Raw genomic sequence first — 113,179 nt, forward strand, 5'->3', positions numbered from 1 at the left:
TCGGCGAGCGCTCCGTCGTAGTCGAGCCCGCCGAAGAGGATCTCGAAGGTCCGGCCCCGTCCGACCAGACCGGGCAGACGCGTGGCGGGTCCGCCACCCGGGATGGCGGCCATGCCGATCTCGAACTGACCGACGATGGCCTTCTCGCGGCTGGCGAAGCGGATGTCGGTGGCGAGGAGGAATTCGCTCCCCGCACCGCGTGCCCTGCCCCTGATGGAGGAGATGGTCGCCACGGGGAGGGAGCTGAGACGGGTCAGCAGCGCCGTCCACGGGTGGACCTCCTCCGGACGGGCCAGGACGCGCTTCACCTCGTCACTGTCGGACAGGTCGTAGTGGGCCAGGTAGAAGTCGGGGTCGGCGCTGTCGAAGATGATGACCGCGAGACTGTCGCTCGCCTCGGCGCGCGCGAACAGGGCATTCAACTCGCTTGTCATCGTCGCGTCGACGAGATTGACGGGAGGATTGTCGAACGTCACTCGCCACAATGCGGCTGAGTGCTCGGTCAGGGCGAACCGGGTCGGTGAGGTCATGGATCTGACGCTAGGCTCTGACGGCCAAATGGCGGCTCAGCCTCGCTGCCTTTTCATTCTCAAAGGTCTACAGGTCGGCAAGGCTTTCAGGCGCGACGGGAAACGCCGTGTGAGCGATCGGCCTCGTTTTCGTAACCCCTTCATCATTCGCCGGTGAATATCCGGTCCCGGCTACCGTCGGAAACTCGGCGCCTGGCAAAAAGAGAACAATATCGGCATGGGAGGCTTTCATCCGGCACATCACGCCGGACATAAAATGCTGTAGACGCAGGACGGGGAGGCGGTTGTCCGATGGCGAAGCTACTTTTCGTGATGACCGGGACGGCATACTGGACGCTCAAGGACGGCACCAGGCATGCGACGGGTTACTGGGCCGAGGAGTTCGCGGCCCCGTACAAGGCGCTCACCGACGCCGGCCACGAGATCGTCGTCGCCACGCCCGGCGGAGTGGTCCCGACCGTCGACATGATGAGCCTGCGCCCCGAAATGGCCGGTAGCGCTCAGATCGCTCTCGACCTGGAGGCGATCATCCGCTCCGCGGAGGAGATGCGGCGGCCGATCCGACTGGCGAACGCCCGGCTGGAGGACTACGACGCGGTCTACTTCCCCGGTGGCCACGGCCCCATGGAAGACCTGTGCGTCGACGCGGACGCCGGCCGGCTGCTGACCGAGGCGCTGGCCTCCGGCAAGCCCCTGGCCGTCGTCTGCCACGCCCCGGCGGCGATGCTGGCGACCAGGATCCGCGGCGTGTCGCCCTTCGCCGGCTACCGGGTCACCGCGTTCACCAACGAGGAGGAGAACGCGGTCGGTCTCGGCCCCAAGGCCCGCTGGCTGCTGGAGGACGAGCTCATCGACCTGGGCGTGGACTTCTCCAAGGGCGAGGTGTGGAAGCCCTACACGGTGGTCGACCGCAACCTGTTCACCGGCCAGAACCCGGCCTCGGCAGCCGTCCTGGCCGACCGGCTGCTCAAGGTCCTCTCGTAGGCTTAGATGGGCAGCATCCGCATCAGAGTGTTGCGCGGCCCTGCCAGGCGACCGGCTCCGGCCACGCGGGTCATCCAGCTGGAGGCGGTGACCATCCGCTGGGCGGCCGGGCGCCGCCGTGCGTCATAGGAGAGCAGCGCCTTCGCCACGTCACCGGGGTGCGTACGCAGGCAGCCGGCGAGCTCGACCGCGTCGAGCAGGGCCTGGCAGGCGCCCTGCCCCAGCGCCGGGGTCATCGCGTGGGCCGCGTCTCCTATCAGCGCCACGTTCCCCGTGACGTAGGACCCCAGGGGTGGCGCCAGGTCGTAGACCTCGTGCCGCAGCACGGCGTCCGCCTCGGCGGCCGCGAGCACGCGGGGGATGGGGTCGTGCCAGCCGGCGAAGCGTGCGCGCAGGTCGTCGAGGCTCTCGCGAACCCCTTCCGGGGTGCGTACGGGCGCGTACCAGTTGGTCACCCCCGGAGCCTGCGGCGTCATCCCGAACATCTGCCCGCACCCCCAGGTCTCGCCGTAGTCCTGCGGCTCGAAGCCCTTGATCACGCCGCGCCAGGCGACGATGCCCGCGTAGCGGGGACGGGTCGCGGTGCCGAAGAACGCCTGGCGCACCGCGCTGCGCACCCCGTCGGCGCCCACGACCAGGTCGTAGCCGGCGCGTAGCGCGGCGGGATCGGTGATCTCCACGCCCGTGCTGATCGTCGCCGGGTCCACCTGCTGCACCAGCATCTCGATCAGCGAGACCCGCGACAGCATGCGGACCGGCGCCCCTCCGCGCCGTTCGATGCGCTCCAGCGGCAGGTCGGCCAGGCGCCTGCCATCGGGGGTGCGGATCTGCGCGCGCCGGTAGGGGACGGTGCGTTCGCGCAGTTGCTCGCCCAGTCCCAGCCGGCCCAGGCCGGCCTGGGCGTCCGGGCGGAGGCCCAGCGCCGTGCCTTCGGCGACGACCCGAGGCCATCGCTCGAAGATCGAAACATCCCAGCCGATCGCGCGCAGTGCGATCGCGGTCGTCAGCCCGCCGACTCCGGCGCCGACGACGAGAGCTCTTTTCATCTCAATCACCACACATGTGGTACCACAGCTATGGTGATTGCACAAAGGCGGGAGGATGGGGGCCATGGTGGAGAACAGGGACCGCCGCGACCGGTTGCGCGACGCGGCTATCGAGGTGCTGGCGGGGGAGGGTGGCAGAGGGCTGACCCACCGTGCGGTGGACCGTGCTGCCGAGCTGCCGGAAGGCACGGCCAAGAACTACTTCCCGACCCGCGACAGCCTGCTCCAGGCCGCCGCCGAGCGGTGCGTCGAGCGCTACTGGAGCGAGCTGCAGCAGGCCGAGATCGACACCGTCGACCAGTTGCTCGCGTTGCTGCGCCTGATGATCGAGAGGGCGATGACAGTGAACCGGTCCCGGGTTTTGGCCTACATCGAGCTGCACGCCGAGGCCGCCAGGAATCCCCAGGTGCAGGAGACCCTGGCCCGGCTCTCCCGCGCCGACCTCGACCTCCACCTGGCCGCCCAGCAGGCCGCCGGCCTCCCGGTCACCCGTGAGAGCGCCGCCATGGTGACCCTGGCCGTCAACAGCGCCTTGACCTACCTGCTCACCCAGCCGCCCGACGTGCTCGCCTCCTACGGACTCGACGACCTCGACCGATTCCTGAGCCGCCTCATCGCCTCCGCCTATCCCCGCCACCGAGGCTGACCGGCGACCTGGGCTGGGCCGGCCGCGCCCGTGTCATCCGTTGACCGGCTGCAGGGCGCCGGCGTGCGCGGCGGCGAGCGTGACGCGCACCGCCCGGTCGGCGGTCGTCTCGTCGACCGGTTCGGCGGTGATGAGCAGACGCAGGTAGATCGGTGCGGCCAAGGTCTTCAACAGCTCGGCGGGGTCGGTGCCGCCGGGAAGTTCGCCGCGCTCGATGGCGCGCGTGACCACCGGTTCGGCTCTGGCGAGCCGGTCCTCGAACACGTGACGCCGGGCTGCGGCGATTTCCGGAAGGTGGGCGGCCCCGGTGAACATGGCGGCGAGGATGGCCTGCCCGGTCGGGCTGGTGAACGCCTGGGCGAGCGAGCGTGCCAGCGCCCGCAGGTCGGTCTCGATCGCTCCGCTGTCAGGGACGGGGATGTCCAGCGCCATGTGCTCGGACAGGGCGTCGGTGAGCAGGCTCTCTCGATCTTTCCACCGCCGGTACACCGTCGTCTTGTGGACTCCGGCGCGCTGGGCGATGTTCTCGATGGTCAATGCGGCGTAGCCCTTGTCCACGAGCTCGGCGAGCGTGGCGGCGTGGACGGCGGCGCGTACTTTGGCGCCGCGGCCGACCGGCCTGGCGGTGGAAGGATCGGACTGCATTGCAACTCCAAGTTGCGATATTCGGAGGGTGCTGACAGGATGAATGTATCGCAACTCGAAGTTGCGATACCTGTGGACGCATCCCCTTGAGGTGGTACATCATGCGCAACTCTCCCTCCGGGACTCTCCGTGCCATCCCCGACCAGACCGGGCGCGTCGCTGTGGTGACCGGAGCCAACAGCGGCATCGGCTACGTAACCGCCCGGGAGCTGGCCCGTCGTGGCGCGCACGTCGTGCTGGCCTGCCGCGATCCCGAACGCGGCCAGGCCGCCCTCACTCGCATGCGGGATGAGGTGCCCGGCGCTCGCGTGGATCTGCGCCGGGTGGACCTGGGCAGCCTGGCCTCCATCCGGGAGTTCGCCGCCGGTTGGGACCGCGGCCGGATCGATCTGCTGGTCAACAACGCCGGGGTGGCGATGGTGCCGTACGCACTGACCGTCGACGGGTTCGAGTCGCAGTTCGGCGTCAACCACCTGGGCACCTTCGCCCTGACCGGTCTGCTCCTGCCGCATCTGCTCGCCGCGCCCGATCCGCGGGTGGTCACCGTCAGCAGCGAGGGCCAGCGATTCGCCCGCTTCGACCTGGCCAACCTCAACGCCGAACGCGGCTACCGGACGGCGTTCGCCTACGTGCAGTCCAAGCGGGCCAACCTCTACTTCGCGATGGAACTGCAGCGCCGGGCCGACGCCGCCGGACAGCGGCTGCGCAGCATGGCAGTCGCCCCCGGTCTGACCCGCACCAACGTGCTCACCGGCGGCGCCAACAGCGGCAGGGGACGGCTGTATGCGGCCCTTGCCCGCCTGCTGGTGCGCGTGGCCTTCCGGCCCACTCCGGAAGGGGCGAAGACCTCTCTGTACGCGGCGACCGCGCCGGATTTGCCCGGCGGCAGCTACATCGTTCCCGACGGGCCGCTGCAACTGCGCGGAGAGCCCACCGGTCGTACTCGTGAGCGCGCCATCCGCGACATGGCCACAGCCGCACGCCTCTGGCAGTTGTCCGAACGCCTGACCGGCGTCACCTACGCTCTGTCCGCAGCCGCCGTGGATAGGGTGCGGGGGTGAGCGCACCCCGAGCCTCCTGGCGTAACACCACCCACGACTGGGCGGCCGACGTCGACCTCGGCCACCTCGCCCGCATCCGGGAGAACCCGGACGAGTTCGCCCCCGGCGGCGTCCGGCACCTGATCCTCGAAGTCCTCGCCTACCCGGCCGACGAGGCGGCGAGCACGGGCGCCGGACGCTGCACCGTCATCCTCCACGCCGACGGCTCGGTGTCCGTGGCCGACGAGGGGCGAGGCACCGACACCCGCTTCGACGAGCAGGGGCGGCCGGTGAAGAAGCCCGTCATGGCGTCCAAGGACCTGCGCTTCTTCGACGACCCGGGCGCGGAGGTGCTTGCCGACGGGCATCCGCGCCGCGGCATGTCCGTCGTCGCCGCGCTCAGCGAGTGGCTTGTCCACACCAACCGCCGCCTGAACGGGTCCTGGACCCAGCGGTACGAGCACGGCGTCCCCGTCACCGGCCTGGAGCCCCTCGCCGGCGACGGCACCACGGGGACGACCGTGCACTTTCTTCCCGGCGCGCACCTTCCCCTGCTCGCCGACGACCTGCGCCGCTTTGCGGGCGTATGGCCTGGCCTGGCCGTGATCGTCGACGACCGCCGTGGTGGCTGACTCTGTGCCGTTTTCCGGGTCAAGACCAACCCGTGCCCGGTCGAGCTGGGCGAAGGCCCTTTACGGGCTCGTCGTCAGCGCCGGGTTCGTTTCGACAACGCCGTCCAGCACCTGATCGATGCGCTCCATGAGGTCGGCGTCGAGCCGGACCTCGGCCGCTTCGACGTTCTCCCGCACCTGCTCGGGCCGCGATGCCCCGATGATCGCCGAAGCCACGTTGGGGCGCCGCAACACCCAGGCCAGCGCGAGCTGTCCCAGCGACAGCCCGGCCTCATCGGCCAGAGGACGCAGCCGCTGCACCCGTACCAGTACGTCCTCGCGCAGGAAGGGCTGGATGAAACTGCCCGCACCGTTCAGGTCGGCGCCGCGCGACCCGGCGGGCGCCGGCTGCCCCGGCCGATACTTGCCCGTCAGTACGCCCTGCGCGACAGGGGACCAGGCGAGCTGACTGAGCCCTTCCCGCTCGCACGCCGGCACGACCTCGGCCTCGATCACCCGCCACAACGCGCTGTACTGCGCCTCGTTGGAGACCAACGGCACGTGCAGCTCCCGGGCGAGCGCGGCGCTCCTCGTGATCTGCTCGGCCGTCCATTCGGAGACGCCGACGTAGAGCACATGGCCCTGCCTGACCAGATCGGCGAACGCCACCATGGTCTCCTCCAGCGGCACCGTCCGGTCGAATCGATGCGCCTGGTACACATCGAGATAGTCGGTGCCCAGCCGCCGCAGCGACGCGCGTGCCGACTCCATGACGTGCTTGCGGCCCAGGCCTTTGTCATTGGGCCCGCCCGGCCCGGTGGGCCAGAACACCTTCGTGGATATCTCCAGACTTTCCCGCCGCTGTCCTTTCAGCGCGCGGCCGAGCACCGACTCGGCTGCGGTGTTCGCGTACGCGTCCGCGGTGATGAATGTGGTGATGCCCGCGTCCAGCGCCGCCGTGACGCACGCTCGCGCACGTTCTTCCTGGTCGGGGGCGTCGTATGCGAGCCAGTGGCCGTAGGAGATCGCGCTGACGGACAGGCCGCTACGGCCGAGACGACGAAATTCCATGCATTTACGGTAGCGCTTCATTTTGACCACTCGAGACTTTATCGAGGCGATTTGACAAATCAATTAAAGGCGCTCTCCAGGTAAATTGAGAGAGCAGGTGAAGGTGAATTTGTCAAATGTCGCTCGCCGGGCGCTCACGTGCGGGTTCGGGGATCATGAGAAGGGTGTCCGGCCGGGGGACGGCGCTGGGGACGGCGGTTACCGTGTGGCCGGTACGATGACCGGCTCGGCCCAGGGCTGGGCGCCGCCGATGCGCTTGTGCGGGCCCGCGCCGAACGGCAGCTACGCCTTGCGCGGGATGTGGTGGGCACGGCCGGGGTCGAAGCGGTCGTCGAAGAAGCGCCGGATCACATAAGGCCTGAGCAGGATGTCCGTGCCGGGCGCGAGGCGTTCGCCCGGCGAGCTTCGTCGAGGTCGATGGGCGGCGGTGGCCCGCATGAGAGCAGAGCCGAGTACAGGCGGTTGGCCTCGGTCAAGACCAGGCCGGTGTGCGGGAGGCGGGCCACGCCGGACGGGAGCCGCTCGAACGCGCGTGGCAGGAAGGCGCGTAGTGCCACGCCGCTGGTGACGACCGGCAACGACCGATCGACCTCCGCCACGACCGGACCCGCCAGGTCCACCGAGAACAGGGTCTCGGCCGTGGCGGTGAGAGTCAGCCGCTAGAGCGCGCGGTCGACGCGTACGGGTTCGCGCGGTTTGAACGAGCCGCTCAGATCCCGGGCGAGCCGGGTGATGACGCCGGCGTACCCGGGGATCTCGCGGGCGCGGAACGGCGGGTGGATCAGGCGGCGGCGCCGCAGGTGGGCGGGGCCCTCCAAAGTGGCCAGGCTGTCATCGATGACGGGGCCGAGCTGTCTGAACATGCGTCCCACGCCGAGCGCGTGCGTTCGGGCCGCCAGAGCCCTCGTCCGGTACGCCATCGATGGCGGGCGCGGTCATGCGGCACGGCCTGGGACGGAGCCTCCACCCGTGTAGCGGGTGCTATTTCCCGTGTGGCGCCTGCCTGTCGAGACGTTCGAGGCCTTCGGATGAGAGGAAAGAATGACGATTCTCGTGACCGGCGCCACCGGCACGGTCGGCCGCCAGATCGTGGCGCAGCTCGTCGCGCGTGGCGAGCGGGTCCGGGCCCTGACCAGGAACCCGGCGGCGGCGCGGCTGCCCGGGTCCGTGGAGGTGGCCTACGGCGACCTGACCGCGCCGCAGTCCCTGGGCCCCGCGCTGGAAGGCGTGACCGGGTTGCACCTGATCACCGTCGCCGGTGATGACCAGGCGGCGCTCCAGACCGGGCCCGAGCTCGTCGAGCTGGCCGCGAAGGCGGGCGTGACCCGCGTCAGCGTGCTGAGCAGCTGGGACGAGTGCTCGGTCGAGGAGGCGCTGCGGGCCGGGGACCTCGGCTGGACGCAGTTGCGTTGCGTGGAGTTCATGACCAACGCGCTCGAATGGGCCGAATCGATCCGCGAGGAGGGTGTGGTTCGGGCCTTCGGCAACCATCCGGGGGCCGTGGTGCACGAGGCCGACATCGCCGCCGTCGCGGTGGCGGCGCTGGTCGAGGAGGGGCACGCCGGGCAGGCGTACCTGGTCACCGGGCCGGAGGCGCTGACCCCGGAGCGGCGGGTCCGCGTGATCGGCGAGGCCGTCGGGCGGGAGATCCGGTTCGAGGAGCTGAGCGAGGCGCAGTACCGGGCGTCGATGGAGGCATGGGGGGCGGGGGAGGAGCTGATCGAGTTCGCGGTCCGGCTCGGGGCCAAGCCGCCGGACGCCGCCTCGGTCGTGCTGCCCACCGTCGAGCAGGTGACCGGCCGTCCCGGGCGCACGTTCGCCCAGTGGGCCACGGAGCACGCCGCCGCCTTCCGCCCTTAGCCCATTAACAGGAGAAATATCATGACAATTAGCCCTTTTCGTATTGAAGTTCCCCAGCAGGACCTGGAGGATCTCCGTACCCGCCTGGCCATGACCCGCTGGCAGGGCCAGCTCCCCGGCACCGGATGGGAGCGCGGCGTCCCCCTCGACTACCTCAAGAACCTGGCCGAATACTGGCGCACCGGCTACGACTGGCGCGCCCACGAGGCCAGGCTCAACGAGATCCCCCAGTTCACCGCCACGATCGATGGGCAGAACATCCACTTCGCCCACATCCGCTCCGAAAACCCGTCCGCCCTGCCGCTCATGCTCCTGCACGGCTGGCCGGGCACGTTCGTGATGTTCCTGGACGTCATCGAGCCCCTCTCGCGAGCCTTCCACCTGGTCATCCCCTCCTTGCCGGGCTTCGGCTTCTCCGCCCCGCTGTCCGGCCCCGGCTGGGATCCCGCCCGCACCGCCAGAGCCTTCACGCAGCTGATGGCGCTGCTCGGCTACGACAGGTACGGGGTGCAGGGCGGGGACAGCGGCTCCTTCATCGCGCCGGAGATGGGCAAACACGCCCCCGACCACGTCGTCGGCGTCCACCTCAACGCCGCCATCACCTTTCCCGTCGGCCAGGAGGGGGAGATGGACGGGCTGACGGAGGAGGAGCGGCGGCGCTGGGACACGATGCAGAACTTCAATGACGGCTACCTCCAGACCCAGTCGAAGCGGCCGCAGACGGTCTCGTACGGGCTGCATGATTCGCCGGTGGGGCAGTTGGCGTGGATCATGGAGAAGTTCAAGGAGCTGACGGACCCGGTGGAGGGGTTGCCTGAGGACTCGCTCGACCGCGACCTCATGCTGACCAACGTCACCATCTACTGGCTGACCGGCACTGCGGGGTCGTCGGCGCAGTTCTACTACGAGAGCATGGGCGCGGCCGACTGGAGCGAAGCCGGCGCAGACGACTGGGCCACCACCTCAAACGGCGAGTCCGTCTCGAGCGGCACTTCCGAAGACTGGGCCGGCACGCCCGATGCGAATGCTCCCGACTCGGGTGGTGCCTCCGATTTGGGTGGTGCCGGTGATTGGAGTGGCGCGTCCGGTTCGGGTGTGTCGGGCTTGGGGGTGGCTGGTTCGGGTGGTGGCGCGTCCGGCTCGGGTATGTCGGGCTCGGGTGCGTCCGGTTTGGGTGGTGGCGGTACGGCCGCTTCGGGGGCTTCCGACTCGGGTGGTGTGGGCGACTGGGGTGGTGCGGGGGATTGGGCTGCGGCGGCGCGGGGCACTGTGCCGACGGGCGTGCTCGTGTCGAAGCCCTGCGACGTCACCATCCGCCCCTGGGCTGAGCGCGACCACAACATCGTGCACTGGGCCGAATACGACAAGGGCGGCCATTTCTTCGCCACCGAGCAGCCGGGCCTCTTCGCCGAGGATGTCACCGCGTTCTTCGCGAAGCTCCGCTGACTCCGCCCGGTGACGGCGGCGGGTGCCCGGTAACGGCAACTCGGTGACATGGGTGACGCTGCCCAGGCGGCGACCGGTATCCAAACGGCCGGTCGTTGCGGTGGCCGGCGCCTTCAAGGGCCGGTTGTCACGGTGGCCAGCGCACCTCGGGGCTGGGGTGATAGCGGCATGTGGCGCCGGTGGAGAGCGAGGATCTCAGGTGGGCGGCCAGTTCCGGGTGGCGCTGGTCGAGCTGGCGCAGTGTGTTGCGGATCCGGTTGGTGACCGCCTTGCGGGCGCGTTCGGCCTCGTCGCCGAGCCGGCGCGGGCGGCCGCCCAGCCCCGCGGCCGTGCGTAGTTCGTTCAGCAGCGCCGTGCGCTCGGCGTCGAGCTCGGCCGCCCGGCGGTCGTCGCCCAGCCCGGCCGCCCGGTCGATCTCGTCGTCGAGCAGCTCCAGCCGCCTCCGGTAGCGGGTCCTGGCCTCATCGTCCAGTACGTCGTCACCGCCCATGCTCCGGGTGGCGAGCACGACCTCGCCGCCGGCCGGGTTCAGCAGCTCGACCGCCGAGACGTCGCTTCCAGGGCGGCCGAGCAGGACGCGCAGGTCGGCCAGGCCCTTGGAGTCGGGCAGGTGCACGGTGCGGTCGGCGAAGGTCAGGGTCCAGACCCCGCCGTCGAGGCGGAAGGCGTTGGCTGCGGGACGCGGCAGGCGTACCAGCATGCCGAGGGCGGCGGCGTCTCGCTCGACCTGCGCGATCAGCGTGGAGGGGTCGTCGCCGCGCGCCTGCAGCGCCTCGGCCAGGCGGGCGCAGGACTCGATCGACCAGGGTCGGGCACCCAGCAGGTCGGCCGCGCGACAGGCGGCGGTGAACCCGTCGACGGCCTCGTCCCAGCGTTCCTGGGCGGCGTCGAGCACCGCCGCCCAGTGCGCGAACGGCCCCTCGACGGCGACCGTGGCCGTCACACCCCATTGGCCGACGTACGGGGTGATCGCGGCCCGCGCGAGCTCGCAGAGCACTGGATCCTTGGACAGGGCGGCCGCCTGCGCCTGGAGCCTCAGCCACAGCGGCGCCATCCACCGTAGGTACTGCTCGCCCGGCGTCACGACCTCCGCCAGGTGGCGCGCCGCACCCTCGTCGCCGCGCTGCACCGCCGTCGCGGCGCGGTAGAGCAGGAAGTGATGGCTGCCCGCGAGCTCCATCTCCGCCAGTACGCTGTCGGCAACGTCGAAGCGGCCCCTGAGCGTCGCAGCCGACCACCGCTGCATCCAGCGCAGGTCACGTCGGCCGATGCCTGGTTGCTCGCCCAGCTCGTAGGCGGCGTCGATGTGCGTCGCCGCCTCGTCGAAGCGTCCGGTGAGCGTGGCGAACATGGCTCTGAGGACCGTGGCCTCGTGCTGGAACAGCGCCAGCTCGGCACCTTCGGCGCGCGTGGCGAATGCCTGCAGCTCGGGCAGGCACTGTGGATCACCCATCTCCAGCAGCGCCCCGACGCGCCAGGAGCGCGCGGTCAACTCCAGCCGTGGATCCCGGCTTCGCCGCGCCACGGTCGACAGCTCCTCGGTGACGGCCAGTCGTTCGGCCGCGCTGCCCGGCCCCCAAATGGCCCCCAGTCTGGTCAGCAGGCTGAAGCCGAGTGTTTCGTCATCCTCCCCCTGTCTGGCCAGCTCCGCCGCGACCTCGCTCAACTCCCGGGCGGCAACATCCAACCGCCCTCGGCCGTAGCCAGCGGTGTCGGGTGTGGTGTCATCCCTGAAAAGGGCGTCGCCTCCGGGCTGGGCGTCGCCTCCGGGCTGGGCGTCGCCTCCGGGCTGGGCGTCGCCTCCGGGCTGGGCGTCGCCTCCGGGCAGGTGGTCGATCTCGCGCGGGGCGTTGCGTTCGTGGAGGGCATTGCGGTCCCGTGCGGTGTCGTGCTGACTTGCGGTGTCGGCCGTCTCGTGGGACGGGTCAGTGGTCGTGTGCGCGATGCCGCCGCACCGGTTGCCCGTGATATCGCGCGAGCTTGTGGTGTTGCGCTCACCCGTGGTGTCGCCGTGCGGGCGTCTCTTGGTGTTGCCTTCGTGCGTGGTGTGGCCCTGGTGGGGGATTCCGCTTTCACGCGTGGTGTCGCTCGTCCCATGGGAGACGTGGGTGGACGTCTGCGCGATGTCGTTGCGTCGGTGTGTCGTAGGGGTGTGGTTGCGTGCTGGGCCCACTGCGCTCGCTGGGCTGGGCCTGTCCTGATCCGGCGCGCTCTGAGCCCCGGGTTGCCCGTATGCGGGTTCGCCCCGTACGGGGACGGTGATCTTGTGGGCGGGCGTGTTGGCAGTGGGGGTGGGTGGGAGGACCAGGCGGTGGTGGGTCTCGTGGACGAAGTCGGTCCAGCGGCCGTGGTCGGTGTGGCCGAGGTCGTGCAGCTTCAGGGCGGTCAGGGCCAGCAGGTCGGGGTCGTCGAGGCGACGGGCGATGGCGACGGCGGCCTCCAGTGTGCGGGTGCCGGTGGCGGTGTCGCCCACGCGGTGCTGCGCCACGCCGAGGTCCAGGCCGATCGTGGCCCGTCTGCGAGTCTCCCCCGCGGGGGTCAGCTCCAGGGCGCGCCGGTAGTGGCCGACTGCTTCCTCGTTCGCCATCCGTGCCTCGGCGTCCCTGGCCGCCGTGAGGAGGAGGGCGGGGGCGTCGGGTGTAGCGGCGAGGTACGCGTGGTGGGCGCGGATCGCGGGTGCTGCCGGGTCGAGGGCGCGGAGGGCGGCCGCGTGCCGGGCACGGACTTCGTGCTCGTTCAGCTCGGCGTAGAGGGTCTCGCGTACGAGGTCGTGGATGAAGGCATGGTGGCCGGAGCCCAGAGAGGTGATGAGCTTGGCCGACACGGCCTGGTCGAGGGCCCGCCGCACCGAGAGCTCGGTCGCCACGAGCTCCTGCCGGGCCGGAGAGGCGCCGCGAGCGGGGGAGGAACCGGATCCTCGGCAGGGCAGGGGTCCGTCAGGTGGAGAGTCGTCGGGTGAGGGGCTGTGGGGTGAGGAGGGGGTGAGTGGGGGGTCGGTGGGTGGGGGAGTGAGGGCGGTGTGGAGGGTGGGTTCGGTGAAGTCGCGGCCCAGGACCGCCGCCATGCGCAGCACCTCGAGCACCCCCTCCGGCAGCCGCGACAACCGCCGGCGCACGGCCGCCCCCACCCCCGGCGGGATCGTCGCGAGAGGGGTCCCGCCCTGCCACAGGCGGGCGGTCTGCTCCACGAAGAACGGGTTGCCGCCCGTGCGCCGGTGGATCTCCGTCACCAGCTCCTCGCCGGGGTCCACGCCCGTGGTGTGGGACACCAGCCGGCCCACCTCCTCCTGGTCCAGCCCCGTCAGCGTTAGGACGGTGGCCTTGGCCTCCAGGGGCAGGCTCAGCGGCCCGTCGACCTCGGCGTCACGATAGGTGCCGATCACCAGCAGGCGCTCGAACCAGGCATGACGCACCACGAACTCCAGCAGCCGCAGCGAGGCCGCGTCCGCCCAATGGAGGTCTTCGAGCACGACCACCACCGGCCGCTCGCGGGAGGCGTCCACCAGCAGGCCGGTCACCGCGTCGTACAGCTCGAACCCGTCCGATCCGGCCAGGCCCAGAAAAGGGCTCTGCAGCGTCGCCCCGGGCATGAGACGGCGGACCACCTGGACCCACGGCCAGTAGCCCGGCGCGCCCTCGCCCTCCCAGCAGGCGCCGCCGAGCAGCCGGGCGCCCCCGCGCACGGCCTCCGCCGCCGCGCCCGCCACCAGGGCGCTCTTGCCGATGCCCGCCTCGCCGGTGACGAGCACCAGCGCGCCATGGCTGACGAGCGTGCGCTCGACCTCGCCGCGGAGCACGGCCGCGGGTCGTTCCCTCCCGATGAGCATCGCCATGCGGGCACCCTACGCGGCCGGGCCGACAATTCAGGGGGCCCGGGAAGATGAAACTTTCAGCCCGAACCCGCAGGTCGGCGGCGACAACCCCGTTCGCGGTTTGACGTGGACCCGTGCCCGTGCGATCAAAGCAGGCGCGGTTCAGTCCCGCTGGGAAAGCGCTTACCGAAAAGGGAGGGCGACCTTGACGTTCCGATCCCGTTCCACCGTGGTGGCCACAGCGATGGCCGCCGGACTGCTGGCCGCCGTCACCTCGGCGCCGCCCGCGCAGGCAGCCCCGACCGACGGCAGCGGCCCCTGGCCCTCGGACACCGGCAGCGTGCACCTCACCTCGACCCGCAACGCCGGCACGTTCTTCGATGGCGGCATGAAGCGCTACTACGGCATCGGCGACGGCGGCCAGGGCGAGAGCCAGGACCCGATGTTCGTCGTGGCCAACGGCGGCACCATCCAGAACGTCATCATCGACGCCCCGGCCGGCGACGGCATCCATTGCGAGGGCTCGTGCACCATCCGCAACGTGTGGTGGAACGACGTGGGCGAGGACGCCGCGACGTTCAAGTCGTCCAGCTCGTCGGCGACCTACCTGGTGGACGGCGGCGGCGCCAAGTCCGCCTCCGACAAGGTGTTCCAGCACAACGGCGCCGGCACGCTGACCATCAGGAACTTCCAGGTGCACGGCTCGGGCAAGCTCTACCGCGCCTGCGGAAACTGCTCCACCTCCTACCGGCGGAACGTGGTCATGGACGGCGTCACCGTCCGCACCACCAAGGTTCTGGCCGGGATCAACACGAACTGGGGCGACACGGCCAGGTTCAGCCGGATCACCGTGTACGGCAGCGCCACCATCTGCGAGAAGTACCGGGGCGTCCCCAAGGGCCAGGAGCCGGTGAAGATCGGATCCGGGGCCGACGGCGTGAACTGCATCTACTCCTCATCCGACATCACCTACCGGTGAACCCTCGAATGTTAGCGCTACCACAACCAGAGAGGCCCGAATGAAACGACTGGCCGTCCTGCCCCTCCTCCTGATCATCACGTTCTTCTTACCCATCCAGAACGCCCTGGCCGACACGAACGTGGCCGGCACCGCGACCCCGTCCGCCTCCTACACCTCCTCGTGGGAGAGCGTGGCGGCCATCAACGACGGCATCGACCCGCCCAGCTCGAACGACACCGTCAACCGCCGCTGGGGCACCTGGCCCAACACCGGCACCCAGTGGGCCGAGCTCACCTGGAGCTCGACCCAGAATCTCAAGGGCGCCGACGTGTATTTCTTCGACGACGGCGGCGGCGTCCGCGTCCCCGCCTCCTGGAAGCTCCAGTACTGGAACGGCAGCGCCTACGTCGACATCTCCGCCTCGTACCCGATCGCCGTCAACGCCTACAACAAGGTGACCTTCACGCAGGTCAGCACCACGCGCCTGCGCGTCCAGCTGCAGAGCGGCGCGGGCTCGGTCGGCCTGCTGGAGGTCAAGGCGTGGGCCCCCGACTCAGGCGGCGGCACCTCGAACTGGAACCCGCCCGCCAACCTGGTCACCCCGCTCAACGAGGTCTGGCAGCACGTCGAGAGCACGTACCCCAACCTGTACGGGTTCCGCAACTACGGCTGGGACCAGATCATGGCCAACGGCGGCTCGATCAACTACTGCGTACGCTGGGACACCACCGCCACCGTGACCGCGGCGCAGCGTGACCAGATCCACGCGGCGCTGGCCCGCCAGTTCAAGAAGTGGATGGACGTCATGGCCGGCCACAACGGCTGGCCCTACGCGAACGTGCCGGTCAAGGTCGTGGGCTGGGCCGTACGGGACCGGGCGCAGCTGCAGTGGAGCGACAACTCCGTGGACATCTACGTCAACAACATCCGCGAGAACGCGCCCCAGTGCTCCGAGCCCTGCGGCCGGTTCTTCAACCAGAGCGGTCAGTACCCCAACTGCCCGGGCGGCGCCTCGCACCACTACGACATGTCGCTCTGGCTGACCGCCGGGTTCGGCGGGGGAGCAGGGGGCGACTGGGGGCAGCGGATCGGCAGCGAGTACTACATGTCGAACCTCAACGCCGACAACATCCACATCCTGCTGCATGAGATGGGCCACTCGTTCGGCCTGGACGACTTCTACGACTGGACTCCGACGGGCCAGTGCTGCTTCCTGATGAAGGCGGGCAGCGCGGCGCAGATCACGGAGTTCGACAAGTGGATGTTCCGGGACTGGTGGCGGCACCTGAAGAGCCGCTACGGCCTCTGACGAAAGACGAAAGACGCAAAGGGGGAGGGCGGCGGGGTCTCCGCCGCCCTCCTTCGTGCTATCCGACGGTGAGCTTGTAGTCACGCGTGACGGGGGTGCTCAGCTTGTCGTAGTCCCTGAGCTGGACGGTGAACTCGTACGACCCGGCCTTGGCGGGCTTGCCGGTGACGGCTCCGGTGAACCTGTCGAGGGTGAGCCCTTCCGGCAGCGAGCCGCCGGTGATCTGCCAGTCGTAGAACGGGACGCCGCCCTTGGCGGCGAGCTTGTGCTGGTAGGCGGCGCCGACCGTGGCGGCGGGCACGGTGGCGGTCTCGATCGAGGGCTTGAGGAACGGGGTCAGCTTCCTGTTCAGCTTCCACCCGGCGTTCTCCGCGATCAGCAGCGACAGCTTGGTCAGCTCCCACCTGCGGGTCGGGAAGACGTGCCGCCAGCCGCCGCTCTGCCCGCTGATCCGGTCCCAGTACGGGTCGTCGCCGGGCACGTGGTAGCTGGTGTCGAGCGGTACGGGGTAGCCCTGGTAGTCGATGACCTCCTGGTCGTCCTTGCCCTTGGAGGCCACGTAGTCGGCCATGCCCTGCCAGTCACTGTGGAAGGCGACCGCGTGACCGTACTCGTGCATGACCAGGCCCTCGATGTCGATCACCTGGCCGAGGTCGGTCTTCCACCAGTCCTCGTCCTTGAGCGAGGTGAACAGCTTCATCAGCTGCTCGTCGTACTCGAGGATCATGCTGGTCGAGCGGTGGTAGGGGGTGGGCTTGCCGTTCTGGGTGTGGAACTTGCCGTTGATGGTGGGGTAGCCGGTCGAGTACGGGGTCTGGATGCCGCGGAAGAAGACGTACATGCCGTTGTACGGCTTGGCGTTGGAGACCTCGACCTCGTTCTGCCAGTCATCGCCCGGCAGCCGGTTGACCTCGTCGCCCGCCGGGACCGTGTCGAACGGCTGCAGGTCGAAGAACGCGAACCAGTTGCGCACCGCGGCCTCGGCGGCCTTGCGGACGCCGGGGTCCTTGAAGTAGCCGGTGATGTCGTCGTAGCGGTAGTCGAAGTCGATGGGGATCGTCGGCTTGAGCGGGATCTTCTCGTCCTGCTGCACCCGGATCGGCATGGTCTGGGTGCCGGTGGCGCCGCTCGCGTCCGTGGTCTTCATGATCCACTGGTGCTGCTCGTCCTGGCCGCCGCTCTGCTTGGAGTGGATGGCCAGCCGTACGACCTCGCGGTCGGCGGGGCCGGTGAGCGTGAAGGACTTGGTCGCCCCGGCGGCCGTCAGCTCGCTCGGCATGTTGAACATCAGCCGGGACGTGCCCTTGGCCTGCAGATCCACCTTCAGCGGATACTGGATGCCGGGGACCTTCGGCGCGCGTACGGTCAGCTCGATGTAGGGGTTGGCGAGGTAGCCCTGCCAGTCCACGAGCTGGACGCCGTAGTCGTTGACCTTGCGGTAGAAGATGTCGAACACGTCCAGCGCGGGAGCGGGCTGGCGTGCGGCGAGGCTGGGAGAGGGGACCGACAGCGCGCCGGCCAGGGCAGCCAGCGCGCTGAAGATGGCGATCTTCCGCATTGAACCCTTCTAGGTGTAGGCCTTCACTTCGAGCAGTCCCACCGAGGCTTGGCCGCTCTGCAGGACCACGCGTAGTCGTGTGGTGCTGATCGGGTTGAACGTGACCTTGTTGTAGGCGTTGATGGCGATCGGGTACGTGCCGGGGACGTCGACGTAGGCGCTGCCGTTCCAGTACTGGAGCTTCCAGGAGGCGGGCAGGCGCACGCCGTCGGCGTCGTCGAAGAAGTAGACGTCGGCGGATTTGAGGGTCTGGGCGGACGGCCAGGTGAGCTCGGCCCACTGGCTGCCGGTGTTGGGCCAGGTGCCCCAGCGGCGGTTGACGGTGTCGTTCGAGCTGGGCGGGTCGATGCCGTCGTTGATGGCCGCCACGCTCTCCCACGGGGAGGTGTACGACGCCGTCGGGGTCGCGCTGCCGGCCACGTTGGTGGAGGTGCCGCCGCCGGTGCCGACCGTCAGCTGGAAGGTCCTGGTCTGCGGCGTGCTGAGCTTGTCGTAGTCACGCAGCTGGACGGTGAAGCCGGACGTCCCGGCCGTGGTGGGGGTGCCGCTGATCGCTCCGGTGAACCGGTCGAGCGTGAGCCCCGCGGGCAGGGAACCGCCGGTGACCTGCCAGTCGTAGAACGGCACGCCGCCCTTGGCCTGAAGGGTCTGGTTGTAGGCGGTGCCCGGCGTGGCCGACGGGAGGGAGGTGGTGACGATGGACGGCGGCAGGAACGGGGTGAGGTTGCGGTTGAGCTTCCACCCGGCGTTCTCCGCGACCAGCAGCGCCAGCTTGGTCAGCATCCACCGGCGGGTGGGGAACATGTGGGTCCAGCCGCCGTTCTGGCCGCTGAGCCGGTCCCAGTACTTCTGGTCGCCGGGGATGTGGTAGCTGCTGTCCAGGGGGACGGGGTAGCCCTCGTAGGCGACGACATCGGGGTCATTGCCCCCTGAGGCCACGTAGGAGCGCATCCCGGCCCAGTCGCTGTGGTAGGCGACGGCGTGGCCGTACTCGTGCATGACCAGGCCGTGCACGTCGAGCACCGAGCCGGCGATCTCCGTCTTGTACCAGTCCTCGTCGGCGAGGGAGGTGAACAGCTGCTTGCCGGCCTCGTCGTACTCGAAGATCATCGCGGTCGAGCGGTGCAGCGGGCCCGCGAGCTGCTGGCCGTTCCGGGTGCTGTACTTGCCGTTGGCGGCGGGGTAGCCGGTCGAGTACGGGGTCTGGATGCCGCGGAAGAACACGTACATGCCGTTGTAGGCGGCGTTGTTGGTGACGTTGATGGTGTTCTGCCAGTCGTTGCCCGGCAGGTGGTTGTTCTCCGCCCCGGCCGCGACGGTGTCGAACGGCTGCATGTCGAAGAACCTGAACCAGTCCTTCACCGCCTCCTCGGCGGCGTTCCTGAAGTTCGGCTCGTTGAAGTAGCCGGTGATGTTGTCGTAGCGGTAGTCGAAGTTGATGGGCAGGCTGGGCTGCAGCGCGGTCTTCTCGTCCTGCTGCACCCGGATCGGCAGCTGCTGCAGGGTCGTCGTGCCGGACCCGTCCCGGATGTTCAGCTTGAGCGTGTAACTTTCATCCTGGCCGGGGCCCCGCTTGGAGTGGATCGCGAGGCGGAACACCTTCTGGTCACTCGCGCTCGCGAACGTCAGCGTCTTGGTGGCGCCGGTGGCGGTGAGCTGGCTGGGCAGGTCCATCATGAGCCTGGAGGTGCCCTCGGCCTTGAGGTCGATCGTGACGGGGTACTGGACGCCGGTCGGGGGTTTGACGGTGAGCTCGACGTACGGGTTGGCCAGGTAGCCCTGCCAGTCGACGAGCTTGACGCCGTAGTCGTTGACGGTCCTGCCGAACATGTCGACGACCGTCGCGGTCGGCGCGGCGGCGTGCGCGGGCTGCGACACGCCGGTGAGTAAGGAGGCGAGTACGACTGCCGCCACGGTGATTCGCCTGGCGCCCCTGGCGGCTTTCGGGGCGCTGCGGCATCCTCGGTCCATTCGGACTCCTTTAAGGATGGGAATAGGTTTTCCCTGGCGCACAGTAAGGTGTTACACAGCACCGGTCAACCCCATCCGCCGCCCTTGCAGCGCCTTGCAGCGCCCCCCGCTACGGGGCGGCGCGACGGGTGGACTCGCGCAGGACCAGGCTGGCCGGGACGATCGTGACGCCGCCGGTGGCGGGCTTGCCCGCGATGACGTCCAGCAGGTGCCGGGCCGCCATCCGGCCGATCTCCCCCAGGTTCATGTCCACGGTCGTCAGCGGTGGCCGGCACCCCAGCGCCATCGGCTCCCAGTTGTCGAACCCGACCAGCGCCACGTCCTCGGGAACCCGCCGCCCCCGCTCGCGCAGCGTCTCGGCGACCCCGCGGGCGATCTGGTCGCTCCCGCAGAAGATGGCGTCCACGTCGGGCGCGGCGTGCAGCAGCACGTCGGCCCCCTGCCGCCCCCATTCCTCGCTCCACTGCCCGTACAGGATCTCGCTCGCCGGTGACAGCCCGGCCGAGGCGAGGGCGGTGGTCAGGCCCTGGGCGCGCCGCCGCGCGGCCTGGAAGCGCTGCGGCCCGGTGACGTGGCCGATGCGGGTGCGGCCCGTCGCCATGAGGTGGCGGGCGGCCAGCGCCCCGCCGCCCTCGTCGTCCGGGATGATCGACACGTCCGAGTCGTCGGTCGACTGCGTCATGGCGTACACGACGGGGACGGGCAGGTCATGGCCGATGCCGGCGCGCGGCTCGGTGCGCCGCCCCGTGACGATGATGCCCTCGACGCGCCTGGCCAGCAGGCGCTCGACGTAGTGCCGCTCCCTGATCGGGTCGTCGCGTGTGTCGCACATGAACACCGAGATCTGCCCCGCGCCGAGCGCGTCCTCGGCGCCCAGCATCACCGGGATGCTGAAGCGGCCGAAGCTGTCGCCCGTGACCAGGCCCACCGTGTACGTGCGGCCCGCCAGCAGCCCCTGGGCCAGCGGATTGGGCCGGAAGCCGAGCCGCTCGGCGGCGGCGAGCACCCGGTCGCGGGTCTCGTCGCGCATCCGGCCGCGGCCGTTGAGCGCCTTGGACGCGGTGCCGATCGACACGTCGGCGGCGGCCGCGACGTCCCTGATCGTGATGGTCTTCGCCGTCCCATCCGAAGGACTGATCAACCGAGTCCCCTTTCGCGCACAAGCATCCGCTCTTGACCTGTGATGTATCACACCTTACCCTCCGTTTGAGAAAACCTATTCCCAAGGTTTTCTCAGCGAGGCCCCGAGTTGAGGTTGAGGAGCTTGATGCACCAGAGTCCTGTCGTTCCGTCCAGTCGGGCACTGTGGCGGCCGATCGGCATCGATGACGTCGTCATCACCGGCGGCCCGTTCGCGCGATGGCAGCGGATCAATCATGAGGACAGCATCCCGCTGGGCCTGGAGCAGATGGAGCGTTCGGGCGTGCTGCCCAACCTCCGCCGCGCCGGAGGTGAGGGCGAAGGGCCTTTCCAGGGCTACCGCTTCCAGGACTCCGACCTCTACAAGCAGTTGGAGGCGATCGCGTGGGAGTACGTCCGCGCCCCTGAGCCAGGGTACGCCGAGTTCGCCGACCAGGCCGCGGCAGTGCTGAAGAAGGCCCAGCGTGACAACGGCTACCTCAACTCGCACTACCAGGTCGTCAAGCCGGACAAGATCTACGCCGAGCTCGAGTACAGCCACGAGATGTACTGTGCCGGCCACCTGTTCCAGGCGGCGGTGGCCGCCGCCCGCGCCGGGATCGGCGACGGGGTGGTCGAGGTCGCCAGGCGCTTCGCCGACCATCTGGTGGAGGAGTTCCTGACCGGCGGGAACGACGGCATCGACGGCCACGCCGAGGTCGAGACCGCGCTGGTCGAGCTGTACCGGCTGACCGGCGAGCGCACGTACCTGGAGCTGGCGTCCAAGCTGATCGACAACCGCGGCAAGGGCCTCATCAAGGACAGCGGCATGGGCATGCTGTACGCCCAGGACCACCTGCCGGTCCGCGAGGCCGACACCGCGGTCGGGCACGCCGTGCGCCAGCTCTACCTGGAGGCCGGCATCGTCGACGTCTACCTGGAGACCGGCGACGAGTCCCTGCTGGAGTGCTCGCTGCGCCGCTGGGAGGACATGGTCGCCACCAAGACGTACATCACGGGCGGCCACGGCTCGCGCCACGACGGCGAGGCGTTCGGCGAGCGGTACGAGCTGCCGTCCGACCGCTCCTACAGCGAGAGCTGCGCCGCCATCGCGAGCATCCACTGGAACTGGCGGCTGCTCCTGGCCACCGGCCAAGGGCGCCACGCCGACCTGATCGAGCGCACGCTCTACAACGCCTTCGCCGCCTCCACGTCGGCCGACGGCGTGCGCTTCTTCTACGTCAACCCGCTGCAGCGCCGCTCCGACCTCGTCGAGGACGCCTATCTCGGCCGGCGCAGGGAGTGGTTCGCGTGCGCCTGCTGCCCGCCGAACATCATGCGCCTGGTGGCCTCGCTCGGCTCCTACCTGGCCACGACCACCGATGCCGGCCTCCAGCTGCACCAGTACGTCCCCGGCACCGTGAACGGCCGGGTCCGGATCGAGACCGACTACCCGTGGGACGGGCTCGTCCGCATCACGATCGAGGACGAGGGCGAATGGGAGCTCGCGCTGCGCATCCCCGCCTGGAGCGAGAACACCACCATCGATGACAGTCCCGCCCAAGCCGCCGAAGACGGATATTTCCGTATCCGTCGTCAGTGGCGCCGGGGCGACACGGTCGAGCTCCGGCTCGACATGACGCCCAGGATCGTCCAGCCCCACCGCAGGATCGACGCGTTGCGGGGCAGCGTGGCCCTGGAGCGCGGACCGCTCGTCTACTGCTTCGAGCAGACCGACCAGCCCGAGGGCGTCGAGGTGGACGACCTCGCCCTGAGCCCGCAGGCACCCCTGCGTCTGAAGCCCGTGGACGACCTCCCGGGCGTCGGTCGCACCGTACTGATCGAAACCGACGCCGCCGCCGTGGACCAGCCGCGCGGCGGATTGCCGTACACCACGAAAACCCTGGCGACCAGCACCAGCGTGACCGCGACCGCTGTCCCCTACTTCCAGTGGGACAACCGGGACGGCGGCCCGATGCGGGTCTGGATCCCCCTCGCGTAAGGAAAGACGCGGATGAGAAGACGCGACCTGTTGAAGCTGGGCGGGCTCGCCGCCCTCGGCACCGCGGCCGCGGCCTGCGGCGGCTCGGGCTCCGGCTCGGGCGGCAAGAACGTGCAGCTCCAGTTCATGTACTGGGGTTCGACGTTCGAGAAGGCGGCTGTCGAGCGGATGCTCAAGCAGTACGAGCAGAAGCACGCGGGGGTGGCGGTCAAGCCGCTCTACACGCCCGACGAGTACGACGTGAAGCTCAACACGCTCGTGGCCAGCAACCGGCTCCCGGACGCCGGGTACGTGCCGCTGGCGATGTCGTACCGGCTGGGCCAGCAGGGCAAGCTGGTCAACCTGTTCCCCTATTTGAAGAAATATCCGCAGCTGGCCGGATACCTGCCGGACGCGTACCTGTGGAGCGGCCAGGACAACCTGCACGGTGTCGCGACCGCGAACGAGATCGAGCTGCTGTGGTACAGCAAGTCCGCCGTCGCCGCCGCCGGGGTGACGCCGCCCGCCGACGCCGCCTCCGCGTGGACGTGGGACCAGCTCGTCGAGAACGCCTACAAGCTGACGATCGACCAGAACGGCAAGCACCCGGACGAGTCGGGCTTCGACCCCAAGCAGATCAAGCAGTTCGGCATCTCCAGCAGCATCACCTACGGCGCCGCCTGGTACGGGTTCCTGCGCAGCAACGGCGTCGACTTCGCCGACGAGGCCGGCAAGAAGTGCCTGCTCGACACCCCTGAGGCGATCCAGGTGTTCCAGAACCTGCAGGACCTCATCTACAAGCACCGCGTCGCCCCCGGCCCGGGCCAGCTGGCCGCGACCGGCGACGACGTGCCCGGCACCAACATCCTGCTCAAGACCAAGCGGGTGGCGATGGTGGTGGACGGTCACTGGAGCCTGCTCGACATGAACGAGAGCAAGGTCGACTACGGCATCGGCGTGCTGCCCAAGTACAAGGAGCCGTTCACCTCCTCCCAGGTGGCGGGCGCCTCGGCGGTGTTCGCGGGGTCCAAGCACGAGCAGGAGGCGGTCGAGCTGTTCGCCTTCCACAACGACCCCCGCTACGTCGACCTGTTCGCCAAGGGCCTGTGGATGCCCCAGGAGAAGAAGTACTACGAGGACCAGGCCTCCATCGACTACTGGACCAAGAACGAGCTCCACCCGCCGGAGTTCCGCACGGCCGTGGTGGACTACGCGCGCGACCACGGCGTGCCCACGTTCGGCAACCGCGTCAAGAACATGTCCACCATCTCCAGCGACGTCCTCACCCCCGCCCTCCAGGAGCTCGAGACCGGCAAGCGACCGGCCGCCGAGATCCTCAAGGCCGTCGCGCCGAAGATCTCCAGCATGCTCCAGGGCTGGCAGCACTCCCAGGAGCTGTGATGCGCCGCCTCGAAACACGATGGGGCATCCTGATGGCGCTGCCCGCCATCCTCGGGTTCGTCATCTTCACGATCGGGCCCATGGTGGCGTCGGCGTACTTCAGCCTGACCGACTGGACGATCGGCGCCAGCCCGAACTTCGTCGGCCTGGACAACTACGCCACCATGGTCCAGGACGAGCTGTTCTGGAAGTCGCTGTCCACCACCACGTACTACACGCTCGGCGCGGTGCCGCTGGTGCTGATCGTCAGCTTCGCCGTGGCCATGCTGCTCAACCAGAAGGTGCGCGGCCTGGCCGTCTGGCGGACGATCTTCTACCTGCCGACGCTGGTCCCCGCCATCGCCAACGTCGTCCTGTGGATCTGGATCTTCAACCCGGACTTCGGCCTGCTGAACTCCCTGCTCCGGCAGGGAGGCCTGCCGGGCTCCCAGTGGATCTACGCCGAGTCGACCGCGGTGCCCTCGATGATCATCATGAGCACGTGGGGCTTCGGCAACACCATGGTGATCTTCCTGGCGGGGCTGCAGGGCGTGCCGAGGCACCTGTACGAGGCCGTCTCGATCGACGGCGGCGGCGCGTGGCGGCGCTTCTGGCACGTGACGCTGCCGATGATGACGCCGACCATCTTCTACAACCTGGTGGTCGGCGTGGTCGGCACTTTCCAGGTGTTCAACCAGGCGTACGTGATGACCGAGGGCGGCCCCAACCACGCCACGCTCTTCTACGTCTACTACCTGTTCCGCAAGGCGTTCACCGAGAGCGAGATGGGCTACGCCAGCGCCCTCGCCTGGACCCTGTTCATGATCATTATGGTGGTCACGTTCCTCATGTTCAGAAACGCCCGCCGCTGGGTCTACTACGAGATGGCAGGCGCGCGATGACCGCCCTGGCGACGCCGGACAAGACCACCGCGCGCGGCGTGGCCCCGACCCAGGGGCTGCGCAAACCGCGCAGGTACGGCCGGATCCTGCTCTACGTGGCGCTGGTGGCGGGGTCGATCCCGACCCTGCTGCCGTTCGTCTGGCTGGTGCGCAGCGCGCTGATGCAGGACGCGCAGATGTTCGTCTCGCCGCCCCAGTGGATCCCCTCGCCGTTCCAGTGGTCGAACTTCAGCGAGTCCCTCACCACCCAGCCGTTCGCCCGCTACTTCCTCAACACGGTGGTCATCGCCGTCATCAGCGTCCTGGGCACCGTGCTTACCTGCGCGGTGGCGGCCTTCAGCTTCTCCCGGCTGCGCTGGCGCGGGCGCAACGTGGTGTTCGCGCTGCTGCTGAGCGGCGTGATGCTGCCGTACGCGGTGACGCTCATCCCGACGTTCGTCATGTGGCAGCAGCTGGACGCGATCGACACCATCGCGCCGCTCACGGTCCCGAGCTGGTTCGCCGGGGCGGGCGGGGGAGTGTTCAACATCTTCCTGCTGCGGCAGTTCTTCCTGACGATCCCGTTCGAGCTGGACGAGGCCGCCTACATCGACGGGGCCTCGCCGTGGCGGGTGTTCTGGACGATCATCATGCCGCTGTCCAAACCCGCGATCATCGTGGTGACCATCTTCACGTTCATCGGCACCTGGAACGACTTCCTCGGGCCGCTGCTGTACCTGCAGAACGAGGAGAACTACACGCTGTCGCTGGGGCTGGCGTCGTTCCAGAGCATGTACATCACCCAGTGGGGCTACCTCATGGCGGCCTCGGCGGCCATCATCGCGCCGATCATCGCGCTGTTCTTCTTCATGCAGCGCTACTTCATCGAGGGGGTCACCCTGACGGGCATCAAGAACTAGGACGAAGCCCCGTCATTCCTCCCAGACGGCGCTACCGACGCGCCACGTCGCGCGCCTCCTCCAGCATGACGAGAGCGCGGGGGGAGCCGGGAAGGCGCTCGGCCAGCGCCTCCAGGACGGGGAGCAGCACCCGCGCCGGGATGCCGCGCGCCGTGAGGACGTCCGCGATCCAGCCCGCGAAGGAGGAGAACAGCTCGGGGTCGTCGACGTACAGGGCGGCCCGCAGGTGGTCGATGATGGACGCGACGTCCTCGGCGGGATGTCCGAGCCTGCGCTCCGCGTAGGCCGGCGCCAGCTCGGGGACGCGCCGGGTCAGCTCTTCCGCGACACCTCTCACCAGGTCCACGGCGGACCCGGTGAGGTCGGCGTACTCGTGGCCGGCCAGGTGCGGCCGCTCCTCGGCGCTCCGGCCGACCGCCGGGCGGCACAGCGGGCGGCACGGCGGCGGCCCGCCGGCCAGGAGGTCGGCGGCGGCACACGCGTCGGGGGCCCAGGCGTCGGCTCCGAGCAGCCGGGCATAGCGGCCGTCCGGGCCGAAGGCGGCGCCGCCGGCCAGCACCGGCGTGCCCACCGACTGGCACGACGTGATGGCCGCGTGCGCGGCGGGCAGCCGGGGCGCGAGCGAGCCCGACAGCGCCACCGCGTCCGGATCCGTCCGGTGCAGGTGGGCGACCAGGTGCGGCGTGGGCACCTGCGCGCCCAGGTAGTCGACGTGCCAGCCGCGCAGGCGCAGCACCTCGGCCAGCAGCCGCGCCGGGAACGCGTGCCACTCGCCGTGGACGCAGGCCACCGTGATGCGGCCCCTGCCCGGCTCCGGACTCCGCCGTGCGGTGGGCAGATGGGCCAGCGTCGCGAGCACGCGCTCGTTGACGGCCGTGACGGTGTGCTCCTGGGCGACCGTGATGCGGTCGGCCATCCATTCCAGGCCGACGCGCGACTGCACCGCGGCGACGACGTCCAGCAGCAGGGTCTCCATGGGCATCCCGGCGTCGAGCGCGGCCAGCACCGCGTCGGCGGCGGCGTACTCGTCACCGGCCGTCGCCGCCGCCCACAACGTCTCGACCCGTTCCTCGGCGTCGTGTGTCATGGCGGCGCGCCGTGAGAGGGCTCGCGGGGCGCGGTGATGGCGACGACCGCCATGTCGTCGTGCTCGCCGGCGCCGACCCACTGGCAGGCCAGCATCTGGACGCGGTCGGCCAGGGCTTCGGGGGGCATGCCGGCGCACTGCCGGAGCTGCTCGCACAGCCGCTCCTCGCCGAAGAACTCGTCGCCGAGCGGTCCGCCCCTGGCCTCGACGATGCCGTCGCTGTAGAGCAGGCACGTCTCGCCGGGCTCCAGCAGCACCGGTTCGGTGACGCTGGTGATGTGCTCCACCAGGCCGATCAGCGTGCCGGCGGCGTGCACCGGCTCCACGCGGCCGTCGTTGCGCAGGATCAGCGGCGGCGGATGCCCGGCGCTGGTCAGCCGCACCACGACCTGGTTCGCGCGGCGCGAGATCGAGGCCAGGACGAGCGTGACGAAGCTCGTCGGATCCCCGTGGGTGAGCAGCGCGCCGTTCAGCAGTTCGAGCACCCGATGGTGGTCGTCGGCCAGCGGCACCAGGGCGCGCAGGATGTTGCGGATCCTGCCGGTGAGCACGGCGGCCTCCAGGCCCTTGCCGGACACGTCGCCGAGCACCACCAGCGACTCCCGGCCGGAGCCGCCCACGGGATGCACGTCGTAGAAGTCGCCGCCGACGCGTTCGCTGTCGCCCGCGGGCCGGTAGCGGGCCGCCAGCTCCACGCCCTCGAGCGGCGGCGCCGTGGGCGGCAGCAGCTCGGCCATCAGGGTCTCGGCGATGGCCGCCTGCTCGGCGTACAGCCGCGCGACCGAGATCGCCGCGCCGGCCCACGCGGTGAACAGCGGCGCGAACACCGTCTCGGCGTCCGAGAAACCGGCCTGAGGGGTACGGCGCAGCAGCACCAGCGCGCCCGCGGCCAGGCCATGGCCCGGCAGCGCGGTCACCGCCACAGAGCCCACCTCGACGCCCACCTCGCCGCCCCGGTCGCGAAGCACCCAGCGGGGCGCCTCGGCCGGCTCGACCCACCGGATGGGCGCCGGAGGAAAGCCCTGCAGCGCCTCCGCGAGCCCCGGGAGCGTACGGGGATCGACGGACGCGCGCTCGCGGGACACCTCGCCCCGCGGATCGCAGTAGACGATCATGTACTGGCGCGGGGCCAGCGGCATGACGACCAGCGCGGCGTCGGCGAGCCGCCGGGCGGCCAGGCGCGCGGTCGCCTCCAGACAACGCTCCATGTTCAGCGACGACAGCAGCTCGACGGACGCCTCCACCATGAACGCGGTCCACTCCCGCTCGGCGCGCAGCTCCTCGACGGCCCGCTGGTGATCGTCGACGTCGACCAGCCACCACGTGACCCGATCGCGTCCGGCGTGCACCGGATGCGCCTCGAACACCGGCCCGCCGACCGGCCCGCGGGCGCGCTGACCCACCCGCTGATCGGCCCGCTGATCGGCCCACTGATCGACACGGCGCCCGGCGCAGACCTCACGATGGGCCTGCGACAGCCAGGCCGGGGCCACCCGCGCCAGCGGCACGCCGACGGCCGCGCCGGCGAGAAGCAGCCGGGCCGCCTCGTTCGCCTGCTCGATGATGCCGGCGCTATCGACCGTCAGCATCGGGTACGGCGCGTCTTCCCACACCATCCCGATCGTGCCTCGCCCCAGACCCCTCTCCAGAACCGTCACTCTACGTGCTGGGGGCCGTGGCCTTCGTCACGTCATACTGGTTCTTTGCAGTATCTTTCACCCCTCGCGCGGCGTGCGGATCTTGAGGGAAATCGATTGCTCGCCCTCGTGGGCCGTTGTGGCGGTGGCCGAGGCGAGAAGGGCGAGTTTGTCGGCGTTGTCAGTGCCGGGGTCCGGGTGGTAGACGACGAGCGTCTGGCCCGGAGCGCCGCTGACGCCCAGCCGCTCCCGGTTCAGCCGCAGGCCACCGACCTGCGGGTGATCGATGTGCTTGGGCGCGCCTTCGCACGCCTCCACGTCGTGCCGGGCCCAGAGCCGGCTGAAACGGGGGCTGGCGAGGGAGAGCTCGCCGACGAGCTCGATGCATCGGGGATCGTCCGTGTCGGTGCCGACGGACTCACGGAAGCCGGCGACCATGCCGGCTGCGGCGTTCTCCCAGTCCGGGTAGAGCGCCTGCTCGGCGGGGTCGAGGAACAAGTCCCGCAGGCGGTTGGCTCCCGCCACGAGGCGCGGCGACAGAGCGGTGGCCAGCGCGTTGGCGGCGAGGACGTCGAAGTAGCGGCCCTCGACGTACGCGGGCAGCGGCAGCATGGCGACAAGCTGGGCGACGCCCGGAGGGACGGTCTCCTTCCTGGCCCGGCGCCGGCGCCGCCGGGGGTTGCCGGCGCCGAGGCGCAGCAGGTACGCCGTCGCGTCGTCGTCGAGCCGCAGTACGCGGGCGAGGGCCTCGAGGACCTGCGCGGAGGGGTTGCGGTCGCGGCCCTGCTCCAGGCGCAGGTAGTAGTCGGCGCTGATGCCGGCGAGCATCGCGACCTCTTCCCGGCGCAGGCCCGGCACGCGCCGCACCCCCGAAACGGGGATACCGACCTGTTCGGGAGTGATGAGCTCGCGGCGCGCGCGCACGTAATCACCCAGCAGGTTCGATTCGCTCATCTCCGCACTGTAATCCGCGCGACCGCCTGCCTGCCTGGTCCTGTCACCCCCAGGATCGCGGGGGCTCTGGCTCCGTCCGGGCCTGGTCGGCAGCCTGGCGGACCATGACAACATATTTGCTGGTACACGGCGCCTGGCACAGCGGACAGTGCTGGGAGCGGGTCGTCCCGTTGCTGGAGTCGGCCGGACACCGGGTGATCGCGCCGTCGCTGACCGGTCTCGGCGACAAGGCGCATCTGCTCAGCCCCGAGGTAGGGCTGGACACGCACGTCGGCGACATCGTCGGGCTGATCCTCGAGGAGGATCTCACCGAGGTGATACTCGTGGGACACAGCTACGCGGGGCTGGTCATCTCGTCCGCCGCCAACCAGGTCCCGGATCGGATCGCACACCTGGTCTACCTCGACGCGATGGTCCCGGAGGACGGCGAGAGCGCGGCCGACGTCCAGCCCGTGACCCGGGTTCTGATCGACCGCGCCGCGCAGTCCGGCAGCGGCTGGCGGGTTCCGCCGCTGCCCGAGCTGCCGCCGCCCGCGGGGCTGTTCGGGGTCACCGACCCCGCGGACGTCGCCTGGCTGCGCACGATGCTGTCGGATCAGCCGGTGCGCTCCCTCCAGCAACCGGTCCGGCTGGACAACCCGGCCGTGAACGCGATCCCGCGGACCCACATCCACTGCACCGTCGGCAAGCCGGACGGCATCACCCGCCGGCCCGTCCCCGAGACGCAGCCCAACGGCACCCCGGCGCAGGTGTGGGAACTGGAGACCGGCCACGACTGCATGATCACCATGCCGGCCGAGCTCGCCGAACTACTGCTCAAGCTCGACTGACCCTGTTGAGAAAGAGGGAGTCGATGGCCGGGTCGCCCGTGGGCGGGTCCAGGCGGGTGGGGGCGCCCGCCTCCAGGAGGGCCTCCACGGTGCCGAGGTAGTCGCCGTCCTCCGCGCGGTTGTGGCGCAGCCCCCACAGCGCGCAGTCCAGCGGGGTCGGGCCCTCGTCGTCGAAGGCGCGGTCGTCCAGATCGGCGCCGCGCTCGATGAGCAGCCGCACGGTCGCCGTTCGGCCGTGCATGGCGGCCTGGTCGAGCGGCGTGAAGTTGCTCCAGCCGCGCGTGTCCACCGCCATGCCGGCGTCCAGGAGGGCCCGCACCACGTCGGTCCGGCCCAGCAGGGCGAACTGGCCCAGCGCCCAGCCGTAGTCCCCGGTGTCCGCCGGGTTGCCGAGAGCCGGCGGCGGCGCGGCGGGCAGGCGCGCCGACTCGCCCCGGGCCACCGCCAGGACGGCGGCGTCCACCGGGTCCAGGTCGGCCGTCGCGCCCCGCGCGGCCAGCAGCTCGTACGCGGCCAGGTGGCCGCAGCGGGCGGCCAGCGCGAGGGGGCGGCGGCCGACGTCCCAGCGGTCCCACGGCAGGTTCACGTCGGCCCCGGCGTCGAGGAGCATCGTCAGGATGGTGACGCCCCGGCCGCGGGCGATGGCGTGGTGCAGGGCGCGGCAGGCGTTCACGTCGGCGCCGCGGTCGAGGAACCAGCGCAGCCCCGCCGCGTCCTCGAAGTCCAGCTTGTGCGCCACCATGCGCTCGAAGCCGGGCCGGTGGAGGAGGTCGAGGAAGGCCGGGTCCGACTGCTCGCACGCGTGGTAGAAGGCGTCCTCGTCCGCGGGCGCGCCGCGCTCGACGAGGAGCCGGGCCAGGGCCAGGTCACCCCGCTCCACGGCGTCGAACAGCGCCGTCCGCCTGCCCTCGCCGCCCCACTCCACGGTGTGGCTGCCGGGGTCGGCGCCGGCGTCCAGCAGGAGCCGGGCGCACTCGCGTACCCGCTCGTCGGGGGCGACGGCCCGGCGCAGCAGCACCAGCAGCGGCGGGAGCCCGCCGACCGGCTCACCGGCCGGGAGGAACGCCGCCAGCGCGGCCGGATCGGCCAGGACGAGCGCCCGCTCGATGCCCTCCAGGGCGGCGACGCGTACGTGCTCGACCAGCTTCGGCCAGCTCGGGAAGCCGTACTCGCGGGCCAGCTCGAACTGCGCCCGGCTCAGCGGGACGCCCCGGGCACGCTTGCGGTGTTTGGCCTGCTTGCGCAGATGCTCCAGCGAAGGGCGCTGGGGAAGATCGGACACGGCGAACCTCCGGCTGCCCGGGTCCGCGAGCTCGGGCCGAGGTCCGTCGACCACATGGAGTGTGCCGCCAGTGGGATGATCCCTTCCCCGCGGACTGGACGCGCCCGGCAACGCCCTCCCATCCTAGCGGGGGCCGCGCCGAGACGCGGCCCCCCGGGTGTCAGAGCGTGATCGGCACCCGCGCGCCCGTGCGGGCCGACTCCAGGGCCGCGGTGACCATGGCCAGGCTGCGGATGTTGTCGTGGCACTCGCCCTGCGGCGCCTGCCCCGTACGCAGCCCCGTCACGAACTCCTCCAGCCCCTCGGCCAGCCCCTGGAAACGCCGCCGGCCGGGGAACGCGTCGGCCTCCGGCGGGTGCGGCCGCACCACGTGCCCCTCGGCCGCCTCGGCCGTCGGATCACCCTTGCCGTCCCAGCGCGCCGTCCCGCGGGGACCGGCCGCCCGCCAGCTGCCCGTCCAGGACGTCGCCTGGCCCGGCGCCGACCAGCTCCCGGCGAACGTGTAGCGCAGCCCGCCGGTCATCTCGAAGATCGCGGTCGCCGAGCACGCCCCCGGATACCACGTCCACGACGGCCGGAACGACTCGCAGTAGACGGACACGGGATCCGTCCCCGACACCGCCCGCGCCGCGTCGAACAGGTGGATCGCCATGTCCTGTAACAGCGGATGCTCCAGCGTCCCCAGGAACTCCGGCCCACGGTAGGGCATGAAGAACTCCGAGGTCAGCACCCCCAGCGGCCCCAGGTCGGCCACCGTGCGCCGGAAGGCCACCAGGGTCTGCATGAACCGGCGGTTCTGGTTGACCGCGAACAGCCGCCCCGCCTCGTCGGCCGCCCGGACCATGGAGCGGGCCTCGTCCAGGGTGACCGCCATGGGCTTCTCGCTCAGCACCGCCACCCCGCGCCGCAGCGCCGTGACCGTCACGTCGTGGTGGGCCTGGGGGACGGTGCAGTTGACGATGAAGTCGGGCTCCTCGCCGTCGAGCACGGCGGTCAGCGAGGCGCTGACGGGCAGGTCGTCGAGGCCGAGCTCGGCGGCGGCGGCCCGGGCGCGCTCCTCCACCACGTCCACCCAGCCCACCAGCTCGGTGCCGGGGTGGGCGACCAGCTCGGGCGCCCACTGGCCGCCGATGTAGCCCGCGCCCACCACCACGCCGCGCAGCGGCCGGTCCTCCTTGACGATCTCGAAGGTCACTGGGCCTTCTACCACTGGGCCTCCTACCACTGGATGGGGGTGTGGGCGTTCTGGAGCGGCTCGCCCACGCCGTCCGCCGGCGCGGCCCACAGGACGGCGTTGGCGAGCACCCGCCGCACGCCGGGGTGGTGGTAGACGGGATATTCCTGGTCGCCGGGACTGAAGTAGAAGATCTTGCCCAGGCCCCTGCGGAAGCAGCAGCCGCTGCGGAACACCTCGCCGCCGCTGAAGTTGCTGATGAACACGAGCTCGTCGGGCTCCGGGATGCCGAACGGCTCGCCGTACGTCTCCTGCTGCTCGATGACCAGCGGACGGGGCACGCCCTGCGCGATCGGGTGGCCGGGCGCGACCGTCCAGACCAGCTCGCGCTCGCCGGCGTCGCGCCAGTTGATCGTGCAGGTGGAGCCCATCAGCGCACGGAAGATCTTGGAGTAGTGGGCCGAGTGCAGCACCAGCAGGCCCATGCCGCCCAGCACGCGCCGCCGCACGCGTTCCACGATCTTGTCGTCGACCTCCTCGTGCGCCATGTGGCCCCACCAGGTCAGCACGTCGGTGCCGGCCAGGACCGCGTCGGTCAGGCCGTGCTCGGGCTCGTCGAGCACGGCGGTACGCGTGCTCACGCGCTCGCCCAGCAGCTCGGTCAGCCCTTCCGCGATGGCGCCGTGCATGCCGTCGGGATAGATGCGGCGTACCGCCTCCTCGCGCGGCTCGTGATAGTTCTCGCTCCAGACAGTGACGTTGACCGCCATGCGTTTCCTTCCTGGCCGTACGGGCGCAAGATCAGCGTACGTCGCCGCCTGCCGTCTCCGACAGCACCCGCACGTCCCACGGCCCCAGCGGCAACTCGGCGCCGGCCTCGTGGGCGGAGCCGCCGAGCACATCCCGTACCGGGACCGGTACCCGCACCGACGCGGGCTCCCACGCCCAGTTGTGCAGGAAACGAACCCGCCGCCCGTCGCGCGCGGTGGCGCCGGTCGAGGTGACGCCGGGCGGCAGCTCCGACCAGGGGCCGGGCGACGGCACCAGCCGGCGGAACAGGGCCTCGGCCAGGGCCGCGTTGGGCACGGTGCCGACATAGGTGATCCGCCCCTGCCCGTGCGCGCGGGTGGTGATCGCCGCGAACCGCCCGAAGTGCGGGTGTTCGTAGCCGGCCAGCACCTCCGCCCCGTCCACCTGCAGGCCGTCCGCCCACCGGGTGCCCGCCGCGTCCTCCGGGAACCCGGCACCCCTGACCGGCACATCCTCGGACAGGTTGCTGAACTCGTCGTAGCAGGCGCCCGCGGCGTCGGCCAGCCTGCCCGGCTGGACGTCCCTGCGGGCCCGCGCCTCGGCGTCGGCGTAGCCAGTGCGCGGGCCGACCACCAGGTGCCCGCCCGCCGCCGCGTACGCCGTCAGCCAGTCCAGCGTGGCGTCGTCGGCCACGTACAGCCCGGCGGCCACCAGCACCGGATGCCGGGTGGCCAGCGCGGCCGGCTCCCCGGCGACGGCCTGGGCGGCGTGCACCACCCGCACCTGGCAGCCGGCGTCGAACGCGCCACGGTAGAACGGCTCGAAGATGCCCTGGTAGGAGCGCTCGTCCGGCCCGCCGTCCGGTCGCCCGAGCGCGGGCTGGGCGCTCAGCGCCCACTTGCTCGGCGTGGAGTAGAGCATCGCGACGTCCGCGTCCGGGACCAGCCCTTCGACCAGCTCTCCCGCGGTCTCGAGCTCGGCCCCGATCCGGGCGATCTCCCGGTACGTGCGCCCCGGTCGCCCGCTGTGCGGCAGCACGCCGCCCCAGTACGTCTCCGTGCCGAACACCAGTGTCCGCCACTGCCAGTACTCGATCATGGAAGCACCGCGGGAGACGAGCGCCCACGCGGCCTGCCGCCACTGGCCGTCGTAGGCAGGCTGGTTCACCCAGGGCGCCCCGATGGCCTGCGCGTTCGTCTCGGTCACCAGGAACGGCTCCTGGCGGGAGGAGAACATCCGGTCCGCGCTGAGATAGAGCGCCCAGGTGCTCCTGGTCATCCAGCTCTGCGGCGCGTCCTGCGGCGCGGGCAGCGCGAGGCCGTCCTGCATCGTGTAGTACGGGTTGCCCGCGGTGACGTCGAGCCGCCGGGTCAGCTCGTCGTCGGCCACCCCGGGCCGGTCGTAGGCGATGCACGTGGTGACGAACTGCTCGGGACGGGCGTACTCGCGCACGATGTCCGCCTGCCAGCCGATGAACTCGGTCACCTGGTCGGCCTGGAAGCGCCGCCACGCCTGCGTGTACTGCGGCTGGGCGTTGCCGTCCGGCCGCCACAGGTCGGCCCAGTCCGACAGCCGGTGCGACCAGTAGACCAGGCCCCACTCCCGGTTCAGCGTCTCCACGTCGCCGTAGCGCTCGCGCAGCCAGTCGACGAACCGCTGGAACACGCCGTGGTTGTGCAGCAGGTGCAGGCCCGGCTCGTTGTCGACCTGGAAGCCGATGACCGACGGGTGGCCGGCGTACCGCTCGACGACCTTGCGGGTGATCCGCTCGGCGTGGAAGCGGAACGCCGGGTGCGTGAAGTCCATCTCCTGCCGGGCGCCCCATCCGATGCGCTGCCCGGTGGCCCGCTCCCCGGCGATCTCCGGGTAGAGCCGGGCCAGCCACGGCGGTACCGCGTACGTCGGCGTGCCCAGGATGACCCCGATGCCGCGTTCGTGCGCGCCGTCCAGCGCCGGTTGCAGCCAGTCGAGGTCGAAGCGGCCGTTCTCGGGCTCCCAGGTGGACCAGACCGACTCGCCGACCCGGATCACCGAGAAACGCGCGTCGGCCATCAGGTCCAGGTCGGTCTTCAGCAGGTCGGTGGGGTGGTATTCGGGGTAGTAGGCGGCGCCGAAGAGTACTCGCGGCACAGGGGTTCCTTCCTTACTTTGCGGGCGGTGCGGTCGATCGGCGCACCACGAGATGCGCGGGCAGGCCGGGCTCGCCGGGCTCGCCGGGCTCGCCGGGGGAGCGCTCGATCTCGGCGGCGAGCAGCGCGAGGCCGTGGCGGGCGATCGCCTCGAAGTCCTGGCGGATGGTGGTCAGCGGTGGCGACAGGTACGCCGCCGCCGGGATGTCGTCCATGCCGACCACGCTCACGTCGTCCGGAACCGCGCGACCGGCCTCGGCCAGGGCGCGCAGCACGCCGATCGCCATGTCGTCGTTGGCTGCGAACACCGCCGTGACCCGCGGGTCCGCCGCCAGCGCCCGGCCCGCCTCGTACCCGGAGGCCGGGGACCAGTCGCCCTCCGGCGCCGGCGGCTCGGGAGCCCCGGCGGCGGCCAGCGCCTCCCGCCAGCCGCGCGCCCGGTCGCGCGCCGCCGGCCACCGGTGCGGCCCCGCGACGTGCCAGACGGTGGCGTGCCCCAGGCCGAGCAGGTGCTCGGTCGCCTGCCTGCCCGCCTCCACGCCGGATGGGCCGGTGACCACCACGCGCGGCCCGTCGAGCCCGGGGATCGGGCGGAAGCTCAGCACGGGCACGTCCGGGTCGACACGCAGGTCCTGGTCCCCGTTGATCGGGTCGTCGATCGGGTCGGAGATCACGACGGCGTCCACGCCCTGGGCCAGCAGCGACTCGACCGCGCTCGTGACACCGGCGCCCTCGCCCGCGTAGGCGACCGCGAACGCGTACCCGATCTCCCTGGCCTGCCGCTCCAGGGCGACGAGCAGGGATGCCGGGCCGTAGAGCGAGCTGTCGATCGAGGCGACCCCGATGCGGTGGAAGCGGCCCAGGTGGAGCGCCCTGGCCGCGGTGTTGCGGCGGTAGCCGAGCTCGCGCGCCGCGGCCAGCACCCGCTCGCGGACCTCCTCGGTGACGTACGGCTCGCCGTTGAGCACCCGCGAGACCGTCTTCTGCGACACGCCCGCGAGGGCCGCGACGTCGGTGCTGCTCGGGGGCCTTCGCCTGGCGTCGGACACTCGCGGCTCCTGAGTTATGACTACGTAGTCAGATTCGCCCGTGGTGCGCGTCGATGTCAAGAGCGCTATCATTCAGATGATGTGAACATCTGAATGTTGGGAGTGTGGCTCGATGGTCAGGCTGACCCGGGCGCAGCAGCAGGAACGCACCCGAGCGGCCGTGCTGGCGGCCGCGAGGGAGGAGTTCGCCGAGCGGGGATACGCCGAGGCCAAGGTCGACCGGATCGCTGAACGGGCCGAGCTGACCCGCGGCGCGGTCTACTCGAACTTCCCGAGCAAGCGCGCCCTCTACCTGGCGGTCCTGGTCGGCTCGATCGGGCCCGTGGCGGCCGAGGAGGGCCCGCCGCCGTCCGGCGTGGCCGAGGCGCTGGGCGCGTTCGCCCGCGTGTGGCTCGAACGGCTGCCCCTGACCGGCGACACGTCCGCCGGGGGCAGGCTGCAGTCGCGCTCGCTGGCCGGGGTGTTCGACGACGAACCCGGCCGCGCCGCGCTGGGGCAGCTCGGCAGGCTGGAGGCGCTGCTGCTCGCCCTCGCGCTGGAGCCGCGCGCGCCGGGCCACGCGCGGCGGGTGCGGCTGGCCGAGCTGGTCCTCACGCTGCTGAGCGGAGCCGCTCACCTGGCCGAGACCGCGCCCGGCTTCGGCGACCCCTTCGACGTGGCCCGCGTCTGCCGGCACCTGGCCGGCCTCGACCTCACCGACACGTGGGACCCGCCCCACCTGCCCTACGTCACCCCCGCGCGAGCCGTCCAGGACACCTGGGAGCCGCCTGCGCAGTTGCAGGACGAGCTCACCGGCCGCCGGACGAGGTTCGACGCCGACGGCGTGATCGCCGTCCTGGGGACCGGCCGGCTGGAGGCGGCCGAGGAGGCCGTCCGCGCCGCCCGCCCGGAGGATCGCGTCACCATCGCCGTGGTGACCGGCGATCCCGCCGAACTGGGGCGGCTCGTACGGCTCAGGATCGGCGACCTCGCCGGGAGTCTGCGCCGGGTGTTCGGCCCGGATCCCCGGCCGGGCCTGCACCTCGTCCTCGACGAGCACGCCGCCGTCGCCTCGGCCGCCGGGGTCCCGGACGCGGACGACGCCACCGAAGCCGCGGTACGCGTCCAGGCGGGCCGGATCGTCGCCCGCGCCCACGGCCGGGGCGCCGCCCACGCCGCGGCCGTCACCAGACCCGCCGTCCCCCCTACCGACCAGTAGTGCGTCAGCGGACGTAGATGTTCGGCCTGGGCGGGGTGGGCATGCCGTCGCCGATGAAGAAGCTCGTGTGCGGCGGCTGGTTGTAGGCGGTGTTCTGCCACGCGACCGACACCCGGTAGAGCGGGTCGTGCATCAGGGTGTAGATGCGGCGGTCGGTGGGCGTGGTCGTGGCGTAGATCCGCAGGGCGCGGTTGTCGCTGGTGGGCCAGACGACCTCTTCGCGCCAGTCACCGAACAGGTCCGCCGACAACGACGGGGTGGCCTTGGTGCCGTTGTTGGAGTGCACGCCGGAGGCGGTCAGCAGGCGGGTGTCGGCGCTGGTGCCGTACTTGTCGATCCTGGTCTGGTCGAGCAGCTCCCGGAGCGGGTCGGCGTCCCACCAGACGAGGAAGTTGACCGAGGACGGCTTGCGGCCGGCGTTGTTGCCGGTGACGCTGCGCAGGTTGCCGTCGGCGGCGGACCAGAACTCACTGGCGATCCTGACCGTCGAGATGTCGCCGGCCACGCCGCGGCCGTTGTCGCCGTTGGCGGGGGTGGACCAGAGGATCTGGCCGGTGCGCGGGTCGATGTAGAGCGAGGACGGCTGGGAGCCCGACTCGCTCACCTTGAAGTACTCCAGGCCCGCCCTGCCCGGGTCGAAGTCGCCCAGGTGCTGGGCGTCGCCGTGGCCGGTGCCCGTGGTCCACATGCCGGTGCCGTTGTCGTTGACGGCCATGGCGCCGTACACGATCTCGTCCCTGCCGTCCTGGTCGACGTCCCCGACGGACAGGCTGTGGCTGCCCTGGCCGGTCCACTGGGAGCCCGCCGAGTTGCTGTCGAACGTCCAGCGCTTGGTGAGCGTGCCGTTGCGGAAGTCCCAGGCGGCGATGACGGAACGGGTGTAGTAGCCGCGGGCCATGATCAGCGAGGGGCGTTCGCCGTCCAGGTACGCGGTGCCGGCGAGGAAGCGGTCCACGCGGTTGCCGTACGAGTCGCCCCAGCTCGACACGGTGCCGCGGGGCGGGTCGTAGGAGACCGTGGACCTGGCGGCGCCGGTCTGGCCGTCGAACATCGTCAGGTACTCGGGGCCGGACAGGACGTAGCCGCTGGAGTTGCGGTAGTCGGCCGACGCGTTGCCGATGACCGTGCCCACGCCGTCCCTGGTGCCGTCGGCGGTCTTCATCGCGACCTCGGCCCGGCCGTCTCCGTCGTAGTCGTACACCTGGAACTGGGTGTAGTGGGCGCCCGCGCGGATGTTGCGGCCCAGGTCGATGCGCCACAGGCGGGTGCCGTCCAGCCGGTACGCGTCCACGTACACGTTGCCGGTGTAGCCCGACTGGGAGTTGTCCTTGGCGTTGGTCGGGTCCCACTTGAGCACGATCTCGTACCGGCCGTCGCCGTCCACGTCGCCCACGCTGGCGTCGTTGGCGTTGTAGGTGTAGGCGACCCCGTCCGGCGTCGTGCCGCCCGACGGCGGCTGGATCGGCACGTCGAGGTACGAGCCGCCGGTGAAGCGGAGCGAGGCGGGCGAGGCGGCCTGCTCGGCCCCGCCGACCACCGCCCTGACCGTGTACGAGGCGTCGGCGGCGGCGCCGTTGTCGAGGTAGTTGGTGGAGGCGGTGAGGTTCGTGGCGACCCTGGTCGAGCCCCGGTACACGTTGAAGGCCACGCCGTCGGGGTCGGTGCCGAGCAGCCGCCAGGACACGAGGTTGCCCGAACCGGACCGGACGCTGGTCAGGCCGCGGTCGAGGTCCTCCATCTGCTTCGTGGGCGGGGCGGCCTGGGCGGGGACGCCGTTGATCGTCGTAGCCAGGGTGAGGACTGCCATCGCGCCGGCCAGTCGTAAGCGCATTCGCTCGGTTCCCTTCTTGGTAAGCGCTTTCCCGATGGGCGAAAAAGAAAGTTTCATCGGGGTGTTAGCGTTAACGGACGCAGGCCGGGACCGCGGATGTCAGGGACGAATGTCAGACCTGCGGAAATGGCCACAATGTCTCCTCGTCGGCAAACGGGGTCGCCGCGTCCGCGGCCCGGCGTATTAAAGCGGCCCCGCCTCCCGCTCGCAAGGGTCCGTTGTCACGGCCGAGTCATGCCCGGGTCAGGTGAGAGCGTCCAGCGCGCGGTCGACGTCGTCGGCGGTGGTGTAGACGTGGAAGCTGGCCCGCACCTTGCCCGCCCGCACGGCCGCGCGGATGCCGGCCGCCTCCAGGCGCTCGCCGGGGGCGTCCACGGAGACGATGGCCGAGTCGGACGGTTCGAGGCCGAGCCCGGCCCTGAAACGGTTGGCGAGGGCGACGTTGTGGTCGCGGATCCGCTCGACGCCGAGCTCGTCGAGCAGCTCGATGGCCGGGGCGGCGCCGACATACGAGAACCAGGCCGGCGACAGGTCGAACGCGCGGGCGTCCGGCGCGAGCCGCAGCGGCGGGCCGTAGTAGGAGCCGCCCTCGTCGGCCCCGGCGTACCAGTTGGCGGCCAGCGGGCGCATGCGCTCGCGCAGGCGGGGCGACAGGTAGCCGAACGCGGCCCCGCGCGGCGCCATCAGCCATTTGTACGCGGCGCAGGCCAGTGCGTCGATGCCCTCGACCCGGACCGGCAGCCAGCCGCAGGCCTGGGAGGCGTCGGCGATGACCAGCGCGTCGTGGGCCCGGGCGGCGGCCACGATGTCCTGGAGCGGGGCGACGTACCCGGTGGCGGACTGGACGAGGCTGAAGGCGACGGCGTCGGTGGAGCCGGTGACGGCGTCGGCCAGCCGGTCGGCGGGCACGGTCTCGACCTCGGCCGTCACCGCCCACGGGAACAGGTTGCTGGTGAACTCGATCTCCGGCACCACGACGCGCGCGCCCGGCGGCAGCGCGGTGGCGACCGTGGACATGATCTGGGAGGCGGTGGAGCTGACGGTGACGTCGGCGACGGGCGCGCCGATGAGCCGGGCGAAGGCGGCGCGGGAACGGCCCACCGAAGCGTCCCATGGTTTCCAGTCGCCGCTGCCGTGCCGCCATTCGGTGAGGACGGCTTGGAGCTCTTCGAAGGCGTGGCGCGGGGGCAGGCCGTAGGAGGCGGTGTTGAGCCAGCCGGGGTCGGCGTCCCAGAGCTCGTGCGCCGAGGCGATGTCCATGGGGCCAGCCTAAGGTCGCCGGCCGCCGGTTTCAGTTGGGGCGTTTCAGCAGGCGGCCGATGACCAGGCGGGTGAGCTTCTCGGCGTTCCCGGCGATGGAGCCGTCCGGGTCGACGCCCACCGAGCGGCCGTACTCGACCGTTCCGTGGAGGTTGCTCAGCCGGAACTCGTACGTCACCTTGTACCGTCTGAGGCTGCTCGTCGCGGCGTCGGTGTAGGTGAACGCGTCGTGGGCCAGGCCGTCGACCTCGCGGTAGTTCGTGTGCAGCCGGGACGCGACCCGCTTCGAGAGGTCGAACGTGGCATCCGACATCGTCTCGCTGTCCAGCGTGTTCAGCGTGATGGACAGCTCGCCGCGCTTGGCCTCCGGGATCGCGTAGTCGCTCTTCCACGAGCACGAGGTGAAGTCGCCCTTGACGTACGTGAACGGTTTGCCCGCCGAGGGGGCGAGCTCCCGTACGAGGTCGTCGGAGACCAGCCTGCACGGTTCGGGGGGTTTGGCGAACGGCGGGATGTCATCCGGCACGGGCGCGGCGGCCGGGCCCGTGCCGGAGGCGGCGGCCGGGGGCGCCGCGGTGGTGCCGACGGGGACGAGCAGCGCGAGACCCGCGCCCAGCACCGCGGCGACGGCCACGGCGGGGATGAGGGCGGCCGGCCTGACGCGCGGCGAGCTCTTGGCCGGGGCCGGGGGAGGGGCGGGGGCGTCGGCGGGGATGGGCCGGCCGACGATCTCGACGCCGCCGACCGTGACGGTCGCGACCTCGAAGGCCGGCCGCGCGGCGGCGCCCCGCAGGGCCCCGTGGACGGTGGCCGCGTCCGGGCGGCGGGCCGGGTCGGGGTCGAGGAGGTCGCGCAGGAGGGCGGTGAACGGGTCCTTCGCCTCGATCGCGATCCCCTGCCGGACGGCCTCCGCGGTGGCGGCGGGTGTGGCCCGGACGAAGGGCGGCCTGCCGAGCGCCGCCGCGTAGAGGATCGCGCCGAGCGCCCAAAGGTCGGCGGCAGGCCCCGGCACGACCCCGTCACCGTCGTCGGGGCCGTCGCCGGGGGTGAGCTCCGGTGCCGTGAAGCCGGGCAGCCTGGCGGCCGTTTCGGCGGCGAGGGCCGGGATGGCGAAGTCGTTCAGCACCACATGGCCGCCCGGGGCCAGCAGGACGTTGCCCGGGTGCAGGTTGCCGTGGGTGACGCCGTGCCGGTGCGCGTACGTCAGCGCGTCCAGCGCGCGCAGACCGATCGCGGCGGCCGCGGCCGGGCCGAGGGCGGCGCGCTGGTGGAGTTCGGCGCGCAGGGACCAGCCGTTGACGATCGGGGAGAGGATCCACACCTCGGCGCCGGCGCCGACGACCTCGTGGACGGGGTGGATCGACGGGTGCCGCAGGCTCCCCGCTGCCATGGCCTGCCGGCGTACCTCGTCGAAGTCGGCCCGGCCCTCCGGGAGTGGCAGGCGCTTGGCCGCCACCTCCATGCCGGTGCGGCGGTCGAACACCCGCAGAGCGCGGCCGGGGGCGCCCTGGGCGAGGGGGCCGATCGGGTGGAAGCGGTCGCCGCTCATGATTTCCCCTGGAGTCTGGCGGCGGTGGTGCGTGCCGCGCGCATGGCGGTGTCCCGCATCTCGGAGGTGACCGCGGAGCCGTTCCCCATCACGGACACCTCGATCACCATCGTGCGGACACGCAGCCAGACGTTGCTGCTCACGCTGGACAGGATGCCCACGGTGGTGTCCTGGGAGAAGCACTCGTCGCCGAGGCCGGGCACGTTCTTGACGGGGGTGGTGACCGCGCGCTCCACCTTCGAGGTGCCGGTCTGCGACTGCCGGCGTTTGCGGAGGGCGTCGAACACCTTGCGCGCGGTGTCCACGTTCGGCTGGGTCTTGATCGTGACGCCGGCGCCGTCCACGGTGACGGAGCACGTGGACGACTTGCTCGGCAGCACCCGGTCCGTGGGGACGACCACCGCGCACGGGTCGGGGGAGGGGGCCGCCACCGCGGTCCGGGACCGGCTCGGGGTCGCGGTCGGGGTCGGGGTCGCGGGGGTGGCGGTGGCGGTCGAGTCGCGGGTCGCGGTGCCGGGTCTGGCGACGGCGAGGGCCGCCACGGTGGCCACGAGCGCGGTCGCGGCGGTGACCGACACCCAGAGCGTACGGCGCCCGCTCGCGGACCTGACCTCGGTGGGCACGGTCCGCACCTCGGCCGCGACGGTCGCCGCGCGGGCCGCCGCCTCGGCGAGGACGGCACGGACCTCCGCCCCGTCGCGCGCCCTGGCGAGCGCGGCCCGGAACGCGGCCGCCTCCCGCAGCTGGGGAAGGAGCGCTGGGGAGGCGGCCGCGTCGCCCGGGTGGGGCGTGGAGCCCCCGTCCAGGGCGAACATGAGGGTGGTGACGAGCATGCGCACATCGACGGCGGGGGCGGCGTCCGGCGTGGTGGTGCCGAGGCCCGCCAGGACGGTCTCGCCGGTTGTGGCGATGAGGACGTTGCCCGGCGTGACCGCGCCGTGCACGTGCCCGTGCGCGTGGACGACGGCCAGCGCGTCGAGCAGTCGCAGCCCCATCGCGGCGACCCGGCCCGGCTCCAGCGGCCCCTCGGCGGCGGTGATCCGGTCGAGCGAACCGCCCCTGATGAGGTCCATGACGACCCAGGGCTGAGGGCCGGAGGCGAGGACGTCGTGCACGGTGACGAGTCCGGGATGGCTCAGCGACGCCGCGAACCTGGCCTCGGCCAGCACCCGCTCCCGCTCACCCGCCCCCGTGCCCGGCCGGGCGGTGGTGAGGGGGATTCGCTTGACGGCCACGTCGCGGTGCAGGACCTCGTCCCTGGCCAGCCAGGTGCCGCCGCCCGGGCCGAGCGGCTCGATCAGGGTGTAGCGTCCCGCCAGTACGGTGCCCCTCATCGCGTCAGCGCCTCGACGACCGAACGGGCCGCGGCACCCGCCTGCTCGGGCAGGGCGGGGTCCTTGGCGACCTCACGCCGCAGCGTCAGCTTGGCCACCAGGTTGCTCACCCGGAAGACGATCGCGACCTCGGTCTGCGGCCGGCGATCGTCGGTGACGGTCCACGTCATCGCCTCGTCGCCGAGCCCCTTGAGGTCGGTGATCTCGGAGCTCTTGCCCAGGGAGGAGTATTTCCTGCTCCGTTCGGCCTCGTCCCGCCGCGAGTCGAAGTCGTCGGCGGCCAGCGCGATCTCCGCGTGGGTGCCGGTCGGCTCCTGCATCTCCAGTTCGAGCCGCAGCGACCGGGATTCCTTGGCCAGGCTCTGATGCCAGGTGCATTCGGCGTTCTCCCTCGGCATGATCAACGCCTTCGGGACGGCCTTGGCGGCCTGCTCCGGGGTGAGGAGGCCGCACGCGCGCGGCAGGGCGGCGAACCGCCCCGCCCCGTCCGTCGCCGACGGTGCGGCGGCGACGGACGCGGGGGCCGCCGCGGAGGTTCTCCCGAGCTGGGGTACGACGACCGCGCCCGCGCCGACCAGGGCCGCGACGGCCAGGGCGCCCAGCACGACCGGCAGCCGCACCCCGGGCGGGGTGGCCCGCGGTGGTTCGGGAAGTACGGCTGTAGCGGCCGGCCCCTGCACGACCGCCTCCAGCCAGCCCCGGAGCCGTTCTGCACCGGGACGCTTGTGTGGATCCTTGTCCAGCGCGGTGGCCAGCACCGGCCACAGCACGCTCCCCGAGGGGGTGGGTGGCTCGGTGAGGACGGCGCTCAGCGTGGCGACGGCGCTGTCCCTGGCGAACGGGCCGCGCCCTTCGACGGCGGTGTAGAGGGTGGCGGCCAGGGACCACAGATCCGAGGCCGGTCCCGCGGCCCCTGACCAGGCATCCGATCCGGGCCCGGCGGCTCGTGGCGACGTCGGGCCGGTCGGCTGGATGGCGGTCCGATCTGCAGGACCCGCACCGGTCGGGTCGGTGGGTTGAACCACGGTCCGGTCGGTGGCGTGACCATCGGTCGGGCCTGTGGGCTGGATGAGGGTGTGGTCCGCGGCGGGGGCGTGCTCTGCGCTGGGGGCGTGGCCTGCGCTGGGGGCGTGGCCTGTGCCGGGAGCGTGCAGGCATTCGGGGGCCGTGTAGCCCGGGGTGCCGACCGGTGTGCCGGGCAGGCCGCCGACCAGGGTGGCGATGCCGAAGTCCGTCAGCACCACGCGCCCGTCCCCCGCCAGCAGCACGTTGGCCGGCTTGACGTCCCGATGCAGCACCCCCGCCGCGTGCGTGGCGGTCAGCGCGGACAGGACCCGCAGCCCGATCTCGGCCGCGCGGCGCGCGGGCAGCGGCCCGTTCTCGCGGAGGACCTGCTCCAGGGACGGCCCGTGGACCAGCTCCATCACGATCGCCGGATCCCCGTCCTCGACGATCAGGTCGTGCACGGCCACGATCGAGGGATGCCGCAGCGCGGCGGCCGTCCTCGCCTCGGCCAGCGCGCGGTCGCACAGGGCGGCCCGCGACGCGGCGTCCAGCCCGGGGGCCAGCCGCACCCGCTTGACCGCCACCTCCCGCCCCAGGCTCTCGTCGCGGGCGCGCCAGACGACGCCCATGCCGCCCTCGCCGACGGGCTCGATGAGCCGGTACCTGCCTCCGATCAGCGACGTCATGTCACCCCCGCCTGCTCAGCGCGGCGGCCGTCAGCTTGGCGGCCCGCAGCGCGGCCGAGCGCACCCGCGCCGCCTCCGTGCCGTCGAAGTCGGCGTACTCGACCTCCACCACCATGTTGCTGACCCGGAACACGACGTTGGACCTCACCATGGTGCCCGACTTCCGCTCGGAGACGTCGTACTGGAACGCCTCCTCACCGACCCCGGCGACCGGGGCGGCGGCGGTGGACGTGGTGCCGATCGGCCACTGCATCCCGACGGCGCCCCACTGCCACACCCCGCCGCTGGACCCGTCGCCGTTGATGGTCCGCTTGTTGAGGAACTCCTCGTGGGCCTCTACGGGGAGGGCCTCCCAGTAGTCCTTGTTCTGGGCCTTCGTGGGCTTGACGGAGAGCCCGACCTTCCGTTTCGTCCAGGCGCAGCCGTCCTCCTCGTGGTCGCGCTTCAGCTCGCGCCCGTACGCCGTCTCCTTGACCTGCGCGCCGGTGAGCAGCGTGCAGAACTCGACCGGCACCGTGAACCTGCCCTTCGCCGGCTCTTTCGACGGCAGGGTTGAGGCCGGGGGAGCGGCGGCGGACGCGGGCGGGGCGGCCGCGCGGGGCGGCGGCGGGTCAGGGGTGTCGCGGGCGACGCCGTACCAGGCGAGGGTCCCGACGACGGCGAGCCCGGCGACGGCGGCGGCCACCGGGACGGCCCTGCCGAGGTGCGGGCGCGGACGCCGTGGACGGTCCATGGGAGCCGGTACACCGGAGGCGGCGGCCTCCAGCCACCGGCCCGCCAGAGCGGGGTCCGGGCGGTCGGCGGCCTCGCGCGACAACATGCGCAGCAGCACCGGCCCCAGCGCCGCACCCGCCCGCGCGGACGGCCGCGGATCCTCGGTGAGCACCCGGTGCAGCGTCGCCAGCGGTGACGCGGTGTGGAACGGCGAGGTGCCCTCCACCGCCGTGTACAGCGTGGCGGCCAGCGACCACAGGTCCGACTGCGGCCCGCCGCGCTCGCCCCGCAACCGCTCCGGCGCGATGAACCCCGGCGAGCCGATCAGCAGCCCCGACTGCGTGATGGTGACCTGGCCGTCGATCCTGGCGATGCCGAAGTCCGTCAGCACAGCCCGGCCGTCGTCGCACAGGAACACGTTGCCGGGCTTGACGTCGCGGTGCTGGATGCCCTGCCGGTGCGCGACCGACAGGGCCGTCAGCAGGTCGGCGCCGAGCCGGGCCACCCGCTGCGGCGCCCACGGGCCGTCGTCGCGGATCGAGTCCTGCAGCGTGCGCCCGCGCAGCAGCTCCATGACGATCCACGGGCGGCCGTCCTCGGAGAACACGTCGTGGACGGTGGCGATGCCCGGATGGCTCAGCCGCGCCGCCGCGTACGCCTCCCGCACCGTGCGCTCGCACAGCTCGGCGCGCTCCTCCGCCGCGACGTCGGGCGAGAGCAGCACCTCCTTGACCGCGACCTCGCGGTCGAGCGTCTCGTCACGGGCGAGCCAGACGGTGCCCATGCCGCCTCGGCCGAGCGCCCGGATCAGCCGGTAGCGCTCGGATAACAGGGACTCGGGGGGATTGTCGATCATCGTTGGTCACATGGTGGTCGTTGGTACGATGCCTCGGCCAGACCCTTTGCAGCCTAGTGAAAACAAGCTGCTCGCCGGTGTCCGAGAAGAGGGTTCGTGGGGATGCTGCGCATTCATTTCACCGCGGACGACGTGGCGCGCACGACAGTGGCCGCGGGCGCGGACCCGTTGTGGGAGGTCGTGCTCAGCAGTTTCCGGCTGCAGGACAAGGACAAGGCGCCGGCCTTCCGGCCCTGGGAGCGCGCCCTGCGCGAGAGCCCGGCCAGGCTTTCCAGGATGGCCTCCGGCCTGCGCTGGCTGACCGCGCTGGCGCCCGAGGCGCCGTACTTCCCCGACTTCCTCACGCCGGCGGCGGCCCGCGACGGTCTGCAGGCCGGGCTTGACGCGTTGCGCGCCACCCCGAGCCGCCGGTTCCGCCACGAGCTGGAGTTGCTCGCCCGGCACGTGCCCATCCCCGCCTGGCTGGGCGCGCTCGCCGACCGCCCGTCCGCGCCCGTGGCCGAGCTGGCCGCCGCCCTGGCCGGCTACCACGCCGCGGCCATCGCCCCGTACCACGACCTCATCCAGCCCGCGGTGGAGGCCGACCGGGCCTGGCGCGCCGGCCACCTGCTCAGCTCCGGCGTGGAGGGCCTGCTGAGCAGCATGAAGCCGATGATGCGCTGGCGCTCGCCGGTGCTGGAGGTCGACTACAGCGTGGACCGCGACCTGCACCTGCGCGGCCGGGGGCTGACGCTGGTGCCGTCCTTCTTCTGCCGCCGCGTGCCGGTCTCGCTGGCCGACCCCGAACTGCCGCCGGTGCTGATCTATCCCATCGACGCCGCGTTCCGGTGGCAGCCGGGCGAGCGGACGCCGGGCTCGGTGGAGGCGCTGATCGGCGCCGCCCGCGCCGCCGTCCTGCAGGCCGCCGACGGCGGGGCCACCACCACGGAGCTGGCGCGGCGGGCGGGCGTGTCGCTGGCGGCGGCCAGCCGGCACGCGAAGGTGCTGCGGGAGGCGGGCCTGATCAGGAGCGTGCGCCGGGGCCCCGCCGTGCTCAACTTGCTGACCCCGCTGGGCAGCGGCCTGCTCGGGCCTGTGCCGCCGGCCTCGAAGTAGCGGTCCTGTTCGACGTGCTGACTCTCCCGCCGAAGGCCCCGCTTCCGACGAGACGAACGTCGCCTTGCTTCTCGATGGAGTCAGCCGGGTTGCCGCGTCGCTGCGGAAGGTGCCCATGCAGGAGTTCATCGATGGCGCCACGCGACGTCGTCGAGTGCGAGGAACGGCGAGAGCGCGACCGCGGTCGGCGTCATCCCGGCGAAGGCCACGACGTCTCTGTGAAGGTGCGACTGGTCGGCGTAGCCGCTTTCCGCCGCCACCGAGGCGGCACGGTGGCCGGCGGCGAGACGGTGGGCCGCGTGGTCGAAGCGGATGAGCTGGGCGACCCGCTTGGGGGTGAGGCCGACCTGGGCGCGGAACCGGGACCAGAGGCGCTTACGGCTCCATCCGGTCTCGGTGACCAGTCGTTCGACCCGGATCCGCCCTCGGGCGGCCACCATCTGTCCCCAGGAGAAGGCGACTTCCGGGTCGACAGCTCGGCCTGTGTCCTCCCGCCGGGCCAGCGCGGCCTCCGCGATCGCGAATCGCTCCTCCCACGACCCGGCGGCACGCAATCGCTCCTGGATTCGTACGGCGTCTCGTCCCCAGAGGTCATCGAGGGCGACCACGGTCCCGCCCAGCTCCGAGGAGGCGCCCAGGACCGTGTGCGCGACCATCGGCGAAAGCCGCAGCTGGAGGCACTCGGAGCTTCTGGCCATCCCCCGTCCTCGAGCCCCGTTGGGTGCGAGTCCGGCGACGACGCGTTCTCGCTGCCGCGCACCACGGCCGTCCTCGACGACGAACGGCTGGTCGCCGAGGTCGAAGATCACCGTGACCGCGGGGTGCGGGACCAGCGCGACGTCGCGGAACTCGTTCGCCCGGTCGCTGAACCCCGCCATCACGACCCCCGGCAGCCGGCCGGGACGCGACGGGACCGTGATCTGCCATCTAGGCGCACCGGCGCGAACCGGCTCGGCTGGTCGCACGCCGACATGGTAGTTCGCGGTGTCCACAACGTGACAATCCCCGTCAGCGGCGAGCCGCACGGCCGGCCACCGGATGACAAGTCCCGATCAGAGCCGGCCGGTCCACACGTCGCGCTCGGCACCGCCGGGGTCGTCGACGACGGTGATTCCTTCGTCGATCAGCGCGGTGGCCCGGCCGGCCAGGTCGTATCGGGGCCAGCCGGGGTCGCCGTCGGCGACGAAGCGGACCCAGGCGCCGTGGGCCGTATCGGCGACGACCTGTGGTGGTTCGTCGCCGATGAGTGCGTGGCTCGACTCCTCGCTGAGGAGGTCGAACACGTACGGGAGCTCCACGGCGTGGGCGGCGCCGAGGCGGCCGGCGAAGCTCGGCGATTCGTGGTCGAAGCGGTACATCCAGGTGTCGGCCTCGCCGGTCTCGAGGCGTGCCTCGGCGACCCGGATCGCCGGAACCCGGACGAAGCAGTCGGTGGTCACGGCGGCGAGCAGGTCTCCGCTGCTCGCTCCCGGCCGCGCCGCCCGGTAGCGCTCGACCGTCCCGCCGGGCGCGCCGAGGGCGGCCACGACCGCGGCCAGGATGGGCTCGTCGACGATGTCGATCATGCCGGTGGGGACGAGGCCGATCCGGGTGTCGTCCCGGTTCCACCCGGCCAGGAGCCGTACGCCGCTGCCGGCGCCCTTCCTCAACGCGTCGAGCGGGTGGTCGGGCAGGGTGTCGCCGTCGACGACCGGGGCGAAGGGGAGGCTCGCCCACCTGGCCGGATCCGAGGCGGCCTGGACCTCCTTGAGGAGGGCGGACGCCGCCCGCCCGAGCCGTTCGACCGGCACCTCGCCGAAGGCCTCGCGGGTCGGGGCCACCCCGAGCGACTCGGCCAGCCTTGAGGCGACGCCCGCGGCGGCCTCGGCCGTGAGCGTCTGGGCGACCGCCCCGCTCTGGGCGACCGCCTGGCGGAACAGTCCTCGGGCGCGGGGCATGGCCAGGAGAGTGACGACGCTCATGGCCCCGGCGGACTGGCCGGCGACGGTCACCCGCCCCGGATCGCCGCCGAACGCGGCGATGTTGCCCTGGACCCACTCGAGCGCGGCGATCTGGTCCAGCAGTCCCAGGTTGGCGGTGCCGTCATCGAGGTGGAGGAAGCCCTCGGCGCCGAGCCGGTAGTTGATCGTGACGCACACGACCCCGTCGCGGGCGAAGGACGTGCCACGGTAGCCGGCGACGGATCCGGACCCCTGCGTGAACATGCCGCCGTGGAGCCAGACCAGCACCGGCAGGCCGGATCCCCCGGGATCGGGGGTCCACACGTTGAGGTTCAGGCATTCCTCGCCAGGGATCACGACCTCGGGGAACAGCGCCGCGCTCTCCAGGCCGTCGTCGCCCTTCGGGCAGGTCGGCCCGTAATCGGCGGCGCGGCGCTCGCCCTCCCACCGCGCGGGTGGCTCCGGAGGCCGCATGCGGCGCGCTCCGAAGGGCGGGGCGGCGTACGGGATCCCGAGGAACGCCGCCACTCCCCGGTCCGTCCGGCCCCGCAGCCGGCCACTCGCCACCTGAACCCCTGGCGCGCTGTCCACGGTGTTCGTCATCATCTCTCCCGTCGCTCGGAGCTGCGCGGCCGTCGCACGTGGAGCCGTGCCTGACGCGAGATCGAGCATCACAAGCGCGGGGCCAGGGTGTCTTGGACGAATGTTCCGTCGCAGGAGGCGGCGCGGGCCCGCGAACGGGCCCGCGCATGAGTGTGGTCAGCGGGCGGACGCCGTGTAGGTGTGGCCCGGCTGGGTGTCGAAGGCGAAGGTCGTCTCGCCGGTGTTCGTGGCGCGGCCGAAGGTGAGCGGCACGGGCCGGTGCGTGGCGCGGCCGAAGGTGAGCGGCACGGGCCGGTGCGTGGCGGTGTCCACCACGACCGGGCGGCCCGAGCGCCACGGGCTCGCCAGGGTCGCTCGTCCGCCCTTCTCGCTGGTCAGCGTGATGGACGAGACCTCGCGTCCGGCCCGCCGCTCGGCGGAGAGCAGGAACGCGCCCTTGGCGCGCAGTCGTACGAACGTGCCGCCACGGCCGGTGGGCCAGTCCGGGAAGACCCGGATCACGTCCTCGAACGTCTGCAGGAACATCGAGTTCACGGTTTCGAGCGAGCCCGAGGTCTCCAGGCCGCCGCCCGACTGCGCCACGGTCAGGTTCGGCCGCCACAACAGCTTGATCACGGCCGTGAACTTGCCGATGAGGTCCTCGGGATCCCAGCCCGCGCGGGCCGCGATGGTGAACGTCTTCGGGAACCCGTTGATGGAGGAACCGCGCGACCCCGGCAGGAACGGATCCACCCATTCCAGGGTGTTCCGCACCTTTCGCAGCTGTTCCGGGTCGCCGCCGATGGCCAGGTTGTCGCTCGGGTGGACGACGCCCTCCAGGTTGATGGGCTGGTCGTTCTTGTTGAGCAGCGCGTTGCCCTTGATGGGGTTCTCGATCTTGGTGGCGAGCAGGATGACGTCCAGGCCGTCCATGGTCGCCGTCGGGTACGGCGCCAGGTCGTCCAGGTAGCCCTGCCAGACCGGCCGCAGCTCCGCGTCCACCCCGAGCACCCGGCTGTACTCGATCAGCGCGGTCAGCGTCCGCCGGATGTAGCCGAGGTCGTAGGTCGAGTCGACGTCGTCGCCGCCCTCGTTCACGGCGCTGTTCAGGACGTGGTACTTGCCGTCGTCGCCCTTGACCACGTAATCCATCCAGAACTCACCCAGTTCCTTCAGGAACGGGTAGGCCGTGGTGCGCAGGAACTCCTCGTCCCGGGTGTACTCCCAGTTCCACAGGAACGGGATGGCGGCGAAAGTACCGTTGGTCTTCTGGTCGGCGAGCTTCTTCGGCGACTTGGGGCCGGTCACCGGGACCTCGGCGGGGGCGGGACGGGTCTGGTTGTACGGGTAGATGGTCCGGCTGAAGGTCAGCCCCTTGTACCCGGCGGCATGAGTGGTGTTGCGTTGGTACGGAAGCTCGGCCACCACCGTCTTGTAGTAGGGGGCGGCCAGCTCGGGCCGGTTGGCGGAGTAGACGCCGTAGAACGGGGCCTGGGTGTTGTAGTTCAGCCAGTAGCGGTTGGAGCCGCCGGTCTGGTCGATGGTGCGCCACGGCGAATAGGTGCCGGGCAGGAACGAGCCCGCGCGGCTGGCGGCGCCCATCGCGTACAGCGCGCCGTAGTAGTACTTGTTGAGGATCGGGTCGCCGGTGTCGACGTACGACTTCAGCCAGAACCGCTTCCACCACTCACGGTGTGCGGACCGGGCCCGGTCGAGGTCACGGCCGTCGAGGCCGTGCACCCGGTCCACCGCCTCGGTGACGAAGTCGTTCAGCGGCGTGGGGTTGGCGTAGCCGCCGTTGCCGTGCAGCGTGGTGACCAGCCGCACGGGCCGGCCGGGGGCCAACTCGAAGGCGAGGCGGGCGAGGTTGCCCGACGGCGTGCTCGCGGTGACCGGGGTGCGCGAGCCGATGACCCTGGCCGACGCGGCCGCCTTGGACACCCAGCCGCTCTCGCCGTTCGCGCCGGTCGTGCGGGTGATCCACACCTGACCGTCGCCGGCGATCCCCGTCGTGCCGGCGGGCACGGTCAGGTCGACCTGGAGCGGCAGCGGCTGCGCGCCGTCGGGGATCGACAGCTCGGTGACCAGCAGGTTCTCGCCGTCGGCGGTCCAGGTGCGGGTGCTCAGCACCCGGCCGTCGACCGTCTGGGAGCCGCGGACCTCCCCGTTGAGGATGTCCTGCCGCTGGCGGTAGTTCGGGTCGTCGCCGAGTGCGCCGGTGAGGACGTTCCGCTGGCCCTCGAACAGCTGCAGGTCCCGGACGAAGGCCTTCTGGTTCGGGTCGGCGGGGTCGCGCACCGCACCCGTGACCAGCAGGCGCACGTGGCGGGCGGTGAAGGCGGGCACGGTCCGGTCGGTCAGCTCGGCCGTGTTGCCCGTGACCGCGTCCACGTCGGTCCAGGTGACGCCGTCGTCGCTCTTCTGCAGGGCGAAGCTCCGAGTGTTGAGCGCCTGGAAGTTGGCGGCTCTGCCCTGGTAGCCGTTGTGCCTGACCACCCAGCGGTCGACCGTCTTCACCCCGCCCAGGTCGACGGTGACCCATTGCGGGTCGGACGCGCTCGCGCCGGTCCGCGACACCCAGCGGGTCTCGGGGTCTCCGTCGATCACGCAGGCGGCGGTGCACTCGAGGGTGTCCTTGGCGGCGGGGGTGGCCGCGGCGTGCGCGGGGCCGATGGAGATCGTGCCGAACGGCAGTTGCCCGTTGCCGCTGTGCCAGAAGTCGGACTTGGACAGGTAGTACGTCTGCCGCTGGTCGCGGGCGTCGGACGTGACGTGCAGGTCGCCGTTGCCCAGGAGCAGGCCGGCGGTGTAGCGGGCGGTCTGCACGGCGTTGAGGGCCGGGGGAGCGGTGTAGGCGTCGTCGATGGCCGACAGGAGCTTGCGGATGTCCTGCCACTCCGACGCGCCGGCCTGGGCGGCGGCCGGGGTGAGGCCGACCACCGAGGTGGTCAGCACGGCGAGGGCGAGCAGGGCGCGGTGCCTCATAGGGGGTGCTCTCCGTTCAAGAGGGTTTGTACGGTCGCGGTACGGCGGGCCCGTTCGGCGGCGAAGACCACCTGGTGGCTGTCGACGCTCTCCTGGATTCCGGACAGGATCAGCTCGGGCCGCCCCTCGTGCAGGGCGGTGACGAACGACTCGATCAGGGCGGCGTCGCCGCCGGCGTGGCCTTCCGCCGCGCTGGAGCCGTCCAGCGAGGTGTCGATGATGGTCGTTTCTTCCGACAAGAAGTCATAAATGCGGATAAAGCGGCCGTCGCCGGTCAGCTGGCCCGCGGTGCCGAACAGCTTGGTGTGCCGGTTCTCCAGCGGCGTGAACGCGGTCATCGTGAACGACGCGGTGACCCCGCCCTCGTACTCGATGGTCACCACCTGGTGGTCCACCACGTCGTTGTCGCTGGCGTACACGCAGCGCCCGTAGGGGCCCTCGGCCAGCGCCGCGGTGACCGCCTCCTCGGTGAGCGGGCCGCCGGTCATGACCCGGGTGAAGTACTGCTTGGTGCCGCCGTCGCGCAGCCCGTCGCGGTAGAGCCGCACGGCCGAGTACGGGCACCCGGGCTCGATCGGGCACTCCAGGCACCGGTCGGCGGCGCCCGGAGGCCGCTGTTCGGCGCGGAAGTGGCGCAGCCCGCCGAAGGAGGACACGCGCTCGGCCCTGCGCCCCACGACGTGGCCCAGCCAGTCGATGTCGTGACACGACTTGGCCAGCAGCGCGAACGTGGCCTCGTCCGCGCGCCGCCAGTTGCCGCGGACGAACGAGTGCGCGAAGTGGTACCACCCGACCGGCTCCAGGTGCTCCACACTGACGACGTCGCCGATCCGGGGGAGCACCTCGCGGAGCCTGCGCGTGTAGGGGGTGTAGCGCATGACGTGGCAGATCGCGATCATGGCGCCGGTACGGGCCGCCGCCTCGCCGATGGCCACCGTGTCCGCCTCGGTGGGGGCGATGGGCTTCTCCAGCAGGATGTCGTAGCCCTGCTCGGCGAAGACCTCGGCCGGCGCCAGGTGATCGGCGTCCAGCGTGGCCACGATCACCGCGTCGGCGATCCTGCCGAGGCCGGCCAGCTCCTTCCAGTCGCGGAAGACCCGCTCGGGCGGGAGCGCGTGGCGTGCCGCGAACTCCTGCCGGGCGGCCGCGCGGGGCTCCGCCACCGCCACGATCCGCGCCCGGTCCGGCCGGCGCGCGGCCAGCTCGGCGTAGGCCGTGCCGCGCGCGCCCGCGCCCACCACGGCCAGGGTGATCGGCCGGTCGAGGGCCTCCCCGATGTGGTCCCTCAAGTTGATCATCCTTTGACCGCTCCCCCGGTGAGTCCCTTGACGAAGTGCTTCTGCAGCGCGAAGTAGAAGATGAGGATGGGCAGGGCCGACAGCACCATCAGGCCGAACATGTCGCCGTAGTCCCGTTGGAATTGGCCGAGCGCGCGGTAGACGCCCACGGTGACCGTGGTGCCGCCGGCCGGGCCGAGGATGATGAGCGGGTTGAGGAAGTCGTTCCAGATCCACACGCCCAGGAAGATCAGCACGCTGGCCGTGGCCGGGCGCAGCAGCGGGAAGACCACCCGCCAGAACGTGCCGAACGGGCCCGCCCCGTCGATCGAGGCGGCCTGCTCCAGCTCGACCGGGATGGCCCGGATGAAACCGGAGAAGACGAACACCCCGAACGGCACGTAGTAGCCGACGTTGAACAGCACCAGCCCGCTGATCGTGCCCATCAGGCCGGTCAGGTTGAGCACCTGCGTGACCGGCACCAGGATCACCTGCGGCGGGATCATCAGCCCGGCCAGCAGCACCAGCAGCGTGATCCGGGCGAAGCGCGACGGGGTGCGGCAGATGTAGTGGCCCAGCATGGCCGACACGACCGTGAGGATCACGATCGACAGCAGGGTCACGGAGACGCTGTTGATCAGCCCGTTCCAGAACAGGTGGTCGGGGCGCGTCAGCGCCTGCGTGAGGTTGTCCAGCGTCGGCGGGATCGGCGGCGCCGCCGGGGAGGCGGTGATGTCCGGCCCGTGCTTGAAGACGTTGGCCACGACCAGGTAGAGCGGCAGGAAGAACGCGCCGGCCACCACGATCGAGACCAGCGGGCGCAGCCACTTCACAGGTCCACCTCCCTGCGGTTGAGCAGGCGCAGCGCGACGGCGGAGACCGTCGCGACGATCACGAGCATGAGGATCGCCATCGCCGAGGACTCGCCCGTGCGGTTGGCGGTGAAGCCGACCTGGATGACGTTGAAGGCCACGGTCGCCGTGGTGCCCAGCCCCGGACCGCCCGCCGTCAGCACCTGGATGTGGTCGTACGCCTTGAACCCGGTGATCAGCAGCATCACCGTGTTCGTGGTCAGCGCGGGCGCCAGGAGCGGCCAGGTGACCTTGCGGAAGCGGGTCCAGGAGCCCGCGCCGTCGATGGCCGCCGCCTCGTGCAGCGACTGGGGCACGCCCTGCAGCGCGGCCAGGTAGACCACCGAGCAGAAGCCGAGCATCTGCCAGCTGATGATGAAGCCGATGGAGTACAGCGCCAGATCGGGGTCCGACAGCCAGCCGACGCGGACCCCGAGCAGCCGGTTGACCAGGCCCTCGTCCTGCAGCATGGCCATCCACACCACGCTCACCACCACCGAGCTCAGCACGACGGGGACGAAGAAGACGCTGCGCAGTGCCCGGTAGAGCCAGCCGGCGCGGTCGAGCAGCACGGCCACGCCGACGCCGGCCACGTTGGGCACGATGACGATGATCAGCGTCAGGATCGTGGTGACCTTCAACGAGGTCAGGAAGGACGGGTCGGTCAGCAGGCGCAGGTAGTTGTCCGGCCCGACGAAGCGCGTCCGCGTGGCGAACAGGCTGGCGTCGGTGAGGCTGTAGCCGAAGCTGAGCAGGATCGGCGCGAGCACGAAGCAGGCGTAGACCAGCACGCCCGGGGCGACGAAGCTCAGCAGGTACGTCAGCCGCTGCCAGGTGACGGCCGCGGTGCGCGCGGCGGCCCGCTTGTCGAGGAACATCTACCGGCCGCCCGCCTTGACCCATTCCGCGTCCAGCGCCTTCGCCGCCGCGGCGCCGTCGGTCTTGCCCGCGATGATCTCCTGGGCCAGCGCGAACACCTTGTCGCCCACGCCCGGCAGCAGGGAGTCGTCGCCGGTCTCGACCGTGAAGGCGTTGACCGCCTTACCCGCCTTGAACACCTCGAGCGTGGCGTTGTAGACCGGGCCCATCGGCGGCGGCTGATAGCCGTTGATCGCGATGATGGCCGCGTCGCTCCTGACGAGCACGTCGTTGTTGGCGGCGTCCTGATTGAACTCCAGCGCGAACGTCCTGGCCGCCTCGAGGTTCTTGGATCTGGCGTTCACGATGGGGCCGCCGCCCGTGTACGAGGGCACCACCACCTGGCCGTCGTCGGTGGGCCAGGCGAAGACGCCGATCTCGAAGGGCGGCTTGCCGGCGTCGGCCCCTGCGTCGGCTGCGGCGGCGAACCAGGACCCCATCGGGTACATCGCGCCCTTGCCGTCCAGGAACGCCTTCTCGGTCGACGGGTAGTCGCGCGACAGCCCGGCCTTGTCGACGTACCCCTTCCCGACCAGGTCGGCGAACTTCTGGGTCGCCTTGACGAAGGCCGGGTCGCCGAACCTGACCTGCCCGGCGCGCCGCTTGACCAGGAAGTCCGGCTGCCGGGCGTAGACGTCGGCGCCGACGAGCGCGATCCAGATGTAGCCGGCCGCGAACGCGTCCTTGCCGCCGCCGCCCACCACGAACGGGTTGATTCCCTTGGCCTTGAGCCTGGCCGAGATGTCGAGCAGCTCCGCGTAGGTCTTCGGCGGCGCGTCGACGCCGGCCTCGGCGAAGAGCTTCTTGTTGTAGTAGACCAGCGGGGTCGGCTGGGAGTTGTAGGGGAGCTGGTAGATCTTGCCGCCCAGCGGGTTGGAGCGCGGGTGGGCGTAGTTCTTCAGCTCCTCCTCGCTCCAGGCGTACAGGTTGCCGCTCTCCGCGAGCCCGCTGGGCGCGATGGCCTGCATGACGTCGGGTAGCTGACCCGAGGCGAGCAGCTGCTTGGCGTACGCGTTGCGCTCGCCCGCGCTCGGCGCCACGAGCTTCTTCACCGCGATGTCGGGGTGCTTGTCGGTGACGCGCTTGATGGCCGCGTCCCAGTACTCCGGCGTCAGGTTGGGCGTCTCGAACACCAGGAAGGAGATCTCCTTCCTGCCGTTCGCCACTGGCTGCTGTGACCCTGCCGGCGCGCACGCGGCGAGTGTCAGGGCAGCGGTGGCCAGCACGATGGCCTTGTTCACCTGGGGTCCTCTCTAGGGGGTGGCCGACCGGCGGCACCGCGCGGCGGGTGGTCTTATTTTTAGTAGTTCCTCAAATAATTCGCAATGCCCTACCATCGGATCGTGACCTTGACCGGACAGGATCCGGCGCTCCTGCGCCGCCTCAACGCCGCCGCCGTGCTGCGCACGCTGCACGCCGCGGACGAGCTGACCCTGACGCAGCTCGTGAAGACCACCTCCATCTCCCGGGCGACCGTCGAGGACGTCATCGCCGGGCTCGACGAGCTCGTCGAGGAGGTCGGCATCAAGGTCGGGGATCCGCGCCCGGTCGGCCGGCCGGCCAAGCGCTACCGCTTCCGCGCGGAGGCCGGCCACGTCGTCGGCCTCGACATCGGCCCGCACAAGGTCCTGGCGCTCACCGCCGACCTCAAGGGGCGCATCGTCGACCGCAGGCGCACGGTCGTCACCCCCGAGACCGGCACCGCCGACAGGATCGCGGCGGCCAGGTCGGTGGTGCGCAGGACGCTCCGCGCGGTCGGCGTCGAGCCCGGCCAGGTACGCGCGCTGGGGGTGGCCACGACGGGCGTGGTCGACCCCGCCGACGGCCGGATACTGATCAGCGACCGGCTGCCCGGCTGGGCGGGCGTCGACCTGCCCGCCGCGCTCGACGGCCTCGCGGACGGCCCGGTCCTGGTGGGCAACGACACCAACCTGGCCGCGCTGGCCGAGCACTGGTGCGGCGCCGCCGTCGGTGCCAAGGACGTGATCTGCCTATTGGCCGGGCGCAGCGTCGCGGCGGGCCTGCTCATCGGCGGCAAGCTGCACGCGGGCCGCAACGGCGCGGCGGGGGAGATCGGCGTCATGCGCGCCTTCGGGTGGTACACCGCGTTCGACCGATTCCTCGCCTACGGCGGGGACGCACCCTCCGGGGAGGCGGCCAAGCGGGTGTTCGAGGCCGTGCGGGAGGGCGACGCGGAGGCCGCGGCCATCGTCCGCGCCTTCGCCCGCGACCTCGCCAAGGGCGTCGGCGCCGCCGTGCTCACGATGGACCCGGAACTGGTCGTCCTGGGCGGCGGCCTGTCGGGCGCGGGCGAGCTGCTGGCCGCGCCCCTGCGCGAGGAACTCGCCGAGCTCTGCCTGTTCCCCGTACGCGTGGAGAGCTCGGAGCTGGGCGGCGAGTCCGTCGCGCTCGGGGCGGTACGGCTGGCGCTCGACCACGCCGAGCACGCGATGTTCGGGGTGGGCCCCGCATGACCAGCAGCCCATCGCCACCTGGAGCGGAGCGGGCCGACGGATCACCCGTCCAGATCGGCGCTCTCGTTCCGCTGACCCGGCCGGGCTGGGTCGAGGCGGGCCGGCACTTGCTCGCCGGACTCGAGCTGGCCGTTCGCGAGGTCAACGACGCCGGCGGGATCGCCGGAAGCCCGCTCGAGCTGGTGGTCCGAGACACCGCGGCTGATCCGCAGAAGGCCGCGGCGGCCGTGGACGAACTGGCCAGCCTGGGCGTGGCCGCCTTGGCGGGGGAGTATCACAGCGTCGTCGCTCGCGCCGCCGCCGCCCGGGCCGACACCCTCGGCCTGCCGTTCCTCTGCTCGTCGGCGGTTCTCGACACGCTCACCGAACAGCCGACGCGATGGGTCGCGCGCCTGGCCCCGGCGCAGTCCCACGGCTGGCAGATCTACGCGGACTTCCTCCTCGGCGCCGGCCACAGCCGCATCGCCGTAGCAGCCGACCCGAGCGTCTACTGGGCATCGGGGACCCGCATCCTGCGGGACCACCTCGCTCCACGCGGCGGCACCGTCATCGAGCTCGACATGCGCGCGCTCACCCCCGCAGCCGTGTGCGACGAACTCGCCGGCAATCGCGCGACAGCCCTCCTTCTTCTGGTCGGCCACCCGGAGCCGGCGGTGCCGATCGTCAAGTCCGTCCGCCGCGACCGGCGCCTCACCGAGATCATGATCGGTGCTCCGGCCGGGCAACCGGAGTTCGCCGGATGGGCGAGGTCGCTGGGCGGCGACGGCGCCGCGATCCCGTTCCTGCGCTACCTGCCCGAGCACCTCGGCCCACTCGGTACGCGAGTCGAGACGGCCCTGCGCGAGCGACTGGCCGAAGCGCCCTCCTTCGTCGCCTTCGAGGGCTACGACACCATCACGGTCCTGGCCGAGATGCTGCGTACGTACGGCGCGGACCGGGCGCGCACCGCCGGATCCTGGCCGCGCGTCGCAGTCGAAGGCACCCGCGGGCAGATCCGGTTCTCCCGCACGCCGGGCATCAGCGTCTGGCAGTGGGCCTGGACGCCGGTCCAGGTCGTTGATCGCGATCCGGCGGAACCGGATCGCTTTCGGGTCCTTCACGCCGGCTGAGAGAGCACGGACGGTCACAATTGACCTCTGAGCGGAAGTGGAAGGAGTCAGCGTGCGAGTCGTCGTCATCGGTGCGGGGGTAGTAGGAGCGGCGGTCGCGGCGGGACTCACCCGGCGCGGCGCGCAGGTCACCGTCCTGGAGGCGCGTACTCCGGGATCCGGTACGACCTCCACGTCCCTGGCGTGGGTCAATGCCAACGACAAGACGCCCAAGGAGTACTTCGACCTCAACCACGCCGCGGTCCGGGCGCACCACCGGCTCCCCGGCGACTGGTTCTTCCCCACGGGCAACCTCGAGTGCGCGGTCTCCGACGAGCACAAGGAACGCCTGGAGGCCCGCGTACAGCGGCTGGCCGGCATGGGCTACCCGGTCGAGCGGATCACCGCCGCGCGCGCCTTGACCCTGGAGCCCGACCTGGTGCCGCCGCCTCCCGGCACCGAGTACGTGTTCTTCCCCGAGGAGGCGCACGTGCACCCGCTGCGCCTGCTCGGGAGCCTGCTCGGCGAGGCCCGCGACGCCGGGGCCGCGCTCGCGTGCGGGGCCGAGGTGACCGCGATCGAGACCTCGTCGTCGGGCGTCGAGGTGACGGCGGCCGACGGGCGGGCCTTCGACGGCGACGTGGTGGTCACCTGCGCCGGACGCTGGACGCAGGGGGTGGCGGCGCTGGCCGGGGCCGAGGTGCCCATGCTCGACCCGGCGGTGTCCGGTGCGGTCACCAACGGTTTCCTCGTCACCACGACCCCGGTGCCCGCCCGCCTGTCCCGCGTGCTCCACTCCGACGGGCTCAACCTGCGGCCGGACGGGGGCGGGCGGCTGCTGCTGCAGTCGCTGCCGCTGGACGGGCGGGCGGACCCGGCGGTCCCGGTGCCCGGCGACGTCCAGGACTCGATCCTGGCCCTGATGGCGCGCGTGCTGCGGGCCGTGGACGGGGCCACGGTGGAGCGGGCGGTGGTCGGCCGGCGGGCGATGCCGGGGGACGGGCTCACGGTGGCGGGTTTCGCGGACGCGGAGCGGCGCGTGTACACGGTGGCCACGCACAGCGGGGTCACGCTGGCGCCGCTGCTCATGGGGGAGGTGGCGGGGGAGGTGTACGGCGAGGAGTCGGCGTTGCTGGCGCCGTTCCGGCCGTCCCGCTTCGCCGACGGCACCGCCGGGCCCGCCCCTGACCCGGCGCGGCGGCCGGGACAGCAGTAGGTTCCTCGGAAAGGCGTCTTTACCCGGTCGGCGGGATGTTCTTGAGGAAGAGGATGCCGTCGGTCGTGTGCACCTGGCCGGGGTCCAGGGCGAAGTAGCCGGAGCTCGTGTCGGTCTGGGGAGTCAGCTCGATGCCCTCCAGCGCCCCGGCCAGGTGTTCGGAGGCGATGAGGTAACCGCCGTGCGGCAGGGCGGCGTGCAGGACGCCTTCCAGGGTGTCCGGCGGGGTCGCCGCGCCGCCCGCGGTCGAGGCGATGAAGGCGTACGCGTCGCCCAGCTGCGCCGCGACGATCGAGCCGGCGCTCCACCACTCCAGCAGCAGGTCGCCGCCCTGCCAGCCCTCCGTCTGCCAGACGCTCCTGTCCCGCTGGAGGTGCCGGTTGTGGGCGTGGACCAGCGCCGGGCCGTAGCGGGGTGCGATCGCCAGGAGGTTCTCGGCCATCATCGTGTCCCGCAGTCCCATGAGGCGCATGACCCTGGCCGGCGACGTGTCCGCCATCCCCGCGTGGTAGCGGAGCAGGCCCGTGGCCGTACGCCCGAACAGGCAGGCCCGCCACCACGCCTCCCGCGAGGTCGCGGCGATCAGGCGCGGTGACTCCGCCGTGAGCAGGGCCACGAGGTCGTCCGCCATGAGGCGCAGCTCGGCGGCGTCGGGCGAGCGGCCGACGGACTGCGCGGGGTCCATGGTGGCGGCGGGGTTCGTCCACCGGGAGTCGGCGCCGAGCAGCCGGTCGACGGCGTCGAAGGGGGTGTCGAAGGACGGCACGTCGAGGTGGGCGGCGAGATAGCTGTGCAGCCCGGCGAGGGCCGGACGGGGGCTGCCGGGCCCGGCCAGCTCGAGCGGCCCGTCGAAGCCGAAGAAGCGGATCCGCTCGGCCGCGGGCCGGTGCCGGTTGTGCTCCCGCATCCAGCTCACGAGCTCCCGGTCGGCGGCCGAGCCGCCGAGCCCGTGACTGAAGCCGCGCCGCATGACGTCGTCGAGCGTCCCCACGCCCTCCGTGACGTACGCGTCCACGACCAGCGCCGCGAGGCAGTCGCTCTCGATCGCGATCGACCGATGGCCCTCGTGCTCCACGAGGTGGCGGAAGGCCTCGTTGCGCTGCCGGAGGAACGCCTCCTCGCCGTGCGTGGGCTCGCCGAGGCCGAGCAGGCGCGGCGGGGCCGGGAACGACCTGAGCAGCTTCGTGATCGCGGCGCCCTCGAAGGGCCAGCCGGAGTCAAGGATCGCGGATTCCATGCCTTCAACCGTATCGTTGAACCTTCTGTGTAAACTTTGCCCATGCCCCGCGAGCGACTCCGGCCCGTGGATCTGGCGCGCGAGCACGGCCTGTCCACGCAGGCGATCCGCAACTACGAAGAGGCGGGCATCCTCCCGCCGGCTGCGCGCACTCCCCACGGCTACCGCACCTATACCCCCGTCCACCGGGAGGCCCTGCGTGCCTTCCTCGCCCTCATCCCCGGCCACGGCCACCAGACGGCCACCTCGATCATGCGCGAGGTGAACGGAGGCGCGGTCGAGGAGGCTCTGCGGCTCATCGACGAGAGCCACGCGCAGCTGCTCGACGACCGCCGTACGCTGCAGGCCGTGGAGCGGGCGCTGCGCGACCTGACGGCGGAGGAGAGGCCCGGAGCGCCGGCGCCGGTGGAGCGGTCCGGGCCCGGCGGCGTCACCTTCATCGGCCCGCTGGCCAGGAGGCTCGGCATCAGGCCCGCGACGCTGCGCAAGTGGGAGCGCGCCGGGCTGGTCAACCCGAGCCGCGACCCTCAAACCGGCTACCGCGTCTACACGGCCGCCGACGTGCGCGACGCCCGGCTGGCCCACCAGCTCCGACGCGGCGGCTACCTGCTCGAGCAGATCGCCCCGCTGCTCGCCCAGGTGCGCTCCGCCGGGGGGATCGCGCCCCTGGAGGCGACCCTGCGCGACTGGCAGACCCGGCTGACGGCCCGTGGCCGCGCCATGCTGACCGGCGCCGCCGGGCTCGACGCGTACCTGAGTCACCCCGGAGGTCCCGCCGCGGTCGCGGAGGATTAAGATACAGGGCAGCTCTGTATCCTAATTGGCCATGACAGGCAGACGGGAACACGCCATGGGTGCCTACGTGCTCGGCTTCCACGACATCGACAAGACGCTTCTCCCCCTGGTCGGCGGCAAGGGGGCCAACCTCGGCGAGCTGTCCGCCGTCGAGGGGGTGCGGGTGCCGCCGGGCTTCTGCGTCACCACCGAGGCCTACCGCGCGGTCGTCGAGTCGGACGCGACGACCGCCGCGCTGATCGACGGGCTCTCCGGGCTGCGCGCGGACGACCGTGCCGGGATCGCCGAGGCGTCCGCCCGCCTGCGGGAGGCCGTCGAGACGCTGCCCGTACCGGCCGAGATCGAGGACGACATTCTGCGCCGCCTCGGGGAGCTCGGCGACGTGCCCTGCGCGGTGCGCTCCAGCGCCACCGCCGAGGACCTGGCGTCCAGCTCGTTCGCCGGGCAGCAGGACACGTACCTGAATGTCAGCGGAGCCCCTGCGGTGCTCGCGAGCGTGCGGCGCTGCTGGGCGTCGCTGTTCACCGACCGGGCGGTGGCGTACCGGATCAAGAGCGGCTTCGAGCACCGCGCGGTGCGCGTGTCCGTGGTCGTGCAGCAGATGGTCTTCCCTGAGGCGGCGGGCATCATGTTCACCGCCGACCCGGTGACGTGCAACCGGAAGGTGGTCTCGATCGACGCCGGGTTCGGCCTCGGGGAGGCGTTCGTGTCGGGCGTGGCGAACGCCGACAACTACCGCGTACGCGCGGGCGAGATCACCGCGCGCAACGTCGTCACCCAGGACATCGAGCTGCGCCCGTCCCCGGACGGCGGCACGGAGGAGCGGGAGATCGAGCCCGCGCGCCGGCACGTGCAGACCCTGAGCGACGAGCAGATCCTCCGCCTCGAACGCCTCGGCCGCCGCATCGAGAGCCACTTCGGCCGCCCGCAGGACATCGAGTGGGGCCTGGCCGACGGCGAGTTCCAGATCCTGCAGAGCCGCCCGATCACCACCCTCTACCCGGTGCCCGGGACGGCCGACGGCAAGAACCACGTCTTCATGTCGTACGGCCACCGCCAGATGATGACCGACGCCTTCAAGCCCCTGGGCCTGTCGCTGTTCGCGCTCCTGCACGACCGGCTGGGCCGCTCGGCGGGGACGGTGTCCGGCAGCCGGTTCTACAAGGACGTCTCGCCCGAGCTGTCCTCGTCGTGGGCGCGCGCGGTCACGCTCAAGAGCCTCGGCCAGGTGGACGTCCTCATGGCCAACGCCCTGCGCCAGGTCCTGACCAGGAAGGACTTCGTGCGCGACCTGGCCCACGGCAAGACCTCGATGCTGGACTTCGGCGAGGGCGGGCTGCTGCCGATGGCCCGCCAATATCTGAAGATGTCCGGCAAGGACGACACCGAGGCCGTGCCCGAGCTGATCGCCGAGAACGAGCGGACGGTTGAGGAGCTGCGCCGCGGCATCGCGGGCAAGTCGGGGGACGAGCTGTTCGCGTACATCCTGGACGACCACGACGTGCTGGCCCGGCTCACCTTCGACCCGCGCAGCGTGGCGGCGGCCTTCGTCGGCATCCAGGCGGTGAACTGGGTCAACAAGCGCATGAAAGCCTGGCTCGGCGTGCAGAACGCCGCCGACGCCATCGCCCAGTCCGCCGACCACAACGTGGTGGCCGCCATGGGCCTCGACCTGCTGGACGTCGCGGACGCCGTCCGCCCGTACCCGGCGGTGGTGGAGCACCTCGAACGCGCCGGCCGGGACACGCTCCTCTCCGGGCTCGACGGCCTGGAGGGCGGTCCCGAGGCCCGCCGCGCCCTCGAGGGCTACCTGCGCACGTACGGGATGCACTGCTCGGGCGACATCGACGTCACCCGGACCCGGTGGAGCGAGGACCCCACCCAGCTCGTCCCGCTCCTGCTGAGCAACGTCCGCAACTTCGCGCCCGGCGAGCGCGCCCGCAAGGTCGAACGCGGCCGCGCCGAGGCCGAGAGCACCATCGCCGGCCTGCTGGAACGCCTCAGGGCGCTGCCGGGCGGTGAGCGGAAGGCGAAGAAGGCGGCCCGGCAGATGAGCCTCATCCGCCACTTCATCGGCTACCGCGAGTACTCCAAGCACGCCCTGCTCCAGCGCTACGAGCTGTACAAGCGGGCGCTGCTCGCCGAGGCCGCCGAGCTCGTCGCCCGCGGGGTGATCAGGGAGCCGCAGGACGTGTACTTCCTGTCGCTGGAGGAGTTCAGGGAGGTCGTGCGGAGCGGGAGGATCGACCCCGCGCTCGTCGACGGGCGGCGGGAGGCGTTCGAGGAGGACCGGAAGCTGACGCCGCCGCGCGTCATCACCTCCGAGGGCGAGGTGATCTCCGGCGAGTACGACACCGGCGCCCTGCCCGAAGGCGCAATGGCGGGCATCGCCGTCTCGTCGGGCGTGGTCGAGGGGCGCGCCCGCATCGTGCTGAGCATGGACGAGGCGGACGTCGAGGAGGGCGACATCCTCGTCACCGTCTACACCGACCCGAGCTGGTCGCCGCTGTTCGTCTCGGTCAAGGGCGTCGTGATGGAGGTCGGCGGGGTGATGACCCACGGCGCCGTGGTCGCCAGGGAGTACGGCCTGCCCGCGGTCGTCGGCGTGGAGAACGCCACCCGGCGCATCGAGGACGGCCGGCTCATCCGCGTCAACGGCACCGAGGGCTACGTCGAACTGCTCTGACCCCGGTGCGGCCGCGTCACCGGCACGGCCGCACCAGGAAAGGTCAGCGGACCTTGGCGAAGAACGCGCGCAGGTCGGCCGCGAGGCGGCCGGGCTGCTCCATGGCGACGAAGTGGTGTCCGGCCGTGTTGTCCTCGGGCCAGTGCAGGATGGTGTTGTGCCGCTCGGCGAGCCGCCGGATTCCGGGTGGCCCGCTGTAGACGCCGGTCGGCGCCGCCGTCTGCCCCTTCGGCCAGCCGAAGCCCGTGCTCTCGTAGTAAGGCCAGGACGAGGTGCCGAAGGTTCCGGTGAGCCAGTAGAGGCTCACGTTCGTCAGGAGGAGGTCGCGGTCGATCACCTCCTCCGGCGTCTTGGCCGCGACGGTGAACTCCTTGAACTTGTGCGTCATCCAGGCCAGCGCCGCGACCGGGGAGTCGTGCCAGCCGTAGGCGAAGGTCGCCGGCGCCGCGCGCAGCAGCCCATGGTGGTCCACGCCGTTCATCCAGTCCTGCTCCTGCAGCCGCGCGAACGCCGCCCGCTCGTCCTCGGTCATCTCCGGGACGTCGTCCTGAGTGGGGAAGCCGAGCCCGCTGATGACGTAGACGCCGATCACGTGCTCCGGGTCGGTCGTGGCGACCTCCGGGGCGACGTACGCGCCGTAATCGCCGCCCTGGGTGCCGTAGCGGTCGTACCCGAGGCGGCGCATCAGCTCCGCCCAGATCCGCGCCACGCGCGTGACGTCCCATCCCGTCTCGCGCGGCGGCGCGGAGAACCCGAACCCGGGCAGCGACGGCACGACGACGTGGAACGCCTGGGCGGGGTCGCCGCCGTGCGCGCGGGGGTCGGTGAGAAGCTCGATCAGGTCGGCGAACTCCACGAAGGAGTTCGGCCAGCCGTGCGTGAGGATGAGCGGCAGGGCGTCCGGCTCGGCGGAGCGCACGTGCAGGAAGTGGATGTCCTGGCCGTCGATCTCCGTCATGAACTGCGGGAACCCGTTCAGCCGCGCCTCGTGCCGGCGCCAGTCGTAGCCGTCGCGCCAGTAGGCGGCCAGCTCCTCGAGGTGGGTGGCGGGCACGCCGCGGCTCCAGCCCTCACCCGGCAGTTGCCGGGACCACCGGGTACGGGCCAGCCGGTCGTTCAGGTCGTCCAGGTCGGCCTGGGGGATGTCGATGTGAAAAGGGCGGATCTCGGTGCCCATGATTGTCCTCCTGCGGTCGTGATGACGTGCCGACGGTAGGAGCCATCTAGGTCGATCCATGTCCTACATGACGCCCATACTTGGAGTCATGAGCGACACCCCCGCACGGCTGCTCGCGCTGCTGTCGTTGCTGCAGACCCCGCGCGAATGGCCCGGCAGTGAGCTGGCCGAGCGGCTGGAGGTCAGCCCTCGCACGGTCCGCCGCGACATCGACCGCCTGCGCGAGCTCGGCTACCCGGTGCAGGCGACGATGGGGGCGGCGGGCGGCTACCGGCTCATCGCCGGCAAGGCCATGCCGCCGCTGCTGCTGGACGACGAGGAGGCGGTGGCCATCGCCGTGGGCCTGCGCATGGCGGCCGGGCAGCCGGTGGACGGCATGGAGGAGGCCTCCGTGCGCGCTCTGGCCAAGCTGGAGCAGGTGCTGCCGGCGCGGCTGCGGCAGCGCGTCGGCGCGCTCGGGGCCGCCACGGTGTCGATGACGGCCGCGAACGGGCCGAGCGTCGATCCGCAGAACCTGGCGGTGCTCGCCTGGACGGCCGCCAACCGCGAACGCCTGCGCTTCGACTACCAGGCGAACGACGGCAGCCGGTCCAGCCGACTGGTCGAGCCCTACCGCCTGGTGGCCGGCGGGCGCCGCTGGTATCTGCTCGCGTACGACAACGACCGCGACGACTGGCGGATCTTCCGCGTCGACCGGCTCAGCGCCCCGCGGCCGACCGGCGTCCGGTTCGCGCCCCGCGAACCGCCCGAGCCGGACGCGGCCGCCTTCATCACCCGTAAGATCTACTCGCTCGCCCCCACCTACGAGGTGCGGGCCACCCTGCGCCTGCCGGCCGAGGAGGCGATCGAGCGGCTCGGCGCCGCTCCGGGCGACGTCCGGCCCCTCGACGGGCACAGCTGCGAGCTGCGCGGGCACGCCGACACCCTGGAGTGGCTGGCCGCGCGGCTGCTCATGCTCGGCTGCGAGTTCGAGGTGCACGAGCCGCCGGAGCTGCTGGCGTACCTGCGGGCGGTGGGCGGCCGCGCCGTCCGGGCCGCCGGTGTTGCCGCGGGCTTTACTGACCTGTAAGTATGAGCGGATGGAGGATCGGCGGCTCAGTCCGGGCGGGCAGCGGTTGCTGGAGGTGGCGACCGAGGTCTTCTATGCCGAGGGCATCCGGGCGACCGGCGTCGACACGCTGGTGGAGCGGGCTGGGGTGTCCAAGCCGACCCTGTACGCCCAGTTCGGGTCCAAGGAGAACCTCGTGGCCGCGGTCCTCGCCCGCCGCAGCGCCGCCCGGCAGGTAGCCCTGAGCGCGTACCTGGCCGGCAGCGACGTCCAGGGCGGGCAGGCGGTGCTGGCGGTCTTCGACTGGCTGGCCGAGGGACACGGCCGCGAGGGCTTTCGCGGGTGCCCGTTCACCAACGCGGCGGTCGAGCTGCCCGATCCCGGGCATCCGGCGCGGGCGGTGATCTCGGCCTACAAGTCGTGGCTGCGCGGGACGCTCGCCACGCTGGCCGGGCAGGCGGGCCTGGCGCGGCCCGAAGAGGTGGGCGACGCGTTGCTGCTGCTCATCGACGGCGCCAACGCGCGCGTGGTGGTCGACGACGACCGTACGGCGATGCTGCGCGCCAGGGCGGCGGCGGCCAGGCTGATCGGCGTGGCCGGCTCGTGAGGGTCAGACGCCGGGCCGGAGCGGTCCGGCGTGCTTGACGGTCTGCAGGACGGGGGCGGTCTCGATGGTGCGGATCTCGGGCAACGCCCCCAGCCGGTGGGTGATGTAGCGGTGCAGGTGATCGGTGCCGGAGCACAGCGCGTGGGCCAGCAGGTTGGTGGGGCCGGTGGTGTGGGCGACGGCGGCGAGCTCGTCGTGGCCCGCCAGGGCGGTGGCGACCTGGTCGAGGTGCGCCGGCGCGATCGCCATCCAGAGCAGCGCCTGGGTCGCGACGCCGAGGGGGACGGGGTCGATCTCGAGGTCGAAGAAGATCGTGCCGTGGGCGCGCAGGTCGGCCAGGCGCCGCGCCACCGTGGCCTCGGACCAGCCTGTGCTCCTGGCGAGGTCGGCGTAGCCGGCCCGGCCGTCGTGGCGCAGGGCATCCAGCAGGGCCTGGTCGGCGCGGTCCAGTGACGGCCGGCCCGACGGCGCGGCGGGCACGTCAGCCGCGGCCGGCCTGAGCTGCCGCTGCTGTCCCTCGTCGAGGGTCTGGGCGATGCCCTGCCACGCGGTGGGCCCGCCCCGGTAGGGGTGGAGCAGGTACTGGGCGGAGACCGAGGTGATCCCCGCCTTTCTGGGCAGGTCGTGCAGCAGCATCGAGGGCGGGTCGTCCACTCCGTGCGGGACGTGGACCATGGCGAAGATCTCGGTGCCGCCGGACAGCAGCTTGATCCATGACGTGTCGGGCCGCCGGGCCAGGGCCTGGGCGAGGGTACGGGTCGCGACCGGGCTGGTGGTGAGGCGGACCACCCACTGGCTGTGCTGCACCCGGGACGGGTCGGGCAGCCCGACGACGCGCAGGGAGGCGTTCGCGCGCAGCCGCTGGTAGCGGCGGGCCACGGTCTGGGTGGACACGCCGAGCGCCCGGGCGATGCCGCTGAACGGCGCCCGCCCGTCGATGTGCAGGGCATGGATCAAACCGCGGTCCAGATCGTCGAGCATGAGCAAATCATGCATGAGATCCGGCTTCGTGGAAAAATTGCCCGAACATCTCGGGCATTGTGGAATCGCCGATGCCGGTGGCCGCAGCCTTGGTCGCGGAAGTCATCCGTACGACTGAGGGGGACTGGGACATGCCGGTTCGGGAGGATCCGACGGTGGCCTACCGGTGGCGGTGGGTCGTGCTGGGCGCGCTGCTGACCGCTGAGGCGATGAACGTGCTGGACTCGACGATCGTGCAGGTCGCGGCGCCGGTGATCCGCGCCGGGCTCGGCGGCTCCGAGTCCGCCATCCAGTGGTTCAGCTCGGCCCACACGCTGCCGTTCGCGGCGTTCCTGATCTTGGGTGGCCGGTTGGGGGACATGATCGGCCGCAAGCGGGTGTTCCTGATCGGGATCGCGGGGTTCACGCTGGCGTCGTTGTGCTGCGCGCTGGCGCCCGGCGCGGGCGTGCTGATCGGGGCGCGGGCGCTCCAGGGCACGGCCGCCGCCTTGATCATCCCGCAGACGATCGGGTTGATCCGCTCCATGTTCGCCGGAGCCGAGCTGGCCAGGGCGATGAGCACCATCGGGCCCGTCATGGGTCTGTCGGTGATCTTCGGGCCGATACTCGGGGCCGTCCTCACCCACGCCGACCTGTTCGGCTCGTCGTGGCGGGCGGCGTTCCTGGTCAACGTGCCCCTCGCCGTGGCCGTGCTCGCCGTCGGCCCCTTGCTCCGCGAGGACCGGGCCGCGCGGCCGCCCCGCCTGGACCTGGCCGGGACCGGGCTGGCGGTGCTGGGGGCCGGGCTGGTGGTCTACCCGCTCATCGAGGGCGGCGACGCCGTCCGGCCGGGGTGGGGCGCGGTCCTGCTCGTCGCCGGGGTCCTCGTCCTGGTGGCGTTCGGGCTCCATCAGCGTCGCCGGGCCCGGCGCGGGCGTGCTCCGCTGGTCGAGCCGAGCCTGTTCGGCGAGCGGGTCTTCCCGGCCGCGCTGGCGACCTCGACGCTGCTGTTCGCGGTGACCAACGGGCTGATGCTGGTCGTCGTGCTGCAGGTGCAGCTCGGCCTGGGCCGCGACGTCCTGACCGCCGGGCTGACCCTGCTCCCGTGGTCGGCCGGGCTGGCGATCTCCTCCGGGATCGTGGGCGCGCGGATGACGCCGCGCCGCCTGTCACGGGTCATGTTCGCCGGGCTCGCCGTCCTGTTCGCCGGGGTCCTCGGGGCTCTGGCCGCCTACGCGGGCGCGTACTCGTGGCCGCTGCTCGTGGCGCTGGCGGTGTGCGGGGCCGGGAACGGCATGGTCACCGTCCCGTTCTTCACCGCCGCCCTGGCGCGCCTGCACCCCCATCAGGTCGGGTCGGCGGCCGGTCTGCTCAACGCCGTCCAGCAGTTCGGCGGCACGCTGGGGGTCGCGCTGCTCGGCAGCGTCTTCCTGCACGGCCTGGCCGCCGGCTCGGACGCGAACGCCGCGGCGGTGCCGGCGTTCGGGCTCGGTCTCGTGCTGCTGGCCGCCACGGCCCTCGCCGCGGCGTTCATGAGGGCCCCCGTCGCCCCCGAGCCGGAGCGGGAGCGCGCGGCCGTGGGCGAGCCGACCCGATCCAGCCTCTGACCCCGTCGAAGGGCTGGTCGACGCGGGGGGCCCGAGATTGTCGTGGGTGATCGCTAGGGTCACCGTCATGGTTGACGCAGCGGAGGTGTGGTCATGCGCCGGTTCTTCCCGGTCCGCATCGGAGGTGGCCGGATGAGCGCGTGGGAGCGCCTGCTGAAGCCGGCCAAGGGCGGTGACGTGGCCCGCGTCTTCCGCCTGCTCCTGGAGCTGGACGCCGACGATCGCAAGGCGGTGGCGGCGCAGCTGCCGCGCCACCTGTCGGGGCTGCGGGTGGAGGATTGGTGGTCCTGGCGGCACCAGCTCAGGCCGTTGCGGCTGGCGGGCGTGGCGTGCCTGGGCGGCGCGGCGGCCGTCACGGCGTGGCTGTTCAGACGCGAGTTCCAGTGGGTCGAGAGCGACGACGAGCGCGTGATCCTGCTGCTGCGGCAGCGGCCGGCCGAGTGGCGGGCCGACGTGGCCCGCCGCGTCGCCGCCCGCCTGCGCCTCAACGACATGCGCTACTGGGAGGTGGCCGCGGCGCTCGTGCGCGAGACCGGGATCGAGCCGCCGGACGGCGACGCGTTCATGGTGGGCTGGTTACGCGCGCTCCACCCGGGGACGGCGGCCACCGATCCGCTGTTCACCGCGTTCGCGCCGCGGCTCTTCGAGATCGACGGCCTGGGCGAGGCCCTTCCCGCGCAGGTGGGGACCGTCTCCCGGCTCGTCGAGGACGGCCTGCTGGAGCGCAAACCGGTCATCGACGGCATCGTGGGGCGGCTGCTGCGTGACGGGCCGTCGGCGCTGAGCGCCCTGGCCGTCCTGCACGATCGGCTCGACCTCGACATCGACGAGTCCGCCGAGCGGGCCAGAGACTACACCCGGCTGCTGCCCGCCGGGCCGGTGGCGGTGGCCGACCTGGCCCTGGCCCAGCTGCGGCGGCTGGAGGAGGCGGGGCGGCTGGAGGAGGAGCTGTTCGCCGAGGCGATGGAGGCGCTGGCGTTCCGGCCGGAGAAGAAGCTGCTGCGCGCGGCCCTGTCGTGGGCGGGCGACGCCGTGCTGCGTGACGCCCGCCGCGCGGACGTCGTGCTGGCCGCCATGTCCCTGATCTTCGCGCAGGACACGCTGGCGTTGCAGGAGCGGGCCGTGCGGCTGGCCGTCAAGCTGGCCCCGCGGGCGGGGGAGGCCGGCCGGGAGGCGGTGCGGCAGGCGGCGGCCGGGCTGCCCGAGGAGTTGCTGGAGCGGGTCTCGGCGGCGTACGGGGGTGACATCGCCGCCGAGGAGGTGATCGTCACGCCGCTGCCGGCGGTGGGGCAGGGGCCGGCGTTGCCGCCGCCGTACGCCTCGCCGGACCAGCTCGTACGCGCGGTGAGCGTCCCCGAGGTGGATCCGCACACGTACGAACGCCTGCTGGCCGGGCTGGTCGAGTGGTCGCATCGGGCGCCCGACGCGCTGCGCGAGGCGTTACGTCCCTGGCTGGAGCCGTTCGATTCGATCTTCTTCGGTCACAACCGCGAGGACCCGGTCCATGCCGTGCGCCGGGCGTTCCTGGCGTTCGCCGCGCCCGGGGCCGGGGATGCGCTGCCCAAGGACGCCATCCGGCAGCCGCCGACCCTGGGCGGGTTCAAGCAGCTCTACTTCGGCCGCGCGGCCGAGCTCGCGCGCTCGTTCGAGGAGGGCGACGGCTACCCGGTCCTGCTGGCCACGCCCACGGAGGGCAGCGGCCACGTCGATCCCGGGGTGCTGCTCGACCGCCTCGAGCTGCTGGAGGCCGCCGGGGCGCGGGCACTGCCCGGCGACCTGGTCCAGGCCCTGCTGCGGCTGCCCCGCGACCTGCCCGACGCGTGCGTGCGGCGGGCGCGGCGGCTGACCTCCGAGGCGGGCCGCGCGTGCGCCGCCTGGATGCGCGACGGCGGGGCCCCCGATCCGCGGGTGACGGTCCACCTGCGCACCGAGCGCAACGGCTACTACCTGTCGGGTATGCCCGCCCTGCGCCCCGTGCTGGACGTGCCGGACGATCTTCCCGAGGAGCTCCGCCCGCTCTACCGGCCGGAGGCCGGCTACGCGTTCACGCTCGAATGGTGGCCGCTCGCCATGCCCTCGCACCCGGAGATCGTGGCCGCGCACATGGTCTGGATGATGTCGATCTGCATCGACTCCAGCGAGGCGCAGACGCAGTCGCTGGTCGGCCTGGCCCACGCCGACGGGCCGCTCGGCAGCGCCGTGGCGCACGCGCTCGCCTGCGGCATGGGCCACGAGAACGCCGCCGACCGCGCCGCGGCCACCGACGCCCTCCTGACGCTGGCCGCCCGCGGCCGGGTGCCGGCACAGGCGCTGGGGGAGACGCTCACCAAGCTGGTCGCCGAGGGGTTCCTCAAGCTCAACCGGGTGGTGTCGGTGCTCGACGACGCCACGCAGGCCGGGGCGCACGAGGCGGTGTGGGAGGTGGTCGTGCGGCTCCTGCCCGGGCTGCTGCCCCAGGAGGGCGAACGGCCCCGCGCGGGCGCGGCCGACCTCCTGGCGGCGGGGGCCCGGGCGGCCAGGATCGCCGGCGTACGGGCCGAGCTGCCGGACGTGGCGGCGGTGGCGGCCCGCAAGGGGTCGAGCAGGCTGGTCCAGGAGGCGCGGCGGCTGCAGCACCTGGTCGCCCTTCCTAAGAAATCTACTTTGTAAAGGCGCCGGGCTGATGATCATCCTCGATCCCACGGAAAACACCCTTATCAGCAAAGTCGGGAAGCTGCTGTCGCCTGCCACCGTCGTCGGGTGGCGGCGGCTGGAGCCCTGGGCGGTCGCGCGGGCGGAGCTGAGCGGCTCGCACGGCTCGGTGATCGTGAAGTGGATGCGGCCTCATGGGCCCGGTCCCGACCGTTCGGAGTCGTGGCGGCTGCCGAGCGAGGAGGCCGCCTTGGGGTTCCTGTCCGAGGATCTCGGAGTGCGGCTGGCGCCGAGGGTGGTGGCCGCGGATCCGGCGGCGGGGCTGGTGGTGCTGGAGGATCTGGCGCCGCGGGTGCCGTTGGACGGCCTGCTGCGGGCGGACGGGGCGGCGGCGCACGGGGAGCGGCTGGCGGCGTTCGCCCGGGTGCGCGGTGAGCTCAACGCCGTGACCGCCGGCCGGGCTGAGGTCTATTACGCGCGCAGGGCGGCTCTGGGGGCGGTCGATCGGGTGGCGGACTGCGCGGGGAGGTTCGCGGGGTTCCGGGAGGAGGGGCGGCTGCAGGTCGCGGCCTTGGGGGTGGAGGTCGCCGGTGGTGCTGAGCGGGAGCTGGCGGTGGTGCTGGAGGAGCTGGGGGATCCGGGGCCGTTTCTGGCGTTGAGCAACGGGGATCCGGAGGCGAACAACGTTCTGGTGCGGGCGTCGGGGGCGCCGGACGCGCGGGTGATCGATTTCGAGTTCGCCGGGTTCACGCATGCGCTGCATGACGCGGTCTGCCTGTACGTTCCGGGTCCCGCGTGGCTGTCGGTGGACGGGGGGATGGGGGAGGCGTATCGGCGGGCTCTGGCCGTGGGGGTGCCGGAGGCGGAGGATGATCGGCGGTTCGGGTTCGGGCTGGCGGCGGCGTGCTTCTCCTACGTGTTGCTGCGGTTGCAGCGGTTGTCGCAGGTGGATGGGCGGGCGGCGGGTGACGACAGCCGGGTGCAACTGGTGGCGACGGTGGAGGCGGCGGCTCGGGTGGCGGAGTCGTTCGGCGTGCTGCTGGGGCTGGCCGGGTGGGGCTGGCGGGTGGGCGAGGCGCTGCGGCGGCGGTGGCCGGACGCGGATGTGGACGTGGCGGGGTTACCGCCGTTCGTGCCGCGCCGCCGGTGAGAGAGGACCGTCTGCGGTGTGGCGGTCCCGGTGGGGACGGCCGGCCCCGGTATCGCCTGCGTGGTGTGGCAGGTCGTGCCGGAGGGGCCGTCCCTGGTGCGGGAGCGCAGGCGGGGTTGCGCTGGTCAGCCCGTCCCGTACGGGGTCAGGTGGTGATGTCGGCTTCGATGTGGGTGACGGCGGTCATGGCGCCGTAGGCGAGCAGGAAGACGGTGCAGTGGTCGCTGAAGCGGCGGTCGGTGGCGCGCCAGGCGGCGACGTGCTCGTCGGTGATGGCGTGCGGCGCTAGGCCGGCGAGGACCGCGACCCGCGCCCCCACCCGCTCGTCCGGTGTCAGGCCCGCCAGCGGCCGGTCGAGCCGGTCGCCGACCGGCAGCAGGCGGCCCCGGTGCTCGGCGATCACCTCGGCCGTCACGTCCGCGGCCTCAGGGGTGAGCAGGCCGGCGCCCTGGGCGGCGGTGGCGGTGAGGGCGGCGTACGCGGCGCCGATCGGGTGGTCGGCCGCCCACGGCGGGGGTGGCGCGGTGGGCAGCCCGTCCAGCAGGGGGAGCGTGGCGCCGGGGCGCAGGTCCTGGTCGAGCGGGCGCAGGACGGGGGCGCCGTCGAAGGGCGGTTCGTCGTCGGGGGCCAAGGTTCCGGGGGTCAGCCCGGCGGGCAGCATGGCGGCCGCGACCCGGTCGACGAAGTGCGTGAACAGGAGCGTGCCGAGGAATTCGGCGGCTTCGGGTCCGGCGGGGAACGGCGGCCGTTGCGGCTCCCGGGCGGCCACTCCGGTGGAGGCGGCCCAGTCCAGCAGGGCGGCGAGCCTGGCGTCGGCGGGCGGGTCGCCGCGTTCGACGGCCTCGGCCAGGTGCGGCTCGCCCAGGAGGCGCAGCACCGACAGGAACGCCTGGATGTCGTAGTCGAGGTCGTTGGCCTGCGCCGCGCCCAGCGCCACGACGGCCTTCTCCAGTGCAGGGACGTCGCCGGCCAGTTGGCTCTCGCGCATGAGCGACCAGCCCGCGGCCATGAGCTCGGGGGAGGGCGACATCATCATCACGGCCGGTCCGATGCTGCTGAACTCGGCGTTGACCTGCGCGTACACCTCGGCCACCACGCCGCGGGCGCGGTGCGGGAGGACGGGGGTGATGTGCCGTACCAGGGTCGATGACATGAAGCGATGCCTTTCTTCCGGGTGAGGTGTCGAGCATCGCGGTCCGGGCGTGGCGGTGTCGTCGTCCCGGTGACGTCACCGCCCTATACTCCCCCGGGGGTATAGGGCGGTGCGGCTACGGCGGGTGGAGTACGGACGACGACACCGCCACCGAGGGTCGGGCGTGGCCGGGCAGGCGACGGCGCTCGGCCACGCGGTCGGGTTCGCCCTCGACATGCCGTGGGAGAAGCTGCGGGCGCGACACCGCCCCTGCGCTCGAGGCGTCGAGGAGGGTCGTGGCCGGGCGTCCGTGAAAGGATCGTGGGTGGACGCCGTCGTCTCCCGTGAAGGACGTGGTCGGATGCGCCGTTACAGGAACGGCAAGGTCGCGGCTGTGCTCGCCGTCGTCTACGCCGCTCTGGTGCTGGTTCTCGGCGTGGTCTCGCTGGTGATCCTGCTGACGGTGCGGGATCCGATCCTGCTGAGCGGCGTCGCGCTCGTCGGCGTCACCTTCCCCCTCGGCTGGCTGATCTGGTGGGGATGGGACCTGGTGCCGCCTCAGATCGCGAACCCGGTGCTGCTCACCGTGGTCCTGGCCGGCGCCGGTCTGCTGCAGGCGTGGTTGATCTGGCGGATCTTCCGGGGGCGTCCGGTCGCCGGAGACGGAGTGTGATCGTAGGCCGCGGCCGTCAGATGGCGGCCGTGATCTCGTCGCGGTGCTCGTTCAGCCAGTCGTCGAGGGAGCGCAGCCGGGGGTTGAGCTCGCGTACCAGGCCGAGGTCGCGTATGCCGGTGAAGTAGGCGGACGCCTCGGAGTAGAACTCGAACATGTTGCCGATCTCGACGGCGCCGGGGAATCCGGCGGCCCGCATCTGGTCGTAGGTCAGCGGCGCGTAGGTCACCGGCTCGCCGAGCAACGTGGTGAACTTCTCCGCGAGCTCCTTGCCGTCGGCGTGCTCCCCGGCGATGCTCACGGTGCGGCCGACGAACTCCGGGCCCCGCCGGAAGATGCCGAGTGCGGTGCGGCCGATGTCCTCGGGGGCGATCATGGACATCGGGTTGCCCGCCATGGGCAGGGTCAGCACGAGGCGGCCGCTCGCGTCGCGGTGCGGGCCCTGTCCCTGAAGGAAGGCCTCGTAGTAGAAGGTGGTCTGCAGGAACGTGGTCGGCACGCCGAGACCGGTGAAGGCCGCGTTGGCCTCGGCCTTGGCGTCGAAGTGCGGCACCGCGTACTCCCCGAGCAGCGTCGGCACCCGGCGGCCCAGGTGGGCGAAGTGCGGCCGGGTGTCCTCGAGCGTGGACCACACGACGTGCCTGAGCGCGGCGGCCTTGGCGGCGCGGGCGGCCGCGTGCGCCTGGTCGATCTCCATGCGGGCGGCATCGCGGGCGGCCTCCTGCTCGGGGGTGCGCCGGGCCCAGAAGTTGGTCACGACGTAGGCGCCCCAGGCCCCGGCGAAGGCGTGATGCGCGCTGTCCTCGTCGTCGAGGTCGGCGTACACGACCTCGGCGCCCTGCTCGGCCAGGGCGCGGGCCTGCGGGGAGGCGGTGTCGCGGGTGAGGGCGCGGACGGTGAACGGTCCGTCGGGGTCGGCGAGGATGGCGCGGACCAGTCCGCCGCCCTGCGCTCCGGTGGCCCCGACCACAGCGATGATCTTCTTGTCGGTCATGCCTTCACCTTGGCGGCGTTCTCGCGCGGGCGCCTGTCCCTGTCCTGGGTACCCATGCCAGGGGATGGGAGCGGCCGGCGGATGTGGCGACAATGGGGGCATGGGAGAGCAGTTGGGGGAGTTCCTTCGCGCCCGCCGTGCCGCGTTGACGCCCGAGGCCGGCGGCGTGCCGACCTACGGCACGGCGCGCCGGGTGCCGGGCCTGCGCCGCGACGAGGTGGCGCAGCTGGCCGGGATCAGCGTGAACTACTACACGCGCCTGGAGCAGGGCGAGAGCCATCAGATGTCGGACTCGGTGCTGGAGGCGCTGGGCAACGCCTTCCAGCTGACCGCCGATGAGCGCATGCACCTGGTGCGGCTCGCCCGTCCCGAACAGGTGCAGGTGGCGCGCCGTCCCTACGGCCCCGAGCGGCTGCGTCCGTCGGTGGTGGCGCTGGTGGAGGGGGTCGCCGACCAGGCGGCGATCATCCTCGGCAGGTACTTCGACCTGCTCGGCGGCAACCGGCTCGGCTACGCGCTGTACGGCCTGAACCCCGGTCAGCGGGTGAACCTGGCCAAGACGATGTTCCTCGACCCGGCCATGCGCGACCTGTATCCCGACTGGGAGACGCACGCCGGCGAGGTCGCCGCCTACCTGCGCATGGCCACCGGCGACATGCCGGACGATCCCCTGCTGGCCGCGTTGATCGGCGAGCTGAGCATCAAGAGCCCCGACTTCACCCGCGTCTGGGGCGGCCAGCGGGTCGCCGAGTGCACCTACTCGGTACGGCGGATCAACCATCCTCTCGTCGGGCCGCTGGAGCTCAACGAGGAGACCATGCGCGTGCCCGACGACCCCGGCCAGCGGATCATCTTCCTCGGCGCGGCGCCCGGGACCGACTCGGCCGAGCGCCTGCGGCTGCTCGACTCGCTGAGCGCCTGACCGCGGGGCGAGGGCAGCAGGATCATCAGCGCGACCAGGTTCTGCATGAGCAGCCCGAAGCCGGCCCCCAGCACGCCGATCCCCGCGGCGAGCAGGACGTACGGACTGCCGGGCTCGAGGCGGCTCAGCAGCGCGAATGACCTGTCACATCTGCGCTCCGTCCGGCTACCGTGATCGGTATGTGTTCGGTCTCATCCGACCCGTGGCATGTCGCACCGATCCTGAGGCATTCGCCCGCATGCCTCAGGTGTGCCAGACAGCCAGTGCTTGTCCCGTGAGGGATCCTCCCCACTCGATGTGCGAACAGATCCAGACACTATGGCTCACAGGCTATCTTGACTATGGTTAATATCGCCGAAGTGCTATGTACCTGGAGACATGATGGAGTTGAACTCGCTCAGGCAGTTCCTGGTGGTGGCGCGGCTGGAACACCTCAGCGGCGCGGCCGAGGAGCTTCGCGTCGCCCAGCCGTCGCTGAGCCGTACCATCGCCCGGCTGGAGAGCGAGCTGCGCACACCGCTGTTCGACCGGAGCGGCCGGCTGCGGCTGAATGACGCGGGCAAGCTCTTCCGCGATTACGTCGAACGCTCCCTGGGTGAGCTGGATGCGGGGCGGCGAGCCGTCGCCGAGGCCGTCAGCGAGGGTGTGGGCACCGTACGACTCGCGTCGGAGACCTTCCTCACGCTCACCGGGCCGCTGGCGGCCTTCAAACGAGCTCACCCGACCATCGAGGTCGAACTCCGCTGGATGGCGGCCGAGGAGATGGGCCGTCACCTGCGGGCCCAGGACGTTGACCTGTGCGTCGCCTCCCAGCCGATTTCCGCTGAGGGCCTGGAGGCGGTCCAACTGCTCGATGAGGCGGTCGGTGTAGCCACGCCGCTCGGCCATCCGCTGGCGAGCCGTACGTCGGTGAGCATCGACGAGCTCACCGGCCAGCCCTTCGTCAGCGCCCGCAAAGGGCACTGGCAACGCCGGCTCCTGGACCGGCTCTTCGCCGCACGAGACCATACCCCGAAGATCGTCTGCGAGGTCGACGAGCTCAGCGCCATCGCGGCCCTGATCAGCGCTGGGCTCGGCATCGGTCTCGTCCCCGCCTTCGCCCGGACCGGCTCCACGCGGGTCCCGGCCGCCTGGGTCCCTGTCGACAGCCCTGACTGCCGACGCACGGTCACCCTGTACTGGGGCGCCGGCAGCCACCTGTCCACCGCCGCCCGCCTGATGCGCACCACGATCGCCAACTGGAACTGGATCACCGGCGAACCACAGGAGAAGCGCTAAGGGGGTCCGGCCGGCGACGTCGACGATGTGAGGCGTGATCCGCTCGCCGCTTCGATCGGGCGGTGCGCGGTGACGACCAGCCCTCCGCCGTCGGTAGCCGCCCACGGGGCTCGCGGCCGAGAGAGCAGCCTGGTACTCGCGCCGTCCTGGCCTGATTCGGCCCCTTTGGCCTGTCGTACGAAAGGGTCTCACGAGATACGGCTCGGCGCGTTTGGCAGGAGGTCCAGCAAGGGGGTGTCGGGGTCGGCGAGCTGTTGCGGGTCGGCGGGGTGCCCGGTGGCGATGAGGGTGCGCAGGTGGTCGGCGGCGCCCCGGTTGTCGATGGTCAGGGCGGCCACGGGGATGCGGCGGTCGAGCCAGAACGCGGTGAATCCGTGTGTGGCGTGCTCGCTGCGGGTGATGATGCGGTCCCAGGTCGTGGGGAGTCCGAGGTATTCGAGGGTGGAACCGTACTGGGTGGAGAAGAAGTAGGGGACGTGGCCGATGGTCGAGGGCTTGCCGACCATGGTGGCCGCGGCGGCGGTGCCGTGGATCACGGCGTTGTCCCAGTGTTCGATCCGTACGGGGTTCAGGTAGCGCGGGTGCTGGTGGCGGGCGACGTCGCCGGCGGCCACGGCGGCCGGGTGCGAGGTGCGCAGGTGCTCGTCGGTGAGGATGCCGCCGTCGACGTGCAGTCCCGCTGCCTGGGCGAGTTCGGTGTTGGGGGTGGCGCCGACGCCGACGATGACGAGGTCGGCGGGGATCGTCCGTCCGGTGATGGTCTGGACGGCTTCGACCGAGCGCGTGCCGAGGATGGCCTCGACGCCGTCGCCGAGGAGCAGGTTCACGCCATGGTCGCGGTGCCGGCGGGCGATGAGGCCCCCGATCCGGTCGCCCAGCACGGGGTAGAGCGGTGTGGGCAGGGGGTCGATGACGGTGGTGTGGTTGGCGAAGGTACGACTGGCGGCCGCGAGTTCGGAGCCGAGCCAGCCGGCGCCGATGACGACGACATTGCCGGCCGCGCGCAGGGCCGTGGCCAGGCGTTCGCTGTCGTCGCGGTTGCGCAGGTAGTAGACGCCGTCGAGATCGGCGCCCGGCGCCTTGAGGCGGCGCGGGCGGGCGCCGGTGGCGATCAGCACCCGGGCGAAGGGGAACTCCGTGCCGTCGCCCAGCCGTACCCGCCGGGCGTCCAGGTCGAGGGCGGTGGCGGGGGCGCCGAGTGCCAGAGTGACGTCCTGGTCGGCGTAGAACTGCGGCTTCAGGACGTCGAGGTCAGCGGGCCCGGTGGTGCCCAGGAGGTAGCCCTTGGACAGGGCGGGGCGTTGGTAGGGCAGGTGGGGTTCGTCGCCGACGAGGGTGATCGGCCCGTCGTAGCCGTGGTCGAGTCGCAGGGCCTGGGCGGCCTTCGCGCCGGCCAGGCTCGCTCCGATGATGACGATGCCGGGATCAGTGCTCATGGCAATCCTCCTGAGCTCGACGAGGCGCTGAACCACAGGGGCGGTGTCCCGATCCCGCTCGGTCGAACCGCGGAATCGGGACCCCACGCGATCGGTGGATGGGGGGCTTGCGGGCCGCCCGTCCGGGCCGGGTCACTTCTGGAGAACGGCCTGGACCTCGAGGCTGATCGACACCTTGTCGCCGACCACGACGCCACCGGCCTCCATCGGGGTACTGATGTCAATGCCGAAGTCGCGCCGGTTGATCTCCGCGGTCGCGGAGAAGCCGGCCCGCTGTGCGCCCCACTGGTCCGAGCCGAACCCGTTCACCTCGACGGCCAGCGGTACCTGCCGCGTGACGCCGTGCAACGTCAGCTCACCGTCGATGGCCCATCCGTCGTGGGTCTGGCGGATGCCGGTCGAGCGGTAGCTCATCGTCGGGTACTTGTCGATCTCGAGGTAGTCGGCGGTGCGCAGGTGGTTGTCACGCATTTCGTGGCCGGTGTCGATGGACGCGAGGTCGATCGTCGCGGTCACCGACGAGTCCAGCAGGTCCTCGCTTGTAACGATCGTGACGTCGTAGGTGGTGAACCGGCCACGCGTCTTGCTGATCATGAGATGACGGACGGTGAAAGCGATCTCGGAGTGCACCGGGTCGGCTTTCCAGGTGCCGACCAGATAACCCGGGATCTCGACGGTCGCGGGGACGGGGATCATGGCTTTCCTCCATGGACGGGGTGCCGCGGCGACGCGGCGCAGGCGGGAGTGGGGCGGCAGGATCAGGGCTCGAGATCGACAACGCCTTTGCCGCTGGAGATGTCGAGCGGCACCGAGACCTGGTCGTGCACGATCAACCAGGTGCCGTCGATCTTCTGGAGGCAGTACGTGACCCTGACCCACATACCGCTCGTCGCCGTCCCGTTCTTCAGCGTGCCGCTGAGACGAGCGAACGCGTGCCCGAACGCCACGTCATCGCCCACGGTGAGCGTCAGGTCGCGAACCTCATAAGTCACACGCTCGAAGAACGTGAACACGGGTGCCCAGTTCTTGAGCTTCGCCTCGATCCCCACATGCTGGAGCGGCGGCTCGATGTCGAAGGACACGATGTCCGTTGCGTAAAGCCGCTTCAGGCCCTCGAGATCCTTGCCTTGGAGCCCTTCGACGATCTTGCCGACCAGCTGGCGGATCTTGGCTTCATCTATCTCGCGTTGCGTGGGCATCGCTATCCCAGCCCTTCCCTTTGCGGCGGAATCTTGGCTTCTCACACCTCCGACGCTATGGCTCTGGAGTTATCTTGTCTAAGATTAATATTGCTATGGCGTTATGCTCTGGGCGGCATGATGGAGGTGCTGCCGGGCCAAAAGCGATGATCGCTTGACGTGGAGACGACTCTGCAAGTTAATGTCGACATGAGGTCAAGCGAGTTCATGCAGATCGGAGAGCTGGCCGAGCGGTTCGATCTCGCGCCGCATGTCCTGCGTCACTGGGAGGCGATGGGCCTGCTGACTCCGGCCGCCCGGGTGAGCGGCCGCCGCCGCTACACCCGCGACCATGTCATCCGCGTCCTGACGATCATCCGTGCGAAGGCGGGCGGGATGAGCCTGGAGCAGATCCGGGAGATGCTCGGCGCCTACGGCCTGGCCGAACGCCAGGCGTTCCTCCAGCGCCATCACGCCGAGCTAGAGGAACGTCAGCGGGAGCTCGCGGCGTCCAAGGCGCTGATCGAGCACCTCATGCGGTGCACGGCCGACGACTTCACCCAGTGCCCCGACTACCGGCGCATCGTGGAGAGCGCGGCCGGGCTCCACGGCCACGGCCAGGACGGGTGCCTGGTCTGAGCGGAGGGAATCTCGAGCGGGTCGTACGGGCGCGCCGCTACGCTCTGGATCACCACCCCTCGGCCCGGAAGGAAGCACCTCGTGCGCACGTTCAAACTCCAGGTCCAGATGACCGTCGACGGCTACATGGCCGGCCCGAAGGGCGAGATGGACTGGCTGAACTTCCCGTGGACCGACGACATCAACGCCTACATCGACGCGCTCACCGACCCCGCCGACTGCATCGTGCTGGGCCGCAGGCTCGCCGAGGGGTTCATCCCAGCGTGGGCGGCCGGGCCCGAGGGTGAGGACCAGAAGTCCATCGACAAGATGAACGACACGCCCAAGGTCGTCATCTCCAACACCCTCACCGCGTCGCCCTGGGAGAACGCCGTGGTCGCGGGCGGCGACCTCGCCGAGATCGTCAACGGGCTCAAGGCCCGGCCGGGCGGCGACATGATCGCCTACGGTGGCGGCACGCTCGTGTCGAGCCTGATCGCCCAGGGGCTGCTCGACGAGCTCCACCTGTTCGTCAACCCGGTCGCCATCGGCGCCGGGATGCCGGTGTTCGGCGACGCCGGCGACTACAAGCGGCTGTTCCTGGTCGCGGCCCGGCCGTTCGCCTGCGGGATCACCGCGCTGCACTACGAACCGAAGCGCGCCTGAACCCGCCGCCGCCAAGGGGCCCGGCGGCTTCCGCGCCGGCCTAGCCGACGAGGTCGGCAAGCTCCTGCGCGGTGGCCCGGATGTGCCGCTGTCCGTTCTCCGTCTGCACCGTGATCGCGAGCATGGTGCCCACTCTGGCACAGGCCACCGACAATCCGGGCCGCGCGCGAGGATCGTCAGGTGGCGGGGACGCACTCGATGACGGTGTGCCACGGTGGGATGTCGTGCACGGCGGCGACCCGCAGTTCGGCGGCCGCGGCCAGCGTCCGGTAGTCGTCGACGGTCCGTTCCCGGCCGCCGGTCAGGACCAGCATCCGCAGGTTCATCTCCGCGAACATGGCCGGATCGACCTCCGAGGTGCTGGGCGACTCGAGGATCAGCACCCTTCCGTGCGGGCCCGCGGCGCCGGCGCAGCGGCGCAGGATGGCGGTCGCCTCGGCGTCGGCCCAGTCGTGCAGCACCCGGTTGAGCACGTACGCGTCGGCTCCGGTGGGCAGTTCGTCGAAGAAGCTGCGCCCGACCGTCTCGCACCGGTCCGCCAGCCCGTGCTCGGCCAGGTAGCGCTGTCCGCGTGAGACGGTGTCCGGCAGGTCGATCAGCAGACCGCGCAGGCCGTCGTGGCGCAGCAGCAGTTCGGCCAGCAGCCTGCCGGTGCCGCCGCCGACGTCGGCCACCCGGCTCAGAGCCGGCCAGTCGTAGCCCTCCGCCAGCTCGCGGCCCGCGGCGTTGACCGCCATCGTCGCGTCGAAGGACGCGCTCAGCTCGGGGTCGGCGTCGAGGTGGTCCCAGAACGGCGCCCCGAACACCGCCGGCCAGGCGGGCAGGCCGGTCCGCACCGTGTCCTGCAGGCCGGTGAAGGCCAGGTCCATCCGGCCGCCGAACCCGTCCAGGTCCAGCCACCGCCACGCCGCGGACGGGTGGTCGCGGCGCAGCAGGGCGGCGGTCGCGTTCACCGCGAACGTGCCGGGCCGGGGCTCGGTGAACACGCCGCGGCCGACGAGGTGGCGCAGCACCCGGCCCAGCGCGTCGGGATCGGCGCCGGCGCGGGCGGCCAGGTCGTCGAGGTCGGAGCCGTGCTCGTCCACCAGGTCGGGCAGCCGCAGGGTCACGGCCACCCGGAGTGCCATCGGGGTCATCAGGTCCATCAGCGGCGTCAGGGCCCGCCATGCGGCGGCCCCGTCCAGGGGGGTGTCGTCGCTCGTCATGCACTTATCATGCGCCCCAGCTTACGAATCTACATTGTAAAGGGCGTGGGACTGTGGGCAACCGACCTCGCAAGAACAACCCCCAAAAGCTCCGCCATGGGACGGCTGTGCTGCTCCGCGGGGCTTACTTGGCGAGGGTCTGGTTGAAGCGCAGCATGTTGCCGGCGGGGTCGCGGAAGGCGCAGTCGCGGACGCCGTAGAACTGGTCCATCGGCTCCTGCAGCACTTCGCCGCCCGCGGCGCTGATGCGCTCGAAGGTGGCGTCGCAGTCGTCTGTGGTGAAGATGATGCCGCGCAGCAGGCCTTTGGCCATCAGTTCGGCCATGGCCTGTTTGTCGGCCGGCGAGGCGTTGGGGTCGGCGAGTGGTGGTTCGAGGACGATGTCCACGTCCGGCTGGGAGGGTGACCCGATGGTCACCCAGCGCATTCCCTCGTATCCGACGTCGTTGCGTACCTCAAGACCGAGGACGTCTCGGTAGAAGGCGAGCGCCTTGTCGTGGTCGTCGACGGCGATGAAGCAGGTGGAGAGCTTGATGTCCATGCGCTTCAGCCTATGGGCGGGCGGACGGGCCCGCTTCTCCGTTCCTGACCGGTCGCGTGTAGATCTTGGCCATGCAGGCGGGGATGTCGGCGGCGTGGTCGTGGTCGCGGGCCCGGTAGGCGCTGGGGCTCTCGCCGACCAGCTGGGTGAAGCGGGTGCTGAACGACCCGAGTGACGTACAGCCGACCGCGAAGCAGACCTCGGTGACGGAGAGGTCGCCGCGCCGCAGCAGTGCCTTGGCGCGCTCGATGCGGCGGGTCATCAGGTAGCTGTAGGGCGTCTCGCCGAAGGCGGCGCGGAAGCTGCGGGAGAAGTGGCCCGACGACATCAGGGCGTCACGCGCCAGCGCCGGGACGTCGAGGGGCTCGGCGTAGTCGCGGTCCATCCGGTCGCGGGCCCGCCGCAGCCGGACGAGATCGTCGAGGTCCTGCCGTCTCACCTGGTCAGTTTCTCACAGGATCCGGGCGCGACCGGTCAGGAATGGAGAAGCGCGCATCGGTACGGTGCGGCTAGCGTGACCAGCACAGACCTCACCTTTTCGAACAGGAGTGAACCATGAGCGACTCTTCCACCCAGGGGATCAAGACGGTGCTGCACCCGGTGGCGGACCTGGCGAAGGCCAAGGCGGTGTACGCGGCGCTGCTGGGCGTCGAGCCGGTGGCCGACGGGCCCTACTACGTCGGTTTCGAGGCCGCGGGCCAGCACATTGGGCTCGTGCCGGCGGGTGGACCGCAGGCGATGACCTCGCCGGTGGCCTACTGGCACGTGCCGGACATCGAGGCGAAGCTGGCCGAGGTGACCGCTGCCGGTGCCACCGTGAAGGACCCTGTGCGCGACGTCGGCGGCGGCCGTCTGGTGGCCACCGTGACCGACCCCGATGGCAACGTGCTGGGGCTGCTTCAGGATCAGTGAGCGGGGATCCCCGCTCACCGTACTGACACCAAAAAAGCCAGACATAATGCTCGAAACTGGTCGGATCGAGCCAGGCGGTCCTGCCCAACAGATGGAGAGACGATGAGCAAGGCCACGAGGACGGACCCGCAGTCGCCTGCGCCGCACGTTGCCGACAGCCACGATCTGATCCGCGTGCACGGCGCACGCGAGAACAACCTCAAGGACGTCAGCATCGAGATCCCGAAGCGCCGGCTGACGGTGTTCACGGGGGTCTCCGGCTCGGGCAAGAGCTCGCTGGTGTTCAACACGATCGCCGCGGAGTCGCAGCGGATGATCAACGAAACGTACAGCACGTTCGTGCAGGGCTTCATGCCGACGCTGGCGCGGCCCGAGGTCGACGTGCTGGACGGGCTGACCACCGCGATCATCGTCGACCAGCAGCGCATGGGCGCCGACCCCCGCTCCACGGTCGGCACCGCCACCGACGCCAACGCGATGCTGCGTATCCTGTTCAGCCGGCTCGGGCGGCCGCACATCGGCTCGCCCAACGCCTTCTCCTTCAACGTCCCCTCGGTACGGGCGAGCGGCGCGATCACCGTCGAGCGCGGCGCCAAGAAGACGGAGGTGCAGACCTTCACCCGCACCGGCGGCATGTGCACGCGCTGCGAAGGCCGGGGCGCGGTCTCCGACATCGACCTCACCCAGCTCTACGACGACTCCAAGTCGCTGGCCGAGGGCGCGTTCACCATCCCGGGCTGGAAGTCCGACAGCTTCTTCACCGTGCGGGTCTACGCCGAGTCCGGCCTGCTCGACCCGGACAAGCCGATCCGCGACTTCACCAAGAAGGAGATGCAGGACTTCCTCTACCGGGAGCCGACCAAGGTGAAGGTCGAGGGCGTGAACCTCACCTTCGAGGGGCTGATCCCCAAGATCCAGAAGTCGTTCCTGTCCAAGGACCGGGAGGCGATGCAGCCGCACATCCGGGAGTTCGTGGACCGGGCGGTGACCTTCACCACCTGCCCCGAGTGCGACGGCACCCGGCTCAGCGAGGCGGCCCGCTCCTCGCGGATCGACGGCGTCAACATCGCCGACGCGTGCCGGATGCAGATCAGCGACCTGGCCGAATGGATCCGCGGCCTCGAGGAGCCGTCGGTGGCGCCGCTGCTGGCGATGCTGCTGCGCACGCTGGAGTCGTTCGTGGAGATCGGGCTGGGCTACCTGTCGCTGGAGCGGCCGGCGGGCACGCTGTCGGGCGGCGAGGCGCAGCGGGTCAAGATGATCCGCCACCTCGGCTCCTCGCTCACCGACACCACCTACGTCTTCGACGAGCCCACCATCGGCCTGCACCCCCACGACATCCAGCGGATGAACGACCTGCTGCGCCGGCTGCGCGACAAGGGCAACACGGTGCTCGTCGTGGAGCACAAGCCGGAGGCGATCGCGATCGCCGACCACGTCGTCGACCTGGGCCCCGGCGCCGGTACGGCGGGTGGCACCGTCTGCTTCGAGGGCACCGTCGAGGGGCTGCGGGCCAGCGGCACCGTCACCGGCCGCCACCTCGACGACCGGGCCGCCCTCAAGGAGAGCGTGCGCAAGCCCACCGGCACGCTGGAGATCCGCGGCGCGAGCGCGAACAACCTGCGCGAGGTCGACGTCGACATCCCCCTCGGGGTGCTGGCCGTCGTCACCGGTGTCGCCGGCTCCGGCAAGAGCTCGCTGGTGCACGGGTCGATCCCGGCCGGCGCGGGCGTGGTGTCGATCGACCAGGGTGCGATCCGCGGCTCGCGGCGCAGCAACCCGGCGACCTACACCGGCCTGCTCGACCCGATCCGCAAGGCGTTCGCGAAGGCCAACGGGGTGAAGCCGGCGCTGTTCAGCGCCAACTCCGAGGGCGCCTGCCCCGCCTGCAACGGCGCCGGCGTCATCTTCACCGACCTGGCGATGATGGCGGGCGTCTCCACGGTGTGCGAGGAGTGTGACGGCAAGCGGTTCCAGGCCTCGGTGCTGGAGCACCGCCTCGGCGGCCGTGACATCAGTGAGGTGCTGGCGATGCCGGTGGCCGAGGCCGAGGAGTTCTTCGGCGCCGGTGAGGCGCGTACGCCGGCCGCGCACGCCATCCTCGGCCGGCTCGCCGATGTCGGGCTCGGCTATGTGAGCCTCGGCCAGCCGCTCACCACGCTGTCCGGCGGCGAGCGGCAGCGGCTCAAGCTGGCCACCCGCATGGCCGACAAGGGCGGCGTGTACGTCCTGGACGAGCCGACGACGGGCCTGCACCTGGCGGACGTCGAGCAGTTGCTCGGCCTGCTGGACCGGCTGGTCGACTCCGGCAAGTCGGTCATCGTCATCGAGCACCACCAGGCGGTCATGGCGCACGCCGACTGGATCATCGATCTCGGCCCGGGCGCCGGTCACGACGGCGGCCGGATCGTGTTCGAGGGCACGCCCGCCGATCTCGTCGCGGCCCGCTCCACCCTCACCGGTGAGCACCTGGCGGCCTACGTCGGCGCCTTCTAGTCAGGGCGTGATCGCGGCGCTCGCGTGGCCTGGTGCCGTGCGGGCGCGGGCGTGTGAATAGACTTGTCCGACGTGACGTCCAAGCCGCGTATCCCGAATGTCCTGGCCTCGCGTTATGCCTCGCCGGACCTGGCCCGCCTGTGGTCCCCCGAGTACAAGATCATCGCTGAGCGGCGGTTGTGGCTGGCGGTGTTGCGGGCGCAGGCCGAGCTGGGGGTGACGGTCCCGCAGGGCGCGGTCGACGACTACGAGAAGGTGGTCGAGCAGGTCGACGTCGAGTCGATCGCGGCGCGTGAGCGGGTGACGCGGCACGACGTGAAGGCGCGCATCGAGGAGTTCAACGCGCTGGCCGGGCACGAGCAGGTGCACAAGGGGATGACCTCGCGTGACCTGACCGAGAACGTCGAGCAGTTGCAGATCCGTGACAGCCTGCTGCTGATGCGTGACCGGGTGGTGGCGCTGCTGGGGCGCCTGGCGTCGCTGGCCGAGGAGCACAAGGCCACGGTGGTCGCCGGGCGTTCGCACAACGTGGCGGCGCAGGCGACCACGCTGGGCAAGCGTTTCGCGTCGGCGGCCGACGAGCTGCTGGTGGCCTACCGGCGGCTGGAGGAGCTGATCGGCCGTTACCCGCTGCGCGGGATCAAGGGGCCGGTGGGCACCGCGCAGGACATGCTCGATCTTCTGGGCGGCGACCTGGGCAAGCTGGCCGAGCTGGAGGAGAAGGTGGCCGCGCACCTGGGGTTCGCGCACCGCTTCACCAGCGTGGGGCAGGTTTATCCGCGTTCGCTGGACTTCGAGGTGGTGACGGCGCTGGTGCAGCTGGCGGCGGCGCCGTCGTCGCTGGCCAAGACGATCCGGCTGATGGCCGGGCACGAACTGGTCACCGAGGGGTTCAAGGAGGGGCAGGTCGGCTCGTCGGCGATGCCCCACAAGATGAACACCCGCTCCTGCGAGCGCGTCAACGGCCTGGCCGTGGTGCTGCGGGGTTACGCCTCGATGGCGGGCGAGCTGGCGGGTGACCAGTGGAACGAGGGCGACGTGTCGTGCTCGGTGGTGCGCCGGGTGGCGCTGCCGGATGCGTTCTTCGCCTTCGACGGGCTGGTGGAGACGATGCTGACGGTGCTGGACGAGTTCGGCGCCTTCCCGGCGGTCATCGCCGCCGAGCTGGACCGCTACCTGCCGTTCCTGGCCACGACGAAGATGCTCATGGCGGCGGTGCGGGCCGGGGTGGGCCGGGAGAGCGCGCACGAGGTGATCAAGGAGCACGCGGTCGGGGCGGCGCTGGCGATGCGCTCGCGCGGCGCCGGCAACGAGCTGCTCGACCAGCTGGCGGCCGACACCCGCTTCCCGCTGGACCGGGCCCACTTGGAGGCGCTGCTGGCCGACCAGGTGTCGTTCACCGGCGCGGCCGCCGATCAGGTGGAGGCCGTCGCCCGGCAGGTGGGCGAGGTCGTGACGGCGCACCCGGAGGCGGCGGCCTACCGGCCCGGCGCCATCCTGTAACGAGCTGTGGCGATACGGGAGTTACGCGACGACGCCGAGGTGCGCGCCGCGTGCGGTGACGACGACCTGCTGGTGTGGGTGGCGCAGGGGCTGCGCGGCGGCGCGCGGGCGTGGGCGCTGGGCGGGGCGGTGGTGGCCGCCGGTCCCGGGGCCTCGCGCCGCGACCGGCTGGGCGTGTGGGGTGCGGCCTCGGACGCGGTGGAGCTGGTCGGGTACGCGCTGGCCGAGCTGGGGCCCTCCTACCGGCCGTTCGGGGAGCTGGAGCTGGTACGCGAGGTGACGGCCAAGCTCGACGGCCTGCGCGAGTCCGGGACGTTCTCCTGGATGAGCCTGCCGGCGCTGGACGGCCCCGCTCCCGGCGGGGTGGGCTGGCTGGAGCCGGAGGCCGAGGACGAGGTCGCGGCGCTGCTGGCGGCTGATGCGCCCGACTCGTACGCGGTGCCCGGCATCGCCGGGGTGCGGCGGTGGGCCGGGGTGCGCGTCGGCGGCGAGCTGGCGGCGGTGGCGGCCGATGCCTGGCCGGCGCCCAGCGTGGGGCTGCTGGCCGGGGTGGCGACGAAGGCGGGCATGCGGGGGCGTGGGCTGGCCGATCGGGTGTGCCGGTGGGCGTCGGCGGAGTTGCTGGCCGCCTACGGGCGGGCGGCGCTGATGGTCGACGACGGCAACGTGGCGGCCGTCACGCTCTATGAGCGGATCGGCTACCGGCGCCGGCGGGTGATGGCCTCTCACGTGGCCGGCTGACCCCCTGGCTGACTCCCGGGTGGGCGCCGGGAAAATCGGGTGAGGTTCGGGCGGCGCTGGGGCAGAGTTGACGGCGTGATGTCCGATTTTGTACCAGGTATCGAGTTGTCCCGCGCCTTCTACGGCGAGGTGGTGGCGCCTTTGGTGTCCGGGGTCGCGCACAGTGCGGCGTTGATCGGGCCGGGGTCGGAGGTGCTGGAGTTCGACACGGCCCGCTCGGCCGATCATGACTGGGGGCCGCGGGTGCTGGTGTTCGTGGCGCCCGGGATGGCGCCCGAGGTGCGGGCGAAGGTGGTGGCGGGTCTGCCGGAGCGGTTCGGCGGTTTTCCGACCGTGTTCGGCTATCACGGCAGCGTGCAGCCCGGGGTGGCGGTGACGGAGCTGGGGTCGTGGCTGGTGGAGCGGCTGGGTTTCGATCCGCGTGAGGGGGTGTCGCTGCTGGACTGGTTGTCGGCGCCGTGGCAGAGCCTGGCCGAGGTGACGCGGGGCGAGGTGTTCCACGACGGGCTGGAGGCTGCCGTTCCCGGGGGCGGGCTGGAGACGGCCCGGGCGGCGTTGCGCTGGTATCCGGAGGATGTGTGGCGGTATGTGCTGGCGTGTCAGTGGCGGCGGATCGCGCAGGAGGAGCCGTTCCCGGGCCGATGTGGCGAGGTGGGCGATGAGCTGGGCTCGGCCGTGGTGGGGGCGCGGCTGGCGCGGGAGGTGATGCGGCTGGCGCTGCTGTTGCGGCGGCGCTACCCGCCGTACGCGAAATGGCTCGGCAGCGCGCTGGCGCGCATGCCGGGCTCGACGGAGCTGGGGGAGTGCCTGGGGGCGGCGGTGGCGGCGCGCTCCTGGCGGGAGCGGCAGGAGGGGCTGTCGGGGGCGTACGCGCGGGTGGCGGCGCTGCAGAACCGGGTGGGGCTGGCCGAGCGGCTGGATGAGCGGGTACGGGGGTTCTTCGAACGGCCGTTCGAGGTGATCGGCGGGGACCGGTTCGCGCAGGCGCTGCTGGAGTCGGTGTCCGACCCGGTGATCAGGGGGTTGCCCCTGGTGGGGTGCGTGGATCAGCTGTCGGATTCGACGGACCTGCTGACGGCGCCGGGGCGGGCGCGGGCCATGACGGCGGCGGTTCTCGGCCTCCAAGGTTAGTGATCTACATTGTAAAGGGCGTGGGTGGTTGCACTACCCTCTTCACCCTTTGAAAATCACAGATCCACCAGGGAGGAGGCCAGCTCCTCGACGTGGATGCGCCAGGCGTCGAGGGTGGTGGTGTCGCCGGTGTGGGTGACGATGAGCCGGGCGCCCTGGCCGGTGCCCTGGGTGAGCTCCCAGCGGACGGGGCCGGTCGGGGTGTCGTATTCGAGGAGTTTGGCGCTCTCGGCGCGGGTGACCGGCCCGGGTCGGAGGCCGGGTGCGGTGAAGGGGGCGGGCGGGGGGTCGCCGGGGGTGGCGTCGTCGCCGTTGAGCAGGTGCCAGACGTCTTCGGCGGGGCGGGTGAGCTGGCGTTCGACGCGTACGTCGCCGTTTGCGGCGGTGGCGGGGACGAGGCCGAGGATGGCGACGTAGTCCTCGTGGAGGCGGGCGAACTCGGCGGGTTGTTTGTCGGCTGGTTGCTGGACGGGGCGTTCGTCGAGGGTGTGGAGCAGGGCCATGAGGCAGGTGTGCCAGCCGGAGGCGAAGCTGGCGGCGCCGTGGTGGTCGGTGAAGGTGTGGGTGAAGGTGAGGATGCTGGCGCGGGGGCCGTCGGGGTGGATTTCCCAGCGGAGTTCGTCCTCGCCCCAGGTGTGGGCGTAGGTGTGGGGTGGGTTGTTCTCGGTGATGTGGCCGTCGGGTCCGAAGCCGTAGTTGATGCGGTCGCCGTCGATGGTGATGGTGGCGGGGAACCAGTGGGCGAGGTGTTCGGGCTGGGTGATGGCGCGCCAGACCTTTTCGGGTGGGTGGGGGAGGCGGCGTTGCATGCGCAGGGTGGTGCGGCCGTCGGGGTGGATGGTGAGGTTTTCGTTCATCGGTCGTCTTCCTCTTCCATGGTGTCGAGGTGGTGTTCGAGTCGGTCGAGGCTGTGGTTCCAGAGTTTGCGGTAGGGGGTGAGCCAGGCGTCGATTTCGGCGAGGGGGGCGGGGCGGAGTTCGTACCAGCGGCGTTGGGCGTCTTTGCGGACGGTGACGAGGCCGGCTTCGCGCAGGACTCGGAGGTGTTTGGAGGTGCCGGGTTGGGTGAGGCCGAGGTGGGTGGTGAGTTCGCTGACGAGGCGGGGGCGTTCGAGGAGGAGGTCGAGGATGTGGCGGCGGGCGGGTTCCGCGAGCACGTCGAAGCGCATGGCTCGTTAATATACCCGCTTGGCTATATGCCTGCAAGGGCATGTATTGGGCGTGGAGCCGGCTGGACTCTCCCTCGGTGGGAGGGTCCATGCTGGTCGGCGTGGACGAGGAGTTGCTGCCGATCGGGCAGTTCGCCCGGTTGGGGCGGTTGAGTGTGAAGCAGTTGCGTCACTATGACGAGCTGGGGTTGTTGCGGCCGGCGCAGGTGGACGCGGTGACGGGTTACCGGTTTTACCGGGCGTCGCAGGCTCGGGTGGCGTTGTCGATCGCGTTGCTGCGGTCGCTGGATGTGCCGCTGGCGGTGGTGGGTGAGGTGCTGGCGGGCGGGGCGCAGGCGCTTGAAGGGGTCAGGGAGGAGTTGGAGGCGGAGCTGGCGCGGCGGCGTCGTACGCTCGCGTCGCTGGAGCGGGTGATGGCGCAGGGGTTGCCGTCGGTGCCGGTGCGGGTGGTGGAGGAGCCGGCGCGGCGGGTGGTGGTGGCGACCGAGCGGGCGGCGGGGCCGGAGGATGTGGGGCGGGCGGCGTCGGCGGCGTTGTCGCGTCTGCTGGGGCCTGCCGGGCCGGTTCAGCTGATCGGGTTGTTCCCGGTGGATTTCGGTGAGGTGTTCGACGTGGAGGCCGCCCGGGTGCTCGGGGATGGGGAGGGCGGTGGGCGTGCGCCGGTGCGGGTGTTGCCGGGGGGCAGGTTCGCCTGTGCGACGCATGTGGGGCCTTATGACCAGATGTCCCTGACGGCGCATGCGGTGCTGGCCTGGTGTGGCGAGCGCCGGTGTGCGGTTCGGGGGCCGATTCGCGAGGTGTACGTGTCGGATCCGGCCGTGACCTCGCCTGAGTATCTCGTTACGCATCTGATGATCTGTTTGGAGGAGTCATGAATCCTGAGCTGGTCACGTACGGTCCGGTGACCTGCCTGAATGTGACGGGCATGGGTGAGCCGGGCGGGAGTGAGCACGTGTCGGCCATCGGCGCGCTGTATGCGGTGGTGGCGGGGATGGGCGGTCCGGCGGGGCCGTTGGAGGGGTTGTGGTTCGTGGAGGACGAGCGTCCGGGGCTGGAGGTGCCGCGGGAGTTGTGGCGCTGGCATCTGATGCTGCCGCTGGCGGGGGTGCCGGAGGCGGGGCTGGTGGAGCGGGCGCGGGAGGGTGCGCGTTCGTCGGGGGCGGCGGTGGATCGGGTGCGGGTGGTGACGTTCACGGAGGGTGAGTGTGTGGAGGTGCTGCATGTGGGCGCCTTCAGTGAGGAGTATCGGTCGTTGGCGGTGATGGAGGCGTTCATGGTGGAGCGGGGGCTGGTGCCCCATGGGCTGCATCATGAGGTGTATTTGACGGCGTTCGATGATCCGGAGCCGCGTACGGTGCTGCGTCAGCCGGTGCGTCCGGGCTGAGGGGTCTCGCGGGGGCCGGTGGGGCGGGGTTAGCATGGCCGGTGGCGGCCGTCCCCGCCCAACCTCCGGCCACCCGCCCCGGCCGGGTCACCTGATGGAGGCAAAGGGAGGTTCACCTCTCGGACGGAGGATCTGCCGGTTGGTCGTGCGCCTGCCGCGCCGGTCGCTGGGGGGCGCCGCGGCGGCGTTCGGGAGATGTTCATGACCAAGCAGGCGGATTTCAAGCGGCGGGTGCGTGCCCGTATGGCCAAGACCGGTGAGTCGTACGCGGTGGCGCGCCGCCGGCTCCTGGGCGAGCAGCCTGCGGCCGAGCAGGACTGGCTGGGGGCGCTGCACATCAGTAACGGTGACGGCACCGATCTGGCGGGTACGGGGCTGGCGCGGCGCATCGTGTTCTGGCGGGATGTGCTGCACGAGGGGCCGGTTCCGGCGGTGGGGCGGGAGGAGCTGCGCCGGGTCAGGGCCGCGTTCCTGGTGGGGGCGGGTGCCGATGACCGCGGTGAGGGGCTGCGGATGTTCGTGGAGCGGGATGCGGCGGTGGAGGCCAACCGGGGCGGCGAGTATGTGCTGTGGTTCGAGGCTGATCTGTACGATCAGTTGCAGATCGTGGAGATTCTGGCCTGGCTGGCGGAGTTGGGGGTGCCGGCCGAGGCTGTCACGTTGATCTGTATCGGGGAGCATCCTGGCATCGCGGGGTTCGGCGGTTTGGGTGAGTTGCGTGCGGAGCAGTTGCGGGAGTTGCCGTCGACGCGGGCGTGTGCGAGGTTGTCGCCGGCGGCGCTGGAGTTGGCGACCCGGGCGTGGGCGGCTTTTCGTGCTCCGACGCCGGAGGGTCTGCCGGGTATCGCGGCGGTCCGTTCCGGTGAGTTGCGTTTTCTGGGTGAGGCGTTCGAGCGTCTGTGCCGGGAGTATCCCTCCACCCGTGACGGGCTTTCCCTCGCCGAGCGTCGGGTTCTGGCCGCTGCGGCGCAGGAGGGTTCGGCTGGGGACGTCTTCGTGCGGGCCACGGCTCGGGAGGCGCGCCGGTATCTGGGGGACACGTGGTGTTTCGCGATGATGGATCGCCTGGCGGGGGCGCCGTATCCGCTGCTGGATCTTCGGCCCGCCGGCGGGCCGGTCGGATGGGCGACGGTGGTGGGTCTGACCGCGGTGGGCGCCCGGGTGCTGGCGGGTGAGGAGGATCATGTGCGGTTGAACGGCGTGGACCGCTGGATCGGCGGGGTGCATCTGAGTGGCCGCGATGTGCGGTGGCGGTGGGATGAGGGCCGGGAGACGCTGACGACACTAGGTACCTACCGGACATAGGTACCTATAAGGGTATTTTTCACCTCTTCTTGGCGTGGTGTTGTGAGGCACGTTGGAAGCGTACGGATAACCAGCTGGATGCGAGGAACGGGGGAATCCGCACCATGTGTACGCACCAGCCTCCCTGTCCTCCGGCGAACTCCGCCGCTCACCAGGCCGCGCGCCTGATCGCCTACCACCCCGAGCAGGGATGGGGACTGCTGTGCAACGGGGTGGTGTTCTTCGACGACACCGGCGAGTTGCTGCCCGACGGGCGCAGCATCGTCCCGGCGGCCGTCCTGGAGCGGGCCGCGTGAGCGCCGCGCTGGCGTCGTGGACGTTCACCGCCCAGGCGCACTCGGTGCGCCGGGCCCGGCACGCCGCCCGCGCCCAGCTCGCGGAGTGGGGGCTGCAGCAGGCCTGCGACCACGCCGAGCTGCTGATCAGCGAGCTGGTCACCAACGCGGTCCGGCACGCGCGGGGCCTGGTGCGCTTGAGCCTGTCGGCGGCCGACGGGTTGCTGCGCTGCGAGGTGGAGGACTCCAGTCCGGTGCCGCCGAGCCCGCGTGCCGCCTGCCGCGACGACGAGGGCTCGCGCGGGCTGCTGCTGGTGGAGGTGCTCTCCTCCGGCTGGGGCAGCGTTCCCACGGGCCGGGGCAAGCTGGTCTGGTTCGAGGTGCCCGTACGGATGCCGGCCCATGTGTGAGCGGTTAGCGCGGCGAGTACAGCCACGGCTCGCGCAGGTCGAAGAAGTCCACGTCGGAGACGAACAGTTCCTGCCAGGCCCGCAGCAGCTCCCGGATCGCCGGCGGTTGCAGCTTGGCCTCTCCCTGCCGGGCCGCCACCTCGCTGGTGAAGTAGGCGGTCTCGACGCAGTTGTCCTGCCCGCACAGTGCGGCGGTGGCGCCGATGAGGTCCGTACGGAAGGCCGCCAGCTCCTCCTGCCCCTGCTGCAGCACCTCGCGCACCCGCGTGGGGTCGCGTACGCGCCCCTGCAGCACCTGGACGAACCCCGCCTCATCGGACCCGCCGCCCAGGATTTCGATGACCTCGTCGCATTCGAGGAAGGTCACCTCGCCGGCGAACAGTTTCGCGGTCTCCACCCACCACTGCCCCTGCTCGGGCCGGTCGGCGTTGCGGTGGGCGGCCGGCCGGTCGGCGAAGCGGGCGACGTTGACGAACAGGCCGTCGTCGGTGACGCCGGCCGTGGTGCCCAGCCAGCCCTGCGCGCCGGGCGAGAGCTCGCGCACCCACCGTTCCAGTGCCTGGTGCAGATCGTCGACCTCGATCGCCCGGCCCTCGATGACCTGGATGAACATGGTCTGTTCCCCTCCCTCTCTCCACGCTAGGAGCGGCCGGCCGTCAAGGTCGAGACGCCCTTACACCATGCGATGGCCAAAACTTGTTGTGGGTTCTTGACCGTGCTCGTCTGGGATAACGGCCGCGACATAACCTGGGGGCGACGACGTGGGATGCGGGCCGACGGCAGCGCCGGCCGCGTCGCGGAAGGCGCCAATGACAGCGGTGACTGCCAGCACCTACGGAGGGCGGCCCAACGGCGGGCTGCCGGCCGAGGTGACGAGTTTCGTGGGGCGTCGGCACGAGGTGGCCGAGGTCAAACAGCTGCTGTCCGCCTCCAGGGCCGTCACACTGACCGGCGTGGGCGGCGTCGGCAAGACGCGGCTGGCGGTGCGGGTCGGCCAGGACGTGCGGCGGGCCTTCCGGGACGGGGTGTGGCTGGTGGAGCTGGCCGAGCTGGACGGCCCGGCCATGCTCGCCGAGGCCGTGGCCGAGGCGCTGGAGATCCGCGACCACACCGGCGACACCTCGATGCGGGTGTTGACCTGCCATCTGCGCGACAAGCAGGCGCTGCTGATCCTCGACAACTGCGAGCACATGATCACCGAGTGTGCGGCGCTGAGCGAGGCGCTGCTGCGGGCGGCGCCGGATCTGCGGGTGCTGGCCACCAGCCGGCAGGCGATGGGCATCGCCGGCGAGCAGGCGGTGCCCATCTCGCCGTTGCCGCTGCCGGATCTTCAGGTGCCGCTGGAGAGGCTGATCCGGCAGGACGCGGTCCGGCTGTTCGCCGAACGTGCCCGCGCCGTGCTGCCGTCCTTCACGGTCACGGAGGACAACCGGGAGGTCGTCACCCGGATCGTGCGCCTGCTGGACGGGCTGCCGCTGGCGATCGAGCTGGCGGCGGTGCGGCTGCGGGCCCTGTCGGTCGAGCAGCTGCTCGACCGGCTCGACGACCGTTTCCGCCTGCTGACCGGTGGGTCGAGGGCGGTGCTGCCCCGGCATCAGACGCTGCGGGCGCTGATCGATTGGAGTTACGCGCTGTGTTCGCAAGAAGAACGCCTGTTGTGGGAACGGGCCTCGGTGTTCGCGGGGGGTCTGGATCTGGAGGCGGCCGAGGCGGTGTGCGGCGAGGACGGGATCGACCCGCAGGACGTCCTCGACCTGGTGATCGGCCTGGTGGACAAGTCCGTGCTGATACGAGAGGACCATCCGGGCGGCGTACGCTACCGGATGCTGGAGACGCTGCGGCAGTACGGTCGCGAACGGCTCACGGGCTCCGGCTGCGAGCCCGCCCTGCAGCGACGGCACCGCACTTATTACCGCGATCTGGCGGCGCGGGCCAGGGCGGAGCTGTTCGGGCCCGGCCAGGTGGCGTGGTTCGCCCGGCTGCGGCGCGAGCATGCCAACCTGCGGGCCGCCCTGGACAGCTGGCTGAACACGCCGGAGGAGGCCCGCGCGGGGCTGAGCATGTCCGGCGACCTGCTGTATCACTGGATCACCAGTTATTACCTGGCTGAGGGGCGCGGCTGGCTGGAGCAGGCGCTGGCCGCCGACACCGAGCCCAGCCCGGTGCGGGCCGGCGCCCTGTGGGCCGGCAGCTGGCTGGCGATCATTCAGGCCGACATACCGGCCGCCACCGCCCTTCTCGAGGAGAGCCGCCGGCTCGGCGAGGAGCTGCAGGACGAGCCGGTGCTGGCCTACGTGGCCCTGTTCCGCGGAATGGTGGCCATGTGCGAGGGGCGAACGGAAGCTGCGATCGAGCTATACAGGGACGCCCTTGCCCGCCATCGCCGTACCGGCGACCCGGTCGGGATCGCGCTGTCGCTCATCCGGCTGACGCTCGCCCACTCGTTCCTGGGTGACTCCTCGGCCGCCATCGCGGCGGGCGAGGAGTGCCTGGCCGAGTGCGAGGCCTATGGGGAGGGCTGGCACAAGGCGTACACGACGATGGCGCTGGGCGTGCAGGTGTGGCGCCAGGGGGATCTGGAGCGGGCGACCGAGCTGGAGAAGCAGAGCCTGACCTTCAACCGCGCGGTCGGCGACCCGCTCGGCGCGGGCGTCAACATCGAGGCGCTGGCCTGGATCGCCGCCGGCCAGGGCCGTCACCAGCGGGCGGCCCGCCTGCTGGGCGTGCTGGAGACCATGTGGAGCTGTGCCGGGGCGCCGCTGTCGGGGTACGGGCATCTGGCCCGCTACCACGACGACTGTGACCGGGCGATGCGTGAGGTGCTGGGGGAGGCGGCGTTCGAGACGGCTGTTCGGCGCGGGGCGCGTATGCCGTTGGAGGAGGCTCTGTCCTACGCCCTGGAGGAGGACAAGCCCGAGCGGCCCGCCAAGGCGGCGGAGGAGACGCCGTTGACGCGGCGGGAGAAGGAGATCGCCGAGCTGGTCGCCCAGGGGATGACGAACAAGGAGATCGCGGCGTCCCTGGTGATCGCGCAGCGTACGGCGGAGGGGCACATCGAGCACATCTTGACCAAGCTGGGGTTCAACTCGCGGGCGCAGATCGCGGTGTGGGTGGGGGAGCAGGCCCGGGCCAACGGGCACGACTGAGGGATCGGTGCTGAGGAGGCTGGAACCGGCTCCAGGGTGAGGGCCGGTTCCGGCCGTCGGCGGTGTCAGTAGGGCAGTGCCCGTCCTGACGGGGTCCGCAGGTCCACACCCTGAGCGGGGCGGCGCGTCGGCCGCTTGGAGACGCGGATCCTTGTGTGGCGCACGATGCGTCGTTCCTTTCCTCGGTGCCGCTCGGGCGGCAGGTACGGGTGTACGTGCCGGGCGGGCTCAGGCGTGCTCGCAGGCGCGGTCGCCGGTGACGATTTCGAACCAGACGACCTTGCCGGCGACCCCCCAGCAGCAGGCCAGCCGGGCCAGCACCGGGTTGTGCCCGCGATCGGCGGTCTTGCGGCACGATGCGGTGAAGGAGAGCGTGCTGCGGTCGTCCTCGATCTCGCAGCGCAGCAGGTCGTCCTCGACCCACAGTGAGAGCCTGACCTTGGCGGTGGCGTGCCGCAGGGCGTCGGTGACCAGCGCGCCGACCAGCAGGTCGGCGTTCTTGGCGTGTTCGCACAACCCCCAGGCGGCCAACCGGACCGCGGTCATGCGCCGCGCGCTCGGCACCGCCGAAGGCCGTGCCGACAGCAGCCACGAGGCCGAGCGGTCCTGCCCCGCCCACCCGGCGCGAACGGCCAGGCGGTCCCCCATGGCCAGGAGCCCGTTCCAGGACAGCAGGCGCAGCGTGGGCTGCTGTCCGGCGGTGCCGTGCTCGATGTGCGGCTGCAACATGGCTGGCACGTGTATCGTCTCCTCCCGGTGTTGGCGCATGTGTTCAGAGACACGTTTAGCTTCGCTCCGACCCACCCACGGGGAGGACGGGGTAAATCCCCATATGGGTACCTATTCACCCGTATGTCCGTACGGGGATGTCCGCGCCACGACCGGATGGCCAAGGACGTGACCTGCACCGGAAGGGCCGCGCAGGACGGCCCCGCGGATAGTAGTCGACCGGTCGTAAACTGGCCTCATGGGCCGAACCAGTGATGCTCGCGAGCGGATCCTGAGCGCCGCACGCTCGCTCATCGAGACGCATGGTTACTCGGCCCTGGGGGTGGCCGAGATCTGCCGGGCCGCCGGCGTGCCCAAGGGCAGCTTCTACTACTTCTTCGACTCCAAGGAGTCCCTCGCGCTGGCCGTCATCGATGAGCACTGGGCCGCTCAGCAGCGCGCCTGGGCGACCGCTCTCAGCGCCGACGCCCGGCCGCTGCCGCGGCTGCGCCGCTTGTTCGAGGAGACGGAGGCCGGCCTGCGTACCGCCCAGCAGAGCTGCGGCACCGTCTCGGGGTGCCTGTTCGGCAACCTCACTCTGGAGATGAGCAACCAGACCGAGGCCGTCCGCACCCGGCTGCAGGAGATCTTCGACGCGCAGGTCGAGATGGTCGCATCGGTCATCGCCGAGGCTCTAGAGCGGCAGGAGGTCGAGGTGGCCGACCCCCGGGAAGCCGCGCGGGCGGTGGTCGCCCAGCTCGAGGGCCAGGTGCTGTTCGCCAAGCTCTACAACAGCACCCACCGGCTCGGCCCCTTGTGGGCGAACTGCCTTGCCCTGCTCGGCGCCCGTGCGCCACAAGAGGCCGTGGCCGGCACCTGACCATCCGCCCTGCCCCCGTCCACCGGCGCCCTCGGGGACGTCCTCTCCCTCGCCATGATGGTGGCTGCCGCTCGCCCCAGCCATCCTCGTCGCCGATGATCGGCAGGCGACAAAATCGATTGTGGCGCTCGCCGGTGATCCAGTAGCGTACGGCCAGCACTATCGGATTCGTCGTGGGGACTGTCGCGTGACGCCGCCTGCTCTCGCTGCCTGACATCTTCTTCTGCGCTTTCTCACCGGCCTCGTGGTCGGTCTCGCCGGGCTGCTCTGAACCTCTGAGCCGCCCCGGCCACTCAGCGTTTTGTGTCAGGTCTTAGAGAGATCATGTCTTCACAATCCCATAGAGATCATTTCGTGCTGCCCTGGACCGTGCGGAGGACCCGGCTGCCGCTGCTCACCGTGCGTTGCCTGGACTGCCGGGCGCAGGCGGCCACCGTCGGCGAGGGCAGGTTCCGGATCAACGCCAACGGCAAGCTGCTTGACGTGTGGCTGCTCGTCCGTTGCGTCGGCTGCGACCGGACCTCGAAGATCACCGTCCATGAGCGGGTGCCGGTCCGATCGCTGGATCCGGCCAGGCTCCGCGCCTTCGAGGACAACGATCAGGGGCTCGTCGCTGACGCGCTCCTGGACCCCGCGCTCGCACGGCGCAACCGGTTCACCCTCGATTGGCGTGGCGCGTGGCGGCTGGAGTCATCGGCTGCCGAGACGGCATGGCCGTACCGGGTGGACGTCGGTTTCCTCGATCCCGTGCCCGTCCGCCCGGAGCGGCTGATCGCCCAGGGGCTCGGGATCAGCAGGGGCGAGGTCGGGCGCCGCATCAAGGGCGACCTCCCCCTCAACCGCACCACGACCGCGGACTTCTCGTTCGTCGTCATGCCCGCTGAATAGGGCCCAGAGAAGTGGTGGGTGGGACTGAGGCTACGACCACGGCGACCGCCTCAGTCCCACTCCACCGGCAACATGGACGTCGTTCCCGGTGTCCACAACCTGGCACGAACCCAGCCAGAGGGTCAGCCCAGGCGCCTTCGCAGGAGGCAGAACTCGTTGCCTTCGGGGTCGAGCAGGACGTGCCAGGACTCCTGTCCGGTCTGGCCGATGTCGGCCGGGCGCGCCCCGAGCTTCAGGAGGCGTTCGAGTTCGGCGTCCTGATCGCGGTCGGTGGCGTTGACGTCGAAGTGCAGCCGCGGCCTGCCCGCATTGAGCTCGGTAGCGGGGCTGAAGACCAGAGTCGGCTGCAATCCGCCGAACCCTTCCCGTGGTCCGATCTCCACCGCGCCGTCGTCGGTGTCGTCGAGCACGATGAAGTCCAGCACCTCGCACCAGAACGCCGCCAGCCGTTGCGGGTCCCGGCAATTGATGATCAGTTCAGAAATACGACAAGCCATGATCGGCACCTTACGGGGCATCCACCCCACGCCGCCAATCCGTGAGCGGATGCAGGTGGGGCCGTCGGTGACCCACGGGACCAGCCGGGCCGGATTCGCCCCGCAACCGCACGGGCCCGTTCGGAGCCGTGATCACGTGGCTGGAAAAGGATTGGACGGGATGATGCTCGGGCTTGTAGCTTGCAGTCGACCGTGACGCCGCCCGAGGAGGTGAGACCCATGAACGCTGTATCGATGTGGGTGCTCCCCCTTCCCGTCACGGCCGGGCGATTGACGTAGGTGTCGCCGGGAGCGCCTCGCCAACAAGGCACTCCCGAAAGGCAACACCTATGCACTCTCAGTTCTCCGCCGAGCCGCCGTCGAACGACAGGGTCGAGCGCGACGTCCCCGCACTCCGGTCGCCGGCCTCCGGCGCCGATCGCGCGCCCCTCGTGTACGACGTGATCATTGCCGGGTGCGGGCCGACCGGTGCGATGCTGGCCGCCGAACTGCGGCTGCACGACGTGCGGGTACTCGTTCTGGAGAAGGAAACCGAGCCCAAGTCGTTCGTCCGCATCGTCGGTCTGCATATTCGCAGTCTCGAGCTGATGGCCATGCGCGGACTGCTGGATCGCATTCTCGAACACGGAAGACAGCGCCCGGCCGCCGGTTTCTTCGCCGCCATTGCCAAGCCCGCGCCCAAGGGCCTGGATTCCGCGCACGCCTATCTGCTGGGCATCCCGCAACCGGTCATCGAACGTCTGCTCGAAGAGCATGCGATCGCGCTGGGTGCGCAGGTCCGGCACGGTTGCGCGGTGGCCGATCTCGAGCAGGACGACGAGGGTGTGACCGTCGAGCTGGCCGACGGGGAACGGCTGCGTTCGCGCTATCTCATCGGCTGTGACGGCGGGCGCAGCACGGTGCGCAAACTGCTCGGCGTCGGCTTCCCCGGCGAGCCCTCGCGGACCGAGACGCTGATGGGCGAGATGGAAGTGGGTGTACCGCAGGAGGAGATCGCCGCCAAGGTGGCCGAAATCGGCGCGACCCGTCAGCCATTCTGGCTCCGGCCCTTCGGCAAGGGAATCTACAGCGTCGTAGTCCCCGCCGCGGGAGTCGGCGATCGCGCGGAACCGCCCACCCTCGAGGATTTCCAACAACAGCTGCGCACCATCGCCGGAACCGATTTCGGCGTGCACTCCCCGCGTTGGTTGTCCCGTTTCGGGGATGCCACCCGGCTGGCCGAACGTTATCGGGTCGGGCGGGTGCTGCTGGCCGGCGATGCGGCACACATCCATCCACCCACCGGCGGACAGGGCCTCAACCTGGGCGTTCAGGACGCATTCAACCTCGGCTGGAAACTGGCCGCACAGATCCGCGGCTGGGCGCCGGACACACTGCTGGACACCTACCAGGCCGAACGTCATCCGGTCGCCGAGGACGTGCTGGACAACACCCGCGCCCAGATGGAACTGCTGTCCACCGAACCGGGCCCGCAGGCCGTACGCAGGCTGCTCACCGAGCTGATGGACTTCGACGAGGTGAACCGCCATCTGATCGAGAAGATCACCGCGATCGGCATCCGCTACGACTTCGGCGCAGGCCCCGACCTGCTCGGCCGCCGCCTGCGCGACATCGACGTGAAACAGGGCCGGCTCTACGGTCTGCTGCATCGCGGCCGCGGCCTGCTGCTGGACCGCACCGAACGCCTGACCGCCGGCGGCTGGTCAGACCGGGTCGACTACTTCGCGGATCCCACTGCGGCACTGGATGTTCCATGCGTCCTGCTACGCCCCGACGGCCACGTCGCCTGGATCGGCGACGATCAGCAGGACCTGGACGACCACCTCTCCCGCTGGTTCGGCAAGCCCGCCGACTGATTCGCCTGAGTAACAGAACATGAATGCGAGCGAGGCTTCGGCGGCGTAACAGGCCGAAGGCCGTCAGCGGGTGGCGGCGAGGAGTCCGGCGAGGTCGAGTGCGTCACCTTTGACCTCGGCCAGCCACTCGTCCTGGATGTACTCGAAGCCGCCGGTCTCGGTGTCGAGCAGGCCGATGCTTGCGGCCGTCACCCGTTGTTCGGGGTTGTCGGGCTCCGGCTCCCACCTGGTGTTCTTGGGCTGTACCAGCTGGGCGAGCGCGTAGGAGGTCGTGCGGCCGTAGTGGCGTGGGCCGTTGGGGTGGTGGTAGTGGCCGCTGATGTGCAGGCTCGGCTGCAGGTGTTCGATGAGCCGGGTCAGCTTCGCCGAGCCCTGCACGTTCCCGCGCCGGTCGCGTGACATCCCGTACGGGCCGTCGTGGGTGACCAGGACGTCCACGCCACCCGGTTCGACGGCACTCAGCCGCGCGTAAGCGCTCTCGTCCAGATCCATCTTCCCGGGAGCCTCGATCAGTCCCAGGAACGCCACCCGCTGCCCGGCGACCTCGACCACGGTTCCGCAGGCGACATGGCGGTAGGCGCCGAGCGCGTCCACCTGCACGACCTCGGCGGCCGCCGCGTCATGCAAGGAGGCCAGCCAGTCGTGATCCTCGTGGTTGCCGCTGACGAACAGCACTGAAGGGACCTGTCCGAGGGCCAGGCGCACGCCTTCGGCGAACGACGGCGACGGATCGAGCAGGCGCAAGAAGTCCCCCTGGGCGGGATGGTCCCGCCAGAAGCGGCGGCTGGACTCGTCGAACCGCTCGAACGACGGGTACGCGCCCAGATCTCCGACCTGGATCACGGCGTCGAGGCGGATGCCGCGACGATTCTGGAGCAGTACCGCAGCGCCCAGCGCGTGCAGCACACAACCGTGGACATCACCCACAAAAGCGATCTTCATCGCCTGTCGACCTTTCGCGAAGAGCCATTCGGACATGGCCCGGCACCGGTCGAGCGGCGCAACGATGCGGTGTCAACCACCGGCCCTGGACCGGTGACTCACATCCCAGCGCTCCACCGCCATCTCGACGACCGAACCGGGTCGAGCATCGCACCCACTCGGAAGACCGGTCAAATCCAGCGCTGTGCCGGGGAGGCGGCGGTGACGTGAGCGGTGGTGACGTGAGGGTCCACCGTCCGGCCGCCCGACAATGATCCGTCTCCGCGCACCCGCAGCACGTCGATCGCCACCACCGGCGTGCGTTGGGAGTCCGGGCCTCTCAGGTGCGAGGAAACACGTCCCGGCGCAAGCCCTCCTGACCTTTGACTTCGCCCCGCCCAGGCCCCTACGGTCCAATAGTCGACCGGTCGGCTAGTTATGAACACGGCAGGCCACGGCATCCCACCCCATCCAGGAGAAGGTCATCATGAGCACCCAGAAGGTCGCAGTCATCACCGGCGGCTCGCAAGGCATCGGCGCCCACCTCGTCGACGCCTACCGCAAGCTCGGCTACGCCGTCGTCGCCACCTCCCGCACCATCACCCCCTCCAACGACGCGGACGTCCTGACCGTCCAGGGCGACATCGCCGACCCCGCCACCGCCGAACGTGTCATCACCGCCGGCGTGGAGCGGTTCGGCCGCATCGACACCCTGGTCAACAACGCCGGAATCTTCGTCGCCAAGCCCTTCACCGACTACACCCAGGGCGACTACGCCGCCGTGATCGGCGTGAACCTCGCCGGCTTCTTCCGCATCACCCAGCTGGCCGTCGAGCGGATGCTCACCCAGGGCGGCGGCCACATCGTCAACGTCACCACGAGCCTGGTCGACAACGCCGACGCTCGGGTCCCCTCCGTCCTGGCCTCGCTGACCAAGGGCGGACTGCAGTCCGCCACCAAGTCCCTCGCCATCGAGTACGCCACTCGCGGCATCCGCGTCAACGCCGTCTCGCCCGGCACCATCAAGACGCCCATGCACCCCGAGGACATCCATGAGATCCTCGCCGGCCTGCACCCGGTCGGCCGGATGGGGGAGCCGGGCGACATCGTGGACGCGGTGACCTACCTGGAGAACGCCCCGTTCGTCACCGGCGAGATCCTTCACGTCGACGGCGGCATGAGCGCGGGCCACTGAGGGAGAACAGCGATATGACAGACACCGAAACGATCCTGCGTGGCGTCCTCGACCGGTGGAAGGCGGGCGTCGACGGCCACCAGCCGGATCGGGTCGCGTCGGTGTTCACCGAGGACGCGATCTTCCAGGGGCTTCGTCCCTACAGTGTGGGACGGCAGGGGGTCGCTGACTACTACGCGTCCCAGCCTGTCGGCCTGTCGGCCGCGTACCACGTCCTGGAAAGCCGGCGCCTGGGCGACGACATCGTGCTCGGCTACCTGAGCGTCGACTTCTCGTTCACCGACCGGCCCACGGTCAGCGTCAACCTCCTCGTCCTGCTGAAGCGCTCGCAGCCCGATTGGCTCATCAGCCACTACCAGGTCTCCCTCCTCGGCTGAGACCGGCCTCACGGGTCCGGGCGCGGCGATGCGCCCGCCCGGACCCGTGAAGCCCCTCCGACCCGATACGAAGGCAGAACACAGCATGGGCAACACCACCCTGGGCACCCACGGACCACAGGTCGGCGTCATCGGCCTGGGCGCCATGGGGATGAGCTTCATGTACGACATGGCGGCCCCCCGCGACGAAGCCACGTCCGTCTCCGTCATCCACCAGGCCCTCGACCTGGGCGTGACCTTGATCGACACCGCTGACGTCTACGGCCCCCCACACCAACGAGGAACTCCTCGGACGGGCCCTGACCGGCCACCGCGACCGCGCCGTGCTCGCCACCATCGCCGCCACGGTCCGCCACGTCGCCGACCGGATCGGCGCCGTCCCGGCCCCCGTCGGCGCCCGATACTGACCGTCCCACCCCGCCGCCGGGGACCCGTCAGCCCCGGGGCGCGTACATGATCACCAAGACGCCCACCAGGCACACCAGCGCCCCCACGACATCCCACCGATCCGGCCGGAACCCGTCGGCCACCACACCCCACAGCAGCGACCCCGCCACGAACACCCCGCCGTACGCGGCCAGAATCCGCCCGAAATGCGCATCCGGCTGCAACGTGGCCACGAACCCGTACAGGCCCAGCGCGATCACTCCCGCGCCCGCCCACACCAGCCCACGCTGCTCCCGCACCCCCTGCCACACCAGCCACGCCCCGCCGATCTCGAACAGGGCGGCCAACACGAACAACACCAGCGAACGCACCACACTCATGCCCGCCATTGCACCAGCCCCCACCCCGCGCCACGCACACGGGGCTCACCCGCTCCACAACCAAGATCGTGACAGGCCCTCGCCGGAACCGACATGATCGAACGCATGACAGCCGACGGGAACACCCGCTTCGACGAGGGCGCCACGGCGGTACGCCGCCACGTCTGGAACGGCAAGGTGTGGACGGCCGCGCCGTACCGGGTCCTGCAGGACACCGACGAGTACTTCGTGGTGGCCGGCTGGCCAGGGCTGAAGAGCCTCGCCTCGACCACCTGGATCACCTCCTTCCTCAACGGCGGCAGCCGCCGCGAGCAGACCATCGACGAGCTGGCCTCGGGCCGGTGGGAGCTCGGCTGGTGGACCTGGCGGGGCACCGTCGTGCGCAGCTGGTACGGCATCGACAAACACTTCACCGTCCGCCAGTTCTTCGACGCCGACCACCGCCCGCTGACCTGGTACATCGACTTCGACCTGCCCAAACAGCGCACCCGCCTGGGCATCGACACCTTCGACCTCCTGCTCGACCTGATCGTCGAACCCGACCTGTCGCGGCACCGGTGGAAGGACGAAGACGAATATCGGCACGGCAGACGGCTCGGGCTCATCGACGACCGGGTGCACCGGCACGTCACCGCGGCCCGCGAGGAGGTCGTCGGACTCGTCGAGACCCGGCAGGGCCCCTTCGCCTGCGACTGGTCGCCCCCGGCCCACGAGCTGTGGCAGACGCCGACGCTCCCCGGCGACGCCCTCGAGACCCTCTGAGAGCCCCGGCGGGGGCTCCATCCTGCGTGTCCACAATGGGTCATTTGCCTACATAGGGGATGGTCCTGACTTCAGCCCGGCATCCACCCCCGTGACAGGGGAAGGCCAGAGAGGGGATGGCAGCCTTCGTCCCAGACGCTCAGGAGGGGGACGACCATGTCACCGGGCAAGAGGAAACCGGATCTGCCGAGCCTGATGTTCGCCGAGCAGCCGGACGGGAGCTTCGTGACGTCCCTGCGAGGGCTCGCGGTGCTGCGGGAGCCGCTGCTGAACAAGGGCACCGCGTTCTCCCCGCAGGAGCGGGCCGAGCTGGGGCTGCAGGGCCTGCTCCCACCGGCGGTCGAGACGCTGGAGGAGCAGGTACGCCGCACGTACGTGCAGTACGGGCGGCAGCAGACGAACCTGCTCAAGAACGTCTACCTGGAAGCGCTGCGCGACCGCAACGAAGTGCTCTATTACCGGCTGCTGAGCGACCACCTGCGCGAGATGCTGCCCATCGTCTACGACCCCACGGTGGCCGAGGCGATCCGCACCTACAGCCACGAGTACCGCCGCCCGCGAGGGGTGTACCTGTCGATCGACGACGTGGACGGGATCGAGCGGGCGTTCCAGAGCCTCCAGCTGGGCCCGGACGACGTCGATCTCATCGTGGCCTCCGACGCCGAGGAGATCCTGGGCATCGGAGACTGGGGAGTGGGCGGCGGGGCCGGCATCGCGGCCGGCAAACTGGCCGTCTACACCGCCGCCGCGGGCATCGACCCCGCCCGCGTCATCCCGGTCGCCCTCGACGTCGGCACCGACAACGAGGCGCTGCTGAACGACCCCACCTACGTCGGCAACCGGCACTCGCGCGTGCGGGGGCGGCGCTACGACGACTTCATCGACGCCTACGTCACCACGGCCACCCGGATGTTCCCCGGCGCCATGCTGCACTGGGAGGACTTCGGCCCCTCCAACGCCCGGCGGATCCTGGAGAAGTACACCGAGCGCATCTGCACCTTCAACGACGACATGCAGGGCACCGGCGCCATCGTGCTGGCCGCCATGCTCGGCGCCGTCCGCGTATCCGCGACACCGATGCGCGACCAGCGCATCGTGATCTTCGGCGCCGGAACCGCCGGCATCGGCAACGCCGACCAGCTGCGCGACGCGATGATCCGCGACGGCCTGGACCACGACACCGCCACCCGGCGGATCTGGCCCATCGACAAGCAGGGCCTGCTCATCGACGACATGACCGGCCTACGCGACTACCAGCAGCCCTACGCCCGCCCCCGCGACGAGGTCGCCGGCTGGTCCCGGGACGAACGTGGCATCTCGCTGGCCGAGGTCGTCCGGCGGGTCAAGCCGACCATGCTGCTGGGCACCTCCACCGTCCACGGCGCGTTCACCGAGGAGATCGTGCGCTCGATGGCCGCGCAGGTCGAGCGGCCGATCATCTTCCCGATCTCCAACCCGACCGAACGCATCGAGGCGATGCCCGCCGACCTCATCCGCTGGACCGGCGGCCGCGCCTTGATCGCCACCGGCATCCCGGTCGAGCCGATCACCCACAAGACCGTCACCTACGTCATCGCCCAGGCCAACAACGCCCTGCTGTATCCAGGGCTGGGGCTGGGCGTGGTGGTCTCGCGAGCCCGCCGGGTCAGCTCCGGCATGCTGCAGGCGGCCGCCGAAGCCGTCGCCGGCATGGTCGACGTCTCGGCCGCGGGAGCCTCGCTGCTGCCCCAGGTGGACAATCTGCGCGAGGTCTCGGCCACAGTGGCCGTGGCCGTCGCCAACCGGGCGGCCGAGGAGCACCTGGCCCGCACCATGCTGCGCGACACGGTGCAGCAGGTCCACGAGGCGATGTGGCAGCCGGCCTACCGCGCGATCCGCGGGAACGGGCGATGAGCACGCCACGGGTCCGGGACGTGCCGATCGGGCTGCACGAGAGCGGCACCCGCACGGAAAGCGACTCGCTCGGCGAGATCGAGGTCCCGGCCGGGCATTACTGGGGCGCCCAGACCCAACGGTCGCTGATCCACTTCGACATCGGCGACGACCGCATGCCCAAAGCCGTCTACCACGCCTACGGCTACATCAAGAAGGCCGCCGCGATCGTCAACGCCCGCGCGGGCCGCCTGCCCCGGTGGCAGGCCGACCTGATCAGCCGCGTCGCCGACGAGGTCATCCGCGGCGACCTGGACGGCGAGTTCCCGCTGTACGTGTGGCAGACCGGCTCGGGCACCCAATCCAACATGAACGTCAACGAGGTGATCTCCAACCGGGCGATCCAGCTCGTCGGCGAGCGGCTGGGCAGCAAGGATCCGATCCACCCGAACGATCACGTGAACATGGGCCAGTCGTCCAACGACACCTTCATCACCGCCATGCACATCGCCGCCGCCGAGGCCATCGACGACCACGTGCTGCCCGCCGCCGCCAGGCTGCGCGACAGCGCCGAGAGCAAAAGCCGGGAATGGGCGCACGTGGTCAAGATCGGGCGCACCCATCTGGAAGACGCCACCCCGCTGACCGTCGGCCAGGAATGGTCCGGCTACGCCGCCCAGCTCGGCGACGCCATCGACCACCTCGAACGCACCCGTACCGGCCTGTACCGGCTGGCCGTCGGCGGCACCGCGGTCGGCACCGGCCTGAACGCCCCGCCGCAGTTCGGCGAACAGGTGGCCGCGCAGATCGCCGAGCTCACCGGGCGGCCCTTCGTCAGCGCGCCCAACAAGTTCGCCGCCCAGGCCTCCTGCGACGACCTGGTTCGCGCCTCGGCGGCGCTGCGCACCCTGACCGTGCCGCTGTTCAAGTTCGCCAACGACCTGCGCTGGCTGGGCTCCGGACCCCGTACCGGCCTGCGCGAGCTGATCCTGCCGGCCAACGAGCCGGGCTCGTCGATCATGCCGGGCAAGGTCAACCCGACCCAGGCCGAAGCGATGCTGATGGTCGCCATCCAGGTGGCCGGCAACGACGCCGCCGTCTCGATGGCCGGCGGTGAGGGCAACTTCGAGCTGAACGCCTTCCGCCCCGTCATCATCAGGAACGTGCTGCACTCGGCGCGCATCCTGGCCGACATGATGGACCACTTCCGCACCTACCTGGTCGAAGGGGCCCGGCTGAACACCGAGACGCTGCACCACAACATCGAACACTCGATCATGATGGTGACCGCGCTCAGCCCCGTCGTCGGCTACGACCGGGCCGCCCACATCGCCCACCACGCCCTCGACAAGGGCCTGCCGCTCAAGGAAGCGGCGCTCCAATGCGGCATCTCCGCGGACCTCTACGACAAGATCGTCGATCCCGAACGCCTTACCCGGCCCGGCGTACCCAGCCCTGACGGCGGCACCCGGCCCTGAAGAACGACGCTGAAGAACGACGCTGAAGAACGACGCTGAAGAACGACGCTGAAGAACGACATCGCTCCGGCCGCACTGAGCCGTGCACGCCCGTTGAAGATGGTCGACACCGCGACGTCCGACCTATGAAATGTGCTGATTGCATGCCGCTGCCCGATCTAGGGTGCGGGCATGTCGTACGAGCTGCGCGGTGTTGTCGGTGACTTCGACCATCTCCGGTTCCTGTCGGATGACGTGCCGCGGGCTGTGGTGGCGCCGCTTCGGCAACGCTTGGGGCTGCTGCCGGTTACCGACGAGGTTTTCGACGAGCTGACCGACGTACGGCAGGAGGCCGGGCCGTTCAGGTGGATGTCCCCGGCGTTCGCCGAGAGGCTGGAGGACTGGTCACGCGGCGGTCGAGTCGCTTACGTGGAGGCGGACTTCTGGGGTGGTGACGGCAGCCAGA

100 protein-coding genes (2 of these 100 only partly in view) are annotated in these 113,179 nt (G+C 71.2%); 51 read left to right on the forward strand and 49 right to left on the reverse strand.

Annotated features, from left to right (window positions below; all coding sequences use genetic code 11):
* A protein-coding gene (locus ACIHFD_RS18630; RefSeq protein WP_397367966.1) for an enoyl-CoA hydratase/isomerase family protein crosses the window boundary here: on the reverse strand, positions 1–530 show its 5' portion. The gene continues 319 nt to the left of window position 1, outside the view; 530 of the gene's 849 nt are visible here — the first part of the coding sequence; the start codon lies at positions 528–530; its stop codon lies beyond the left edge, outside the window.
* A 291-nt stretch (positions 531–821) separates the two neighbouring features.
* On the opposite strand from ACIHFD_RS18630, the gene ACIHFD_RS18635 reads away from it, so the two are divergent.
* Positions 822–1,514, forward strand: coding sequence for a type 1 glutamine amidotransferase domain-containing protein (locus tag ACIHFD_RS18635; RefSeq protein WP_397367967.1), 693 nt, complete (start codon positions 822–824; stop codon positions 1,512–1,514).
* A 2-nt stretch (positions 1,515–1,516) separates the two neighbouring features.
* Here ACIHFD_RS18635 and ACIHFD_RS18640 read toward each other — a convergent pair whose 3' ends face one another.
* Positions 1,517–2,560, reverse strand: coding sequence for an FAD-dependent monooxygenase (locus tag ACIHFD_RS18640; protein ID WP_397367968.1), 1,044 nt, complete (start codon positions 2,558–2,560; stop codon positions 1,517–1,519).
* Positions 2,561–2,624: 64 nt separating this feature from the next.
* On the opposite strand from ACIHFD_RS18640, the gene ACIHFD_RS18645 reads away from it, so the two are divergent.
* Entirely contained in the window at positions 2,625–3,206 is a 582-nt protein-coding gene (locus ACIHFD_RS18645) for a TetR/AcrR family transcriptional regulator (RefSeq protein WP_397367969.1), read from the forward strand.
* Between the two features lie 33 nt (positions 3,207–3,239).
* Here ACIHFD_RS18645 and ACIHFD_RS18650 read toward each other — a convergent pair whose 3' ends face one another.
* Entirely contained in the window at positions 3,240–3,851 is a 612-nt protein-coding gene (locus ACIHFD_RS18650) for a TetR/AcrR family transcriptional regulator (protein WP_397367970.1), read from the reverse strand.
* Positions 3,852–3,952: 101 nt separating this feature from the next.
* On the opposite strand from ACIHFD_RS18650, the gene ACIHFD_RS18655 reads away from it, so the two are divergent.
* Both ACIHFD_RS18655 and ACIHFD_RS18660 read left to right on the forward strand, forming a co-directional pair.
* Positions 3,953–4,912 carry an oxidoreductase gene (locus ACIHFD_RS18655; protein WP_397367971.1) on the forward strand — a complete coding sequence of 320 codons (960 nt, stop codon included), beginning with the start codon at positions 3,953–3,955 and terminating at the stop codon, positions 4,910–4,912.
* Positions 4,909–5,523, forward strand: coding sequence for a hypothetical protein (locus ACIHFD_RS18660; RefSeq protein ID WP_397367972.1), 615 nt, complete (start codon positions 4,909–4,911; stop codon positions 5,521–5,523). The genes ACIHFD_RS18655 and ACIHFD_RS18660 overlap by 4 nt, the downstream gene beginning before the upstream one ends.
* Before the next feature lie 60 nt (positions 5,524–5,583).
* Here ACIHFD_RS18660 and ACIHFD_RS18665 read toward each other — a convergent pair whose 3' ends face one another.
* From ACIHFD_RS18665 to ACIHFD_RS18675, 3 genes are all read right to left on the reverse strand, one after another.
* Entirely contained in the window at positions 5,584–6,573 is a 990-nt protein-coding gene (locus ACIHFD_RS18665) for an aldo/keto reductase family protein (RefSeq protein WP_363980579.1), read from the reverse strand.
* Between the two features lie 282 nt (positions 6,574–6,855).
* The gene (locus ACIHFD_RS18670; RefSeq protein WP_397367973.1) at positions 6,856–7,011 is read right to left on the reverse strand and encodes a hypothetical protein; all 156 of its coding nucleotides are present in this window, start codon (positions 7,009–7,011) and stop codon (positions 6,856–6,858) included.
* Between the two features lie 221 nt (positions 7,012–7,232).
* A complete protein-coding gene (locus tag ACIHFD_RS18675; RefSeq protein ID WP_397367974.1) occupies positions 7,233–7,436 on the reverse strand; it encodes a hypothetical protein in 204 nt (67 codons plus the stop codon).
* Positions 7,437–7,614: 178 nt separating this feature from the next.
* On the opposite strand from ACIHFD_RS18675, the gene ACIHFD_RS18680 reads away from it, so the two are divergent.
* Together ACIHFD_RS18680 and ACIHFD_RS18685 are read left to right on the forward strand one after the other, a co-directional pair.
* Complete coding sequence (locus tag ACIHFD_RS18680) at positions 7,615–8,433, forward strand: NAD(P)H-binding protein (protein ID WP_397367975.1); 819 nt, start codon at positions 7,615–7,617, stop codon at positions 8,431–8,433.
* A 21-nt stretch (positions 8,434–8,454) separates the two neighbouring features.
* Entirely contained in the window at positions 8,455–9,879 is a 1,425-nt protein-coding gene (locus tag ACIHFD_RS18685; RefSeq protein ID WP_397367976.1) for an epoxide hydrolase family protein, read from the forward strand.
* A gap of 127 nt (positions 9,880–10,006) precedes the next feature.
* Here ACIHFD_RS18685 and ACIHFD_RS18690 read toward each other — a convergent pair whose 3' ends face one another.
* Positions 10,007–13,711, reverse strand: coding sequence for an ATP-binding protein (locus ACIHFD_RS18690; protein ID WP_397367977.1), 3,705 nt, complete (start codon positions 13,709–13,711; stop codon positions 10,007–10,009).
* 184 nt (positions 13,712–13,895) lie between these two features.
* On the opposite strand from ACIHFD_RS18690, the gene ACIHFD_RS18695 reads away from it, so the two are divergent.
* Both ACIHFD_RS18695 and ACIHFD_RS18700 read left to right on the forward strand, forming a co-directional pair.
* Positions 13,896–14,669: a pectate lyase gene (locus tag ACIHFD_RS18695; protein WP_397367978.1), complete on the forward strand. Its 774-nt coding sequence runs from the start codon at positions 13,896–13,898 to the stop codon at positions 14,667–14,669.
* A 40-nt stretch (positions 14,670–14,709) separates the two neighbouring features.
* Positions 14,710–15,960 carry a hypothetical protein gene (locus ACIHFD_RS18700; protein WP_350736597.1) on the forward strand — a complete coding sequence of 417 codons (1,251 nt, stop codon included), beginning with the start codon at positions 14,710–14,712 and terminating at the stop codon, positions 15,958–15,960.
* A 58-nt stretch (positions 15,961–16,018) separates the two neighbouring features.
* On the opposite strand, the gene ACIHFD_RS18705 is transcribed toward ACIHFD_RS18700, so the two are convergent.
* The 3 genes from ACIHFD_RS18705 to ACIHFD_RS18715 form a co-directional block, all read right to left on the reverse strand.
* Positions 16,019–17,518, reverse strand: coding sequence for an Ig domain-containing protein (locus ACIHFD_RS18705; protein ID WP_397367979.1), 1,500 nt, complete (start codon positions 17,516–17,518; stop codon positions 16,019–16,021).
* A gap of 9 nt (positions 17,519–17,527) precedes the next feature.
* Entirely contained in the window at positions 17,528–19,489 is a 1,962-nt protein-coding gene (locus ACIHFD_RS18710) for an Ig domain-containing protein (protein ID WP_397367980.1), read from the reverse strand.
* 109 nt (positions 19,490–19,598) lie between these two features.
* Positions 19,599–20,630: a LacI family DNA-binding transcriptional regulator gene (locus ACIHFD_RS18715; protein ID WP_397367981.1), complete on the reverse strand. Its 1,032-nt coding sequence runs from the start codon at positions 20,628–20,630 to the stop codon at positions 19,599–19,601.
* Positions 20,631–20,756: 126 nt separating this feature from the next.
* On the opposite strand from ACIHFD_RS18715, the gene ACIHFD_RS18720 reads away from it, so the two are divergent.
* From ACIHFD_RS18720 to ACIHFD_RS18735, 4 genes are read left to right on the forward strand one after another with little or no spacing between them, the layout of a single operon-like run.
* Complete coding sequence (locus ACIHFD_RS18720) at positions 20,757–22,610, forward strand: glycoside hydrolase family 127 protein (RefSeq protein ID WP_397367982.1); 1,854 nt, start codon at positions 20,757–20,759, stop codon at positions 22,608–22,610.
* Between the two features lie 12 nt (positions 22,611–22,622).
* Positions 22,623–23,990 carry an extracellular solute-binding protein gene (locus ACIHFD_RS18725; protein WP_397367983.1) on the forward strand — a complete coding sequence of 456 codons (1,368 nt, stop codon included), beginning with the start codon at positions 22,623–22,625 and terminating at the stop codon, positions 23,988–23,990.
* Positions 23,990–24,871, forward strand: coding sequence for a sugar ABC transporter permease (locus ACIHFD_RS18730; RefSeq protein ID WP_363980023.1), 882 nt, complete (start codon positions 23,990–23,992; stop codon positions 24,869–24,871). Before ACIHFD_RS18725 ends, ACIHFD_RS18730 begins: the two co-directional genes overlap by 1 nt.
* The gene (locus ACIHFD_RS18735) at positions 24,868–25,770 is read left to right on the forward strand and encodes a carbohydrate ABC transporter permease (protein ID WP_363980026.1); all 903 of its coding nucleotides are present in this window, start codon (positions 24,868–24,870) and stop codon (positions 25,768–25,770) included. Before ACIHFD_RS18730 ends, ACIHFD_RS18735 begins: the two co-directional genes overlap by 4 nt.
* Before the next feature lie 31 nt (positions 25,771–25,801).
* Here ACIHFD_RS18735 and ACIHFD_RS18740 read toward each other — a convergent pair whose 3' ends face one another.
* From ACIHFD_RS18740 to ACIHFD_RS18750, 3 genes are all read right to left on the reverse strand, one after another.
* The gene (locus ACIHFD_RS18740; RefSeq protein WP_397367984.1) at positions 25,802–26,857 is read right to left on the reverse strand and encodes a B12-binding domain-containing protein; all 1,056 of its coding nucleotides are present in this window, start codon (positions 26,855–26,857) and stop codon (positions 25,802–25,804) included.
* A complete protein-coding gene (locus ACIHFD_RS18745; RefSeq protein ID WP_397367985.1) occupies positions 26,854–28,446 on the reverse strand; it encodes a PP2C family protein-serine/threonine phosphatase in 1,593 nt (530 codons plus the stop codon). The genes ACIHFD_RS18740 and ACIHFD_RS18745 overlap by 4 nt, the downstream gene beginning before the upstream one ends.
* Before the next feature lie 126 nt (positions 28,447–28,572).
* A complete protein-coding gene (locus ACIHFD_RS18750; protein ID WP_397367986.1) occupies positions 28,573–29,448 on the reverse strand; it encodes a helix-turn-helix domain-containing protein in 876 nt (291 codons plus the stop codon).
* 104 nt (positions 29,449–29,552) lie between these two features.
* Here ACIHFD_RS18750 and ACIHFD_RS18755 point away from each other — a divergent pair, with 104 nt between their 5' ends.
* Positions 29,553–30,278 (forward strand): alpha/beta fold hydrolase, encoded by a 726-nt coding sequence (locus tag ACIHFD_RS18755; RefSeq protein WP_397367987.1) that lies wholly within the window; start codon positions 29,553–29,555, stop codon positions 30,276–30,278.
* Here ACIHFD_RS18755 and ACIHFD_RS18760 read toward each other — a convergent pair.
* The 5 genes from ACIHFD_RS18760 to ACIHFD_RS18780 form a co-directional block, all read right to left on the reverse strand.
* Positions 30,265–31,560 (reverse strand): ankyrin repeat domain-containing protein, encoded by a 1,296-nt coding sequence (locus ACIHFD_RS18760; protein ID WP_397367988.1) that lies wholly within the window; start codon positions 31,558–31,560, stop codon positions 30,265–30,267. The two genes, ACIHFD_RS18755 and ACIHFD_RS18760, sit on opposite strands and share 14 nt — an antisense overlap.
* A 160-nt stretch (positions 31,561–31,720) precedes the next feature.
* Positions 31,721–32,755, reverse strand: coding sequence for a Gfo/Idh/MocA family oxidoreductase (locus ACIHFD_RS18765; protein WP_350736564.1), 1,035 nt, complete (start codon positions 32,753–32,755; stop codon positions 31,721–31,723).
* 23 nt (positions 32,756–32,778) lie between these two features.
* On the reverse strand, positions 32,779–33,504 hold the full coding sequence (locus ACIHFD_RS18770) for a ThuA domain-containing protein (RefSeq protein WP_397367989.1): 726 nt from the start codon (positions 33,502–33,504) through the stop codon (positions 32,779–32,781).
* Positions 33,505–33,535: 31 nt separating this feature from the next.
* Complete coding sequence (locus ACIHFD_RS18775) at positions 33,536–35,614, reverse strand: beta-galactosidase (protein ID WP_397367990.1); 2,079 nt, start codon at positions 35,612–35,614, stop codon at positions 33,536–33,538.
* A 13-nt stretch (positions 35,615–35,627) separates the two neighbouring features.
* A complete protein-coding gene (locus ACIHFD_RS18780) occupies positions 35,628–36,662 on the reverse strand; it encodes a LacI family DNA-binding transcriptional regulator (RefSeq protein ID WP_397367991.1) in 1,035 nt (344 codons plus the stop codon).
* A gap of 112 nt (positions 36,663–36,774) precedes the next feature.
* Between ACIHFD_RS18780 and ACIHFD_RS18785 the strand changes: the two genes are divergently transcribed.
* Positions 36,775–37,860 carry a TetR/AcrR family transcriptional regulator gene (locus ACIHFD_RS18785; protein WP_397367992.1) on the forward strand — a complete coding sequence of 362 codons (1,086 nt, stop codon included), beginning with the start codon at positions 36,775–36,777 and terminating at the stop codon, positions 37,858–37,860.
* A gap of 4 nt (positions 37,861–37,864) precedes the next feature.
* Here ACIHFD_RS18785 and ACIHFD_RS18790 read toward each other — a convergent pair whose 3' ends face one another.
* The 6 genes from ACIHFD_RS18790 to ACIHFD_RS18815 all read right to left on the reverse strand — a co-directional run bounded on the left by ACIHFD_RS18790 (position 37,865) and on the right by ACIHFD_RS18815 (position 47,095).
* Complete coding sequence (locus ACIHFD_RS18790; protein ID WP_397367993.1) at positions 37,865–39,691, reverse strand: rhamnogalacturonan lyase; 1,827 nt, start codon at positions 39,689–39,691, stop codon at positions 37,865–37,867.
* A 243-nt stretch (positions 39,692–39,934) separates the two neighbouring features.
* A complete protein-coding gene (locus tag ACIHFD_RS18795) occupies positions 39,935–40,951 on the reverse strand; it encodes an aminotransferase class V-fold PLP-dependent enzyme (protein ID WP_397367994.1) in 1,017 nt (338 codons plus the stop codon).
* 31 nt (positions 40,952–40,982) lie between these two features.
* Positions 40,983–42,500: a protein kinase gene (locus tag ACIHFD_RS18800; RefSeq protein WP_397367995.1), complete on the reverse strand. Its 1,518-nt coding sequence runs from the start codon at positions 42,498–42,500 to the stop codon at positions 40,983–40,985.
* Positions 42,497–43,834, reverse strand: a complete 1,338-nt coding sequence (locus tag ACIHFD_RS18805; RefSeq protein ID WP_397367996.1) for a serine/threonine-protein kinase — start codon at positions 43,832–43,834, stop codon at positions 42,497–42,499. The genes ACIHFD_RS18800 and ACIHFD_RS18805 overlap by 4 nt, the downstream gene beginning before the upstream one ends.
* The gene (locus ACIHFD_RS18810; RefSeq protein ID WP_397367997.1) at positions 43,831–45,525 is read right to left on the reverse strand and encodes a protein kinase; all 1,695 of its coding nucleotides are present in this window, start codon (positions 45,523–45,525) and stop codon (positions 43,831–43,833) included. Before ACIHFD_RS18810 ends, ACIHFD_RS18805 begins: the two co-directional genes overlap by 4 nt.
* Position 45,526: 1 nt before the next feature.
* A complete protein-coding gene (locus tag ACIHFD_RS18815) occupies positions 45,527–47,095 on the reverse strand; it encodes a serine/threonine-protein kinase (RefSeq protein WP_397367998.1) in 1,569 nt (522 codons plus the stop codon).
* A gap of 102 nt (positions 47,096–47,197) precedes the next feature.
* Here ACIHFD_RS18815 and ACIHFD_RS18820 point away from each other — a divergent pair, with 102 nt between their 5' ends.
* A complete protein-coding gene (locus ACIHFD_RS18820; protein ID WP_397367999.1) occupies positions 47,198–48,190 on the forward strand; it encodes an ArsR/SmtB family transcription factor in 993 nt (330 codons plus the stop codon).
* Positions 48,191–48,315: 125 nt separating this feature from the next.
* Here the strand turns inward: ACIHFD_RS18820 and ACIHFD_RS18825 are convergent, their stop codons facing one another.
* The 7 genes from ACIHFD_RS18825 to ACIHFD_RS18855 form a co-directional block, all read right to left on the reverse strand.
* Complete coding sequence (locus tag ACIHFD_RS18825; RefSeq protein ID WP_397368000.1) at positions 48,316–49,155, reverse strand: helix-turn-helix domain-containing protein; 840 nt, start codon at positions 49,153–49,155, stop codon at positions 48,316–48,318.
* A gap of 87 nt (positions 49,156–49,242) precedes the next feature.
* Positions 49,243–50,736, reverse strand: coding sequence for a carboxylesterase/lipase family protein (locus ACIHFD_RS18830; RefSeq protein WP_397368001.1), 1,494 nt, complete (start codon positions 50,734–50,736; stop codon positions 49,243–49,245).
* Between the two features lie 153 nt (positions 50,737–50,889).
* Complete coding sequence (locus ACIHFD_RS18835; RefSeq protein WP_397368002.1) at positions 50,890–53,697, reverse strand: glycosyl hydrolase family 95 catalytic domain-containing protein; 2,808 nt, start codon at positions 53,695–53,697, stop codon at positions 50,890–50,892.
* Positions 53,694–54,986 carry a Gfo/Idh/MocA family protein gene (locus tag ACIHFD_RS18840; protein WP_397368003.1) on the reverse strand — a complete coding sequence of 431 codons (1,293 nt, stop codon included), beginning with the start codon at positions 54,984–54,986 and terminating at the stop codon, positions 53,694–53,696. Before ACIHFD_RS18840 ends, ACIHFD_RS18835 begins: the two co-directional genes overlap by 4 nt.
* Before the next feature lie 5 nt (positions 54,987–54,991).
* A complete protein-coding gene (locus ACIHFD_RS18845) occupies positions 54,992–55,807 on the reverse strand; it encodes a carbohydrate ABC transporter permease (RefSeq protein ID WP_355203336.1) in 816 nt (271 codons plus the stop codon).
* Positions 55,804–56,703: a carbohydrate ABC transporter permease gene (locus ACIHFD_RS18850; protein ID WP_397368004.1), complete on the reverse strand. Its 900-nt coding sequence runs from the start codon at positions 56,701–56,703 to the stop codon at positions 55,804–55,806. The genes ACIHFD_RS18845 and ACIHFD_RS18850 overlap by 4 nt, the downstream gene beginning before the upstream one ends.
* Positions 56,704–57,984: an ABC transporter substrate-binding protein gene (locus tag ACIHFD_RS18855; RefSeq protein WP_397368005.1), complete on the reverse strand. Its 1,281-nt coding sequence runs from the start codon at positions 57,982–57,984 to the stop codon at positions 56,704–56,706.
* 102 nt (positions 57,985–58,086) lie between these two features.
* Here ACIHFD_RS18855 and ACIHFD_RS18860 point away from each other — a divergent pair, with 102 nt between their 5' ends.
* The 3 genes from ACIHFD_RS18860 to ACIHFD_RS18870 are packed head-to-tail and all read left to right on the forward strand — an operon-like array spanning position 58,087 to position 61,521.
* Positions 58,087–59,217, forward strand: a complete 1,131-nt coding sequence (locus ACIHFD_RS18860) for an ROK family protein (RefSeq protein ID WP_363980100.1) — start codon at positions 58,087–58,089, stop codon at positions 59,215–59,217.
* Positions 59,214–60,326, forward strand: a complete 1,113-nt coding sequence (locus tag ACIHFD_RS18865) for an ABC transporter substrate-binding protein (protein WP_397368006.1) — start codon at positions 59,214–59,216, stop codon at positions 60,324–60,326. The genes ACIHFD_RS18860 and ACIHFD_RS18865 overlap by 4 nt, the downstream gene beginning before the upstream one ends.
* Positions 60,327–60,378: 52 nt before the next feature.
* Positions 60,379–61,521 carry an NAD(P)/FAD-dependent oxidoreductase gene (locus tag ACIHFD_RS18870; RefSeq protein ID WP_397368007.1) on the forward strand — a complete coding sequence of 381 codons (1,143 nt, stop codon included), beginning with the start codon at positions 60,379–60,381 and terminating at the stop codon, positions 61,519–61,521.
* 19 nt (positions 61,522–61,540) lie between these two features.
* On the opposite strand, the gene ACIHFD_RS18875 is transcribed toward ACIHFD_RS18870, so the two are convergent.
* Complete coding sequence (locus ACIHFD_RS18875) at positions 61,541–62,758, reverse strand: erythromycin esterase family protein (protein ID WP_397368008.1); 1,218 nt, start codon at positions 62,756–62,758, stop codon at positions 61,541–61,543.
* Positions 62,759–62,800: 42 nt separating this feature from the next.
* Between ACIHFD_RS18875 and ACIHFD_RS18880 the strand changes: the two genes are divergently transcribed.
* Both ACIHFD_RS18880 and rph read left to right on the forward strand, forming a co-directional pair.
* Entirely contained in the window at positions 62,801–63,553 is a 753-nt protein-coding gene (locus ACIHFD_RS18880) for a TioE family transcriptional regulator (protein WP_397368009.1), read from the forward strand.
* Between the two features lie 31 nt (positions 63,554–63,584).
* The gene (rph, locus tag ACIHFD_RS18885) at positions 63,585–66,239 is read left to right on the forward strand and encodes a rifamycin-inactivating phosphotransferase (RefSeq protein ID WP_397368010.1); all 2,655 of its coding nucleotides are present in this window, start codon (positions 63,585–63,587) and stop codon (positions 66,237–66,239) included.
* A 43-nt stretch (positions 66,240–66,282) separates the two neighbouring features.
* On the opposite strand, the gene ACIHFD_RS18890 is transcribed toward rph, so the two are convergent.
* On the reverse strand, positions 66,283–67,416 hold the full coding sequence (locus ACIHFD_RS18890) for an epoxide hydrolase family protein (RefSeq protein ID WP_397368011.1): 1,134 nt from the start codon (positions 67,414–67,416) through the stop codon (positions 66,283–66,285).
* Positions 67,417–67,504: 88 nt separating this feature from the next.
* Between ACIHFD_RS18890 and ACIHFD_RS18895 the strand changes: the two genes are divergently transcribed.
* Together ACIHFD_RS18895 and ACIHFD_RS18900 are read left to right on the forward strand one after the other, a co-directional pair.
* Entirely contained in the window at positions 67,505–68,485 is a 981-nt protein-coding gene (locus ACIHFD_RS18895; RefSeq protein WP_397368012.1) for a helix-turn-helix transcriptional regulator, read from the forward strand.
* Positions 68,486–68,495: 10 nt separating this feature from the next.
* Positions 68,496–69,071, forward strand: coding sequence for a TetR/AcrR family transcriptional regulator (locus ACIHFD_RS18900; RefSeq protein ID WP_397368013.1), 576 nt, complete (start codon positions 68,496–68,498; stop codon positions 69,069–69,071).
* Positions 69,072–69,074: 3 nt separating this feature from the next.
* Here ACIHFD_RS18900 and ACIHFD_RS18905 read toward each other — a convergent pair whose 3' ends face one another.
* Positions 69,075–70,052 (reverse strand): Lrp/AsnC family transcriptional regulator, encoded by a 978-nt coding sequence (locus ACIHFD_RS18905; protein ID WP_397368014.1) that lies wholly within the window; start codon positions 70,050–70,052, stop codon positions 69,075–69,077.
* Positions 70,053–70,183: 131 nt separating this feature from the next.
* On the opposite strand from ACIHFD_RS18905, the gene ACIHFD_RS18910 reads away from it, so the two are divergent.
* The 3 genes from ACIHFD_RS18910 to ACIHFD_RS18920 all read left to right on the forward strand — a co-directional run bounded on the left by ACIHFD_RS18910 (position 70,184) and on the right by ACIHFD_RS18920 (position 75,419).
* Positions 70,184–71,638, forward strand: coding sequence for an MFS transporter (locus ACIHFD_RS18910; RefSeq protein ID WP_397368015.1), 1,455 nt, complete (start codon positions 70,184–70,186; stop codon positions 71,636–71,638).
* A 93-nt stretch (positions 71,639–71,731) separates the two neighbouring features.
* Positions 71,732–74,287 (forward strand): DUF6493 family protein, encoded by a 2,556-nt coding sequence (locus ACIHFD_RS18915; protein WP_397368016.1) that lies wholly within the window; start codon positions 71,732–71,734, stop codon positions 74,285–74,287.
* 13 nt (positions 74,288–74,300) lie between these two features.
* On the forward strand, positions 74,301–75,419 hold the full coding sequence (locus tag ACIHFD_RS18920) for a phosphotransferase (protein ID WP_397368017.1): 1,119 nt from the start codon (positions 74,301–74,303) through the stop codon (positions 75,417–75,419).
* A gap of 145 nt (positions 75,420–75,564) precedes the next feature.
* Here the strand turns inward: ACIHFD_RS18920 and ACIHFD_RS18925 are convergent, their stop codons facing one another.
* Positions 75,565–76,572, reverse strand: coding sequence for a DNA-binding protein (locus tag ACIHFD_RS18925; protein WP_397368018.1), 1,008 nt, complete (start codon positions 76,570–76,572; stop codon positions 75,565–75,567).
* Between the two features lie 340 nt (positions 76,573–76,912).
* On the opposite strand from ACIHFD_RS18925, the gene ACIHFD_RS18930 reads away from it, so the two are divergent.
* A complete protein-coding gene (locus ACIHFD_RS18930; RefSeq protein WP_397368019.1) occupies positions 76,913–77,224 on the forward strand; it encodes an SCO4225 family membrane protein in 312 nt (103 codons plus the stop codon).
* 16 nt (positions 77,225–77,240) lie between these two features.
* On the opposite strand, the gene ACIHFD_RS18935 is transcribed toward ACIHFD_RS18930, so the two are convergent.
* Positions 77,241–78,218 carry an NmrA/HSCARG family protein gene (locus tag ACIHFD_RS18935; protein ID WP_397368020.1) on the reverse strand — a complete coding sequence of 326 codons (978 nt, stop codon included), beginning with the start codon at positions 78,216–78,218 and terminating at the stop codon, positions 77,241–77,243.
* Positions 78,219–78,318: 100 nt separating this feature from the next.
* Here ACIHFD_RS18935 and ACIHFD_RS18940 point away from each other — a divergent pair, with 100 nt between their 5' ends.
* Positions 78,319–79,140, forward strand: coding sequence for a helix-turn-helix transcriptional regulator (locus tag ACIHFD_RS18940; protein WP_397368021.1), 822 nt, complete (start codon positions 78,319–78,321; stop codon positions 79,138–79,140).
* 378 nt (positions 79,141–79,518) lie between these two features.
* Positions 79,519–80,418 (forward strand): LysR family transcriptional regulator, encoded by a 900-nt coding sequence (locus tag ACIHFD_RS18945; protein ID WP_397368022.1) that lies wholly within the window; start codon positions 79,519–79,521, stop codon positions 80,416–80,418.
* 188 nt (positions 80,419–80,606) lie between these two features.
* Here the strand turns inward: ACIHFD_RS18945 and ACIHFD_RS18950 are convergent, their stop codons facing one another.
* The 3 genes from ACIHFD_RS18950 to ACIHFD_RS18960 form a co-directional block, all read right to left on the reverse strand.
* Positions 80,607–81,854, reverse strand: a complete 1,248-nt coding sequence (locus ACIHFD_RS18950) for an NAD(P)/FAD-dependent oxidoreductase (RefSeq protein ID WP_397368023.1) — start codon at positions 81,852–81,854, stop codon at positions 80,607–80,609.
* A 132-nt stretch (positions 81,855–81,986) separates the two neighbouring features.
* Positions 81,987–82,550 (reverse strand): YceI family protein, encoded by a 564-nt coding sequence (locus ACIHFD_RS18955; RefSeq protein WP_397368024.1) that lies wholly within the window; start codon positions 82,548–82,550, stop codon positions 81,987–81,989.
* Positions 82,551–82,612: 62 nt separating this feature from the next.
* Positions 82,613–83,053: a YybH family protein gene (locus ACIHFD_RS18960; protein WP_397368025.1), complete on the reverse strand. Its 441-nt coding sequence runs from the start codon at positions 83,051–83,053 to the stop codon at positions 82,613–82,615.
* Positions 83,054–83,242: 189 nt separating this feature from the next.
* On the opposite strand from ACIHFD_RS18960, the gene ACIHFD_RS18965 reads away from it, so the two are divergent.
* Both ACIHFD_RS18965 and ACIHFD_RS18970 read left to right on the forward strand, forming a co-directional pair.
* Positions 83,243–83,671, forward strand: a complete 429-nt coding sequence (locus tag ACIHFD_RS18965) for a MerR family transcriptional regulator (RefSeq protein WP_397368026.1) — start codon at positions 83,243–83,245, stop codon at positions 83,669–83,671.
* A gap of 81 nt (positions 83,672–83,752) precedes the next feature.
* Positions 83,753–84,316 (forward strand): dihydrofolate reductase family protein, encoded by a 564-nt coding sequence (locus ACIHFD_RS18970; RefSeq protein WP_397368027.1) that lies wholly within the window; start codon positions 83,753–83,755, stop codon positions 84,314–84,316.
* A 176-nt stretch (positions 84,317–84,492) separates the two neighbouring features.
* On the opposite strand, the gene ACIHFD_RS18975 is transcribed toward ACIHFD_RS18970, so the two are convergent.
* The 3 genes from ACIHFD_RS18975 to ACIHFD_RS18985 all read right to left on the reverse strand — a co-directional run bounded on the left by ACIHFD_RS18975 (position 84,493) and on the right by ACIHFD_RS18985 (position 86,447).
* Positions 84,493–85,521: a methyltransferase gene (locus ACIHFD_RS18975; protein WP_397368028.1), complete on the reverse strand. Its 1,029-nt coding sequence runs from the start codon at positions 85,519–85,521 to the stop codon at positions 84,493–84,495.
* Positions 85,522–85,645: 124 nt separating this feature from the next.
* Entirely contained in the window at positions 85,646–86,062 is a 417-nt protein-coding gene (locus tag ACIHFD_RS18980) for a VOC family protein (protein ID WP_350736462.1), read from the reverse strand.
* Between the two features lie 10 nt (positions 86,063–86,072).
* Positions 86,073–86,447 (reverse strand): helix-turn-helix transcriptional regulator, encoded by a 375-nt coding sequence (locus ACIHFD_RS18985; protein ID WP_350736641.1) that lies wholly within the window; start codon positions 86,445–86,447, stop codon positions 86,073–86,075.
* A gap of 170 nt (positions 86,448–86,617) precedes the next feature.
* On the opposite strand from ACIHFD_RS18985, the gene ACIHFD_RS18990 reads away from it, so the two are divergent.
* The 5 genes from ACIHFD_RS18990 to ACIHFD_RS19010 all read left to right on the forward strand — a co-directional run bounded on the left by ACIHFD_RS18990 (position 86,618) and on the right by ACIHFD_RS19010 (position 92,845).
* Positions 86,618–86,974: a VOC family protein gene (locus tag ACIHFD_RS18990; RefSeq protein WP_397368029.1), complete on the forward strand. Its 357-nt coding sequence runs from the start codon at positions 86,618–86,620 to the stop codon at positions 86,972–86,974.
* 102 nt (positions 86,975–87,076) lie between these two features.
* Positions 87,077–89,470 (forward strand): ATP-binding cassette domain-containing protein, encoded by a 2,394-nt coding sequence (locus tag ACIHFD_RS18995; RefSeq protein WP_397368030.1) that lies wholly within the window; start codon positions 87,077–87,079, stop codon positions 89,468–89,470.
* A 72-nt stretch (positions 89,471–89,542) separates the two neighbouring features.
* Complete coding sequence (purB, locus tag ACIHFD_RS19000; RefSeq protein WP_397368031.1) at positions 89,543–90,973, forward strand: adenylosuccinate lyase; 1,431 nt, start codon at positions 89,543–89,545, stop codon at positions 90,971–90,973.
* A gap of 6 nt (positions 90,974–90,979) precedes the next feature.
* Positions 90,980–91,714, forward strand: a complete 735-nt coding sequence (locus tag ACIHFD_RS19005; RefSeq protein ID WP_397368032.1) for a GNAT family N-acetyltransferase — start codon at positions 90,980–90,982, stop codon at positions 91,712–91,714.
* A 78-nt stretch (positions 91,715–91,792) separates the two neighbouring features.
* Entirely contained in the window at positions 91,793–92,845 is a 1,053-nt protein-coding gene (locus ACIHFD_RS19010) for a DUF4037 domain-containing protein (RefSeq protein WP_397368033.1), read from the forward strand.
* Between the two features lie 56 nt (positions 92,846–92,901).
* On the opposite strand, the gene ACIHFD_RS19015 is transcribed toward ACIHFD_RS19010, so the two are convergent.
* On the reverse strand, positions 92,902–93,702 hold the full coding sequence (locus ACIHFD_RS19015) for an SRPBCC family protein (protein ID WP_350736444.1): 801 nt from the start codon (positions 93,700–93,702) through the stop codon (positions 92,902–92,904).
* Positions 93,699–94,013: a metalloregulator ArsR/SmtB family transcription factor gene (locus ACIHFD_RS19020; protein WP_350736441.1), complete on the reverse strand. Its 315-nt coding sequence runs from the start codon at positions 94,011–94,013 to the stop codon at positions 93,699–93,701. The genes ACIHFD_RS19015 and ACIHFD_RS19020 overlap by 4 nt, the downstream gene beginning before the upstream one ends.
* A gap of 89 nt (positions 94,014–94,102) precedes the next feature.
* Here ACIHFD_RS19020 and ACIHFD_RS19025 point away from each other — a divergent pair, with 89 nt between their 5' ends.
* The 5 genes from ACIHFD_RS19025 (at position 94,103) to ACIHFD_RS19045 (ending at position 97,387) form a co-directional block, all read left to right on the forward strand.
* A complete protein-coding gene (locus tag ACIHFD_RS19025; protein WP_397368034.1) occupies positions 94,103–94,888 on the forward strand; it encodes a MerR family transcriptional regulator in 786 nt (261 codons plus the stop codon).
* A complete protein-coding gene (locus tag ACIHFD_RS19030) occupies positions 94,885–95,397 on the forward strand; it encodes a hypothetical protein (RefSeq protein ID WP_397368035.1) in 513 nt (170 codons plus the stop codon). Before ACIHFD_RS19025 ends, ACIHFD_RS19030 begins: the two co-directional genes overlap by 4 nt.
* Positions 95,398–95,598: 201 nt before the next feature.
* The gene (locus tag ACIHFD_RS19035; RefSeq protein ID WP_397368036.1) at positions 95,599–96,702 is read left to right on the forward strand and encodes a hypothetical protein; all 1,104 of its coding nucleotides are present in this window, start codon (positions 95,599–95,601) and stop codon (positions 96,700–96,702) included.
* A 104-nt stretch (positions 96,703–96,806) separates the two neighbouring features.
* On the forward strand, positions 96,807–96,998 hold the full coding sequence (locus ACIHFD_RS19040; protein ID WP_363980205.1) for a DUF5999 family protein: 192 nt from the start codon (positions 96,807–96,809) through the stop codon (positions 96,996–96,998).
* Positions 96,995–97,387 carry an ATP-binding protein gene (locus tag ACIHFD_RS19045; protein WP_397368037.1) on the forward strand — a complete coding sequence of 131 codons (393 nt, stop codon included), beginning with the start codon at positions 96,995–96,997 and terminating at the stop codon, positions 97,385–97,387. Before ACIHFD_RS19040 ends, ACIHFD_RS19045 begins: the two co-directional genes overlap by 4 nt.
* A gap of 4 nt (positions 97,388–97,391) precedes the next feature.
* Here the strand turns inward: ACIHFD_RS19045 and ACIHFD_RS19050 are convergent, their stop codons facing one another.
* On the reverse strand, positions 97,392–98,000 hold the full coding sequence (locus ACIHFD_RS19050; RefSeq protein WP_397368038.1) for a hypothetical protein: 609 nt from the start codon (positions 97,998–98,000) through the stop codon (positions 97,392–97,394).
* Between the two features lie 205 nt (positions 98,001–98,205).
* On the opposite strand from ACIHFD_RS19050, the gene ACIHFD_RS19055 reads away from it, so the two are divergent.
* Positions 98,206–100,533, forward strand: coding sequence for an ATP-binding protein (locus ACIHFD_RS19055; protein WP_397368039.1), 2,328 nt, complete (start codon positions 98,206–98,208; stop codon positions 100,531–100,533).
* A 228-nt stretch (positions 100,534–100,761) separates the two neighbouring features.
* Here the strand turns inward: ACIHFD_RS19055 and ACIHFD_RS19060 are convergent, their stop codons facing one another.
* Positions 100,762–101,271, reverse strand: a complete 510-nt coding sequence (locus ACIHFD_RS19060) for a hypothetical protein (protein WP_397368040.1) — start codon at positions 101,269–101,271, stop codon at positions 100,762–100,764.
* A gap of 229 nt (positions 101,272–101,500) precedes the next feature.
* Between ACIHFD_RS19060 and ACIHFD_RS19065 the strand changes: the two genes are divergently transcribed.
* Both ACIHFD_RS19065 and ACIHFD_RS19070 read left to right on the forward strand, forming a co-directional pair.
* Complete coding sequence (locus ACIHFD_RS19065; RefSeq protein WP_397368041.1) at positions 101,501–102,121, forward strand: TetR/AcrR family transcriptional regulator; 621 nt, start codon at positions 101,501–101,503, stop codon at positions 102,119–102,121.
* Between the two features lie 354 nt (positions 102,122–102,475).
* Positions 102,476–103,009 (forward strand): DUF1062 domain-containing protein, encoded by a 534-nt coding sequence (locus ACIHFD_RS19070; RefSeq protein WP_397368042.1) that lies wholly within the window; start codon positions 102,476–102,478, stop codon positions 103,007–103,009.
* A gap of 122 nt (positions 103,010–103,131) precedes the next feature.
* Here the strand turns inward: ACIHFD_RS19070 and ACIHFD_RS19075 are convergent, their stop codons facing one another.
* Positions 103,132–103,506 (reverse strand): VOC family protein, encoded by a 375-nt coding sequence (locus ACIHFD_RS19075; RefSeq protein WP_397368043.1) that lies wholly within the window; start codon positions 103,504–103,506, stop codon positions 103,132–103,134.
* A gap of 431 nt (positions 103,507–103,937) precedes the next feature.
* Here ACIHFD_RS19075 and rox point away from each other — a divergent pair, with 431 nt between their 5' ends.
* On the forward strand, positions 103,938–105,362 hold the full coding sequence (rox, locus tag ACIHFD_RS19080; protein ID WP_397368144.1) for a rifampin monooxygenase: 1,425 nt from the start codon (positions 103,938–103,940) through the stop codon (positions 105,360–105,362).
* 63 nt (positions 105,363–105,425) lie between these two features.
* Here the strand turns inward: rox and ACIHFD_RS19085 are convergent, their stop codons facing one another.
* Complete coding sequence (locus tag ACIHFD_RS19085; RefSeq protein ID WP_397368044.1) at positions 105,426–106,304, reverse strand: metallophosphoesterase; 879 nt, start codon at positions 106,302–106,304, stop codon at positions 105,426–105,428.
* 466 nt (positions 106,305–106,770) lie between these two features.
* Here ACIHFD_RS19085 and ACIHFD_RS19090 point away from each other — a divergent pair, with 466 nt between their 5' ends.
* The 3 genes from ACIHFD_RS19090 (at position 106,771) to ACIHFD_RS19100 (ending at position 108,312) form a co-directional block, all read left to right on the forward strand.
* Positions 106,771–107,478: an SDR family NAD(P)-dependent oxidoreductase gene (locus tag ACIHFD_RS19090; RefSeq protein ID WP_397368045.1), complete on the forward strand. Its 708-nt coding sequence runs from the start codon at positions 106,771–106,773 to the stop codon at positions 107,476–107,478.
* A 14-nt stretch (positions 107,479–107,492) separates the two neighbouring features.
* Entirely contained in the window at positions 107,493–107,855 is a 363-nt protein-coding gene (locus tag ACIHFD_RS19095; protein WP_397368046.1) for a hypothetical protein, read from the forward strand.
* A gap of 169 nt (positions 107,856–108,024) precedes the next feature.
* Positions 108,025–108,312: a hypothetical protein gene (locus ACIHFD_RS19100; RefSeq protein WP_397368145.1), complete on the forward strand. Its 288-nt coding sequence runs from the start codon at positions 108,025–108,027 to the stop codon at positions 108,310–108,312.
* Here ACIHFD_RS19100 and ACIHFD_RS19105 read toward each other — a convergent pair.
* The gene (locus ACIHFD_RS19105) at positions 108,290–108,622 is read right to left on the reverse strand and encodes a YnfA family protein (protein ID WP_350736405.1); all 333 of its coding nucleotides are present in this window, start codon (positions 108,620–108,622) and stop codon (positions 108,290–108,292) included. The two genes, ACIHFD_RS19100 and ACIHFD_RS19105, sit on opposite strands and share 23 nt — an antisense overlap.
* 105 nt (positions 108,623–108,727) lie before the next feature.
* On the opposite strand from ACIHFD_RS19105, the gene ACIHFD_RS19110 reads away from it, so the two are divergent.
* From ACIHFD_RS19110 to ACIHFD_RS19125, 4 genes are all read left to right on the forward strand, one after another.
* Positions 108,728–109,384, forward strand: a complete 657-nt coding sequence (locus ACIHFD_RS19110) for a DUF402 domain-containing protein (protein WP_397368047.1) — start codon at positions 108,728–108,730, stop codon at positions 109,382–109,384.
* A gap of 156 nt (positions 109,385–109,540) precedes the next feature.
* Complete coding sequence (locus tag ACIHFD_RS19115) at positions 109,541–111,277, forward strand: NAD-dependent malic enzyme (RefSeq protein ID WP_397368048.1); 1,737 nt, start codon at positions 109,541–109,543, stop codon at positions 111,275–111,277.
* Positions 111,274–112,734 (forward strand): class II fumarate hydratase, encoded by a 1,461-nt coding sequence (locus tag ACIHFD_RS19120; RefSeq protein WP_397368049.1) that lies wholly within the window; start codon positions 111,274–111,276, stop codon positions 112,732–112,734. Before ACIHFD_RS19115 ends, ACIHFD_RS19120 begins: the two co-directional genes overlap by 4 nt.
* Positions 112,735–112,905: 171 nt before the next feature.
* On the forward strand, positions 112,906–113,179 hold the beginning of the coding sequence (locus ACIHFD_RS19125; RefSeq protein ID WP_397368050.1) for a hypothetical protein. The gene runs 482 nt beyond the window's last position; 274 of the gene's 756 nt are visible here — the first part of the coding sequence; its start codon is at positions 112,906–112,908; its stop codon lies off the right edge, out of view.

The organism is Nonomuraea sp. NPDC051941, assembly GCF_044593615.1.

Coding starts and splice junctions, on each gene's coding strand:
- ACIHFD_RS18635 (WP_397367967.1), top strand. CDS start 822: ATGGCGAAGCTACTTTTCGTGATGACCGGGACGGCATACTGGACGCTC.
- ACIHFD_RS18640 (WP_397367968.1), bottom strand. CDS start 2,560: ATGAAAAGAGCTCTCGTCGTCGGCGCCGGAGTCGGCGGGCTGACGACC.
- ACIHFD_RS18645 (WP_397367969.1), top strand. CDS start 2,625: ATGGTGGAGAACAGGGACCGCCGCGACCGGTTGCGCGACGCGGCTATC.
- ACIHFD_RS18650 (WP_397367970.1), bottom strand. CDS start 3,851: ATGCAGTCCGATCCTTCCACCGCCAGGCCGGTCGGCCGCGGCGCCAAA.
- ACIHFD_RS18655 (WP_397367971.1), top strand. CDS start 3,953: ATGCGCAACTCTCCCTCCGGGACTCTCCGTGCCATCCCCGACCAGACC.
- ACIHFD_RS18665 (WP_363980579.1), bottom strand. CDS start 6,573: ATGGAATTTCGTCGTCTCGGCCGTAGCGGCCTGTCCGTCAGCGCGATC.
- ACIHFD_RS18670 (WP_397367973.1), bottom strand. CDS start 7,011: ATGCGGGCCACCGCCGCCCATCGACCTCGACGAAGCTCGCCGGGCGAA.
- ACIHFD_RS18675 (WP_397367974.1), bottom strand. CDS start 7,436: ATGTTCAGACAGCTCGGCCCCGTCATCGATGACAGCCTGGCCACTTTG.
- ACIHFD_RS18680 (WP_397367975.1), top strand. CDS start 7,615: ATGACGATTCTCGTGACCGGCGCCACCGGCACGGTCGGCCGCCAGATC.
- ACIHFD_RS18685 (WP_397367976.1), top strand. CDS start 8,455: ATGACAATTAGCCCTTTTCGTATTGAAGTTCCCCAGCAGGACCTGGAG.
- ACIHFD_RS18690 (WP_397367977.1), bottom strand. CDS start 13,711: ATGGCGATGCTCATCGGGAGGGAACGACCCGCGGCCGTGCTCCGCGGC.
- ACIHFD_RS18700 (WP_350736597.1), top strand. CDS start 14,710: ATGAAACGACTGGCCGTCCTGCCCCTCCTCCTGATCATCACGTTCTTC.
- ACIHFD_RS18705 (WP_397367979.1), bottom strand. CDS start 17,518: ATGCGGAAGATCGCCATCTTCAGCGCGCTGGCTGCCCTGGCCGGCGCG.
- ACIHFD_RS18710 (WP_397367980.1), bottom strand. CDS start 19,489: ATGGACCGAGGATGCCGCAGCGCCCCGAAAGCCGCCAGGGGCGCCAGG.
- ACIHFD_RS18720 (WP_397367982.1), top strand. CDS start 20,757: ATGCACCAGAGTCCTGTCGTTCCGTCCAGTCGGGCACTGTGGCGGCCG.
- ACIHFD_RS18725 (WP_397367983.1), top strand. CDS start 22,623: ATGAGAAGACGCGACCTGTTGAAGCTGGGCGGGCTCGCCGCCCTCGGC.
- ACIHFD_RS18730 (WP_363980023.1), top strand. CDS start 23,990: ATGCGCCGCCTCGAAACACGATGGGGCATCCTGATGGCGCTGCCCGCC.
- ACIHFD_RS18735 (WP_363980026.1), top strand. CDS start 24,868: ATGACCGCCCTGGCGACGCCGGACAAGACCACCGCGCGCGGCGTGGCC.
- ACIHFD_RS18740 (WP_397367984.1), bottom strand. CDS start 26,857: ATGACACACGACGCCGAGGAACGGGTCGAGACGTTGTGGGCGGCGGCG.
- ACIHFD_RS18745 (WP_397367985.1), bottom strand. CDS start 28,446: ATGCTGACGGTCGATAGCGCCGGCATCATCGAGCAGGCGAACGAGGCG.
- ACIHFD_RS18750 (WP_397367986.1), bottom strand. CDS start 29,448: ATGAGCGAATCGAACCTGCTGGGTGATTACGTGCGCGCGCGCCGCGAG.
- ACIHFD_RS18755 (WP_397367987.1), top strand. CDS start 29,553: ATGACAACATATTTGCTGGTACACGGCGCCTGGCACAGCGGACAGTGC.
- ACIHFD_RS18770 (WP_397367989.1), bottom strand. CDS start 33,504: ATGGCGGTCAACGTCACTGTCTGGAGCGAGAACTATCACGAGCCGCGC.
- ACIHFD_RS18785 (WP_397367992.1), top strand. CDS start 36,775: ATGGTCAGGCTGACCCGGGCGCAGCAGCAGGAACGCACCCGAGCGGCC.
- ACIHFD_RS18790 (WP_397367993.1), bottom strand. CDS start 39,691: ATGCGCTTACGACTGGCCGGCGCGATGGCAGTCCTCACCCTGGCTACG.
- ACIHFD_RS18795 (WP_397367994.1), bottom strand. CDS start 40,951: ATGGACATCGCCTCGGCGCACGAGCTCTGGGACGCCGACCCCGGCTGG.
- ACIHFD_RS18800 (WP_397367995.1), bottom strand. CDS start 42,500: ATGAGCGGCGACCGCTTCCACCCGATCGGCCCCCTCGCCCAGGGCGCC.
- ACIHFD_RS18805 (WP_397367996.1), bottom strand. CDS start 43,834: ATGAGGGGCACCGTACTGGCGGGACGCTACACCCTGATCGAGCCGCTC.
- ACIHFD_RS18810 (WP_397367997.1), bottom strand. CDS start 45,525: ATGACGTCGCTGATCGGAGGCAGGTACCGGCTCATCGAGCCCGTCGGC.
- ACIHFD_RS18815 (WP_397367998.1), bottom strand. CDS start 47,095: ATGATCGACAATCCCCCCGAGTCCCTGTTATCCGAGCGCTACCGGCTG.
- ACIHFD_RS18820 (WP_397367999.1), top strand. CDS start 47,198: ATGCTGCGCATTCATTTCACCGCGGACGACGTGGCGCGCACGACAGTG.
- ACIHFD_RS18830 (WP_397368001.1), bottom strand. CDS start 50,736: ATGATGACGAACACCGTGGACAGCGCGCCAGGGGTTCAGGTGGCGAGT.
- ACIHFD_RS18835 (WP_397368002.1), bottom strand. CDS start 53,697: ATGAGGCACCGCGCCCTGCTCGCCCTCGCCGTGCTGACCACCTCGGTG.
- ACIHFD_RS18850 (WP_397368004.1), bottom strand. CDS start 56,703: ATGTTCCTCGACAAGCGGGCCGCCGCGCGCACCGCGGCCGTCACCTGG.
- ACIHFD_RS18865 (WP_397368006.1), top strand. CDS start 59,214: ATGACCAGCAGCCCATCGCCACCTGGAGCGGAGCGGGCCGACGGATCA.
- ACIHFD_RS18875 (WP_397368008.1), bottom strand. CDS start 62,758: ATGGAATCCGCGATCCTTGACTCCGGCTGGCCCTTCGAGGGCGCCGCG.
- ACIHFD_RS18880 (WP_397368009.1), top strand. CDS start 62,801: ATGCCCCGCGAGCGACTCCGGCCCGTGGATCTGGCGCGCGAGCACGGC.
- rph (WP_397368010.1), top strand. CDS start 63,585: ATGACAGGCAGACGGGAACACGCCATGGGTGCCTACGTGCTCGGCTTC.
- ACIHFD_RS18890 (WP_397368011.1), bottom strand. CDS start 67,416: ATGGGCACCGAGATCCGCCCTTTTCACATCGACATCCCCCAGGCCGAC.
- ACIHFD_RS18895 (WP_397368012.1), top strand. CDS start 67,505: ATGAGCGACACCCCCGCACGGCTGCTCGCGCTGCTGTCGTTGCTGCAG.
- ACIHFD_RS18900 (WP_397368013.1), top strand. CDS start 68,496: ATGGAGGATCGGCGGCTCAGTCCGGGCGGGCAGCGGTTGCTGGAGGTG.
- ACIHFD_RS18905 (WP_397368014.1), bottom strand. CDS start 70,052: ATGCTCGACGATCTGGACCGCGGTTTGATCCATGCCCTGCACATCGAC.
- ACIHFD_RS18910 (WP_397368015.1), top strand. CDS start 70,184: ATGCCGGTTCGGGAGGATCCGACGGTGGCCTACCGGTGGCGGTGGGTC.
- ACIHFD_RS18915 (WP_397368016.1), top strand. CDS start 71,732: ATGCGCCGGTTCTTCCCGGTCCGCATCGGAGGTGGCCGGATGAGCGCG.
- ACIHFD_RS18920 (WP_397368017.1), top strand. CDS start 74,301: ATGATCATCCTCGATCCCACGGAAAACACCCTTATCAGCAAAGTCGGG.
- ACIHFD_RS18925 (WP_397368018.1), bottom strand. CDS start 76,572: ATGTCATCGACCCTGGTACGGCACATCACCCCCGTCCTCCCGCACCGC.
- ACIHFD_RS18930 (WP_397368019.1), top strand. CDS start 76,913: ATGCGCCGTTACAGGAACGGCAAGGTCGCGGCTGTGCTCGCCGTCGTC.
- ACIHFD_RS18935 (WP_397368020.1), bottom strand. CDS start 78,218: ATGACCGACAAGAAGATCATCGCTGTGGTCGGGGCCACCGGAGCGCAG.
- ACIHFD_RS18940 (WP_397368021.1), top strand. CDS start 78,319: ATGGGAGAGCAGTTGGGGGAGTTCCTTCGCGCCCGCCGTGCCGCGTTG.
- ACIHFD_RS18945 (WP_397368022.1), top strand. CDS start 79,519: ATGATGGAGTTGAACTCGCTCAGGCAGTTCCTGGTGGTGGCGCGGCTG.
- ACIHFD_RS18950 (WP_397368023.1), bottom strand. CDS start 81,854: ATGAGCACTGATCCCGGCATCGTCATCATCGGAGCGAGCCTGGCCGGC.
- ACIHFD_RS18955 (WP_397368024.1), bottom strand. CDS start 82,550: ATGATCCCCGTCCCCGCGACCGTCGAGATCCCGGGTTATCTGGTCGGC.
- ACIHFD_RS18960 (WP_397368025.1), bottom strand. CDS start 83,053: ATGCCCACGCAACGCGAGATAGATGAAGCCAAGATCCGCCAGCTGGTC.
- ACIHFD_RS18965 (WP_397368026.1), top strand. CDS start 83,243: ATGAGGTCAAGCGAGTTCATGCAGATCGGAGAGCTGGCCGAGCGGTTC.
- ACIHFD_RS18975 (WP_397368028.1), bottom strand. CDS start 85,521: ATGACGAGCGACGACACCCCCCTGGACGGGGCCGCCGCATGGCGGGCC.
- ACIHFD_RS18980 (WP_350736462.1), bottom strand. CDS start 86,062: ATGGACATCAAGCTCTCCACCTGCTTCATCGCCGTCGACGACCACGAC.
- ACIHFD_RS18985 (WP_350736641.1), bottom strand. CDS start 86,447: ATGGACCGCGACTACGCCGAGCCCCTCGACGTCCCGGCGCTGGCGCGT.
- ACIHFD_RS18990 (WP_397368029.1), top strand. CDS start 86,618: ATGAGCGACTCTTCCACCCAGGGGATCAAGACGGTGCTGCACCCGGTG.
- ACIHFD_RS18995 (WP_397368030.1), top strand. CDS start 87,077: ATGAGCAAGGCCACGAGGACGGACCCGCAGTCGCCTGCGCCGCACGTT.
- ACIHFD_RS19010 (WP_397368033.1), top strand. CDS start 91,793: ATGTCCGATTTTGTACCAGGTATCGAGTTGTCCCGCGCCTTCTACGGC.
- ACIHFD_RS19015 (WP_350736444.1), bottom strand. CDS start 93,702: ATGAACGAAAACCTCACCATCCACCCCGACGGCCGCACCACCCTGCGC.
- ACIHFD_RS19020 (WP_350736441.1), bottom strand. CDS start 94,013: ATGCGCTTCGACGTGCTCGCGGAACCCGCCCGCCGCCACATCCTCGAC.
- ACIHFD_RS19025 (WP_397368034.1), top strand. CDS start 94,103: ATGCTGGTCGGCGTGGACGAGGAGTTGCTGCCGATCGGGCAGTTCGCC.
- ACIHFD_RS19030 (WP_397368035.1), top strand. CDS start 94,885: ATGAATCCTGAGCTGGTCACGTACGGTCCGGTGACCTGCCTGAATGTG.
- ACIHFD_RS19035 (WP_397368036.1), top strand. CDS start 95,599: ATGACCAAGCAGGCGGATTTCAAGCGGCGGGTGCGTGCCCGTATGGCC.
- ACIHFD_RS19040 (WP_363980205.1), top strand. CDS start 96,807: ATGTGTACGCACCAGCCTCCCTGTCCTCCGGCGAACTCCGCCGCTCAC.
- ACIHFD_RS19050 (WP_397368038.1), bottom strand. CDS start 98,000: ATGTTCATCCAGGTCATCGAGGGCCGGGCGATCGAGGTCGACGATCTG.
- ACIHFD_RS19065 (WP_397368041.1), top strand. CDS start 101,501: ATGGGCCGAACCAGTGATGCTCGCGAGCGGATCCTGAGCGCCGCACGC.
- ACIHFD_RS19075 (WP_397368043.1), bottom strand. CDS start 103,506: ATGGCTTGTCGTATTTCTGAACTGATCATCAATTGCCGGGACCCGCAA.
- ACIHFD_RS19085 (WP_397368044.1), bottom strand. CDS start 106,304: ATGAAGATCGCTTTTGTGGGTGATGTCCACGGTTGTGTGCTGCACGCG.
- ACIHFD_RS19090 (WP_397368045.1), top strand. CDS start 106,771: ATGAGCACCCAGAAGGTCGCAGTCATCACCGGCGGCTCGCAAGGCATC.
- ACIHFD_RS19095 (WP_397368046.1), top strand. CDS start 107,493: ATGACAGACACCGAAACGATCCTGCGTGGCGTCCTCGACCGGTGGAAG.
- ACIHFD_RS19100 (WP_397368145.1), top strand. CDS start 108,025: ATGGCGGCCCCCCGCGACGAAGCCACGTCCGTCTCCGTCATCCACCAG.
- ACIHFD_RS19105 (WP_350736405.1), bottom strand. CDS start 108,622: ATGAGTGTGGTGCGTTCGCTGGTGTTGTTCGTGTTGGCCGCCCTGTTC.
- ACIHFD_RS19110 (WP_397368047.1), top strand. CDS start 108,728: ATGACAGCCGACGGGAACACCCGCTTCGACGAGGGCGCCACGGCGGTA.
- ACIHFD_RS19115 (WP_397368048.1), top strand. CDS start 109,541: ATGTCACCGGGCAAGAGGAAACCGGATCTGCCGAGCCTGATGTTCGCC.
- ACIHFD_RS19120 (WP_397368049.1), top strand. CDS start 111,274: ATGAGCACGCCACGGGTCCGGGACGTGCCGATCGGGCTGCACGAGAGC.